Annotated in this window: 104 protein-coding genes (2 of these 104 cut by a window edge); 51 read left to right on the top strand and 53 right to left on the bottom strand. The window is 73.4% G+C overall.

Translation table 11 applies throughout. The features are described from left to right. On the top strand, positions 1 to 1789 hold the 3' portion of the coding sequence (locus ABWI07_RS14975) for a carboxypeptidase-like regulatory domain-containing protein (RefSeq protein ID WP_353818878.1). The gene continues 131 nt to the left of window position 1, outside the view; 1789 of the gene's 1920 nt are visible here — the last part of the coding sequence; the start codon falls outside the window, past its left edge; it ends in the stop codon at positions 1787 to 1789. 62 nt (positions 1790 to 1851) lie between these two features. On the opposite strand, the gene ABWI07_RS14970 is transcribed toward ABWI07_RS14975, so the two are convergent. Continuing rightward, positions 1852 to 3891, bottom strand: a complete 2040-nt coding sequence (locus ABWI07_RS14970) for a bifunctional serine/threonine-protein kinase/ABC transporter substrate-binding protein (RefSeq protein WP_353818877.1) — start codon at positions 3889 to 3891, stop codon at positions 1852 to 1854. Between the two features lie 54 nt (positions 3892 to 3945). Next, the gene (locus ABWI07_RS14965) at positions 3946 to 5643 is read right to left on the bottom strand and encodes a helix-turn-helix domain-containing protein (protein WP_353818876.1); all 1698 of its coding nucleotides are present in this window, start codon (positions 5641 to 5643) and stop codon (positions 3946 to 3948) included. Positions 5644 to 5946: 303 nt separating this feature from the next. On the opposite strand from ABWI07_RS14965, the gene ABWI07_RS14960 reads away from it, so the two are divergent. Next, positions 5947 to 6378: a hypothetical protein gene (locus ABWI07_RS14960; protein ID WP_149256972.1), complete on the top strand. Its 432-nt coding sequence runs from the start codon at positions 5947 to 5949 to the stop codon at positions 6376 to 6378. 105 nt (positions 6379 to 6483) lie between these two features. Here ABWI07_RS14960 and ABWI07_RS14955 read toward each other — a convergent pair whose 3' ends face one another. From ABWI07_RS14955 to ABWI07_RS14935, 5 genes are read right to left on the bottom strand one after another with little or no spacing between them, the layout of a single operon-like run. Further along, positions 6484 to 7455 carry an NrtA/SsuA/CpmA family ABC transporter substrate-binding protein gene (locus ABWI07_RS14955; RefSeq protein ID WP_353818875.1) on the bottom strand — a complete coding sequence of 324 codons (972 nt, stop codon included), beginning with the start codon at positions 7453 to 7455 and terminating at the stop codon, positions 6484 to 6486. A 36-nt stretch (positions 7456 to 7491) separates the two neighbouring features. Further along, a complete protein-coding gene (locus tag ABWI07_RS14950) occupies positions 7492 to 7836 on the bottom strand; it encodes a 4Fe-4S binding protein (RefSeq protein ID WP_353818874.1) in 345 nt (114 codons plus the stop codon). Then, the gene (locus ABWI07_RS14945; protein ID WP_353818873.1) at positions 7833 to 9401 is read right to left on the bottom strand and encodes an FAD-dependent oxidoreductase; all 1569 of its coding nucleotides are present in this window, start codon (positions 9399 to 9401) and stop codon (positions 7833 to 7835) included. The genes ABWI07_RS14950 and ABWI07_RS14945 overlap by 4 nt, the downstream gene beginning before the upstream one ends. Further along, positions 9398 to 10234 carry an ABC transporter ATP-binding protein gene (locus ABWI07_RS14940; RefSeq protein WP_353818872.1) on the bottom strand — a complete coding sequence of 279 codons (837 nt, stop codon included), beginning with the start codon at positions 10232 to 10234 and terminating at the stop codon, positions 9398 to 9400. Before ABWI07_RS14940 ends, ABWI07_RS14945 begins: the two co-directional genes overlap by 4 nt. Next, entirely contained in the window at positions 10231 to 11079 is an 849-nt protein-coding gene (locus tag ABWI07_RS14935; protein ID WP_353818871.1) for an ABC transporter permease, read from the bottom strand. Before ABWI07_RS14935 ends, ABWI07_RS14940 begins: the two co-directional genes overlap by 4 nt. 1209 nt (positions 11080 to 12288) lie before the next feature. Between ABWI07_RS14935 and ABWI07_RS14930 the strand changes: the two genes are divergently transcribed. Next, positions 12289 to 12498 carry a DUF397 domain-containing protein gene (locus tag ABWI07_RS14930; RefSeq protein WP_353818869.1) on the top strand — a complete coding sequence of 70 codons (210 nt, stop codon included), beginning with the start codon at positions 12289 to 12291 and terminating at the stop codon, positions 12496 to 12498. An 87-nt stretch (positions 12499 to 12585) separates the two neighbouring features. On the opposite strand, the gene ABWI07_RS14925 is transcribed toward ABWI07_RS14930, so the two are convergent. The 4 genes from ABWI07_RS14925 to ABWI07_RS14910 form a co-directional block, all read right to left on the bottom strand. After that, positions 12586 to 12795, bottom strand: a complete 210-nt coding sequence (locus tag ABWI07_RS14925) for a DUF397 domain-containing protein (RefSeq protein ID WP_353818868.1) — start codon at positions 12793 to 12795, stop codon at positions 12586 to 12588. A gap of 350 nt (positions 12796 to 13145) precedes the next feature. After that, the gene (gene fxsT, locus ABWI07_RS14920; protein WP_353818867.1) at positions 13146 to 17639 is read right to left on the bottom strand and encodes an FxSxx-COOH system tetratricopeptide repeat protein; all 4494 of its coding nucleotides are present in this window, start codon (positions 17637 to 17639) and stop codon (positions 13146 to 13148) included. Continuing rightward, on the bottom strand, positions 17636 to 18793 hold the full coding sequence (locus ABWI07_RS14915; protein WP_235036495.1) for an AAA family ATPase: 1158 nt from the start codon (positions 18791 to 18793) through the stop codon (positions 17636 to 17638). The genes fxsT and ABWI07_RS14915 overlap by 4 nt, the downstream gene beginning before the upstream one ends. Before the next feature lie 170 nt (positions 18794 to 18963). Next, positions 18964 to 20544, bottom strand: coding sequence for a VMAP-C domain-containing protein (locus ABWI07_RS14910; RefSeq protein WP_149256976.1), 1581 nt, complete (start codon positions 20542 to 20544; stop codon positions 18964 to 18966). A gap of 211 nt (positions 20545 to 20755) precedes the next feature. Between ABWI07_RS14910 and ABWI07_RS14905 the strand changes: the two genes are divergently transcribed. Then, complete coding sequence (locus ABWI07_RS14905) at positions 20756 to 21760, top strand: effector-associated domain 2-containing protein (RefSeq protein WP_353818866.1); 1005 nt, start codon at positions 20756 to 20758, stop codon at positions 21758 to 21760. Between the two features lie 24 nt (positions 21761 to 21784). Here ABWI07_RS14905 and ABWI07_RS14900 read toward each other — a convergent pair whose 3' ends face one another. Genes ABWI07_RS14900 through ABWI07_RS14870 form a run of 7 tightly spaced genes read right to left on the bottom strand, consistent with a single transcriptional unit; the run spans position 21785 to position 28565 of the window. Then, positions 21785 to 22942: a cytochrome P450 gene (locus ABWI07_RS14900; protein WP_149256978.1), complete on the bottom strand. Its 1158-nt coding sequence runs from the start codon at positions 22940 to 22942 to the stop codon at positions 21785 to 21787. Beyond that, entirely contained in the window at positions 22939 to 23649 is a 711-nt protein-coding gene (locus tag ABWI07_RS14895; RefSeq protein ID WP_353818865.1) for a TcmI family type II polyketide cyclase, read from the bottom strand. The genes ABWI07_RS14900 and ABWI07_RS14895 overlap by 4 nt, the downstream gene beginning before the upstream one ends. 55 nt (positions 23650 to 23704) lie before the next feature. Next, a complete protein-coding gene (locus ABWI07_RS14890; protein ID WP_200841631.1) occupies positions 23705 to 25204 on the bottom strand; it encodes a methyltransferase in 1500 nt (499 codons plus the stop codon). Continuing rightward, positions 25201 to 25476, bottom strand: coding sequence for an acyl carrier protein (locus ABWI07_RS14885; protein WP_149256980.1), 276 nt, complete (start codon positions 25474 to 25476; stop codon positions 25201 to 25203). Before ABWI07_RS14885 ends, ABWI07_RS14890 begins: the two co-directional genes overlap by 4 nt. Position 25477: 1 nt before the next feature. Beyond that, positions 25478 to 26812, bottom strand: coding sequence for a ketosynthase chain-length factor (locus ABWI07_RS14880; RefSeq protein ID WP_353818864.1), 1335 nt, complete (start codon positions 26810 to 26812; stop codon positions 25478 to 25480). Next, positions 26809 to 28092, bottom strand: coding sequence for a beta-ketoacyl-[acyl-carrier-protein] synthase family protein (locus ABWI07_RS14875; protein WP_353818863.1), 1284 nt, complete (start codon positions 28090 to 28092; stop codon positions 26809 to 26811). The genes ABWI07_RS14880 and ABWI07_RS14875 overlap by 4 nt, the downstream gene beginning before the upstream one ends. Next, positions 28089 to 28565 carry a cupin domain-containing protein gene (locus ABWI07_RS14870; protein WP_353818862.1) on the bottom strand — a complete coding sequence of 159 codons (477 nt, stop codon included), beginning with the start codon at positions 28563 to 28565 and terminating at the stop codon, positions 28089 to 28091. The genes ABWI07_RS14875 and ABWI07_RS14870 overlap by 4 nt, the downstream gene beginning before the upstream one ends. An 835-nt stretch (positions 28566 to 29400) precedes the next feature. On the opposite strand from ABWI07_RS14870, the gene ABWI07_RS14865 reads away from it, so the two are divergent. After that, a complete protein-coding gene (locus tag ABWI07_RS14865; RefSeq protein ID WP_235036496.1) occupies positions 29401 to 30204 on the top strand; it encodes an SAM-dependent methyltransferase in 804 nt (267 codons plus the stop codon). Between the two features lie 107 nt (positions 30205 to 30311). On the opposite strand, the gene ABWI07_RS14860 is transcribed toward ABWI07_RS14865, so the two are convergent. Both ABWI07_RS14860 and ABWI07_RS14855 read right to left on the bottom strand, forming a co-directional pair. Then, positions 30312 to 30926 carry a DUF305 domain-containing protein gene (locus ABWI07_RS14860; protein WP_353818861.1) on the bottom strand — a complete coding sequence of 205 codons (615 nt, stop codon included), beginning with the start codon at positions 30924 to 30926 and terminating at the stop codon, positions 30312 to 30314. Between the two features lie 76 nt (positions 30927 to 31002). Continuing rightward, a complete protein-coding gene (locus tag ABWI07_RS14855; RefSeq protein ID WP_353818860.1) occupies positions 31003 to 31440 on the bottom strand; it encodes a DUF6153 family protein in 438 nt (145 codons plus the stop codon). Between the two features lie 267 nt (positions 31441 to 31707). On the opposite strand from ABWI07_RS14855, the gene ABWI07_RS14850 reads away from it, so the two are divergent. Together ABWI07_RS14850 and ABWI07_RS14845 are read left to right on the top strand one after the other, a co-directional pair. Then, positions 31708 to 32178: a ribosomal protein L7/L12 gene (locus ABWI07_RS14850; RefSeq protein ID WP_353818859.1), complete on the top strand. Its 471-nt coding sequence runs from the start codon at positions 31708 to 31710 to the stop codon at positions 32176 to 32178. 250 nt (positions 32179 to 32428) lie between these two features. Beyond that, positions 32429 to 33790 carry an OmpA family protein gene (locus tag ABWI07_RS14845; protein WP_353818858.1) on the top strand — a complete coding sequence of 454 codons (1362 nt, stop codon included), beginning with the start codon at positions 32429 to 32431 and terminating at the stop codon, positions 33788 to 33790. A 77-nt stretch (positions 33791 to 33867) separates the two neighbouring features. On the opposite strand, the gene ABWI07_RS14840 is transcribed toward ABWI07_RS14845, so the two are convergent. Then, on the bottom strand, positions 33868 to 34221 hold the full coding sequence (locus ABWI07_RS14840; protein ID WP_353818907.1) for a maleylpyruvate isomerase family mycothiol-dependent enzyme: 354 nt from the start codon (positions 34219 to 34221) through the stop codon (positions 33868 to 33870). Between the two features lie 58 nt (positions 34222 to 34279). Further along, positions 34280 to 34648, bottom strand: coding sequence for a nuclear transport factor 2 family protein (locus ABWI07_RS14835; protein ID WP_353818857.1), 369 nt, complete (start codon positions 34646 to 34648; stop codon positions 34280 to 34282). A 203-nt stretch (positions 34649 to 34851) separates the two neighbouring features. Between ABWI07_RS14835 and ABWI07_RS14830 the strand changes: the two genes are divergently transcribed. Continuing rightward, positions 34852 to 35457: a TetR/AcrR family transcriptional regulator gene (locus tag ABWI07_RS14830; protein WP_149256988.1), complete on the top strand. Its 606-nt coding sequence runs from the start codon at positions 34852 to 34854 to the stop codon at positions 35455 to 35457. 3 nt (positions 35458 to 35460) lie between these two features. Here ABWI07_RS14830 and ABWI07_RS14825 read toward each other — a convergent pair whose 3' ends face one another. Genes ABWI07_RS14825 through ABWI07_RS14815 form a run of 3 tightly spaced genes read right to left on the bottom strand, consistent with a single transcriptional unit; the run spans position 35461 to position 38664 of the window. Continuing rightward, positions 35461 to 36807: an oxygenase MpaB family protein gene (locus ABWI07_RS14825; protein ID WP_353818856.1), complete on the bottom strand. Its 1347-nt coding sequence runs from the start codon at positions 36805 to 36807 to the stop codon at positions 35461 to 35463. 36 nt (positions 36808 to 36843) lie between these two features. After that, positions 36844 to 37113, bottom strand: a complete 270-nt coding sequence (tatA, locus tag ABWI07_RS14820; protein WP_353818855.1) for a twin-arginine translocase TatA/TatE family subunit — start codon at positions 37111 to 37113, stop codon at positions 36844 to 36846. A 15-nt stretch (positions 37114 to 37128) separates the two neighbouring features. Continuing rightward, on the bottom strand, positions 37129 to 38664 hold the full coding sequence (locus ABWI07_RS14815; RefSeq protein ID WP_353818854.1) for a flavin-containing monooxygenase: 1536 nt from the start codon (positions 38662 to 38664) through the stop codon (positions 37129 to 37131). A gap of 68 nt (positions 38665 to 38732) precedes the next feature. On the opposite strand from ABWI07_RS14815, the gene ABWI07_RS14810 reads away from it, so the two are divergent. The 5 genes from ABWI07_RS14810 (at position 38733) to ABWI07_RS14790 (ending at position 43018) form a co-directional block, all read left to right on the top strand. Continuing rightward, the gene (locus ABWI07_RS14810; RefSeq protein ID WP_149256992.1) at positions 38733 to 39317 is read left to right on the top strand and encodes a TetR/AcrR family transcriptional regulator; all 585 of its coding nucleotides are present in this window, start codon (positions 38733 to 38735) and stop codon (positions 39315 to 39317) included. A 128-nt stretch (positions 39318 to 39445) separates the two neighbouring features. Then, a complete protein-coding gene (locus tag ABWI07_RS14805) occupies positions 39446 to 41314 on the top strand; it encodes a hydroxysqualene dehydroxylase (protein WP_353818853.1) in 1869 nt (622 codons plus the stop codon). 272 nt (positions 41315 to 41586) lie between these two features. Further along, on the top strand, positions 41587 to 41922 hold the full coding sequence (locus tag ABWI07_RS14800; protein WP_353818852.1) for an ArsR/SmtB family transcription factor: 336 nt from the start codon (positions 41587 to 41589) through the stop codon (positions 41920 to 41922). After that, complete coding sequence (locus ABWI07_RS14795; RefSeq protein WP_149256995.1) at positions 41919 to 42395, top strand: SRPBCC domain-containing protein; 477 nt, start codon at positions 41919 to 41921, stop codon at positions 42393 to 42395. Before ABWI07_RS14800 ends, ABWI07_RS14795 begins: the two co-directional genes overlap by 4 nt. Continuing rightward, positions 42392 to 43018: a dihydrofolate reductase family protein gene (locus ABWI07_RS14790; RefSeq protein WP_149256996.1), complete on the top strand. Its 627-nt coding sequence runs from the start codon at positions 42392 to 42394 to the stop codon at positions 43016 to 43018. The genes ABWI07_RS14795 and ABWI07_RS14790 overlap by 4 nt, the downstream gene beginning before the upstream one ends. Before the next feature lie 24 nt (positions 43019 to 43042). Here ABWI07_RS14790 and ABWI07_RS14785 read toward each other — a convergent pair whose 3' ends face one another. Together ABWI07_RS14785 and ABWI07_RS14780 are read right to left on the bottom strand one after the other, a co-directional pair. Next, the gene (locus ABWI07_RS14785) at positions 43043 to 44017 is read right to left on the bottom strand and encodes an L-type lectin family protein (protein WP_353818851.1); all 975 of its coding nucleotides are present in this window, start codon (positions 44015 to 44017) and stop codon (positions 43043 to 43045) included. 289 nt (positions 44018 to 44306) lie between these two features. Further along, positions 44307 to 45347 carry a hypothetical protein gene (locus tag ABWI07_RS14780; RefSeq protein ID WP_353818850.1) on the bottom strand — a complete coding sequence of 347 codons (1041 nt, stop codon included), beginning with the start codon at positions 45345 to 45347 and terminating at the stop codon, positions 44307 to 44309. Between the two features lie 161 nt (positions 45348 to 45508). On the opposite strand from ABWI07_RS14780, the gene ABWI07_RS14775 reads away from it, so the two are divergent. The 4 genes from ABWI07_RS14775 (at position 45509) to ABWI07_RS14760 (ending at position 49274) form a co-directional block, all read left to right on the top strand. After that, a complete protein-coding gene (locus ABWI07_RS14775; protein ID WP_353818849.1) occupies positions 45509 to 46030 on the top strand; it encodes a MarR family winged helix-turn-helix transcriptional regulator in 522 nt (173 codons plus the stop codon). 2 nt (positions 46031 to 46032) lie between these two features. Beyond that, entirely contained in the window at positions 46033 to 47340 is a 1308-nt protein-coding gene (locus ABWI07_RS14770) for an MFS transporter (protein WP_149257000.1), read from the top strand. Between the two features lie 164 nt (positions 47341 to 47504). After that, positions 47505 to 47987, top strand: a complete 483-nt coding sequence (locus tag ABWI07_RS14765; protein WP_149257001.1) for a cation:proton antiporter regulatory subunit — start codon at positions 47505 to 47507, stop codon at positions 47985 to 47987. Between the two features lie 9 nt (positions 47988 to 47996). Beyond that, positions 47997 to 49274: a cation:proton antiporter gene (locus ABWI07_RS14760; protein ID WP_149257002.1), complete on the top strand. Its 1278-nt coding sequence runs from the start codon at positions 47997 to 47999 to the stop codon at positions 49272 to 49274. 95 nt (positions 49275 to 49369) lie between these two features. Here the strand turns inward: ABWI07_RS14760 and ABWI07_RS14755 are convergent, their stop codons facing one another. Then, positions 49370 to 50662 (bottom strand): cytochrome P450, encoded by a 1293-nt coding sequence (locus ABWI07_RS14755; protein WP_149257941.1) that lies wholly within the window; start codon positions 50660 to 50662, stop codon positions 49370 to 49372. Between the two features lie 152 nt (positions 50663 to 50814). Here ABWI07_RS14755 and ABWI07_RS14750 point away from each other — a divergent pair, with 152 nt between their 5' ends. The 3 genes from ABWI07_RS14750 to ABWI07_RS14740 all read left to right on the top strand — a co-directional run bounded on the left by ABWI07_RS14750 (position 50815) and on the right by ABWI07_RS14740 (position 54046). Beyond that, complete coding sequence (locus tag ABWI07_RS14750) at positions 50815 to 51465, top strand: TetR/AcrR family transcriptional regulator (protein WP_149257003.1); 651 nt, start codon at positions 50815 to 50817, stop codon at positions 51463 to 51465. Between the two features lie 116 nt (positions 51466 to 51581). Then, positions 51582 to 52478 carry an RNA polymerase sigma-70 factor gene (locus ABWI07_RS14745; protein ID WP_353818848.1) on the top strand — a complete coding sequence of 299 codons (897 nt, stop codon included), beginning with the start codon at positions 51582 to 51584 and terminating at the stop codon, positions 52476 to 52478. Positions 52479 to 52645: 167 nt separating this feature from the next. Continuing rightward, positions 52646 to 54046: a DUF1996 domain-containing protein gene (locus ABWI07_RS14740; protein ID WP_353818847.1), complete on the top strand. Its 1401-nt coding sequence runs from the start codon at positions 52646 to 52648 to the stop codon at positions 54044 to 54046. A gap of 108 nt (positions 54047 to 54154) precedes the next feature. Here ABWI07_RS14740 and ABWI07_RS14735 read toward each other — a convergent pair whose 3' ends face one another. After that, on the bottom strand, positions 54155 to 54625 hold the full coding sequence (locus tag ABWI07_RS14735) for a CBS domain-containing protein (RefSeq protein ID WP_200841634.1): 471 nt from the start codon (positions 54623 to 54625) through the stop codon (positions 54155 to 54157). A gap of 94 nt (positions 54626 to 54719) precedes the next feature. On the opposite strand from ABWI07_RS14735, the gene ABWI07_RS14730 reads away from it, so the two are divergent. Beyond that, positions 54720 to 56519 carry a chloride channel protein gene (locus ABWI07_RS14730; RefSeq protein ID WP_353818846.1) on the top strand — a complete coding sequence of 600 codons (1800 nt, stop codon included), beginning with the start codon at positions 54720 to 54722 and terminating at the stop codon, positions 56517 to 56519. A 73-nt stretch (positions 56520 to 56592) separates the two neighbouring features. On the opposite strand, the gene ABWI07_RS14725 is transcribed toward ABWI07_RS14730, so the two are convergent. Beyond that, on the bottom strand, positions 56593 to 56925 hold the full coding sequence (locus ABWI07_RS14725) for a histidine kinase (protein WP_149257008.1): 333 nt from the start codon (positions 56923 to 56925) through the stop codon (positions 56593 to 56595). Between the two features lie 222 nt (positions 56926 to 57147). Between ABWI07_RS14725 and ABWI07_RS14720 the strand changes: the two genes are divergently transcribed. After that, a complete protein-coding gene (locus ABWI07_RS14720; protein WP_149257009.1) occupies positions 57148 to 58086 on the top strand; it encodes a universal stress protein in 939 nt (312 codons plus the stop codon). A 16-nt stretch (positions 58087 to 58102) separates the two neighbouring features. Here the strand turns inward: ABWI07_RS14720 and ABWI07_RS14715 are convergent, their stop codons facing one another. The 8 genes from ABWI07_RS14715 to ABWI07_RS14680 form a co-directional block, all read right to left on the bottom strand. Next, the gene (locus tag ABWI07_RS14715) at positions 58103 to 58939 is read right to left on the bottom strand and encodes a universal stress protein (protein WP_268843214.1); all 837 of its coding nucleotides are present in this window, start codon (positions 58937 to 58939) and stop codon (positions 58103 to 58105) included. Between the two features lie 158 nt (positions 58940 to 59097). Beyond that, entirely contained in the window at positions 59098 to 59736 is a 639-nt protein-coding gene (locus tag ABWI07_RS14710; protein ID WP_160160837.1) for a phosphoribosyltransferase family protein, read from the bottom strand. Between the two features lie 123 nt (positions 59737 to 59859). Then, positions 59860 to 60102, bottom strand: a complete 243-nt coding sequence (locus tag ABWI07_RS14705; RefSeq protein ID WP_149257012.1) for an acyl carrier protein — start codon at positions 60100 to 60102, stop codon at positions 59860 to 59862. Further along, on the bottom strand, positions 60099 to 61472 hold the full coding sequence (locus ABWI07_RS14700) for a dihydrolipoamide acetyltransferase family protein (RefSeq protein ID WP_149257013.1): 1374 nt from the start codon (positions 61470 to 61472) through the stop codon (positions 60099 to 60101). The genes ABWI07_RS14705 and ABWI07_RS14700 overlap by 4 nt, the downstream gene beginning before the upstream one ends. After that, the gene (locus ABWI07_RS14695; RefSeq protein ID WP_149257014.1) at positions 61465 to 62493 is read right to left on the bottom strand and encodes an alpha-ketoacid dehydrogenase subunit beta; all 1029 of its coding nucleotides are present in this window, start codon (positions 62491 to 62493) and stop codon (positions 61465 to 61467) included. Before ABWI07_RS14695 ends, ABWI07_RS14700 begins: the two co-directional genes overlap by 8 nt. After that, on the bottom strand, positions 62493 to 63542 hold the full coding sequence (gene pdhA / locus ABWI07_RS14690; RefSeq protein ID WP_200841635.1) for a pyruvate dehydrogenase (acetyl-transferring) E1 component subunit alpha: 1050 nt from the start codon (positions 63540 to 63542) through the stop codon (positions 62493 to 62495). Before pdhA ends, ABWI07_RS14695 begins: the two co-directional genes overlap by 1 nt. Further along, positions 63539 to 65314, bottom strand: a complete 1776-nt coding sequence (acsA, locus tag ABWI07_RS14685; protein WP_353818845.1) for an acetate--CoA ligase — start codon at positions 65312 to 65314, stop codon at positions 63539 to 63541. Before acsA ends, pdhA begins: the two co-directional genes overlap by 4 nt. Before the next feature lie 40 nt (positions 65315 to 65354). Then, positions 65355 to 65603: a DUF1876 domain-containing protein gene (locus ABWI07_RS14680; RefSeq protein WP_149257016.1), complete on the bottom strand. Its 249-nt coding sequence runs from the start codon at positions 65601 to 65603 to the stop codon at positions 65355 to 65357. A gap of 212 nt (positions 65604 to 65815) precedes the next feature. Between ABWI07_RS14680 and ABWI07_RS14675 the strand changes: the two genes are divergently transcribed. Beyond that, positions 65816 to 67168, top strand: a complete 1353-nt coding sequence (locus ABWI07_RS14675) for a nicotinate phosphoribosyltransferase (RefSeq protein WP_353818844.1) — start codon at positions 65816 to 65818, stop codon at positions 67166 to 67168. A gap of 16 nt (positions 67169 to 67184) precedes the next feature. Here ABWI07_RS14675 and ABWI07_RS14670 read toward each other — a convergent pair whose 3' ends face one another. Further along, complete coding sequence (locus tag ABWI07_RS14670; protein ID WP_149257018.1) at positions 67185 to 68036, bottom strand: universal stress protein; 852 nt, start codon at positions 68034 to 68036, stop codon at positions 67185 to 67187. 318 nt (positions 68037 to 68354) lie between these two features. On the opposite strand from ABWI07_RS14670, the gene ABWI07_RS14665 reads away from it, so the two are divergent. From ABWI07_RS14665 to ABWI07_RS14620, 10 genes are all read left to right on the top strand, one after another. Beyond that, complete coding sequence (locus ABWI07_RS14665; RefSeq protein WP_353818843.1) at positions 68355 to 68918, top strand: hypothetical protein; 564 nt, start codon at positions 68355 to 68357, stop codon at positions 68916 to 68918. Between the two features lies 1 nt (position 68919). Continuing rightward, positions 68920 to 69543, top strand: a complete 624-nt coding sequence (locus ABWI07_RS14660; RefSeq protein ID WP_353818842.1) for a class F sortase — start codon at positions 68920 to 68922, stop codon at positions 69541 to 69543. Between the two features lie 118 nt (positions 69544 to 69661). Then, positions 69662 to 69976: a hypothetical protein gene (locus tag ABWI07_RS14655; RefSeq protein ID WP_149257021.1), complete on the top strand. Its 315-nt coding sequence runs from the start codon at positions 69662 to 69664 to the stop codon at positions 69974 to 69976. Between the two features lie 93 nt (positions 69977 to 70069). After that, entirely contained in the window at positions 70070 to 70552 is a 483-nt protein-coding gene (locus ABWI07_RS14650; protein WP_353818841.1) for a cyclic nucleotide-binding domain-containing protein, read from the top strand. Next, complete coding sequence (locus ABWI07_RS14645) at positions 70549 to 71412, top strand: FAD/NAD(P)-binding protein (protein ID WP_353818840.1); 864 nt, start codon at positions 70549 to 70551, stop codon at positions 71410 to 71412. Before ABWI07_RS14650 ends, ABWI07_RS14645 begins: the two co-directional genes overlap by 4 nt. Positions 71413 to 71414: 2 nt before the next feature. Continuing rightward, positions 71415 to 72203, top strand: a complete 789-nt coding sequence (locus ABWI07_RS14640) for an NADH-quinone oxidoreductase subunit B family protein (RefSeq protein ID WP_353818839.1) — start codon at positions 71415 to 71417, stop codon at positions 72201 to 72203. Then, positions 72187 to 73512: a Ni/Fe hydrogenase subunit alpha gene (locus ABWI07_RS14635; protein ID WP_353818838.1), complete on the top strand. Its 1326-nt coding sequence runs from the start codon at positions 72187 to 72189 to the stop codon at positions 73510 to 73512. The genes ABWI07_RS14640 and ABWI07_RS14635 overlap by 17 nt, the downstream gene beginning before the upstream one ends. Continuing rightward, positions 73509 to 73997, top strand: a complete 489-nt coding sequence (locus tag ABWI07_RS14630; protein ID WP_353818837.1) for a hydrogenase maturation protease — start codon at positions 73509 to 73511, stop codon at positions 73995 to 73997. Before ABWI07_RS14635 ends, ABWI07_RS14630 begins: the two co-directional genes overlap by 4 nt. Next, positions 73994 to 75163, top strand: a complete 1170-nt coding sequence (locus ABWI07_RS14625; protein WP_353818836.1) for a 4Fe-4S dicluster domain-containing protein — start codon at positions 73994 to 73996, stop codon at positions 75161 to 75163. The genes ABWI07_RS14630 and ABWI07_RS14625 overlap by 4 nt, the downstream gene beginning before the upstream one ends. Before the next feature lie 51 nt (positions 75164 to 75214). Further along, positions 75215 to 76354, top strand: a complete 1140-nt coding sequence (locus tag ABWI07_RS14620) for a site-2 protease family protein (protein WP_149257026.1) — start codon at positions 75215 to 75217, stop codon at positions 76352 to 76354. Positions 76355 to 76464: 110 nt separating this feature from the next. On the opposite strand, the gene ABWI07_RS14615 is transcribed toward ABWI07_RS14620, so the two are convergent. After that, the gene (locus ABWI07_RS14615) at positions 76465 to 77313 is read right to left on the bottom strand and encodes a universal stress protein (RefSeq protein WP_149257027.1); all 849 of its coding nucleotides are present in this window, start codon (positions 77311 to 77313) and stop codon (positions 76465 to 76467) included. Positions 77314 to 77545: 232 nt separating this feature from the next. Between ABWI07_RS14615 and ABWI07_RS14610 the strand changes: the two genes are divergently transcribed. Then, positions 77546 to 79861 (top strand): heavy metal translocating P-type ATPase, encoded by a 2316-nt coding sequence (locus tag ABWI07_RS14610; RefSeq protein WP_149257028.1) that lies wholly within the window; start codon positions 77546 to 77548, stop codon positions 79859 to 79861. Between the two features lie 138 nt (positions 79862 to 79999). Then, positions 80000 to 80581: a flavodoxin domain-containing protein gene (locus tag ABWI07_RS14605; RefSeq protein WP_353818835.1), complete on the top strand. Its 582-nt coding sequence runs from the start codon at positions 80000 to 80002 to the stop codon at positions 80579 to 80581. On the opposite strand, the gene ABWI07_RS14600 is transcribed toward ABWI07_RS14605, so the two are convergent. Both ABWI07_RS14600 and ABWI07_RS14595 read right to left on the bottom strand, forming a co-directional pair. Beyond that, positions 80568 to 82214 carry an ABC transporter permease gene (locus ABWI07_RS14600; protein ID WP_353818834.1) on the bottom strand — a complete coding sequence of 549 codons (1647 nt, stop codon included), beginning with the start codon at positions 82212 to 82214 and terminating at the stop codon, positions 80568 to 80570. The genes ABWI07_RS14605 and ABWI07_RS14600 overlap by 14 nt on opposite strands. Continuing rightward, a complete protein-coding gene (locus tag ABWI07_RS14595) occupies positions 82211 to 83095 on the bottom strand; it encodes an ABC transporter ATP-binding protein (RefSeq protein ID WP_200841638.1) in 885 nt (294 codons plus the stop codon). Before ABWI07_RS14595 ends, ABWI07_RS14600 begins: the two co-directional genes overlap by 4 nt. A 288-nt stretch (positions 83096 to 83383) precedes the next feature. Here ABWI07_RS14595 and ABWI07_RS14590 point away from each other — a divergent pair, with 288 nt between their 5' ends. Both ABWI07_RS14590 and ABWI07_RS14585 read left to right on the top strand, forming a co-directional pair. Continuing rightward, positions 83384 to 83800, top strand: a complete 417-nt coding sequence (locus tag ABWI07_RS14590) for an Hsp20/alpha crystallin family protein (protein WP_149257031.1) — start codon at positions 83384 to 83386, stop codon at positions 83798 to 83800. Positions 83801 to 84011: 211 nt separating this feature from the next. Then, positions 84012 to 85469, top strand: coding sequence for an MFS transporter (locus tag ABWI07_RS14585; protein ID WP_353818833.1), 1458 nt, complete (start codon positions 84012 to 84014; stop codon positions 85467 to 85469). A 73-nt stretch (positions 85470 to 85542) separates the two neighbouring features. Here ABWI07_RS14585 and ABWI07_RS14580 read toward each other — a convergent pair whose 3' ends face one another. From ABWI07_RS14580 to ABWI07_RS14565, 4 genes are all read right to left on the bottom strand, one after another. Beyond that, positions 85543 to 86406, bottom strand: coding sequence for a universal stress protein (locus tag ABWI07_RS14580; RefSeq protein ID WP_149257033.1), 864 nt, complete (start codon positions 86404 to 86406; stop codon positions 85543 to 85545). A 150-nt stretch (positions 86407 to 86556) separates the two neighbouring features. Continuing rightward, a complete protein-coding gene (locus ABWI07_RS14575) occupies positions 86557 to 87489 on the bottom strand; it encodes a baeRF2 domain-containing protein (RefSeq protein WP_353818832.1) in 933 nt (310 codons plus the stop codon). Positions 87490 to 87564: 75 nt separating this feature from the next. Beyond that, positions 87565 to 88425, bottom strand: coding sequence for a universal stress protein (locus ABWI07_RS14570; protein WP_149257035.1), 861 nt, complete (start codon positions 88423 to 88425; stop codon positions 87565 to 87567). A gap of 256 nt (positions 88426 to 88681) precedes the next feature. Continuing rightward, a complete protein-coding gene (locus ABWI07_RS14565) occupies positions 88682 to 89407 on the bottom strand; it encodes a hypothetical protein (RefSeq protein ID WP_200841639.1) in 726 nt (241 codons plus the stop codon). Between the two features lie 260 nt (positions 89408 to 89667). Here ABWI07_RS14565 and ABWI07_RS14560 point away from each other — a divergent pair, with 260 nt between their 5' ends. Together ABWI07_RS14560 and ABWI07_RS14555 are read left to right on the top strand one after the other, a co-directional pair. Continuing rightward, positions 89668 to 90237 carry an Rv1733c family protein gene (locus tag ABWI07_RS14560; protein ID WP_353818831.1) on the top strand — a complete coding sequence of 190 codons (570 nt, stop codon included), beginning with the start codon at positions 89668 to 89670 and terminating at the stop codon, positions 90235 to 90237. A 31-nt stretch (positions 90238 to 90268) separates the two neighbouring features. Beyond that, positions 90269 to 91645, top strand: coding sequence for a wax ester/triacylglycerol synthase family O-acyltransferase (locus ABWI07_RS14555; RefSeq protein WP_353818830.1), 1377 nt, complete (start codon positions 90269 to 90271; stop codon positions 91643 to 91645). 55 nt (positions 91646 to 91700) lie between these two features. Here the strand turns inward: ABWI07_RS14555 and ABWI07_RS14550 are convergent, their stop codons facing one another. Further along, positions 91701 to 94415, bottom strand: coding sequence for a cation-translocating P-type ATPase (locus ABWI07_RS14550; protein WP_353818828.1), 2715 nt, complete (start codon positions 94413 to 94415; stop codon positions 91701 to 91703). Positions 94416 to 94428: 13 nt separating this feature from the next. Further along, positions 94429 to 97071: a bifunctional acetate--CoA ligase family protein/GNAT family N-acetyltransferase gene (locus tag ABWI07_RS14545; RefSeq protein ID WP_149257037.1), complete on the bottom strand. Its 2643-nt coding sequence runs from the start codon at positions 97069 to 97071 to the stop codon at positions 94429 to 94431. A gap of 146 nt (positions 97072 to 97217) precedes the next feature. Here ABWI07_RS14545 and ABWI07_RS14540 point away from each other — a divergent pair, with 146 nt between their 5' ends. Both ABWI07_RS14540 and ABWI07_RS14535 read left to right on the top strand, forming a co-directional pair. After that, positions 97218 to 98336, top strand: coding sequence for a class I tRNA ligase family protein (locus ABWI07_RS14540; protein WP_235036501.1), 1119 nt, complete (start codon positions 97218 to 97220; stop codon positions 98334 to 98336). Positions 98337 to 98445: 109 nt separating this feature from the next. Next, the gene (locus tag ABWI07_RS14535) at positions 98446 to 98820 is read left to right on the top strand and encodes a hypothetical protein (RefSeq protein ID WP_353818827.1); all 375 of its coding nucleotides are present in this window, start codon (positions 98446 to 98448) and stop codon (positions 98818 to 98820) included. Positions 98821 to 98874: 54 nt separating this feature from the next. On the opposite strand, the gene ABWI07_RS14530 is transcribed toward ABWI07_RS14535, so the two are convergent. Together ABWI07_RS14530 and ABWI07_RS14525 are read right to left on the bottom strand one after the other, a co-directional pair. Further along, positions 98875 to 100308 carry a sensor histidine kinase gene (locus tag ABWI07_RS14530; protein WP_149257039.1) on the bottom strand — a complete coding sequence of 478 codons (1434 nt, stop codon included), beginning with the start codon at positions 100306 to 100308 and terminating at the stop codon, positions 98875 to 98877. Continuing rightward, the gene (locus ABWI07_RS14525) at positions 100305 to 101045 is read right to left on the bottom strand and encodes a response regulator transcription factor (RefSeq protein WP_353818826.1); all 741 of its coding nucleotides are present in this window, start codon (positions 101043 to 101045) and stop codon (positions 100305 to 100307) included. Before ABWI07_RS14525 ends, ABWI07_RS14530 begins: the two co-directional genes overlap by 4 nt. Positions 101046 to 101159: 114 nt before the next feature. On the opposite strand from ABWI07_RS14525, the gene ABWI07_RS14520 reads away from it, so the two are divergent. From ABWI07_RS14520 to ABWI07_RS14500, 5 genes are all read left to right on the top strand, one after another. After that, positions 101160 to 102518, top strand: a complete 1359-nt coding sequence (locus tag ABWI07_RS14520; RefSeq protein WP_353818825.1) for a ferredoxin reductase family protein — start codon at positions 101160 to 101162, stop codon at positions 102516 to 102518. 13 nt (positions 102519 to 102531) lie between these two features. After that, entirely contained in the window at positions 102532 to 102975 is a 444-nt protein-coding gene (locus tag ABWI07_RS14515; protein WP_149257042.1) for an FMN-binding protein, read from the top strand. Further along, complete coding sequence (locus ABWI07_RS14510) at positions 102968 to 103741, top strand: FAD:protein FMN transferase (protein WP_200841642.1); 774 nt, start codon at positions 102968 to 102970, stop codon at positions 103739 to 103741. Before ABWI07_RS14515 ends, ABWI07_RS14510 begins: the two co-directional genes overlap by 8 nt. A 145-nt stretch (positions 103742 to 103886) precedes the next feature. Further along, positions 103887 to 104111, top strand: a complete 225-nt coding sequence (locus ABWI07_RS14505; RefSeq protein WP_149257043.1) for a hypothetical protein — start codon at positions 103887 to 103889, stop codon at positions 104109 to 104111. Positions 104112 to 104135: 24 nt separating this feature from the next. Next, positions 104136 to 104984, top strand: a complete 849-nt coding sequence (locus tag ABWI07_RS14500) for a universal stress protein (RefSeq protein ID WP_149257044.1) — start codon at positions 104136 to 104138, stop codon at positions 104982 to 104984. Between the two features lie 155 nt (positions 104985 to 105139). On the opposite strand, the gene ABWI07_RS14495 is transcribed toward ABWI07_RS14500, so the two are convergent. From ABWI07_RS14495 to ABWI07_RS14485, 3 genes are all read right to left on the bottom strand, one after another. Further along, positions 105140 to 105610, bottom strand: coding sequence for a Crp/Fnr family transcriptional regulator (locus ABWI07_RS14495; RefSeq protein ID WP_235036621.1), 471 nt, complete (start codon positions 105608 to 105610; stop codon positions 105140 to 105142). A 68-nt stretch (positions 105611 to 105678) separates the two neighbouring features. Next, entirely contained in the window at positions 105679 to 106524 is an 846-nt protein-coding gene (locus ABWI07_RS14490) for a universal stress protein (protein ID WP_235036502.1), read from the bottom strand. A 97-nt stretch (positions 106525 to 106621) separates the two neighbouring features. Continuing rightward, positions 106622 to 107032, bottom strand: coding sequence for an OsmC family protein (locus tag ABWI07_RS14485; protein WP_149257046.1), 411 nt, complete (start codon positions 107030 to 107032; stop codon positions 106622 to 106624). A gap of 253 nt (positions 107033 to 107285) precedes the next feature. On the opposite strand from ABWI07_RS14485, the gene ABWI07_RS14480 reads away from it, so the two are divergent. The 5 genes from ABWI07_RS14480 to ABWI07_RS14460 all read left to right on the top strand — a co-directional run. Then, on the top strand, positions 107286 to 108677 hold the full coding sequence (locus tag ABWI07_RS14480) for an MBL fold metallo-hydrolase (RefSeq protein WP_235036503.1): 1392 nt from the start codon (positions 107286 to 107288) through the stop codon (positions 108675 to 108677). Positions 108678 to 108716: 39 nt separating this feature from the next. After that, positions 108717 to 109301 (top strand): rhodanese-like domain-containing protein, encoded by a 585-nt coding sequence (locus ABWI07_RS14475; protein WP_149257047.1) that lies wholly within the window; start codon positions 108717 to 108719, stop codon positions 109299 to 109301. Between the two features lie 33 nt (positions 109302 to 109334). Further along, complete coding sequence (locus tag ABWI07_RS14470; RefSeq protein ID WP_149257048.1) at positions 109335 to 110114, top strand: sulfite exporter TauE/SafE family protein; 780 nt, start codon at positions 109335 to 109337, stop codon at positions 110112 to 110114. A 136-nt stretch (positions 110115 to 110250) separates the two neighbouring features. Continuing rightward, positions 110251 to 110694 carry a universal stress protein gene (locus ABWI07_RS14465; RefSeq protein ID WP_149257049.1) on the top strand — a complete coding sequence of 148 codons (444 nt, stop codon included), beginning with the start codon at positions 110251 to 110253 and terminating at the stop codon, positions 110692 to 110694. A gap of 27 nt (positions 110695 to 110721) precedes the next feature. Continuing rightward, positions 110722 to 111359, top strand: partial view of a CBS domain-containing protein gene (locus ABWI07_RS14460; RefSeq protein ID WP_149257050.1) — the 5' portion only. 52 nt of this gene lie beyond the right edge of the window; 638 of the gene's 690 nt are visible here — the first part of the coding sequence; the start codon lies at positions 110722 to 110724; its stop codon lies off the right edge, out of view.

Raw genomic sequence — 111359 nt, 5'->3', positions numbered from 1 at the left:
CCCGCCGCTGGAGCCGTTCGAGGTCGAACGGGACGTGCCGCTGCCCGCGGGGGTGAAGCTGACCTCCTCCCAGGGCGTCACTCTCGCCCCGGACGGGCGGCACCTGATCCTGAGCGTCGTCTACCAGGGGTCCCAGCAGGTCGCCGCGATGAACACCGACGGGACCGGGTTCAGCTGCGTCACCTGCGGGAAGCTGAAGACCGCTCGCGGCAAGGAGGTGTTCCCCGACGGCAAGCGCCTGTGGGTCGAGAAGGTTCCCGACGACTCCGGCGCCGGAGGCTCCAGCGGCGGCATCGGCGACGTCCAGTACGAAGTGCTGGAATGCAAGCCGAGCGTCTACGACTGTCGCACCGGCACGACCCGGCCCGTCCGCTTCCCCATCCCCGGGCTGAAGGAGGGCGCCCAGAACCGCGCGACCCAGATCCACCCCGACGGCAAGCACATCCGCTGGACCGAGGTCCGCACCCTCGAAGGCCCCAGGATGACGATCGGCCGCCTGGTGCGCCGCCCCGACGGCTACCACGTGGTCGAGCCCCGCGTCGTGAACCCCGCCTTCCGGCTCGGCGACGACCCCGCCGACTGGGCCGCGGCCGGCGCCTACTACGAGGCCGGCCAGTGGATGGACGGCGGGCGCACCCTGAAGACCGGCACGACCCTCACCGCCCTCAACTACGACATGGTCGCGCTCGACATGGCCACCGGGCAGCGCCGCCGGCTCACCACCGACCTCGACTACAACGAGATGATCGACCCGACCCCCGACGACCGGTGGCTCGCCTACACCTCGGCCCGCGGCCTGGACCGCATGGAGGTGTTCACGCAGCTCCAGCGCCCGCCGTTCATCGACATGGCGGCCTTCGCCCAGATCGGCCGGGTCGGGCTGTGGAACAACCGCCGCTGCATGAACGAGCGGTGGCTGATGGACCGCGCCGGCCAGCGCGGCACCTACGGCGGCCAGCCGATCGTCACCGCCGACGACTGGGCCATCCGCTCCTGGGCATGGTTCCCCGACGGCACCCGCGCGGTCATCGCCGAAGAGCACGTGACCTCCACGACCGGCGGCAAGGACGACGATCCCGAGATACGTGTCCGGACGCTGCGCTTCCCCACGCGCAAGCCCGTCAAGCCCACCCCGGTGGTCGACCTGGACACCCTGGACCTGTCCAAGTCGACCGTTCCCTATCTGAAGTACCGGGGCGTGGCGTCACGCCAGATCCGCGACCGGACCGTCCACGGGGCCAAGGGCGGCACCGCCCGCCTGACCTTCACCGGCACCTTCCTGGCCGGATCGTGGAGCGTCCGGTACGACCGCTACTCCGACGACGGCCGCAGCTTCGTCACCGGCACCGAGTCGCTGACGACCCCATTGTCGGCCGCGATCGCCACGTGGAAGGCCGACCTCAAGGCCACCGGCCGGAACCACGGCCACCTGCGCGGCTCGCTCACCGTCCGGCCGCCCGCGAAGTTCACCGGCACCGTGGAGAGCGAGATCAACGGACGCCGCCTCTCGGGCGTCCCCACCCAGGCCGACTGCCCGGGCATCCACCAGCCGCCGCTGGCGGTCGCCACCGGCGGCCGGTCGCCTGCCGGAACCGTGCGGGTCCGCGTCACCGCGACCGTCCCCCAGGACCCGACCCCCCGTCCCGTCCGCGGCGCCGCGGTCTCCACCGCGTCCGGAACGGTCACCACCGACGCGGACGGCGTGGCCTACGTCCCCGCCGGCAGCCCGAAGGTCACCGCCACGGCCGGCGGCTTCAAACCGGCGTCGACCCGTCCCTCGACCGGCTGAGATCCACCACCGGTGGGACGCGCATGGCGCGCGCCCCACCGGTCTCGCTCCGGAGGGGCGGCTCAGGCGGGGGTCCGCACCGCGGTGGGCGGCACGGAGCGGGAGTCTCCCAGGAGTTCGATGGTTCCGCGTTTGCGGCGGTAGACGTAGACCGGCGGGTCGGCGAGGTCTCCCCGCGCGTCGAACTTGACCGTCCTCCCCAGTACCGGCACCTGGGCGGAGCCGAGATAGGAGTTGATCTGGTCGCGACCGGTCCTCCCCGCCTTGACCGCGGCCAGGACCGTCTGCGCGGCCATGTAGCCCTCGACCGAATAGAAGCCCGGTTCCGCGCCGAATCGGGCACGGTACCGCTCCCTGAACTTCTCCATCTCCAGGGTCAGCCCTGGACCGCGGTAAGGCAGGAGGCAGGTGCAGCCGATCACCATTCCCTCGGCATCGGGCCCCTCGATGCCGCGTCCGCGCAGGCCCAGTGATTCGTCGTCGCCCGCGAGCAGGGGCCTGGCCTTCCGTTTCCTGATCGCGTCCATCAACCGCTGCCCTGAGGTGGCTCCACCCAAGTACAGGACGATCTTCGCGCGCGCCTCGGCGATGCGCCGAGCGGTGGAGTCGGCTGTCTCACCGACGAACGCAGCGGACTCCACCGGCAGCCCATACCGTTCGAACGCGATCCGGGCGTCCTCGGCCGGAACGCGGTAGGCGGTGTCGTCCTCGTAGGCGATGAAGGCCTTGCTTCGCGGAAACGCGCGGCCGAGCAGGTCGGCGATCCCCGTGGCCTGGCGGGTGCTGGGGGCGATGGTGCGATGCCAGTACCTCCAACCCTTCGACGTCAGCTCCGGATCGGTCGCCGAGGGCGACACGGCGGGGATCCCGTCCGCGTCGAGCGCCTCCCCCGCCCGGGCCGACTCGTCGGAGAAGGGCGACCCGATCACCGCGGCCACGCGGTCCTCGTCGATCTTCTTGACCAGGTCCACCGACTTCCGGAGCCGGGCCACGCCCGCACCGGTGTCGTAGGACGTCAACGTGACCTTGGGGCCCGGCCGCTCGCGGTTGCGCTCCTCGATCGCCATCAGCGTCCCGTTCCGGGCGTTGGCCACGAGCGTCGAGTACTCACCGCTGAGAGCGCCCAGGAACCCGACCTTGACCTCGTCCGGCGGCGAGTCGCCGATCGCGACGACCGCCAGCGTTCCTCCGGCGAGCACCGCCGCCGTCCCCAGCGCCGTGAGCCCGATGACCACCCCCCGGCGGCGGAGCCGGGACCGGCCGTTCGGCCGCTCACCGGACGGTCTCGCAGGAGAGGAATGCAGCCGGTCCACCAGTCGCCTCGCGGTCGGCCGTCGCCTGGGGTCGGCGGCCAGTGCTGCGGGGACCAGCTCGTCCAGTGGCGGCGGCAGCAGGCCCAGCGAAGGTGTTCTGGTGCGGTCCCGTCCCGGGCCCTCGTCGAAGGGGTGCCGCCCGGTCGCGGCGTAGGCGACCAGGCAACCCCAGGCCCAGACGTCGCCCGCGGGACCTGATCTCCCGCTCAGGCGCTCGGGGGCGATCCACCCCGGGGTCCCGATGACCAGCCCGTGCTCGGTTCGGCCGCCCTTCTCGTCCAGTGCGCGGGCGATGCCGAAATCGATCACGCGCGGGCCCGCCATGGACAGCAGCACGTTGGCCGGCTTGAGGTCCCGGTGCACCAGGCCCGCGGCGTGGATGGCGCTCAGGGCGGCCGCGACTCCGGCGGCCACGCCCTGGAGCTCGGCGGGCGGCAGAGGCCCCTGCTCCCCCAGCCGCCTGGCGAGCGAGATCCCCTGGATGTACTCGGTCACCATGTACGGCCGAAGCCCGAACTGGCCCTGGTCGAGCACCTGGGCGGTGCAGAAAGGGGAGACGCGGCGGGCGTTGGCGACCTCGTCGCGGAACCGGTCGCGGAACCCCGGATCGTCGGCATGCCGCGGGTGCACCAGCTTCAACGCCACCAGCGGCGCGACGGGTTCACCGTCGTGGCGGGCGAGGTACACCACCCCCATGCCGCCTTCCCCGATGACGCCGAGGATCCGGTAGGCGCCGACGGCACCGGGATCGGACGGGCGAAGCGGTTCTACTCCCGGGGGCAGTTCCATGGGTGTCCCAGACGTGCGGATCGTGGGCAGGCGGGGGGTCGGTCGGCGGCGGGTTCATGGTCGGACCGAGTCGTGGACGTTGAGCCCGTGGTGGCGGAGCTGGTACATCGAGCCGGTGACTCTGAGCAGCCCCGCCTCGCCGCACCAGCGAAGGAATCTGTTCACTCCCAGAGGCAAGAGCCGGCCCCAGAAGGCCGCGAGGAGGCCGACGCGGCACCGGAGCGGTGGCGCGCAGAGCGCACACAGCACGAACGCTCCGGCGACGACCGATGCGGCCAGTGATCCGACCGCCGGGCCGGCCGCGGGCGTCACCGCCGCGCCGGCGGCCGCGCCCAGGGCGAACGCGATCACGAACAGGGTGAGCCCGAAGCGCCGCAGACCGGCGATGCGCCCCAGACCGCGGGGGTCGACGGTGGCGGTGCCGTCGCGGTCGGCTTGGGCCGCGATGTTCATCAGCCACGCGTACACGCGGTCGGGGTCGTAGGTCGGACGACCGTTCTCGGCGTCCGCGCGGGTGGCCAGGTCGATCTGCACCCGCAGCAGCTCCCGGTCGCTCGGCAGCGCGGCGGCCGCTTCGGGCTCCCCGGCTTCCGATGGCGAGGTGCGGGCGGCGATGGAGGCGCCCACGAGCAGCAGACGCCAGGGCCGTCGCAGCGCGGCCCCCGCCCCGGTCGTCTTGGAGGTGGCGAACACCTTCAGCAGGGCCTCCCGCAGAGCCGCCGCGGGGTGCCCTGCCGGGATCTTCCGGTGCAGGAAGCGATGGATCTGGGTGGTGCGGAGCGGCCGGACGCCGACCTTGGTCGTCGCGTCGAGGGACGCGCCGAGCCGCTCCAACTGGCGGGTGCGCTCGTCTGAGCAGACCACCACCAGCGCGCCGGGGCCCCTGCCGGTGACGTCGGCCCAGCGGTCGAGTGCGGCCACCAGGGCCGCGGCGTTGCGCGGCGGCGCCGGAGGGGCGTCGTCGAGCAGGTCGAGCCCGTCCACGACCGGCAGCACGTGGCGGGCGGCCACGAGTTCGGCGGCGGTGTCCGGCTCGGTGTTCAGCTCCGTGACCAGATGGTCGACCAGCCACTCCTCCACGCCGAGCCCCGGACGCCAGTCCGTCCCCGGCAGCCGCAGCGCGACCATGGGGACCCGGGGTGGCTCCTGCTCGGGATCGACCAGCGGAGCCGCCAACTGGAGGACCAACTCGATCCCCAGGAGGGTCTTGCCTGAGTCCTGCTCACCGACGATCGCCAACCGCCGGCACGACAGGGCGGAGAAGAACGACCCGACCGACGAGGAATCTCCGCCGGGGGCGTCGTCCCCGGGCCCCTGGGATGGCCCGCTCCGCCATGACCCGGCGGCCTCGAAGGTGACCAAGGGGGCCGGGAACCCCCGCAGCAGACGGTGCCGCACCCGGCTCTCCCTGGCCACGACGGCCCGGGCCAGGCGCTCGCACTCCCCTTGCAGCGGGGAGGGGGCGCCGGGATCGACGGTCCGTTTCCCCTCGGCCATCCGCTGCCCGTGCCCCTGCTCCGCCTGTTCCAGCAGCGTCAGCAGGCTTCGCGCGTCGCCTCCGCAGACCGCGGCCAGCGCTCCAACGGCGCCGCGCGGCGGCAACGCCTTGCCGTTGACATAGCGCTCGAGAGAGGACGCGCTGTAGTTCGTGCGGGCCGCGAGCCTCCCGAAACTCAAGCCCGATTCGGCTTTGAGTCGTTTCAGCCCCGCGGCTAAGGCCTGGTCCGGTGACAGGTCTTCCGTCCCGTTCACTCCGACTCCTCGCCGACCTCCGGCGCCACGGCCGGGCGGTTGGTCCACGTCGCTGCCCACAGTGAGCGTACCGGAGCGGACCGTCAAAGCAACGGGCGTCCACCTCGTCCCGGCGGCCGCCGACCCCCGTGGCGCCGTCGCAGATCAGGACCGTCCCGCGTCCCATGGGATCCCACGGGACGCCGGGCGGGTGCACACGACGGCGGCCGCGGGCCACGTTGAGGGCATCGGCGATTCCGTTCCGCGGCTCCGGTCAACGCCGAGGCTTTCAGCTCATGCCGGAGCCGCCTCAAGGAGGAAGCGATGTCAGCGACCTTGAAGAAGACCATCGTGCTGGGTTCCAGCCTGGCACTGGCGGCCGCCGGGGCACTGAGCCCCATCGACTCGGCCTCGGCGGCCGCGCCGGAGACGACCGTCGCGGCGCCTGCCACGGCGTCCGCCGCGAAGGGCCGGTGCGGCGGCAATCTCCCCGCCACCCCCAAGCGCTGGACCTACTCCAAGGGCTCGTGCGGGCTCATCGGATACCCCGGCGCCTGGCACAGCTTCCGGTGGACCGCGACCCACAAGTACGCCGCCCTCCAGGTGAAGACGTACAACACCCGGGGGCAGGCCTACTGGGTCAAGTGCGGCTCGGGAGGCGGGGTGTGCCAGGTCCCCATCGGCAACAATGCCTTCACGCCCCAGTTCCGCGCGTGGAACGCGGTGGCCTTCTCCCACATCTACATCACCTACTAGGCCCGCACCGGGCCTGAGACGAGGCGGGAGGAGCGCCCCGAAACCGCCGGCGCGGCGGCCGGTCAGACCTCGAAGGTCGACGGCGGGGCGCTCTTCCCGCTCGTTTCACGGCCTCGCCCCGGGCGCCAGCCAGGAGTCGAGCGTGTAGTCCTTCTTGATGAGCGCCTGCTGGACGAGGAACGTCTTGGTGCTTTCCAGCAGCTTCAGCCCCTCGGCGGGGAAGGGCTCGTCGGGCAGCTGGTCCTTCAGCGTCGTCTTGACCGAGATGTCGGCGGCGTACCCGCCGGTCCCGGCCACGTACGCGGTGTAGCCGGGCCAGTCGGCCTTGGCCGCCTGCGCGGCCTTGGCCTCGGCCTTCTGCCACACCCGGACGATGTCCTCGTGCCCGGCCAGGTACTTCTCCGTCACGACGGTGACGGACGTGCCGAGCAGGTCCGGATGGTCCCGGGACGCGACGTCGATCGACTTGTAGCCCTTCTGCTCCTGCGCGGCCTGGTCCGCGGCGACCAGGCCGCCCGCGTCGATCGAGTTCTTCTCCAGCGCCGCGATGATCGCCGGCGTGTACATGTGGATGATCTCCTTCGGCCGCACCCCGGCCTGCTCCAGCGCGCCGAGCAGGTAGCGGTGGATGTAGGAGCCGGTCTGGACGCCGATGCGCTTGCCCTCCAGGTCCTTGAGGGACGCGGGACCACCGTCCTTCTTCGCGACGATCGCGGCGTCCAGGCGGATCGAGTTGAGCGACAGCAGGCGGGTCGGCAGGCCCTGCCCCCTGCCGATGAGCGCGGGGGTGTCCCCGTACTGGCCGATGTCGAGGGAGCCGCCGGCGAGGGCCTGGTTCAGGTCGGGGCCGTTGGGGAACGTCGCGACCTTGATCTTCGTGATGCCGGCGGCCTTCAGCTCCGGCAGCAGTTCGCCCCGCTGGTCGAGGAACCCGACGGCGCGGGTCAGCTTGTTGCCGGCCCCAGCCCCGATCACTCCGATGCGGAGCGTCCCGGAGCCGCTGTCGGCCTCGGACGAGCCGCACGCCGCCGCGGCGAGGACGAGGAGGCCGGCGGCCAGAACTCTGGGAAGTCTCACGTTGTCGCCTTTCACAATGATCTCTTGTCGCGGGGTTCAGGAGGTGAGGGGTGCGCCCGGCCGGCCCAGGGACGGGCCGATCGCGAGCCTGGCGCCCGGGGTGCGCCCCCGGCCCCAGCCGATCTGCGCGCGGTAGGCGCCGAGCGTCCCGTCCGCGGCGAGCGCCGCCTCGTCGGGCGGCTCGGGCAGCGCGTGCGAGCGCGGGTCGACGAACAGGGCGTCGACCGGGCAGTACGCCTCGCACATGAAGCAGGTCTGGCAGTCGCTCTGCCGGGCGATGACGGCGATGCCGTCCGGGCCGCGGTCGAAGACGTTCGTCGGGCAGACGTCGACGCACTTGTCGCAGGCGATGCACCGCTCCCGCGAGACGAGCTCGATCACGACTCCACCGCCGCGGTCTCCGGACGCGTCCAGACCTCGTCCAGGCCGCCGGTGACGAGCCGGTGGTGCTGGGCCGGGTCCTGGTCCGGCAGGTCCTGGCGCTTGTGCATGCCCCGCGTCTCGGTGCGGGTGAGCGCGGCCCCGTACATCCAGCGGGCGTGCGCGGTCATCGCGGCGGCCGACCGCGCCCGGACGACCCCGCCGCCCTCCTCGCGGAGCGTGCCGCGCAGTTCGCGCCACGTCCGGTCCAGGACGTCCAGCGCCGGGGCGATGCGGTCGCCGTGCCGCAGCAGGTTCTTGTCGTAGGGCAGCACCTCGGCCTGGACGGCGGCGACGTAGTCGGCGTGCCCGCCGGACGCGTGGCCCGCCGGCCTGACGCCCGCCTCGCCGAGGGCGTGCACGGTCCGCGTCCCGGCGCGTCCGCCGAGCCCGGCGGCGTACCGGGCGGCGCCCTGCCCGGCCCAGGTGCCGGACGACATCGCCCACGCGGCGTTGTGGCTGCCGCCGCCGGTGAAGCCGCCGCAGACCAGCTCGCGGGTGGCGGCGTCCCCGGCCGCGTACAGGCCGGCCACCGCGGTCGAGCAGTCGGCCCCGGTGATCCGGATGCCGCCGGTGCCGCGGACGGTCCCCTCGGCCAGCAGCGTGACGGGGAACAGGTCCGTGAACGGGTCGATGCCCTGGCGGTCGAACGGGAGGAAGAAGTTCGCCTGCGCCAGCCGCATCGCCCGCTGCTGGTCGGGCGTGGCCCGGTCGATGCGGCACAGCACGGGTTCGCTGAGCAGCGTCCGGGCGATCACCGACCTCCCCCGCCGGCTGCCCGCGCCTTCCAGGACCGTCCCGTCCGCGTGGTAGAAGGTGGCGAACGAGTAGAACGCCGTCTTGGTCACGGACGTGAAGGCCGGGGCGATCGCGTAGGCGTTGGAGAACTCCATTCCGGACATCTCCGCGCCCGCCTCCGCCGCGAACAGCGCACCGTCCCCGGTGTTGACGTCGCAGCCCAGCGCCTTGCTGAGGAAGGCGCACCCGCCGGTGGCGAGCACGACCGCTCCCGCCCGCACCTGGAACGGCCGGTCGTCCCGCAGTTGGTAGCCGGCGGCACCGGCGACGGCGCCGGCGTCGTCCGCGAGCAGCTCGGTGATGGGGCTGTGGTCGAGGACCCGGATCCCCGACCGGCGGACCCGCACACGCATCCGCCGCATGTACTCCGGCCCTTGCAGGCCGCGCCGGATCTGGCGGCCGTTCTCGTCCACCGGGAACGGGTACCTGGAGATCTCGGCCAGCTCGTTCATGTTCGCGTAGGTCTGGTCGAGGACGCGGGCCATCCACCCGCGGTCGGCAAGGTAGCCGCCCAGGCCCTCGCGGCTGGCCATCGCGGCCTCCCGGGCCTCCGGGTCCGGCTCGACGTACCAGACGCCGGTCCCGGCCGACGCCGTCGCGCCGCTCGTCCCGAGGTACCCCTTGTCGGCGAGGACGACGTCGGCGCCGGCCTCCGCCGCCTTGATCGCGGCCCACGCTCCGGCGGGGCCGCCGCCCGCGACGAGCACGTCGGCGGTCAGGTCGGTCATGATGCCTCCTTGGCAGTCGCGCGGGTCTGTCGAGCGGAGCTCGTCGGTTGAATGGCGGCGGGTGGGGGCTGGAGGACGGTCGGTCGAGCGGAGCTCGTCGGTTGAACGGCGGCGGGTGGGGGCTGGAGGACGGTTCGCGCTCCGAGCCCGTCCAGCAGGTCGCGCCGCAGCGCGATGAACCCCGGATCGTCCAGCGACCGGGGCTGGGGAAGGACGGCGTACTCCCGCTCGATGCGACCGTCCGCGAGCAGCAGTGCGCGGTCGGCGAGCAGGAGCGCCTCCTCGACGTCGTGGGTGACCAGCAGGACCGCGGGCCGGTGCTCGGCCCACAGGCCGGCGACGAGCGCCTGGGCGTTGAGCCTGGTGAGCGCGTCCAGCGCCCCGAACGGCTCGTCGAGCAGGAGCAGGTCGGGCGTCCGCACCAGCGCCCGGGCCAGCGCGACGCGCTGCGACTCGCCGCCGGACAGGGTGAGCGGCCACGCGTCGGCGCGGGCGGTCAACCCGACCTCGGCCAGCGCAGCCTCGGCCCGCTTGCGGAGGTCGCGTCCCCGCAGGCCGAGGACGACGTTGTCCCACACCCGGCTCCACGGGAGCAGGCGGTGCTCCTGGTAGACGACGGCGCGCTTTCCGGGGACGCTGATCTCGCCGCTCCCCTCGCCGTCCAGCCCGGCCAGCGCGCGCAGCAGCGTGCTCTTCCCGGAGCCGCTGGCACCGAGCAGCGCGACGAACTCACCGGGCGCGATGTCGAGGTCCACCCCGTCCAGGACGGTGCGCTCGCCGAACACCCGCCTGAGTCCGCGGACGCGCACTCCCCTCGCCACCGTCGTCGTCATCGCGCCACCAGTCCCCTGCGCCACGCCAGGGCGCGCCGCTCGATGAGCCGCACCAGCAGGTCCGTCGAGACGCCGAGCAGCGCGTAGACCACGAGCACCAGGAAGACCGTGTCCATCTGCAGGAACTGGGTGGCCTGGTTGATGACGAAGCCGATGCCGCTGGCCGTCGCGGACTGCTCCACGACGACGAGCGTCAGCCACGCGACACCGAGCGACAGGCGCAGGCCGACGAGGATCTGCGGGAGCGCGCCGGGCAGGATCACCTTCCGGACGAGGCCGAGGCGGCCGAGCCCGCAGGTCCGGGCCGACTCCACCAGCCGCTCGTCCACGCCGCGGATGCCGTGGAACACGTTGATGTAGAGCGGGAACACGACGCCGACCGCGATCAGGCCGACCTTGGACGTCTCACCGATCCCGAACCAGATGATGAACAGCGGCACCAGCGCGAGGTGCGGCAGCATCCGGACCGCCTGGACCGGCGCGTCGATGACGTCCTCGCTGATCCTGAACAGCCCGGAGAGCAGGCCGAGGACGAGCCCCGCCGGCAGCCCGACAGCCAGGCCCTTCAGAACCCGCGCCAGGGAGACCCCGAGGTTCTTGAACAGCTCCCCGGACGACGCCATCTCCCAGCCGCGGACGGCGACGTCGCTGGGCGGAGGCGTCGTGCTGCCCAGCCAGCCCGCGCGGGCGCCGGCCTCCCACAGCGCGAGGACGGCGACGAGGCCGCTGACCTTGCGGGCCCGCCGCAGCAGGGACAGCAGCACGGCCCCGGAACGTGCGGCGATCTCGGGCGGCACCGCCGCGGGAATCGCCGAGCGGGGTGGATCGAGCAGGTCGGTGGACATGGGGCACCTCCGGAAGAGGGGAACGGAAGGAAGGCGGCACAGGGAGGGCGGCCGAAAGAAGAAGAGGGTGTTCGCCGGTCAGTGGCGTCGGCGCACGAAAAAGCGGCTCAACAGGACGCGCTGCACACGCGAAGAAGGTCGACGTGGCGCCTCGCCACCAGGACCTCCGCTGCGTTCATGCCCACAGCATGCACGCGCCCCCCGCCCCTGGGAACCCCCCAAGAATCCCCCACCACCTGCGAAGACACCCGCAGCCAGCACGTTTCCCGATAAAACCTACCGTTTTACCTGGGAATACATGAAGACGCTCCCCCGTCACCGCTCGTCCTCACAGTTACGCAGATCACAGCGCTCGCGAACCTCAGTGCAGACGCACCGTGACAACACCTCTACGGACAGTCCGCCCAGATGTCCGTTACGGAGCACACGCCGCGATCTCACACAGGCCCCCGTGCGCAACCCTCCTGCGGCACGGCGTAGGCGATCACGAACCAGCAAGGCACCGGACCGCACCGGCATCAGCGCAAGGCCGCCCCGCCGCCCGGGCCGATGCCCCGGCCCCTGACGCCGTCGAATTCCTGATCGGAGAGTTCCTCTATGGATGCTCGCCCAGGTCAGAGTCCGCCGATCGCGGTCGGCGGCTTCCCAGTCACTTTCTGCGGCCGGTGTCCGATTCGCCAAGGATTTTTTTCGTAGCGCGGCGCTTTTGCGATACACCTGGCACCTGGGATGGACGCGGCTCCCGTTCAGACTTATGAAATGCGCTTCCCCAGTCGTCGGCGGCCATGAAGAATCAATCCGCTGCTGTCTACGGCAGGGATTCGCCCTGGCCGACCGGCTGCGACCACTCGTACCGCCGATCCCAGCGCGGCGACCGCCCGCCCCTCCTCGGTCCGCCCTGACAGGATTCCTCGCCCAGCAGCGACGCGATGCCGCGGGTCACCGTTCCCTCCAGCCCCGCCGAGCGTGCCGCAGACCGCCCCGCACAGGATTGGAGATTTTCATTTCATCAGACATCTCCACCTTGCCACGCAACACCAGACACTGAACTACTTCTTGCCCGAGAATGCCGATATCACCACAGCCTCACGATTCGGCCGTTCCGAATAGCAGGTTCCATACGATAGATTAATCTGGTCAAGCGCCGCCCGGGCATGCCCTTTCGCGCTTGCCGGTGGCGCCGGAGTTCTTCACAAGGAGCATTTACGCATGAGTCATCCTAATGCGCCCGCGCCCGTCTGGAGAAAGAGCAGCCGGAGCAGCGACCCCGACCTCGCGGTGTGCGTGGAAGTGGCGTCGATCGGCAGCACCCGCGCCATCCGCGACTCCAAGGACCCGGAGGGCCCGCGGCTGTCGCTGTCCATGGCCTCCTGGCGCGCGTTCATGGAAGCGGTCAAGTCCGACGGCTTCCAAGCCTGAGCAGACGGAGGCGGAGGCGCGGATCCCGCAGTGGACCTCGCGAGCGTACCGGCGACCGCCGCGCCTCCAACCGACAGAGCGACCACATCACCGCAGGTCAAAAGCTCCGCGCTTGATCTCGTCCAACATCCCGCGTAAGACGGCCTTGGGTAGGACGATGGTCGTCCGCTGAGGCTCCTTGGTATCCCGAATGGCTCCGTAGGACGCGGAAGCGGCAAGGGAGACGCACCCTGTGTCCGAGCCGGATCTCTTACTCTTGCGCCAAGACGCCTTGTCCCAGTCTCCTTGACCGCCCATTACCTCTTCCGTCCTCGGGGGAGCATCGCGGTGGTTCTCGGTGAGAGAGGACGGCGCTGTCCGCGAGCCCGATCCCTCGGCGGCCGGATCGGCTGGATTCCCGCGACGCTCACGTGATCGCCGACAATTACCGAAGATAAACAATCTGTGCGGGCATACAAAATTTGCTCCCCCACTATACGCGGGGAGCATAGTCGTGTCCAGATCCGGAGAATTACATCCCAACGCCCATCATCCGGGCGTCGCGTCGAGCATTATTCTTACCCAGTCCGACTGACATTGAAACAGTCCCGAGCCAGACTCAGGGGACCGGAACGCGCCTGCAGTTCCGGCCCCCTGTTCGGTTTCCGTCAGACCGGAATCGGATAGATATCGCAGTCCGCACGAACTCCCTCTTGAGCGGCCGCGGTGGCCGGATGCTGAGGTCCGTGCACCCTGCGCATGCCGTCGATGGCCCGCGCCGTCAACGCGTCGGCCTCCTGCTCATCGCCCAGGGCGCGTAGATCGAGCCCGAGGTTGAACATGCATGCGAGCGCGGTGGGATGCTCCTCGCTGAGGACGCGCTGCGCCCGCTCCAGGGTCCGCCGGTCCCTCTCCATGGCCTCTTGGAAATTGCCGATCGCGTAGTGGTCGCTGGCCAGGTTGATCGCACAGACGATGCTGCGCGGATGATCAGAACCGAGAACCCGGTTCAGGATGTCCAGCGCCGTCTCGTCCAGCTTCTTGGCCTCTTCGAACTGCCCGTTCAGCCGGAGGGCGACCGCGAGGTTGATGTTCGCGCTCGGTGTGTTGGGGTGCTCGGGCCCGAACATCTGCAGGAAGTTCTCCGCCGTCACCCGCGCGAGGTGGATCGAGTCGGCGAGCCGGCCGACCTGGCGCAGGTTCACCGCGTGGTTCAGAGCGGCTGAGATCGAGCCGGGGTGATACCCCCCGTAGCGCTCGTTGTAGCGTTCGAGCGCCTCGGTGGAGAGGCCGAGTGCGCGTTCGTGGTCACCCGCTTTGCGCTCCATGACGGAGAACGCCGTCAGGCTCTCCGCGAGACCGGCGAAGCTGCTGCCGAAGGCGGACTCGAGACGCTGCGCGTTCTGCCTCGTCAGCTCCCGCGCCACGTCGAAGTTGCCCAGCTCCATCTCGTCCACGGCGATCGCCGCCAATGACGACAACGTGCGGGTGTGGTTCTCCCCGAAGATGTTCATCAGGTGCCCGTACGTCTGCCGGTCGACATTGAGCGCCGCACGGAAATCACCGTTGAGGCGGAGGCTGATGGCGTAGAGATGCGCCTGCTGCAGCGTGATCGGGTCGTCCTCGCCGTACATGCGGCGCAGCGCCTCGAAGGAGCGCTTGTCGTATTCGAGCGCCTGCTTGAACTGCCCCAGGTAGCGCAGGTCCGCCGTAACGAAGCGCTGCGCCTCGATCGTGCGCTCGTCGTCCACCCCGTACTCTTCGGCACGCAGGTCGCGGACCCGGACGTGATGGCCGTACGCCTCCTCGAACCGACCCTGCAGGCGGAGGGCGCGGCCGAGGTGGAGCATGGCCTCCTGCGTCTGCTCGTTCCCCTCGCCCAGCGTCTCCGTCCAGGTCTTGACCGCGGTCTCCGCCAGTTCGAGGAAGCCGCGGTGGTCGCCCCACTGGAAAAGGAAGTCGATCTCGTTGAGGACGAGCCGGCGCGTCCAGGGGTCGTCGAAGCCGACGATGCCCGAGTAGTGGATGTGGGGCAGCAGGTCCGCGTAGCGCCGCCAGTTGGCCGGCAGGGCCGGGTCGCGCGGGTCGAAGTTGGCCATCAGCTGGTACCCGCACCGGCGGAGTTCCTCCGCGTCCCCTGCGGGGATCTGGCCGACGAGGACCCGCTGCACCAGCCGGTGCAACATGATCGTGTTGTGCTTGTGGCTGATCCTGGCCAGCGCGTACCGGTTGATCGCACGGATCGCACGCCCTCGCCTGACCGGATCGCCCAGGGCCTCGACCAGCTCGGGAGGACCTTCGACGTTGCGCGCGCCTGACAGCATCCGCAGCGAGATCGGCTCCGGCGCGAAGAACGCGCAGACCTGGAGGAGTTGCAGCGCCGCGGGGTCACTCGTCCGCAGCCGGTCCAGCGAGACGTTCCAGGCGGCGGCGACCGGCAGCTCGTTGGCCACCAGCGCGGCGTCCGCCAGCAGTTCGGTCGCCTTCTCGTGCTTCTCCCGGAAGAGCTGCAGATACTCGTCGACCGGCATACCCGTCTCGGCGAGCCAGACTCCGGCCTGGGCGATCGCCAGCGGAAGGTCGCCGAGCACCTCCGCGAGCTCGTCCGCCTCGGCGTCGGCCAGCTCGGGCCCCCGGAGGCGGAGCAGCGCCTTGCTCTCATCCCGGGCGAACACGTCCACTTCGAGCGAGTTGGCGACCTTGGTCCACTCCTGGTTGCGGGAGGTGACGAGGATCTTGCCCGGGCCGTTGGTCGGGAAGAAGTCCCTGACGTCCTGCAGTTCCTCGGCGTTGTCGAAGACCAGCAGCCAATTGCGGTAGGGGCGGCCGAGGCGCAACGCCTCGCGGACGGCCGGTACCGCGACGTTGACCTCCTGGCTGACCGGAAGGTCGAGTTCGGCGGCCAGTTCGGCGAGGTCCTGCTGGATCTGACCGGGCCGTTCCGATCTGATCCACCAGATCACATCATAATCCGCCATATGGCGGTACACATACTCAATGGCTATCTGGGATTTGCCGACTCCACCCATTCCGTGCAACGCCTGGGGCAGGACCGCGGTCGTGCCCATCGAAAGACGCTCATGCAGCTGCTCCAGCAGCTCTTCTCGCCCGGTGAAGCTGATATTCTGGGGAGGTACGTTACCCCAGACGGGCGGCGGCTCGCCCGCCTTGCGCCCAACTTTCTCCGGGATATCTCGAACTGTCACACCGACTCCAAGGTGGGGGGGCTTGAGAGTATCCTCAGTTCCGGTGAGCTCGTCGAGAGCGGCAATATCCAGCGACTGCATGGAGCCAGTCCTTCCCGCATCCCGTACGACTCTATCCTTTTTTCCATAATAGGGGTCAAACTTGGCGTGGAGCTTTGCGTCCAGCACCTTGCCGTGCAGTTTGGCGTCCAGAACACTGGCAGGTCTCAGATAAGGCCCCGCAAGCGCTCGGAGCGCATGGAGGACCGGAACGGCGAACGGCACGAGTTCGGCGGTCAACTCCGGCATTTCATCCCGCTCCGGCGCGGTGACCAGGTCGGTCAACTCGCGGAGTCCGGCGACGCGGTCGCCCAGATGCCGAGCCACCGTGGTCAGCACCCGTGTCGTGTCGGAACGGCGCCCTCCGGCGAGGAGCTCGTCGCGGATGCCCGGAGCGAAGTCGAAGACGACCTCTTCCCGCGCGTCCGCCTCCGGCCCGGGCTCGGGCCGGACCCGGTGCAGCAGCCCGCTTCCGACCAGTTCGACCAGGTCCGAGGGCCGCGACTCCGGGAGCATGGTGCGCTGGACGAGCCGCATGACGGGAGCGTTCAGCGGTGCCGCGGCCAGGTGCACCGCCAGGGCGTACACGGTCGGGCTGACCGCCGCGCGGAACCGCCGGACGATCTCGGGCGCCGACGCCTCCGTGGCCGGAAACTCCGGCATGTCCGCCATATCCACGGCCGGAGAGGGCTCCGGGGGCGCTCCGCAGACGGCGACCGCGCCGTGCCAGTCGCTGCGGCGCGCCGCGGCGAACGCCGCCCAGCCGGCGAGCTGGCCGGGCTCCAGCTCGATCACGGGCACGTGGACCTGCGCACGGTCCGCCTGCGGCGCCGCGGTCCCCGGGTCACCGCCGAGCGGCGGCGCGGGGTAGCACACGCGGTAGAGGCGGTTGGCGATCGCGGGCGCCGCCGTGTAGAGCTTGGCCGGCCGGGTGGCGAGACCCGTGCGCCGCCACTGGCGCCGGGCGAGCAGATTGATCACCACGATCGGGGCGTGCCGCCCCCACCCGGCCAGCAGGCGCTGCGCGGCCCCCGAGTGCCAGGCGTCTCCGATCCCGTCCGTCAGCACCAGGATGAGCCGCCGGTCACGGCGGCCCCGGGAGGCGAGCCCCGCGGGATCGCGCGCCGCGGCCAGCGGTCCCGGCTCGCGCAGCGCCAGCGGCGCCGTCCCGGAGGCGTCGGTGTCGAGCAGGTGCGTACGGATCATTCCGAAGGCGCCGACGGCCCCGAGGCATTCGATGAACCGATCGGTCGTCGGCCGGTTGAGCGCGGCCAGGCGCCCGTCGTCCACGACGACGTCGAGATCGAGCCAGCGTTCGGGGACGGGCCGTGTCTGGGGCAGCCAGAGCCCGTCCTCGGCCGCGCGGATCGCGGTCGCCTCGTCGTCCAGCTCCAGTTCGCCCCGGCGGGATGCGACCGCCCGTTTGAAGGGGCGCAGCGCCTGTTCGAGGCGGCGGCGGTCGGCCAGCGGCCGTACTCCGGTGAACGGATCGCTCCGCACGGGGAAGGGAAAAGGCGCGGGCGCGCCATGTCCGTTTTGGCCCGGCCCTCGATGCGGCCGAGGGGCCGGTGGACCGGCCGCCACTCCGTTACGCGTCGCCGGCGGCGTCCTGATCGCGGGCGGCGTCGGCGGGGCCGTGCGGCCGGAGGTGTCGCGCGAAGCCCCGTTCCGGGAGTCGCCCTCCGCAGGGCCGGCGCGATCGGCGTCAGGGGATCCGCCGCCGGGCGCCCGCGGGGGCTCGGCCCGAGGTGCGCGCCGGGCGGCGTCGCCGCCTTCGCGGCCCGCCGCGAGGGCGGCCGCGTTCATCTGCGCGGCCAGCCAGATGGCGTCGGAGACCTCGTGCCAAACGGGAGGACCGGCCGGGGCGTCGGAACGTCCCGCGCCCTGCGCCGCTCGGTCTCCGATCCGTTCGCTCACTCAGGCGCCACTTCCAACCGTTGCCAGATCAGATCCAGAAGCCGTTCCCAGCCGGGGTCCGGATCCCGCGCGCCGGAGGCCGCGAGGTAGACGGCATTGAGCAACTGGTCGGCGGCGAGCCCGCGGTGGCTCCTGCGGTGCTCCAGGAAACTGCGCACCAGCCGCCGGGTGCGTTCGTCGGAGCGCTCGGCGAAGTGCGCCGCCACCATATCGGCGAGCCGGGTCTCGTCGGGCTCTTTCATCGAGAACTGCAGGCACCGGCGCAGGAAAGCGGGCGGGAACTCGCGCTCGCCGTTGCTGGTGATGACCACGATGGGAAACGCGCGGCAACGCACGTTTCCGCGCGCGATTTCCGCCGTCCCGTCCGGATCGGCGGTGTGGACTCTCACCACGGGTTCGCGGGCACTGATGCGGGAGAGTTCGGTGATTCCGTATTCGCCCTCCTCTAAAACGTCGAGAAGGTCGTTCGGTAGGTCTATGTCGCTTTTGTCGAGTTCGTCGATGAGAAGCACGCGGGGCAGCTCGTAAGGCAGCAGCGCGGTGCCCAGCGGGCCGAGCCTGAGGTAGTGCCCCACTCCGGCGTCGGTCAGAGCGGCGACGGTCGGATCATCCTCGACCTGCGCTTCCGGTAAGTCCCCGGCCTGGCCCGCGAGCCTCCTGCGGCCCGTCGCGGCGTCCTGCGCCCTGCCGATCGCGTCGTACTCGTAGAGTCCGTCGCGCAGCGTGCTCCGGCTGCCGATGGGCCAGCGCAGCACCCGGCCGAGCCCCAGCTCGCGGGTGATCCGGTAGGCGAGGGTGGACTTCCCGACGCCCGGCTCACCGGTGACCAGAAGCGGCCGCCGCAGGAACAGCGCGGCGTTGACGGCGTCGACCTCCGCGGGGTCGGCCAGCCGCGGCCGCGCGCTCACGGGGCCGAGCCGGCGGACGAGGTCGCGCTCGTCGTCGGGCGGAGGCGGGAGCGGGGGCCCGCCGTCGAAGGCGCGCCAGGGGGGCGGCGGAGGCAGTGCCGCGGCGAACCGTCCGGCCGGCAGGGGGCGCCCGTTGCCGCGATAGATCCACCACGCGGCACGGGCGTCCTTTGCGGCGTCTCCCGGGCCGGCGGGCATGGGCGCGTCACGAGGGTGAGGGACCTCGGGCGGCTCGTCAGCGGCCATCGACGATGTCCCCTTCTGATGTGGCTATGGGTCCTTGCGATGGAGGTTCGAACTCGGGCAGAACCGGTGAAGGCCACCTTAGGTCGAGCATCCCCTTTGCGGCGACCCTTCGCAAGGCTTTGAAGGACGCGGACGGCCGCGACCGTTTATCGGTCGCCTCGCGCTGACTGTCACGTCCGGGATGCCGGGGCCCGCAGAGCACGGGCATCGTCCAAGAAGTGGTTCGGGTCGTCCCATAGGAGGGTCACCTCCAAGGCGGAGCGACCATTATGGACCTCCGAGGGCGGCGCGTTTCCCCGCAGCCGTTTGATGTCGGTGGGCAGGCCCCTGATGTCGGGACGGTCGACGACCTGCCGCACCGCCTCCCGCGTTTCCGGAGCGAGCTGATCCGCCCGGTGCCAGAGCACCACGGGCACTCCCGCACGCAGCGCCTTCCAGAGTTCGCTCCGGCCCGGCTCGCGATCGGGCGGGCCGCTCAGCACGCACGCGACGATCTCCCGGCTGCTCAGCAGCCGATCGCCCATAGGACGCGGGTGGGCGGGCTCCCCCGGAGCGGCCCAGTAGGTGACGCCGTCGACGGCCTCGACGAGCACCTGCCAGCGCTGCCGCCAGGCGCGGTGAATCCCGAGCTCGCGCAGCCTCTCCTGGCACCGGACGAGGATCTCGTACTCCGCGCCGAGCGGGGGCGGATCGGGCATCTCGGAGACGTCACGCGTCCACTGGTCCACATCGAGATTGATCATGTGCAGCGGCAGCACGAACTCCAGCACCAGGGAGTCGTCGAGCTCGTAGGCCCAGCCGCGCTCGGCCTCGTGGATCAGGTCGCCGACGTGCTCGCGCACCGCGCTCAGCGGGACCACCCGGTCCTCCCCCGGCTCGGGGCGCCATTCGAGCGGGTGTATCTGCCGCCAGTGCGAGAGCCGGCACATCATCTCGTCCCCGACGAGGTCCGGCAGCGGTTCGAGCTGGATGATGAGGTAGATGGGCTTGTCGGCGCGCGTCGCGAGCGCCCCGGAACGGTCCCGCATCCGGTCGAGGTAATCGGCCTGCGCGACGTTGCCGTCGCCGCGCAGCTGCTCCGTCTGCATCGCCAGCCACTCGCGCAGCCTTTTGAGCCGCCATGCCTCCTCGGTCCCGGCGTTTCCCGCCGACTGCCGTGTCTGCATGGTCTGCAGCAGCATCGCGACGAATATGAGGTGCGGCGAGGGTTTGCCGGGAGCCGTGTTGTGGTCGAGGAGGGCTGAGAACGCGTCCCATGCGTCGGTGAGCCGGAACGGGACGGTGGCGATGCTGTTCCCGGTGGCGGCCACATAGAGCCGGGTGAGGGACCGTATCCGCAGGCCGGTCAGCAGGTCCTCGATCTGGGTCTCGACGACCGGTTCCAAGTGGGCGCGGACGGGGCTCATCATGCGCTTGAGCCGCGCCACGGCCGCGGTCGGGCCGGCCACGAACTCGACCGCGCGGACCAGCAACTGCAGCCCGTCGGGAATTTCCCGGCAGGCGAGGACGAGGTTGTAGAGGTAATACCTCGGCTGCGGATGGTCCGGCAGCAGCAGCGGCGCGCGCACGTGCTCGCTGATGTAATGCACGACGATGGAGCGCCCGCCCGCCTCCCGCATATCCGGTATGTCAGTGAGCAGCGCGACGATGTCGGCGGTGGACGGCTCCGTGCGGATCTGCTCCTGCGCATGCCCCAAGGACATCGCCGTCTGCGGCACCAGGGCCGGTGACCTCGTCTCCTCGTCCGCCATGCGCCGTCTGCCTTCCCGCCCCTCGGCCGTTCCGCCAGTCAATGTAGGCCGCGATCATCCGGTAGTTCTGCGTCGCCGGACACAATGGGATTTACCACACAACCGCAACGGCGCCCATTCACCGGCACGGCCGCTCGGCACGGTACTTGCCGGAGCGAGCACGATGCGTGCACAGTTGGGGGCAATCCAACTTCAAGGGGCATCAGAGGTCATGCGGAACGGCTCCGGAGAAGCGGGGACCGGGTGGACCCCGACCGGCCATTGCACGCTCTTCGTCTGCGACATCATCGGTTTCGGCAAACGCCCCGACCACGTCCAGAGCCATCTGCGGGAGGTCCTCTACAAGGCCCTGCGGAACTGTTTCGAGGCGTCGGGCCTGCCCTTCGAGGACTGCTACCGGGAGGATCGCGGCGACGGGGCCATCGTCGTGCTGCCGCCGTCCTGCGACCCGGCCCGCCTCGTCCACCCGCTGCCCGACCACCTGCGCGGCGCCCTCCGCAGGCACAACGAACTCGCGGCGGAGCACGCGCGGATGCGGCTGCGGATCGCGCTGCACAGCGGGCCGCTCGAAACCGATGACAACGGCATGGTCGGCACCACCGTCAACCACGTCAGCCGGCTCCTGGACGCGCCGTCCTTCAAGGAGGCCCTCGCCGCCGTACCGGCCGACCTGGGGGTCCTCGCGTCCGACGAGTTCTTCGGCGCGGTGATCCAGCATGGCCGCGGCGCCATCGACCCCACGGAGTTCAGTCCGATCGGCGTGCACCTCAAGGAGACCGACACCACCGCCTGGCTCTGCGTTCGCGGCGGGGGCTCGCCGGCATCGGCGGGGACGCCCGCGCGAGTGGGGCCGCTTCCGGCCAACGGCAGCGGACCGGCGGCCCCCGGGCCCGAGGCCCGCCCTCTGCCGGACGAGGCCGACGGCCCCCGCGCCCCCGGGCTCTTCGAGATCGTGGACCGCCTCATGGACATTCCGCTGCTGACGACGGCCGAGGGCCGCCAGCAGATCGTCGACGACCTGCGCAAGGACATCGCGATCCGCATTCCGCGCCGCACGCAGCCCCACCTGGACGTCCATTCCATCGTCCGCACGTGCCTGGAGTTCCCCGGCGGGCTGGAGGAGTTCCTCGCGCTCGTCCACGCCTACGCCGGGGAGTCGTCACAGGTCCAGGCCCTGGACGCCGCGGTTGCCAGACTGATCGGCCGCGCCCCCTGACATCCCAGGGTGAAGGCGGCTGAATCACCAGTTCACGGGGAGTTCCAGGGGGCCGTGGAAAAGGGAGTCTTTGCGCCATTCGACGGCTGAGGGCGGGACGGCCAAGCGCAGGTCGGGGAAGCGCCTTGTCAGGGCGGTGAGGGCGGTGCGCAGCTCGGTTCGGGCCAGGTGGGATCCGATGCAGAAGTGCGGGCCGTGGCCGAAGGTGATGTGCTTGTTGTCTGTGCGGCCGAGGTCCGTCACCTCGGGCTCGGTGAAGACGGCGGGATCGTGGTTGGCCGCTATCGCCGACACCGCGACCACGCTTCCGGCGGGGATCGTCACACCGCCCACCTCCACGTCCCGGAGTGCCAGGCGGGGGGTGGGGACGGGCACCGACGGCACCGTCCGCAGCAGTTCCTCGACGGCCGATTCCACCAGGTCCGGGTCACGGCAAAGTGCGGCGTACATCCCGGAACTCGTCAGCAGAGCGTGCGCGCAGCGGCCGAGCTGGTTCATCGTGGGGCCGTGCCCGGCGATCAGCAGGGTGACGGCGAGGCTGACCAGTTCCCGCTCGGTGATCCGGTCCTCCCGGTCGCGGGCGGTCAGCATGTCGCTGAGGAGGTCGTCGGCGGGTTCGGCTCGCTTGGCCGCGACCAGTTCGACGATGTAGCCGTAGATCGCCGCCCGGACGCGGTCGATCTCCTCCTGGGTGTGGCCGCGCACCGACACGATCGTCTCGGCCCAGGCGCGGAAGGAGGCGCGGTCCTTGTAGGGGACGCCGAGCAGCTGGCAGATGTCGGTGAGCGGCAGCGGCGCGCAGAGCGACTGGACCAGGTCGGCGGGCTGCCCGCCCGCGGCCATCTCGTCCAGCAGTCCGTCGACGGCGTCCGCGATGTCCTCCCGCATCGACTCGACGCGGCGGCGGGTGAACGCCTTGGCGACCACCCGCCGGAGCCGGGTGTGCTCGGGCGGGTCCATGTCGAACAGGACGCGGCCGGCGCCGACCGGGTCGCCGTCGGCGTCGGTGGGGGTGCGGGGAAGGAACGACGCCGCGCTGCTGAACGCCGGGTCGGCCAGGACGTGCTGCGCCTCGGCCGCCCGGGTCACCACGTACCCGATGTCGCCCGACGGCATCCGCACGCGCGCGACCGGGCCCGGCGCGCGGATGTCGCCGATCAGGGGCGGTGTCTCCGCGGTCATCGCTCTCCCTGCCCCGCCGTCGACGCCGGGGCGGTGCTTTCCTCTCGGTACGGGTTGTCCGAGTCGACGTGGTCGCGGATGTGCGTGCGGGTCGCCCGGACGGTGGCGCCCAGGTCGCGGAACGTGGCGGCGACCGCTCGGTGCTCGGGCGATTCGACGAAGCTCGTGTGGGCCGCCTCGTCGGTCCAGTCGCTGACCAGGAGGTAGGTGCCGGGGTCCGCGGCGTCGCGCGACAGCGACTGCGCGACGCAGCCGGGGTGGCGGGCGGCGACGGCGGAAATCCGGTGCCAGACCCGTTCGAACTCCGTGCCGCGCGCCTCGTCCATGCGGATCTCCAGCAGCAGCCGGTACGTCGCCTGCCGCCGGTCGGCCGACCAGTGGTAGAACTCCTCGGCCTGCGCCTGGCGCATGGCCGGGCGGTCCTTGTCATAGGGGACGAGCAGCGTCGCGAGCCTGGCGTCGATCTCGCGGAACAGCGGATCGCCGGCCGCGGCGTACAGCGCGTCCTTGAACGACGCGTCGCCTTCGACCAGGTGGATGTACAGGTCGTGGTAGGTCAGCAGGGTCCGGCGCGCGACGCCGATGCGGCGGGGCAGGTCGGTGCGGTCGTGCTCGCGGAACGCCGCCGCCACGGCGTCCCGGGCGCCGGGCGCGATCTTTCGGACCATGACCGCCCGGTGGGTCGGGGGCGGGGCGTACGGGAGCATGCTCGTCCTCCTTGGCATCGGGTCCGGGAGCCGGCCGCTGGTGCGGCGCACTCGGTCACGCGGCTTCTTCGGTGCGGCATTCGAGAACGGTCCAGCGCCCCTCCGGGGGACGGTTGGCCAGCGCGAACCCGCACCGGGCCAGCAGCCGCCGCCACTCCCCCAGCCGCCGCTCCCGGCCGCCGAACAGGACGAGCATGTCGAGGTCGAGGAACTTGGCGTGGTCCCATCCGTTGCCCTCCGCCACCACGTGCTCGACGATGAACAGCCGCGCCTCCCGGTCACCGATCGCCTTGCGGACGGCGGTCAGCAGCTCGGCGGCCCGCTCGTCCGGCCAGTTGTGCAGGACGGCCTTGAGCACGTAGGCGTCGCAGTCGTCCGGCAGCGGATCGGTGAAGAAGTCCCCGGCGACCGGGGTGACGCGCTCGGCGACCCCCTGCGCGTCGAGCACCTCCGCCGCTGCGGCGACGACGGCAGGCCGTTCGAACAGCACGCCCGACGCGTCCGGCGCCCGCTCCAGCGCCGCCGCGAGGAAGTGGCCCTGCCCGCCGCCGAGGTCGGCGATCCGGCGGAACCGCTCGGGTTCGACGACGTCCAGGTGCCGTCCGGTCTCCCAGCGGCCGAGGGTGGTCATGGTGCGGTCGAAGTGGGCGCCGTCCTCGGGGTTGTCCTCGAAGTAGTGCCAGATGTCGGAGCCCAGCGCGGGCACGGTCGCGGGCTCGCCGGTGCGGACGCTGTGCGCCAGCGCCCCGAACGGCTTGGTCACGAAGGGCCGCGCGCTGTGCAGGACGAGCGGCAGCAGGCTGCGGGGGTCGTCGGCGCGCAGCGCGTCGGAGAGGGGGGTGCTCGCGAACCGCCCGTCGGGCCGTTCTTCCATGATCCCGACGGAGGCGGCGCAGCGCAGCAGGCGGTAGAGCGCGTCCGGCAGGGTGCCGGTGGCCGCGGCCAGGTCGGTGACCGACCGCGGTCCGGACGCCGTCAGGTCCGCCACCCCGAGTTCCGCCAGCGTGCTCACCACCGCGGCCAGCCGCATGCCGCACGTCAGGTACAGCAGGCGCCGCGCGTGGAGATCGCCGGAGGCGTCCCCGCCGGACCCGTCGCCTCCGCGGGCGCGGGCCCGGTCCTCCAGGACCGCCTTGATGTGCGCCATCTGCTCGACGGTGCCGCGGTTGATGCGGTCGCGCATCGCGTCCTCGCCGATCGGGGAGTCCGGCTTCATCGCGAACTCCTGCGTCCACCGCATCAGCACGCCCGCCGGCTGCTGCCGGTACTCCCAGCGGATGTTCATGAACGCGAACGGCCCGGTCTCCAGGCGGTGGGCGCGGACGGTCCGCGTCTCGGGGTCGGGGGTGCGCCGCGACACCCACGACCAGACCCTGCCCTGCTCGTCCGGGTGGGTGGTGAGCCGGAACGTCACCGAGGCGCCGTCCCGTTCGAGGATCTCCGCGGCGGCGTACTCGGTGAACAGCTCCGGCCATCCCGCCACGTCGTTGGTGTGCTCCCATACGAGGTCCATGGGGGCGTCCACCAGGATGTGGTTGTCGGTGCACGCGGTCATCGCACCTCCCCCTCCGCGGCCGCGGCCCGGTTGAGGCGGCGGAGCATCTCCGCGGGGGTCGCGGGGTCGGACAGCGCGTCCTCGTCGAGTTCCAGGCCGAAGCGCTCGGCCATCCGCGCGGACACCTCCATCAGCGCGACGGAGTCGTAGCCGAGGTCGGCGAACTCCCGGTCGGCGATGTCGCCGCCGAGGTCGACGCCGTCGGCCTCGCCGGCGCAGGCGCGCAGCACGGTCACCAGGTCGGTCAGGGTTATCGGGCCGTCTTGGGCCATCTCAGCTCCAGCGTTCGGTTCCGGAAGGGGCGCGGGACGTCCGCGGACCGCGTGGTCCGGCCTCGGACGGGTTCGCGGGCGTGCACGCGGCCAGGACGAGAGCGCTGTTGAATCCGCCCTCGCCGCGCGCGAGGACCAGCGCGTGGTCGATGCGGGCGGGCCGCGGCCGCCCGGTGACCAGGTCGAGCCCGTAGGACGGGTCGGGCCGGACGTCGGCGGTGGGCGGGATCAGCCCGTCGCGGATGGCCAGCAGGCAGGTCGCGACGTCCACGGCGGCGCCGCCCGCCGACATCCGGCCGGTCATCGCTTTGGGCGCTGTCACGGGCACCCCGCCGGCGCCGAACAGGGCGGTGAGCGCCTCGGCCTCGGCCCGGTCGAGCTCCGGGCTTCCGGCGGCGTCCGCGAACACCACGTCGATCCGCTCCGGGGCGACGCCCGCGTCGGCGAGCGCGCGCGCCGCGGCGTTGCGCAGCGTCCCCGGACGGCCCGACCCGGGCGGCGGGTCCATCGTCGCGGCGTACCCGGCGATCCGCCCGTAGAAGTGGCGGGCGCCGCGGGCGCGGGCGCGGCCTTCCCGCTCCAGCACGAGGACCGCGCCGCCCTCGGCGATCACGTGCCCGGTGGCGTCGGCGGCGAACGGGCGGTAGGCGGTCGCCGGGTCGTCGCCCGCGGACAGCCGCGGAGCGGTCGTCGCGTCCCGGCCGACCGCCATCGCGGTGACCGCGTACGAGCACAGCGGCGCCTCGAACCCGCCGGTCAGCACGCCGTCGGCGCCCCTGCGCAGCACGCGGCCGGCCTGCCCGATCGCGTCCAGCGCCCCGGCCTGGCCGCTGACCAGGACGCCGCAGGGGCCGCGCAGCCCGTGCCGGATGGAGATCTGGCCGGTGTTGACCGCGTAGAACCAGGCGTACGACTGGTACGCGCTGACCTTCTTCGGCCCCGCCGACCACAGCTTGCGCAGCTCGTTCTCGCCGAACTCGAACCCGCCCGCCGAGTTGGCCAGCACGACGCCGTAGCGCAGCGAGTCCTCCGGGGACGGCGACAGCCCCGAGTCGGTGAGCGCCCATTCGGCGGCGGTCAGGGCCAGCTGGGTGACGCGGTCGGTCTGCGGCAGCAGCCGTCCGGGGAGGTGGTCGTCCGGGACGAACCCGGGGACCTCGCCGGAGAGCCGCACCGGGTAGCCGCTCGGGTCGAACCGCGTGATGGGCCCTACCGCGACGCGCCCGGCGAGCGTCGCGGCCCAGTGGCGCTCGGTGCCGAGGCCGCTCGGCGACACCACGCCGAGCCCGGTGATGACCGCGCGCTCCCCGTTCGCGGTCGCCGCGGTCCCGGTCATCCCGGCCACCGTCCCGGGGCGCTGAGCACCATCGCGCTCTGGAAGCCGCCGAATCCGCTGCCGACCGTGAGCACCGTGTCGACCCGCTGCTCCCGCGCCGTCACCGGAACATAGTCCAGGTCGCATTCGGGGTCGCGGTTCCGGAGGTTCGCGGTCGGCGGGACGAGGTCGTGCTCGATGGCCAGCGCGCACGCCGCCACCTCGATCGCGCCGATCGCGCCGAGCGAGTGGCCCACCACCGACTTGATGGAGCTGACGGGCACCCGGTAGGCGTGCTCCGCGCCGAGCCCGCGTTTGAAGGCGGCCGTCTCGTGCCGGTCGTTCTGCCTGGTGCCCGACCCGTGCGCGTTGACGTAGTCGACGCCGCTCGCGGGGACGCCCGCCTCGGCCAGCGCGCTCCTGATCGCCTCCGCCATCTCCGCGCCGTCGGGCCGCAGGCCGGTCATGTGGTAGGCGTTGCAGCGGGACGCGAACCCGCGGATCTCCGCGTGGACGTGCGCGCCCCGCGCGCGGGCGGCGGCGGAGTCCTCCAGTACCAGCATCGCCGCGCCCTCGCCGAGGACGAACCCCGCCCGGGTGGCGTCGAAGGGGCGGCAGGCCCGCTCGGGGTCGTCGTTGTCGGGGGAGGTCGCCCGGATCGCGTCGAAGCAGGCCACCGTGATCGGGGAGATGGGGGCTTCGCACGCCCCGGCCAGCACCACGTCCGCGGCGCGCTCGCGGATGATCTCCACCCCGTGCGCGAGGGCGTCCAGTCCGGAGGTGCATCCGGTCGACACCATGCAGGCGGGGCCTTCCGCGCCGACCTCCCAGGCGACCTCCCGGACCACGGACGTCGGGACGAGGTAGTCGGGCAGGTGCGGCGATCCGTACGACGGATCCACCACCGCGAGACGACCGCTGTCGCTGACCACGCTGTACTCGCGTTCCAGGGAGCCGGTGCAGCCGACCGCGCTGCCGACGACCACGCCGGTGCGGGCCGGGTCGAGGCCGCCGGAGCCGAGCCCGGAGGCGGCCAGGGCCTCGCGGGCGGTGACGACGGCGAACTGGGCGGCGCGGTCCATCCGGCGCCGCTGCCGGGGCGTCAGCCCGTGCCGGCCGGCGTCGAAGTCGATCTCCGCCGCCACCCGGGACCGGAAGGGCCCCGGTTCGAAGGCGGTGATCGTGCGGAAGGCGGGTTTGCCGCCGGTGACGGTCTCCCAGAACCCGCCCGTGCCCGGAGCGCCCGGCGCCAGGACCCCGATCCCGGTGATCGCGACGGGACGGGCCGGGCACTCGCTCATGCCCGCTCCCGCGTGCCCGCGGCGGACGGCGCCGCATCCATCGCCGGCCCGGGCTTCGCGTCCACCGACGGGGGCGGCCCGTCGCCGGGCGGCTCCGCGGTCTCCACATGCCCCATCTCGGGGCTCGGCGCCAGCGGCCCGAGGAACAGCACGGCCGTAACCGGCCGGTCGCCGCGGTTCTCGTAGCGGTGCCGGGCGCCCCGCCGGATCAGCAGCGACTCCCGCGGGCCCACGGTCTGCTCCGCGCCGTTGACGGTGACGAGAAGCCGCCCGTCGGAGACGTAGACGTGCTCGTCGGTGTACGGGTGGTAGTGCTCGCTGACGCGCTCACCCGGCTCCAGTTCGAGGAGCGCCATGAAGCCCGCCGTCGTCCGGGCCGTGCCCGGCGACAGGAGCACCCGGACGGTGCCGCCGAGCCGGTGGTTGGGGACGACGTCGCCGGCGCCGACCTTGACGGCTTCGAGAGCGGTCACGTCGTCCCGCCCCGCCTTCTGGGCGAGACCGGCCCGGCGGAGCGGGGGACGAGGGGGACGAGGGTGCGGGTCATCAAGGGCGTTCCTTTCGGAGAACCGCGCGAACACTCTTCTTATAACCAGGAATTGACGATCAATTACTGGCCGCAGGTAGATTGTTGCGAGGCACTCTGCAAATCCACCGGCCCCCCCTAAAAGGGAATTTGATTTGAGTTGATTACTCCGTATGCCCGAGCTGGGCGGCTCGCCAGATGAACGCGGTTCGCTGGCTTTTCAGCCGTGGAGGTCGTCGATCACGGCACTGGCGATCATCACTTCTGAGCTGCCAGGAAGACCATCATGGCCGTGGCCCCGAAGATCGGGGCCACGGCTCCATCCGGATCGCCTCGCCATAAGTCGATCGCATCGGACGACACGAGAAACACGGGCGTCGATTTCGACGAAAACGGCGGCCGCGATGCCACCCGGAACGGTTGCACGTTCAATGAAGGCGTTCTTGGACCACTCTCGCTCCAGTACTCTCACCAGGACGGATCAATTGTCTTCGGGGCGGCCTGGAAGGCAGGATTCCCTGACGGTTCGCGGACACCCGAAAGCGGAATGCCCGGGATTCCCGCCGGCACCGTGCCGGTCGGCCGACCGAGCGAGAGGCGGTCGGCCGCGGCAGCCGGGGACCGCGGGCGACGGCGGCCGCGGCCGGCATCGGCATGGGCACCGCCTCGGGCTCACCGATGCGAGTGAATGCGGGGTGAATGCGGGTGAATCCGTGCGCCGGACGCCGATGCGGCCTCTAGAGTGATCTTGGGCGGCAGTCGGGACGATCCGAGGGGCAGACGTGACCGAAGACCAGGTGGACCTGAACACCGAGATCCCCCATTCCGCCCGGGTCTACGACTACATCCTCGGCGGCAAGGACAACTACCCGGCGGACCGGGCGGCCGCGGCGAACATCGTCGGTGATTGGCCCAACCTCCCGAAATCCATGCGCGCCAACAGGAACTTCATGGCGCGGATGACCCGCCGCCTGGTCGATGAGTTCGGCATCCGGCAGTTCCTGGACATCGGCACGGGGCTCCCCACCTCCCCCAACCTGCACGAGGTGGCCCAGGCCGTCGCGCCGGAGTCGCGGATCGTCTATGTCGACAACGACCCGATCGTCCTGGTCCACGCCCGCGCTCTGCTCACGAGCGCGCCGGAGGGCAGGACCACCTACCTCGACGCCGACTTCCTCGATCCCGACGCGATCCTGGGCTCCAGCCGCCTGGGCGAGACCCTCGACCTGAGCCTGCCCGTCGCACTGAGCCTGATCGCGATCGTGCACTTCATGCCGGACGACGCCGAGGTCCAGCGGATCATCGACCGCCTGATGGAGCCCCTGGCTCCGGGCAGCATGCTCGCGCTGTCGACCTGCACGGCCGACAGCGCACCGGAAGAGGTCGCGGCGGGCGTGGCGGCCTACAACGCCAACGGCATCCCGCTGGTGGCGCGGACGAAGCCCGAGGTGGAGCGCTTCTTCGGCGGCCTGGAGATCCTCGACCCGGGCATCGTGCTCGTGAACCACTGGCACCCCGACCAGGCGGCGTCCGAGGTCGCGGACGCCCACGTCCACATGTACGGGGGCATCGGCCGCAAGCGCTGACCCGTCCCGCGCCCGCCTCGCAGTGCGCGAGCAGGAGCGCACCATACGGCGAGGACTGCAACGAGGCGGGCGGGGCGCGGCCCCACCCGCCTCGCGCAGGACGGCCGTTACTGCTTCAGCAGGGTTCGCATCCTCGCTATCTCGGCGGTCTGCGAGGAGACGATGCTCCCGGCCATCCGCTTGGCCGGCGGGAACATCCCGGCGGACTGCTCGGTCCTGGCCATGGCCACGGCGCCCTCGTGATGCTCGATCATCATCTCCAGGAACGCCTTGTCGAACGCCTCGCCCTTGGCCGCCTTCAACTCCTTCATGTCCTGCTCGCTCATCATGCCGTCCGTGCCGCCATGGTGCATGCCGCCCATGCCGGTCATGCCGGGTGAGGGAACCGGAGCGCCCCAGTCCTTCAGCCACCCGGAGAGCTGCTCGATCTCCGGCGCCTGCGCCTTCCTGATCTCGGCGGCCAGGGACTTCACCTCCGCGGAGGAGGCCCGGGCGGCCGCGAGGTCGGCCATCTCGACCGCCTGCCGGTGATGCGGGATCATCATCTGCGCGAACATGACGTCCTGGCCGTTGTGCCGGCCCGCCTGCGCGCCGCCCGGAGCGGGTGACGAGCTCGCGGACGTCGAGTGCCCCGTCGTTCCGTGGGAGTCCTTGCCGTCACCGCACGCGGCCAGAGCGATCGCCATGGCCGGGACGGTCACGAGCGCGAACGCTCGCTTCATCGTGGTGTGCCTTTCGTGTCGAGATCTGTGATCGGTGGTCGGCGACGACGCCCAGGCGGGCATCGCCGAAGACCTGTCACAGCCTCAGCACGCTCAACCGATGCAGGGACGGTCGCGGCGGCGGCCGCCCCACCAGCAGGATCCGGACCCGTGCAGACCGGGGCGCGGCCACGGCGGGCGACGCCCGCAGGTGCAGCGCCAGGATGGCCGCGGCGACCGCGAGCACGGTCAGCATGGCCAGGCAGAGCTGGCCGCCGGGATGGTCGGGGTGGTCGGAGTGGTGACCGCCCGTTCCCTCACCATGAGGCGAATGGTGCTCTGCCATCGCGCCCCCGACCGGGGTGGCGTGCCCGGCCGCCATGGACGTCAGTGGAACGCCGCTCATGTCGGCCGGGTTCGAAGCGGCCTCGAAGCCGTGCATCGCCAGCAGGCCGAAAAGCACGCACAGGCCGAACACCGCCCGGAGGACGCGCTGACGCGGAGAGTGCTCCGTCGCCCCCTTCAGCCGTCCCACCCGCCGTTCCGCTCGTACCGCCCCGGATGCCGCGCTCTCTCTGCGCCGTGCTCCCCGATCCTTGGGAACAGCGTAGCGATCGGCAGGCATCGGCTGAGGCCATACCTCCCCGCCACGCCGGCCGTTCTGGACGAGCGCGGGTGAGAGGGCCGACAGGTATCAGCCTGGCAACCGTATTCAGCGCGCGACCGTCAAAGGGTTCGTCCGCTTTCGTCCGCACGAGTCGCCGCACGAGAATCGGGCGACCGCCTACGGAGGAGTGATCGAGTGAAGCAGCCCGTCCCGTACGTCATTCCCGAGGCCAGGGAGAAGGCGATCGCCCTGGTCGCCGGAGGCGACATGATTCCCGCCATCAAGCTGATCCGGCAGGTCACCGGGCTCGGGCTCAAAGAGGCCAAGGATTACGTGGACGGCCTCAAAGGTGAGGCGTATGCGCGGTCGGTTCCGGTCGACGTCCAGGCCAAAGCGCGCGCGCTGATCGCTGAAGGAAGAGGGAAGGACGCGGTGAAACTCGTCAAGCGGGAGACCTCTCTCGGGACGAGAGGGGCCAAAGAGTACGTCGACGCCGTCCGAGCCGGTTGGGTCCCCGCAGAGCCGCCCGGGGAAAGGCCCGTGCTGTCGGACCGGGTACGGGCCTTCAAGGCCGCCGGAGACTACGAATCGGCCATCGCGCTCGTCTGCGCCGAGACCGGCATGCAGCGCGAGGAGGCGCACCGCTTCATTGAGGCACTCCGCTGACCGCTGGCAGCGGGGACATGGAAGAGCCGCCGTCAAGGCGCTCCTCCGCCGGTATCACCACCCTTTCAAGGGAACGAGGAGCAGGGAAATGCGTGAACGTGGTCGGGGGCAGGCCCGAGCCTGCCGCGTGGGAGCGGGGGCGTTAGCCCTTCTCTTGGCTATCTCCGCATGCGGGGATGGAGGTGACGATGATTCCGGCGGCCCGGAGAAGACCGGCAAGGCGGCCGCCGAGGCCGGTTTCGCGGTCCCGATGGCGCACGACTCGGGCCCGGCGCACGTCGAACTCCTGAAGCTGAGCAGGACCTCCGCCAATACCGTCACGGGGCAATTCCGCGTCGTCAACGATGGACAGAGCGAACTGAAGCTGCGGATCAGTCTGTTCGAGGGCGGCCGTGAGGGCGACATCCGCAGTCTGGAGGCGAACGGGATCGGATTGCTCGACGGGATCGGCGGCAAGCTCTACATGCCGCTGAGGACGGCCGACGGCACGTGCCTGTGCACCGCGCTCGGCGCCGAGGGGCTCCCGCCCGGTGCCTCGCTGGACGTCTACGCGGTCTTCCCCGCTCCGCCCGCCGCGGTGAAGAGGGTGACGGTGACGCTCCCCCTGACCGTGCCGATGCAGGACGTGCCGATCGGTGACGGCCCGCTGCGGGCGCTGCCGGACCAGAAGGACCCGGCCTCGGTGTCGTTGGCGCCGCCGCGCATCCTCACCGTGGCCGGGGTCGCCCAAGGCGACGACCAGTCCGTGGACGACGACGGCGACAACCGTGCCGTGCGGCTGTCGTCGGACGTGCTGTTCGCCCTGAACAAGGCCGATCTGACACCGCAGGCCGACAAGCTCCTGCGCGGCGTTGCCCAGCAGGTCGACTCGTCCCGCGGCAGCACGGTCAAGATCGACGGCTACACCGACTCGAGCGGCAACGACGCCATCAACCGACCGCTGTCGGAGCGGCGCGCCAAGGCCGTCGCCGACCGGCTCAAGCGGCTGGTCACCCGCACCGGCGTCACCTTCCAGACCGCCGGACACGGATCAGCCGACCCCGTGGCGTCCAACGACAGCGAGAGCGGGCGCCGCAAGAACCGCCGGGTCACCGCGAGCTTCACCATGCCGCCGCCTCCTCCCACCACGGCGGGCGGGCAGCCCTACCGCTGGACGCCCGGCAAGCCGGCCTCGTCCAGGACGGCGGCCTTCACCGCGCCGGAGGCCAAGAGCCTGCAGGTCGAAGTGAACTCCCTGCATCGCGACCAGTCAGGCCTGACCACCTTCGTCTGGACGCTCCGCAACAACGGGAAGTCCCAGGCGGACGTGGGCTCGGCGTTCGAGTTGGACCTCCAGTACCACGACATGATGACGCCCACGTCGCAGAGCGCTGACGGAATCTCCGTCCTCGACACGGCCAGTGGCGTCTGGTACTACCCGTTGCGCGCATCGAGCGAGGAATGCGTCTGCGCCTCCTTGATCCGCAGTGACGCGAAGAAGGTCCTCGACCCCGGGGAGAGCGTGACCTACTCGGGCGTCTACCGGCTTCCGGCCGAGGCCCGGACCGTGGACATCGACTTCCCCTGGTCCGGCCATGAAGGGCTCCGCTTGAAGGGCGTCGCGGTCAATTAGCCGACGTCCCGCACACCGCCGACGGCGAAGGGCGTGGCCGCCTGACGCTCCGCTGCCCGTTTCCCGGAAGCGAAGCCTCAGGCGGCCGTCGCCAGGGCGGAGACCCCCGATCCGGCGAACTCGTCCAGGGCCCCTTGTCGCCCGGAGATGGCAAGCGGCAGCGAAGAAGCACCGCGCTCCCGCTCCACTCCCTGTGCGTTCTGCCGGTGGAAGTCGAACCGGGCCTGCGCAAGGCGGACGACGAAACCGAGGCGCGTCGTATGGGCCGTGGCGACCAGATGGGCCACCACGTCATGCACCGTCCACCCGTCGCACAGCGATGGTCCCTCCCACTGCTCGGCATCGAGGTGCGAGAGGTCCTCGATCAGCGCGGCACGCTCCGCGTGCACCATCGGCCACACATCACTCACGGCTTCTCCCAGGCTCGCCATCACGTCCGCACCTAGGACTCACGCCCCGACGAGAACTCATCACAGGCGGAACGCCGTGTCAGCGGTGGTCGTTCTCCTTCAGTTCGACGACCCAGGCGCGGCGCTCGGCGATCTTGCCGTCGCGCATGACGAACACCTCCGCCATGGACATGCGCATCTCGCCGCCCGCGGCGCGCTCCACCGTCCCAGTGAGTTCCGCCATGACGACATCGCCCTCTTCGACCATCCGCACGACCTCCAGGCGCGGCGGGTCGAGGAGTCCGGGCGGGCCGTCGATGGCCTTGTCGTAGGCCGCCTTGCCGGTCAGGCGGAAGGCGCCGAAGACGGTCCACTCGATGTCGTCGGTCAGGCAGGACAGGATCTGCTCGTGATCGTTCTTGCGGAAGCCGTCCAGGTAGGTGTTGACGGTCTCGATGTTGCGTGACATTGCCTTCTCCTTCGAACCCGATGGGCGCCGCCGCATGCACCGGCGGCTCCCCTGCAGGTCGGTCGGAGCGGTCGGCGGGTTCTCGACATCGTTCCGTCTGCGAGTTCGGCGCGAAGGGCGCCGGTCCTCCCCGTCGGCGGGCGCGGTTCGGGCTGGCCAGGGACCATAATGGTCGTTCACCGTCCTACGGAGGAACTGCAGCGATGGCCGATGCCGCTCCCAAGCCGCGGTTGCGGGCGCCGGCCCGCAGGGCTCTGATCACAGCGGCGGCGGTCAAGGTCTTCGCCGAGAAGGGGTACCACGGCGCGTCCCTGGGCGAGATCGCGGCGGCCGCCGGGGTGGCGCGGACGGTCATGTACGACCACTTCCCCTCGAAGCGCGTCCTGCTCCTGGCGGTGATGCAGGAGGAGAACGCCTCGCTGATCGAGTACGTCGGGGCCCGCATCCGGTCGTCCGGCACCGCCGAGGACCGGATGCGCTCCACTATCGAGGCCTACTTCAGCTTCGCGCAGAGCCGTCCCGACTCCCGGCGCCTGCTGTTCGACCGCACCGGCGAGGACGACCCGGAGGTCCAGATCGTCCGGCAGGGCATCCGCGAGTCGCGGACCCGCGCGGTGACGGCGCTGCTGGCCGACGACATCCGCACGGTGGGGGTCGAGCCCGGCGAACCCATCGCCGAGGCCATGGTCGAGCTGATCATCTCGGGGCTGGACGGGGTGGCGCAGTGGTGGGAGCGCAACCCCGACATGCCCAGGTCCATGCTGGTCGAAGGCGCGATGCGGCTGCTCTGGACCGGGCTGGGTACCTGAACGTCAGCCCACGCTGCCGTCGTGGTGGTCGTACGGGGTGCCGGTGACTCCGGACCGGGCGGCGATCTTGGAGACCATGGCGACGCCCCTGCACTGCCAGGCGTCGCCGTCGCGGGTTCGCGCCTCCATCCTGCGTTGGGCGTTCGGCAGGCGGTCGCCGACTCGGCGCATGGCCACGTTGAGGTGGACGAGGCATCGGGCGATGCCCTGCCAAGGCTGGAGGCGCACCGTCGCGAAAGGGGAGGCACGGAGAAGGGCCCGGACGAGGGATTCGCCGGTGAGGGCCGAGACCAGGCCGAGCAGCGGGGCCGCGCCGTGGACCTGCAGGCGCCGCAGCACCGGGTTGCCGCTGAGGACGTGGTCGCAGGCGGCCTTGACCGTGATGTCGGTCCATTCCGTCGGGCCGCCCGCCGTGAGGATCATGTGGTGGGCCATCCGCAGGCCGTCGACGGCGTTCCGCGGGACGAGTTCGTCGGCCACGCCCATCAGGTGGGCGATGTAGGCCCAGTACAGCATGACGTCGTCCAGGTCGGCGGGGGCGATCCGGCGGCCGTGCGCGTGGTCGAACAAGGGCGGGAGCAGCCCGAAGGTGACCGCCGCCCCCATGGTCATGGCGTTGGAGATGGGGTTGCCGTGCCGGGCGAAGTGCTCGTCGCCCCAGATCCGGCGCAGTGCGAGTCGTGCCTGGGCGTGCATCAGCCTGACCTTGACGATGCTCTTGAAGACCGGGGAGTGCCGGTCGGCACCACCGGGGCGGGTGACGTTGTGGAACCAGGTGACGGTCTCCAGTTCGCGTCTGCGGAAGTCGGCGAGGAACCGGCGGGTCTGACCGGTCGCGGAGGACACCTCGGCCCCCACGAAGGTGCCCATGGCGTCGCTGAGCATCATGGTGAGCTTGCCGGAGAGGGACGCGTTGATCCACAGCCGCCGTCCCCGCTCCCAGGCGCCGGCGTCGAACCAGTCGGGAGGATCGTCCAGGCGGCGGAACAGGTCGACGAGCGCGGGCGGCGGGTCGGCGACCGTGTCGATGCCGTGGTCGAGTGCCTGGTCGAACATCCGGCGGCCTCGCGACATCCCGGTCTTGGTGAAGGCGAGGACGACGGCGTCCATCACTTCGTCGCCCTGCCAGCGGTGATCGTCGAACAACCGGGTCAACGGTGTCTGGAGGGGAACGGCCCGCACCGGGATCCAGGGCGAGAACTGCTCGATGTGCGGTTCGGTCAGCCAGAGCGGCGAGACCGCCGCGGTCTCGGGCGGGGGCCGCAGGAGCATGCCTTCCCGGTAGTAGTAGTCGTAGGGATGCCGGTCGGCGTCCGGCCGGGCGTCTGTTCCGCTGTTCAGCGTTGACATCGGGTTCTCCAGGTGGCGATGAGGCAGGGGATCCCGCTAGCCCGATCGTTCGGTCTCGCCGTATTCGGCGGGCGTGCCCGATGGACGTCCGGGCGGGAGGGCGGCCCGCCGTCCCGGGGGCGGCTGCGGGACGCCCTCGGCCGGGCGGTCGGCGGGTTCGTCGTCGTACAGGCCCTGGGTCTCGGTCTTGAGGATGCGTGCCGAGCGTCCGAGCGAGCGGGCCAGTTGCGGGAGTTTCGCCGAACCGAAGAGCAGCAGGACGACGGCCAGGATGATGAGCATTTCGCTGGCGCCGAGGCCGGCCATGGCGGTCCCCTTCCGTCAGTGTGCGAGGTGGTAGTCGGTCGGATCGAGGCGGCGGGTGCGGCGGCGGTAGCCGGTCATGGAGCCCGGCCAGTTGTTGGTGTTGCGGTGGTCGGCGTCCAGGTACCAGCTGTCGCAGCCGCCCTGGTTCCAGACGGAGGTGGACAGCCGGTCCTGGGCGGCGGCGTCGAAGCGGTCGAGGACGTCGGCGCGGACGTCCATCGAGGTCACCCCGCCGGCGAGGAGGCGGGCCGCCTGGACGATGTAGGCGGCCTGGCTTTCGAGCATGTGGACGATGGAGCCGGACCCGACGTTGGTGTTCGGCCCGTACATGAGGAAGAAGTTGGGGAAGCCGGTGACGGCGAGACCGAGGTAGGCGCGGGCGCCGTCCTTCCAGGCGGCGTTGAGCTCCTGCCCGTGGGCGCCGAAGACGCGCATCGGCGCGACGAAGTCCTGGGAGCGGAACCCGGTGGCCCAGATGAGGGTGTCGAAGACGTGGCGGCCGCCGTCGGCGGTCCGGGCCCCGGCGGGGGTGAGCTCGACGATGGGGCTGTCCACCACGGCGACGTCCGGGCGGTTGAGCGTCGGGTAGTACTCGCTCGAGGTGAGGATGCGCTTGCAGCCCGGCTCGTAGCGGGGCGTGAGGCGCCGCCGGAGCTCCGGATCGCGGACCGACCGGAGCGCGTACCGGCACAGCAGGCGGACGGGCAGCGACAGGACGCGGCGGCCGCGCGGGGAGATCAGCGCCGGGTTGAGGACGCACTCGAACCACAGGAAGACGCCCAGCCGCGAGAGCCGCTGCACCGCGGGCAGGCGGCGGTTGAGGGCGTGCCGCCAGCGCGGGTAGAGGCGGTCGGGTTTGCGGCTGATCCAGTGCACCTCGATCTGGAAGACCGTCAGCCGCTCGGCGGCGGGGGCGATGAGCGGGACGAACTGGATCGCGCTGGCCCCGTTGCCCACCACGGCGACCCGCCTGCCCGCCAGATCGTGGTCGTGCTTCCAGCGGGCGGAGTGGAACATCGTCCCGCCGAACCGGTCCTGTCCGGGCAGGCGCGGCACGGACGGGTTGGACAGCTGCCCGCATGCGGCGACGAACAGGTCGAACTCGTGGACCTCGCCGTCGCTCGTGTGCAGGCGCCAGCGCTCGGTCTCGGCGTGGAAGTAGGCGTCGGTGACCGTGGTGCGGAACCGGAAGTGCGGCGTCAGGCCGTACTTGTCGGCGCAGTGGCGCAGGTAGGCGAGGATCTCGGGCTGCTCGGCGAACCGGCGCGCCCAGTCGGACTTGGGCTCGAAGGAGTAGGAGTACAGGTGGGACGGCGCGTCGCAGGCGGCGCCGGGGTAGGTGTTGTCGCGCCAGACGCCGCCCGGCCCGTCCGCCCTGTCGAAGATCGTGATGTCCTCGAAGCCCGCCTTCTTCAGGGCGATGGCCAGGCCGATCCCGCTGAACCCGCTGCCGACGACGGCGATCGAGACCGGGCGGCGCCCGGTCCGGGGCCCGCCTCCGCGCCGCGGCGGTCGTCCGCCGCCCGCGGCTCGCGTTTTTCCGACACTCATGTCGGTTAGGGTGGCCGCACCGGAGGACGGGAGTCAAGACGATGCGGAAAGATCCGCCAAGGACGCGGATGCGGGGGCCGGCGCGGCGGGCGCTCCTCACGGCGGCCGCACTGGAGCTCTTCGCGGGCAAGGGCTACCACGGCACGTCGCTGAGCGAGATCGCCGCTCACGCCGGAGTCGCGCGGACGGTGGTGTACGACCACTTCCCGTCGAAGCGCGGCCTGCTGCTGGCCGTCATGCAGGAGCAGAACACGGCGCTGATGAGTCACGTCGGCGCCCGCATCACCGCGGTGGGACCCGCAGAGGAGCGGATGCGGTCGACCATCGACGCGTATTTCAGCTTCACCGAAACCGGGTCCGCCGGGCGCAGACTTCTCTTCGACCACGCGAACGAGAACGATCCGGAGATCCGGATCGTCCGCCAGGGCATCCGGGAGTCCCGGGCCCAGGCGGTGACCGCCCTGCTCGCCGACGATATGCGGGCGATGGGCGTCGACCCCCGCGAACCGATCGCCGAGGCGATGGTGGAGCTCATCATCACCGGCCTGGACGGGGTGGCGCAGTGGTGGGAGCGCAATCCCGAAATGCCCAGGTCCCTGCTGGTCGAAGGCGTGGTGAGGCTGCTGTGGAACGGACTCGGCAGACCGCGGTGACCCGGCGCGCTCCCCCGGAACGAGATCACGCGAAGGGGTTGACGCCGCGCGGCGGCGTGCTCATAGTGAGGGGCCATCCGCAACCGACATGAGTGTCGGTTAGCAACCACCCCCCCAAGGAGTGCGCCGTGGAGGACAGGACTCCATCGCAGACCCCGTCGTCGCAGAGCGAGCCGCCGGCGAGCGGGCGACCGGGCGCCGGCGGCGGGCTGGGCCGCCGCCAGTTCGTCACCGGAGCGATCGCCGCCGCCGGAGCCGTCGCCGCCGCCGGAGCCCTCGGCTCCGGGGTCGCGCAGGCCGCCGTCCCCGCCGCCCGCCGCGCCCCGCGGACCGGCCGCGCGGCCGCCGGACGCCGTGTCGCGATCTTCGGCGGCGGGATGGGCGGGCTGTCGACCGCCCACGAGCTGGCCGAGCGCGGCTTCCAGGTGACCGTCTACGAGCGCAAGGCCTGGGGCGGCAAGTGCCGCAGCATGCCCGTCCCGAACACCGCGAGCGGGGGCCGCCAGGACCTGCCCGCCGAGCACGGGTTCCGGTTCTTCCCCGGCTTCTACCAGAACCTCCCCGACACCATGTCCCGGATCCCGCTGCCGGGCGGGGGCAAGGCCTTCGACAACCTGGTCGCGGGCGACCAGGTCGCCGCGTTCTACAAGGGCACCAAGTTCACCCTGCCCGCCAAGGGCAGCATCATCGGCACGCTCAGCCCGGACTCGCTGCTGGCCTTCCTGCAGACCGCGCTCAACGTGGCCGGGGCCGTCCCGGTGGTGGAGGTCGGCTACTTCCTCCAGAAGATGATCGCGTTCGTCACCAGCGGACCCAAGCGCCGCTACCAGCAGTGGGAGAACATGAGCTTCTCCCAGTTCGTGCACGCCGAGAAGATGTCCAAGGCCTACAACGAGCTGCTGGTGGAGATGTTCACCGGCACCCTCGTGGCGGCCAAGCCCGACAAGGCCAACGCCCACACCATGGGCCTGATGGCGGAGGCGTGGGTCTACAGCACCCTCGGCCTGGGCGGCTACAAGGCGCCCGACCGGCTGCTGAACGCCCCGACCAACGAGGCGCTCATCGACCCGTGGGTGGCCTACCTCAAGTCGCTCGGCGTGACCTTCCAGTCCGACGCCACCCTCACGCGGCTCGACGTCCAGGACAAGAAGATCAGCGGGGCCCAGGTCACCGGCGCCTCCGGCACCAGCACGGTCGACGCCGACTACTACGTGCTGGCGGTGCCGGTCGAGCGCGCCGTGCCGCTGCTCAACGACCAGATCCTGGCCGTCGACCCGAGCCTGAAGTCGCTGCGCGAGCTGACGACCGACTGGATGAACGGGATCATGATCTACCTGCGGCAGCCGATCGACCTGGCCAAGGGGCACGTCGCCTACGCCGGGCAGCCGTGGGCGCTGACCTCCATCAGCCAGGCCCAGTTCTGGAAGAAGAAGTTCGGCACGACCTACGGCAACGGCCAGGTCAACGAGTGCCTGTCGATCGACCTGTCCGCCTGGGACAAGCCCGGCATCCTCTACGGCAAGGCGGCCAAGGACTGCACCTCCGACCAGATCTTCAAGGAGGTCGTCGCCCAGCTCCGCAGGGCCCTGCCCTGGAACGGGATCATCCTCCAGGACGCCAACATCCACTCCTACTTCATCGACCCGGCCATCACGGGGAACGGAACCCCGCAGGTCGCCAACGACGAGCCCCTCCTCATCAACAGGCCCAGTTCCTGGAACTACCGGCCCGAGGCCGCCACCGCCCTGCCCAACCTGTTCCTGGCCTCCGACTACGTCCGCGCCGACATCAACCTGGCCACCATGGAGGGCGCCAACGAGGCCGGACGCAAGGCCGCCAACGCCATCCTGGACGCCTCCGGCGCCGACGGCACCCCGGCCAAGCTGTTCAAGCTCTACCAGCCGAACGAGTTCAAGGGCTTCTTCGACGACGACGACCGCCGCTTCGACCGCGGCGAGGCCAACTTCTTCGACCTGTACGACCCGGCCAAGCCGTAGTCCGGCCGGTTCCCCCGGTGAGCCGCCGCCCGCGGCCCGGCCCAGCGCGCCGACAGGCCAGGGCCGCGGGCGGCCTGGGAGGTCGGGAGATGATGCCGGCCGGGGCCGCGGGCATCGGCCCCTCGCCCCGCGCCCTCGCCTGCACGCCCTGTCCCTACGTCTTCGCGCTGACCGCGCTGCTCGCTCTCGGCCGGCTCCTCGGCCGGTGCCGCGCACCCTCCCCGATACTTAGCTCTTGCGCTAACCATCGCGGGGACGCAATACTTAGCCGCATGGCACAGCATTTGGCGGAACTGGACGGCGTGTTCGTCGCCCTCGCCGACCCGACCCGGCGCGCCGTCGTGCGGCGCCTCGGCCGCGGGCCCACGAGCGTCGGCGACCTCGCCCGCGAGTTCCCCATGACACTCCCCTCGTTCATGAAGCACGTGCGGACCCTCGAATCGAGCGGGCTCATCCGCACCGTCAAGTCCGGCCGGGTGCGCACCTGCGCGCTCAACCGCGAACGGCTCGCCCTCGTCGACGACTGGCTCGCCGAGCAGCGCCGGATCTGGGAGGGGCGCACCGACCGCCTCGACCAGTTCGTCACCGACCCGGAGGAAAGGCCATGAATCCCGAACTCGACCTCGGCCTGGAGCGGATCATCCGCGCACCGCGCGCGGCGGTCTGGCGCGCCTGGACGGACCCGTCCCAGCTGGCGCAGTGGTGGGTCCCCGCCCCGGCCCGCTGCGTGGTGGACCGCCTGGAACCGCGGCCCGGCGGGGCGTTCGTCACGCGGTTGAGCGAGGACGGGTCCGCGTTCGTCCCGCACATGGACGCGTGCTTCCTCGCCGTCGAGGAGGCCCGCCGGATCGTGTTCACCAACGCGGTCGACAGCACGTGGCGGCCCGCGCACCCCGCGCCGGTCCCGATGACCGCCACGATCACGCTGGACGACCATCCGGACGGCACGGACTACCGGCTCGTCGTCCGGCACGGCGACCCGGAGGCCCGCGCCCACCACCACAAGCTCGGCTTCGCCGACGGCTGGGGCACGGTCGCCGGCCAACTGGCCGCCTTCACCGAGAGGACGACCGCACGATGAAGATCACCCTTACCGAGTTCGTCACGCTCGACGGAGTCAGCCAGGGCCCCGGCTCGCCGGACGAGGACACCACGGGCGGCTTCGCCCGCGGGGGCTGGCTCGTCCCCCACCTGGACCCGGCGTTCGTCCGGCGCGTCTCCGGCTGGCTCGACCTCGCCGACGGCCTGCTCCTCGGCCGGCGCACCTATGAGGCGTTCGCGCGCGACTGGCCGAAGATCACCGACCCGGCCGACCCGTTCGCCGAACGGATGAACACGCTGCCGAAGTACGTCGTGTCCAACACCCTCGCCGAAGGGACCTGGGACCCCACCACCGTCCTCGCGGGCGATCCAGTGGAGACGGTCGCGGCACTCAAGGCGCGGCCGGGGCGGGAACTGCAGGTGCACGGCAGCGCCCGGCTGGGAGACGCGCTGCTGTCGGCCGGGCTGGTCGACACGCTCCGCCTCGTGGTGGCACCCGCGGTGCTCCGGACCGGCCGGCGCCTGCTGGACGCGCCGGGCGTCCCGACCGGTCTGCGGCTCGTCCACCACGAGGCGACCCCGAAGGGCCTGCTGCTCCTCGAATACGAGACCACGGGCCAAGCGCTCCAAGGCGAGTACGAAGGTGTCGCCGCGCTCGCCTGAGCAGCCGCCCCGGCGATCTTCCGGCTAGCGATCCTGAGAGCGCACGACGACCCGGCGGATGAGCTGCACGTCGGTCAGCGGACCCGTGGACGCGGCGAAACCGAACTTGACGGTGCTCGGGACGGGCTTCGGAGCGGCGAACCTCAGCACCCGCTTGAACCCGTCGCCGTTCCGGAAGTCGATGTCGACCGTCGCGACCGGGTTCCGTCCGCGTGAGATCGCCACGCGGACGATCCGCTTCACCGGTTCCAGGAGCTTTTCGGCCCTTTCCGGCGTGGCATTGGCGGGCATCTTCTTGAGGTCGCCGTGGAGTCGGCCCGGAAGCGACGACCGCCAGGGGCCGTTCCGCGTGGAATTCTCGGTGGAGGCGGCGAGCAGGCAATAGCCGGTGGTGCCGTTTCCGGGGCCGCGCGCGGTCACGATATTGGGGCCGGGAGCGGGCGGGCGGAACGCCGTCCCGGCGGGAGAACGGCGGTCGCAGCCGTTCCCGCGCCCCTCTCCGTCGCCGAAGTACTCCCCGAGGACGTCGAGGCCGATGCCGAGATAGCCGCCGTCCACTCCCGGGACGAACTGCGCGTCGGGGCTGCCGCCCGGCTGCTTCTGGGCGTAGCCGAGGCTTCCGCCGAACGCGCCCGGCGTGGCGAGGCGCCGGGCGCCGTCGGTCAGGAAGAACGAGATCCCGTCGGCGGGCCCCCGCGTGGTGTTGCCGTACTGCCACTGCTCGAAGGTCACCTCCAGGCCGTCCTTCGCCGGGATCGGCGAGTCGAACATCACGGCGCCGGTCTGCTCGACGTGGGCGTCGGTGAGCTGGAGGTATCCGCGGGGCGCCGCGCCGCCCGGCGGCACCGGACCGACCGGATCCCGGCGGCAGCCCCCGAGCGGATGGTTCGCGGCCTCCGCCGGGGGGTTCCCGCGCCGTGCGCCCGTCAGGCAGGCCGACCCGTACCCGACGAAGCGCGAATCCGCGGTGGCCCTGGTGAACGATTCCTCGGCCAGCACCGATCCCGGACGCCGGTCCGCGGCCGACGCATGACCGAACGACGCGACGACGGCGGCGGCACCGACCGCCGCCGCAATGCAAGCTCCCCGATGCCTCATGCCGTTGTCCCCCCACGCGGGTCCGAAGTGATCCTTCTTCCGCCTCATCTGAACACACGCCCGCGACGAGACGCCCGCATTGCCGATATCGCTGCACAATGCGAGATCATTCTTTACCGGAACGCATGGCGTCCCACGTGCCGGAAACCCGCTTCCCGCGAGTGGCCAGAAATAGGCCGCTCTTCGGAATTCACGATTTTTGGTGAGACGCCGGGGAGACGGCGCAGCGGGGGCGGGTGCGGCGCTGGTAGGACACGGCGGCGATGGCCAGGGCCCAGCCGTATCCCCCGAAGGCCAGCGAGGCCGCCTCGCCGAGAGACGGCCAATGGGGGTCGGAGCCGACGGCCCCTATGTCGAGGAGGATCCCCAGGACCATGCCTCCCGCGCCGTACAGGGCCAGCGTCGGGGCGATCAGCCAGACCGGCGCCAGCGGGAGGAACCTGGGCACCCGCCTGCCCGCCAGCCACGGCGCCCAGCGCGGGAACACCATGCCCCAGGGGCGGACCAGGCCCAGCAGGAGAAAATCCGCGAGGCCGATGAGCAGCAGCAGGACCAGCAGCATGTAAGGGCGTGGCCCGTCGGTGTAGTGGTCCTCGACCTCGGCCCAGCCGCCGAGAGTGCCCAGGGCGTGCAGGGTGAAGTAGGGCGCGAACGCCGCGCAGCCGGCGTAGGCGGTCCAGCGCACCCTGCGCGGCGCGGCCTGGGGCGCCGGACGTTCCACGCCCGCCGTCCGCCGGGTGTGCACCCGTCCGCAGCGGGTGCAGGCCGAGGCCGTCCGGCGGCGCCACGACACCGCCGAGGCCGCGAAGAGGGCACCGACCGCGGCGAAGCACAGCCGCTCGGCGAAGCCCGACCAGTCGCCGTCCCCGCCGCGGTCGCGGACGGAGCCCGTCAGCACCAGCTCGATCAGGTTCAGCAGCACGAAGCAGCTGCCGGCCAAGGCCGACGCGGCCGCGGTCCACACGCCCGCGGAGACCACCCGGACCGGGAGCGCCCGTCCCCACGGGCGGACGGTGGCGGCCGCGAACACCGCACCGACCAGCAGCAGGGCGGTCGCGGGCAGGGCCGAGCCGGGCACGCCGACCACCGACAGGCGTCCCGCGAGCGCGCCCGCCAGGAGTGCCGCTCCGTACAGTGCGGCACATCCGGCTGCGGCGTATCCCGCCCACGAAGGCCACCGCCGCCACCATCCGGTCAGCGGCAGGGCACGGCCGGCCGGCGCTTCCGTCATGTGTTCCCTCGCCCTCAACGCCTCGACGAACGTCAGGGCCCAGCCTCATCCGCGACAGGCCGACAGGCCTCCCCCGGCAGAGGGAGGCGCCTCCCCTCCAGGTCTGGGCGCACTCCGCGGCCCCGCCGGGGTGAATGCATGAGCGCTGTTATATTAGCGCTGTGACATCTTCGGACCCGACCGCGGCGCCCGGGCGGTGGAGCGGCCTGTTCGCCCTGCTGACCGCCATCGACGCCCAGATCGAATCGCTGTACACCGAGCGCGGCATCCGGGGAGTCCGCCCCCGGTTCGCCTACCCCCTGATCCGGCTCGCCCATACCGGCCCGCTGACGATCCGCGAACTGGCCGAGTCGCTGGACCGCTCCCACTCGGCGATGAGCCAGACGATCGCGGCGATGCGCCGCGAGGGACTGGTCGACTCCGAGCCCGGCGCGGACGCCCGCACGCGGCGCATCACCCTGACCGACCGCGGTCGCGGCCTCGTCCCCTTCCTGGAGGCCGAATGGCGCGCGACCGAGGCGGCGGTCGCCGAACTCGACGACGAGGTGCCCCATCCGCTCAGCGGCGTCGTCGCCGAACTGGAGCGCGCGCTGGCCCGGCGGCCGATGCGGGACCGGATCCTCGCCCGCTTGGAGGCGCCGCCCCCCCATCCCGCGCCTCCGGCCGCCCCGGCCGAGCAGTAGCCGTGGTCTGGCGCGAGACGGTCGTCGACGTCCGTCCGCTGCGCGGCAGCCGGGCGTTCCGCGACCTGTGGCTCGGGTCGTCCCTCGCTTCGATCGGCGGGCAGATCGCCGTCGTCGCCGTCCTGCAGCAGGTGTGGGAGCTGACCCGCAGCCCGCTGTGGACCGGGGCCATCGGGCTCGCCACGGGTGGGCCGATGCTCGTCCTCGGCCTGGTCGGGGGGTCGCTGGCCGATGCCATGGACCGCAGGAGCCTCGTCCGCGCCACCACCGGCGGCCAGGCGCTCGCGGCCCTGGCCCTCACGGCGCAGGCCGCCGCGGGCAACCGGTCGGTGGCGCTGCTGCTGGCCCTGGTCGCCGCCGGCGCCGGCTGCGCGGCGCTCGGGGCCCCGGCCCGGCGCACCTTCCCCGTCCGGCTGCTGCCCGCCGACCAGGTCGCCGCGGGGCTCGCGCTGCAGAACATCGCCTTCCAGGCGGCCATGCTGGTCGGGCCCGCGATCGCGGGCGTCGTGCTCGCGCAGTGGCGCTACCCCGCCGCGTACGCGATCCAGGCCCTGGCCGTCACCGCGTCGCTGGCCGCCGTGATCCGGCTGCCCGCGATGCCCGCGCCGCGCGCCGACGGCTCCCCGCAGGCGGGACGGCCCGGTCGGGGGCCGCTTCCGGGAGGCTGGGCGATCGTCTTCCGGCACCCGATCCTCTGGGGGTCCTTCAGCATCGACCTCGCCGCCACCGTCCTGGCCATGCCCGTCGCGCTCTTCCCCGTGGTCAACGAGCTCCGCTTCGGCGGCGACCCCCGGACGCTCGGGCTGTTCCTGTCCGCGCTCGCGGTCGGCGGGCTCGCGGCGGGCCTGCTCTCGGGGACGGTCACCCGGCTCCGCCGCAGCGCCCTGGTCCAGCTCGTCGCGGCCACGGTGTGGGGCCTGGCCCTCGCCGGTTTCGGCCTGGCCGCGCCGCTCTGGCTCGCCCTCTGCTGCCTGGCCGCCGCCGGCGCGGCCGACACCGTGGCCGTGGTCACCCGCGGCGCGCTGGTGCAGATCGAGACGCCCGACCACTACCGGGGCCGGGTCTCCTCGGTCGAGCACGTCATCGGCGTCGCCGGCCCCGAGATCGGCAACTTCCGCGGCGGGCTCCTCGCGTCCCTCACCTCCGCGCCGGCGGCCCTCCTCGCGGGCGGTCTGGCCGCGGCGGCCGCCGTCGTCTCCGTCGGCCTCTCCAACCGCCCCCTGCGCCGGCACCGGCTCGTGCACGAGCGCGACCACGTCCGACCGCCCGCGATCCAGGCCCAGCCGCCGGTCGCGGAGGGGCCCGGATGAGGGCGGGCGAGGCCCTCGCCCCATCCGTGAGCTGCACTGGCCACCGCGGAATTCACCTAATGTCGTGTTCCGGTCGGCTCTGAAATCATGTTCGGAACCTCATTGGCGGCGATCAGGGGCGGCCGGGCCGGCCACGGAGATCACGGAGCAAACAGGAGAGGGCCATGGACGTCGAGCGGACATCGCTGCCGGGCATCGGGCTGCGGCATGTGTTCACCACCGGGCGGGGCCGCCAGATCGGGGTGGTGTCGCACCGCACCGGCCGCCGGGATCTGGTGATCTACGACAAGGACGATCCCGATACCTGCGTGGTGTCGGTGGCGCTCGCGGACGAGGAGGCCAACGCCCTGGCCGAGCTGCTGGGCACCGGCCGCGTGGTGGAACGGCTGGCCGAGCTGAACCGGCAGGTCGACGGCCTGATGACCGAGCAGATCCCGCTCACGGCCGCCTCGCCGTACGTGGGCCGCCGGATGGGCGACACCCGGGCCCGGACCCGTACCGGCGCCTCGATCGTGGCGGTGGTCCGCGAGGGCGAGGTCATCGCCAGCCCGCGACCGGACTTCGAGTTCCGCGCCGAGGACGTCGTGGTGGTGGTCGGCACCGACGAGGGAACGGCCGCCGTCGCGGCCATCCTGCACGGCGGGTGAGAGGGATCTATGCACGCTGCGACACAACTGATCGAACTGGGCGCGATCGTCCTGGCGCTGGGCCTGCTGGGCGCGATGGCGGTCCGCTTCTCCATCTCACCGATCCCGCTGTACCTGGTGGCAGGGCTGGCCTTCGGCTCAGGCGGCATCCTGCCGCTCGGCGCCAGTGAGGAGTTCGTGGCGCTCGGCGCCGAGGTCGGGGTGATCCTGCTCCTGTTCACCCTCGGGTTGGAGTACACCGCCGGGGAACTGGTCGGAACGCTGCGCACCTCGGCTCCGGCGGGGCTGGCCGACCTGCTGCTCAACGCCACGCCGGGGGTGGCGGTGGCGCTGGTGATGGGCTGGGGGCCGGTGGCGGCGGTGGCGCTCGGCGGCGTCACCTACGTCACCTCCTCCGGGATCACCGCCAAGGTGATGGGGGACCTCGGCTGGCTGGGCAACCGGGAGACCCCGGCGGTGCTGTCGATCCTGGTGTTCGAGGACCTGGCGATGGCCGCCTACCTGCCGATCCTCACCGCGCTGCTGGCCGGGGCCTCCCTGGTCGCAGGGGCGACCACCCTGGGCATCGCCGCCGCCACCATCACCCTGATCCTGTTCATCGCGCTTCGGCACGGCAAGCTGGTCGAGCGGTTCGTGGCGAGCCCCACCGACGAGGTGCTGCTGCTGAAGGTGCTGGGGCTGACCCTCCTGGTGGCCGGCCTGGCCCAGCAGCTGCAGGTGTCGGCGGCGGTCGGGGCGTTCCTGGTCGGCATCGCCCTGTCGGGACCGCTGGCCCACACCGCCCGCGACCTGCTGGCACCGCTGCGGGACCTGTTCGCCGCCGTGTTCTTCGTGTTCTTCGGCCTGCACACCGACCCCGGCCAGCTGCCCCCCGTGCTGGGGGTGGCCGCGCTGCTCGCCGCGGCCGGGATCGCCACCAAGCTCGCCTCGGGATGGCTGGCCGCCCGCCGCGCGGGGGTGGCCTCCCGCGGACGCCTGCGCGCCGGGGCAGCGCTGGTCCCGCGCGGAGAGTTCAACATCGTCATCGCCGGGCTGGCCGTGTCCGCCGGCATCAATCCCCGGCTCGGGCCGCTGGCCGCCGCCTACGTGCTGATCCTGGCGATCGCCGGGCCGCTGATCGCCCGCGGCGTCGAGCCCTTCCTCCGCTGGCGCCGCACCCGGCCGGCCCGCGAGGACCGCGAGAAGCGCGTGCCGGTCCCCCGGTCCGGGGGCACCGCCGACGACCGCGGCGACGAACGGGACGACATGGGCACCGTGAGCGGCTCGGCGGCGCCCCGCGGGCAGTGAACCGCTCCCGCGCCGCCTTCTGGACCGACCACCGCGGGCGCCGCCTCGGTCTTCGCCGGCGCGCCGCCCCCGGGGCGGGAACGGCCGCCGCCGTTTCAGCCCCGGGGGCGCGGAGGCGTGAAGGTGCAGGGCAGGCGCTTGTATCCGTTGATGAAGCCGGACTGGAGACGGTCGGGCTCCCCCGCGGTGATGTCGGGCAGACGGGTGAACAGCTCGCGGAACATCACGGTGATCTCCCGCCGGGCCAGGTTGGCGCCCAGGCAGAAGTGCGGGCCGGGTCCGCCGAACCCGACGTGCGGGTTCGGTGAGCGGGTGATGTCGAAGCGATCGGGGTCGGTGAAGACCGACTCGTCGCGGTTGGCGGCCCAGTAGAGCAGCGTCACCCGGTCGCCCTTGCGGAAGGTGTGCCCGTTCATCTCGTGGTCGCGGGTGAGGTTGCGCCGCATGGAGATGACGGGGCTGCTGTAGCGCACGATCTCCTCGACGGCCCCGGCGATGCGCCCGTCGAAGTCGGCCAGCAGCAAATCGCGCTGGTCCGGGTGGTCGGTGAACAGCTTCAGGCCGTGCGCGATCGCGTTGCGGGTGGTCTCGTTCCCGGCCACCACCAGCAGCAGGAAGAACGCGGCGAACTCGCGCGGGCTCAGCCGCTCGCCGTCGACGTTGGCGTTCACCAGCGCCGAGGTCAGGTCGCCGGTGGGCGATGCCCTGCGCTCGCGTCCGAGCTGGGCCGCCAGCCGATGCAGCCGGAAGCCCGCCGACGCCACCGTGCCCAGCATGCGGAGCGTGCCGAGCCGGCCCATCCGCGCGGTGCCGCGGCTGTACTCGACGGTGGCGCCCACGTACTCGGCGTCGCTGTAGCCGACGATGATGTTGGTCAGGTCCACCACCCGCCGGTGGTGGCGGGCGGGGATGCCCAGCATGTCGCAGATGACCTCGACCGGCAGCCGCGCGGCGGCCCGGGACACGAAGTCGCCGCCGCCCGCCTCGATCAGCTCGTCCACGATCCGGGCGGCCCGCCGCGCGATGTCGTCCTCGGCCTTGGCGAGCATCTTCGGGCTGAACGCCCGGGACACGATCCGGCGGATCTTGGCGTGCCGCGGATCGTCCATGTCGATCATGGAGTTGAAGTAGCCGTCCATCCAGCGGGGCATGTCCGCAGGGCTGGTGGCGCTGGGCTCGCTGCTGAACACCTCCGGGTTGCGGCTGGCCTCCGCCACGTCGGCGTGGCGGACCAGCGCCCACGACCCCGGGCTCTGCCCCAGGAACGGGATCTTGGGCAGGGTGAAGAGCACCGGCGCGGGCTGGGCGCGCAGCACGGCGAACGCCTCCGCCCGCTCCTCCAGCGGCCGGGTCCAGAAGCGCAGATCGCCCAGGTCGATGTCCGCCATGGTCAGCTGTGGGGGGATCTCCGTGGCCACCGACCTCACGCTCCCGTCTCGTCGCGACCGAGATTTCTGGTGAAGCGACACACCAGATATTTCTGGTGTGTACCGTCTCCAGAATTAGGGGCGAAGTCAAGGGATGCGGCACAATCGGGGCTGTGACCGAGACCTCCCGTGCGCGCCCCTACGGCGGCGTGCCCGCCGAGCAGCGCCGGTCCCGCCGCCGCGCCGCGCTGATGGCGGCCGGGCTGGAACTGCTGGGCACCCAGGGGTGGGCCGCCACGACCGTGCGGAAGGTCTGCGCCGAGGCCGGGCTCAACGACCGCTACTTCTACGAGAGCTTCCCCGACCGGGAGGCGCTGCTCCTGGCGATCGTCGACGACCAGGTCGCCCAGGGCACCGACGTGATCCTGTCCGCCGCCCGCGGCGCCCCCCGCCACCCGCAGGCCCGCACCCGCGCCGTGGTGACCGCGATCTTCGACTTCCTGACCGGCGATCCGCGCCGCGCCCACATCCTGACCCACGCGTTCCCGTCCTCCCCCCTGCTCCAGGGGCGGCGCATCGAGATCTTCCGGAGCATGGCCGCGATCTTCACCGCGCAGACCCACGAGACCCTGGACCAGGTCCTCCTTCGCGACATCGACGTCGAGCTGACCGGCCTGACCCTCACGGCCGGCCTCTGGGAGCTGTTCAGCACCTGGTTCCGCGGCGAACTGGACGTCGACCGCGACCACCTGATCGACTACACCGTCGCCCTCATGATGAGCACGATCGAGCTGGCCGCGCCCCTCCACCACCGCCTCCGCTGAGGGGCGGCACGGGCCTCAGCCACGCCGCCGCTGTGACGGAGCGCACTCGCGCGGACGTCACGAACGGCCCGCCGCCGGTGTCCAGTGAACGAGCGCGCGAACGGGAGGACCATGCCATGAGCGACCACGCCGCCGACCCGGCGACCGAGGACTTCGTCGCCCACCGCAAGCTGCTCTTCACCGTCGCCTACGAGATGCTCGGTTCCGCGGCCGACGCCGAGGACGTCCTCCAGGAGACGTGGCTCCGGTGGGTCAAGGTCGACCTGGGGCAGGTGCGCGACCGGCGCGCCTACCTGGTCCGGATCACGACCCGGCAGGCGCTCAACCGGCTGCGCACGATGACCCGCCGCAAGGAGTCCTATGTCGGCCCCTGGCTGCCCGAGCCGCTGCTCACCTCGCCGGACGTGGCGGAGGACGTCGAGCTCGCCGAGAGCATGTCGATGGCGCTGATGCTCGTCCTGGAGACGCTGTCGCCGACCGAGCGCGCCGTCTTCGTGCTGCGCGAGGTCTTCGCCGTCGGCTACGACGAGATCGCGGACGCGGTCGGCAAGAGCCCCGCGGCCGTCCGGCAGATCGCGCACCGCGCCCGCGGGCACGTGGACGCGCGCCGCCCGCGCGAGGCGGTCTCGCCGGGCGAGACCCGGGCGGCCCTGGAGTCGTTCCGGCGCGCGGTCGAGACCGGCGACCTCCAGGGCCTCCTCGACGTGCTCGCCCCCGAGGTCGTCCTGATGGGCGACGGCGGCGGCCTCAAGCAGGCCGCGCCGCGGCCCGTCACCGGGGCGGCGAAGGTGGCCCGCTTCATCATCGGCGGCACCGGCCGGATCCGGCACAAGATCACCACCGAGGTGGCCGTGGTCAACGGCGGCCCGGCCCTCGTCCTGCGGCTGGACGGCGAACTCGACGGCGTCCTGGCGGTCCGCGTCGAGGACGCCCGCATCTCCGGGCTCTACTACGTCCGCAACCCCGAGAAGCTGACCCGCGTCGAGTCCGAGACGGCGCTCACCCTCCGCTGAGCACCGGCCGCGGGCGGACCACCCGCGGCAGGCGGCTCGCGCTGAGCCGCTCCGCCGCAGCGGTCCCGCCGCACGCCGGAGCGGTTCCCCCATGGGTGAACGTTCTCGGCGCCGCGCACGTACCGCCTGCGGTAGCGGGGATCTTGTGAAGAAGCGGAAGGTGCCAGATGCAGCGCTCCGTGCGTGCACGACGCAAGAAGAGATCCATTGCCTTCCTCGCTTTCGGCGCGGGCTTCACCATGGTCGCGACCGGGGTGGCGGGGTGTGGCCGGTCGGCCGATACCAGCCTGTCGTCCGCCGACGGGGCCGCGCCCCAGAGCGTCAGCTGTCCCGCCGTCAAGCCGCGGCTTCCGCGGGTGCCCGCGTCCCAGCAGGCCGAGGTCGCGCGTGAACTGGCGCTGCTGGACTCCCAGATCGCGGAAGCGAACCGCAGGCTGAAGAGCCTGCCCGAGCGCGGCGGACGGCAGCTCGCGGTGAACGCGGTGCTGAAGCCGCTGGAGGACAAGCGCGCGGCGGCCCTCGACCGCATCGCCATCAGCTTCCAGCGCGCCGGGCAGCAGCCCCCCGCTCTGGGCGCGCTCGCCCGGTGCCGGCTGACCGGCGGCGGACAGGGCGGCGGCAGCGGCCAGGATGGCGGCGGCCAGGGCGGCGCAGGGGCGGGCAACGGAGTCGTCGGGCCGGCCGCCGCCGACTTCATCGACATCCGCAAGGTGAGACCGGTCCGGACGAAGGTCCGCCCGAACCGGAAGGCCTCGCGGGGCAGCTTCACCTCCCGGTGCGGCACGGACAAGGAGAAGCACCAGAACACCGACAACATCATCATCTCCCCCGGCGTGCCGAACGGGGCAGAGCATCTGCACGACTACGTCGGGAACCTGTCCACGGACGCGTTCTCCACCGACGCGAGCCTGGCCGCCGCCGGCACCAGTTGCCGGATCAAGGCGGAGAAGTCGACCTACTTCTGGCCGGTGCTGCGGGTGCGCCGGCAGGGCGACGCGGGCAAGGGCGCCGCGGAGAAGGACAAGAACAACGTCGGCACCGCGGTACTGCCCTCGAAGGTGATCCTGCGCTACAGCGGCAGCCCGCGCGGGAAGGTGACCGCCATGCCGCGGTTCCTGCGGCTGTTCACCGGTGACGCCAAGGCGTTCTCCAAGGGGCCCGCCAACGCGCAGGCGACCTGGACCTGCACTGGCTTCACCGACAGGCGCACCGACAAGTACCCGCTCTGCCCCAAGGGCAGCGATGTGGTGCGCTTCTTCGACGAGCCGAGCTGCTGGGACGGGAAGAACACCGACAGCGCCAACCACCGCGCCCACGCCGTCTTCCCCGAGGACGACGGCAGGTGTCCTGCCGGGTTCAAGGCCATCCCGCATCTGACCATGGCACTCGTCTACAAGGGCATCCCCAACACGACGCCCAAGAACGACGGCGACGTCCGGTTCGCGGTGGACGGTTTCGCCACCGAGCAGCACAAGCCCATCACCGACCACGCCGGTTACATCAACGTCATGTCCAAGCGGCTGAACGCCGCGGTCGCCAAGTGCGTCAACCGCAACCGGAGGTGCTGAACCTCCCGGCCGGCCATCCCGCCGTGCACCGCGGTTCGCGATGGCCGCCGCGCCGACGGCGACGACGGCGCCCTCGGAAGGGCCGACGCCGGGCCGAGGTCCGACGGCTCAGCTCGGCGGACGGTCGGGGAGGATCCGGTCGAGGAAGTGCGCGACGGTGATGACGCCGATCATGGGCGCGTCGGTGCGGTCGGCCTCGCCGCTGACCGCGACGACGGGGCTGCGGTCGGCGGCCATGACGCTGGCTATCTCCATGACGGTGGCGTCGGCGTCCACGACGGGCAGCGCCTTGCGGTCCTCGACGAGGAGGTCCGCGACGGTCCTGTCGCCGAGCCTTGCGCACAGCTTGTCGGCGTGGCGCTCGTCGTAGACCCGGGCCAGCGCGGGGTCGTCCCGGACGTGCGGCGGGATGATGGCCCGCAGGAGCCGCGAACCCGGGATCACCGCGACGGGGCGGCGGTCGGGGTCGACGACGATCAGCCCCGCGAGCGAATGCTCGGCCACGAGCCGGGCCGCGTCCAGGGCGCTGTCGTCCGGCGTGACGGTCGGGTAGTCGACGGCGAGGTCTCGTGCGCGCACGGCTCCAACGTAGCCGACCGCCCCGGACCCGAACCGGGCAGCGTATTGCATAATGCAATAGTTAGCTCGGTGAACCGACGGAAGGGGCCGGTGAGTGGGCGAGGGTTCGGCAGGGGAACGGATACCGGTCGAGGGCGGGGCGCGCGGCCTGCCGGCGAAGGTCCGCGAGACCCAGTGGGGCCTGGTCCTGCTGGCCTTGCTGGTCGGATGCGGGGCCGGAGCGGGCGCCGTGGTCTTCCGCGAGCTCATCACCGCGTTCACCCACCTGTTGACGGGGCACGGCGACTACTCCGCGGCCGGACGGGACGCGCATCCGCGGCTGCCGTGGTTGGGGCCGTTCTTCGTGCTCCTCGTGCCGGCGGTGGCGGGGCTGGTGTACGGGCCGCTGGTCCAGCGGTTCGCCCCCGAGGCGCGCGGCCACGGCGTGCCGGAGGTCATGTTCGCCGTCGCGCAGCGGGGCGGGCGCATCGCCCCGCAGGTCGCGGTGGTCAAGTCCCTGGCCTCGGCGCTGACCATCGGGGCGGGCGGCTCGGTGGGGCGCGAGGGGCCGATCGTGCAGATCGGCGCGGCGCTCGGCTCCACGCTGGGCCGCGTCGCGCGGGTCGCCGAGAACCGGTTGCGGGTCCTGGTGGCCTGCGGCGCCGCCGGCGGCATCGCCGCGACCTTCAACGCGCCGCTGGCCGGGGTGTTCTTCGCGATGGAGCTGATCCTGCGCGACTACACCGTCGAGTCGTTCGGCGTGGTGGTGCTGTCGAGCGTGACGGCCAGCGTGATCGGCCGGGCCGTGTTCGGCTCGGCCTCGTTCATGTCGCCGCCTGACTTCCACGTCGCCCACCCGGTCGAGTACCTCCTGTTCGCCCTGCTCGGCCTGCTCGGGGCCCTGGCCGGGGTCGGGTTCACCCGCGCCCTGTACACGGTGGAGGACGTGTGCGACACACTCTGGCGGGGGCCCGAATGGCTGCGGCCCGCCGCGGGCGGTCTGCTGCTGGGCGGCCTGCTGCTGGCCCTCCCGCAGATGTACGGCGTGGGCTACCCCGTGCTGCAGGACGCCGTGAACGGCCGCTATGTGATCGGGTTCCTGCTCCTGCTGCTCGTGGGCAAGATCCTCGCCACCAGCCTGACCATCGGGATCGGCGGTTCCGGCGGGGTGTTCGCGCCGAGCCTGTTCATGGGCGCGATGCTCGGCAGCGCCTTCGGCGCGGCGGCGCACCAACTCGCCCCCTCGGTCACCACCTCACCGGGCGCCTACGGGCTGGTGGGCATGGGCGCGGTGTTCGCCGGCGCCGCCCGGGCCCCGATCACCGCCGTGGTGATCCTTTTCGAGCTGACCGGCGAGTACTCCATCATCCTGCCGATGATGACCGCGATCGTCGTGGCCGCCCTCGTCGGCCGGCACCTGTCGGACGACACCATCTACAGCCTCAAGCTCCGCCGCCGCGGCATCGACCTGGACGCCGCACCGGCCGACCCCCGCATGACCCGTCGCGTCGGCGGTGTGATGGACGCCGTCCCCGAGCCGCTGCCGGCCACGCTCGCCCTGGCGGACGCCTCCCGGCTGCTCGCCCTCTCCGAGCATGGTGCTCTGCCGGTTCTGGACGGCCAAGGCGCCTACCAAGGGGTCGTCACCGCTCGTGCGGTCGCCGAAGCGCTGGCCGACACCGAGTCGCGGACGGACACCGGGCGCTCGCCGGCCGCCGGCGGTCTGGCGCAGATGCCCACGCCGCTGACCACGGACATGCCGCTCGTCGACGCCCTTCACGTCCTGACGTCCACGGACGGGACCGGCGTGCCCGTCCTGGACCCCGAACGCACCGTCCTCTCCGGCTGGATCACCCACCAGGCCGTCCTTCGAGCCCTCCACGCCCCCGAAGGGGCTCTGGGGGCGCAGGTGTGAGAGGGGGCGGCCTCGTCGCGTCCTGAGGACGGGAGGCGGTCCGGTTCCCCGCGCCGGTCGGCGGGGTGCGGCCTCAGCGGTCCGGTGCGTCCGGGTGCCGGGGGGCGGTGCGCAGGTCGAAGACCACGCGGCGCAGTTCGGCGATGGTGTCGTCCAGTACGGCCAGGGCCGCCTGGACGCCCTGGCCGGCACGCGGGTCCTGGATGCGGGCCAGCGCGCCGTTCAGTTCGAGGCCGATGGCGAACAGCCGGCGGGTGATCTGGTCGGCGAGGTCGCGGGCCACGCGCTGCGCGTCGGAGCCCAGCTGCCGGGCGAGCGCATCGGCGGCCTGCTGGGCGGGCGGGGCACGGCCGGCGGCGTCACCCGATCCGTAGGCGCGCCCGGGCGCAGGTGACGGGTAGGTCATCTGGGAGAACTACCCGGACCGCGCCGCGAGCCACGCCCGCACTGCCCGAGTTTGTAGGCGTTTTGCCGACTCTGTCCACAATTCGGGGGCCCGCTCCACGGCGGCCGGCGTCCGTGGTCGAAGCGGAGGGCCGAAGGTCCCCCGAACCGGGGACAGCGGCCCCTACCTGCGCCTTCTCCTCGCCGGGAAGGCTGGACGCACCGACAGGGGGAGGGATCGGCCATGAACGATCGAGAGAGGACGGGCACCGTCCTGGTCGGATACGACGGGTCGCCCGCCGCCGACGAGGCGCTCCGCTGGGGGGTGCGGGAGGCTCTGTCCCGCCGCCTGCCCCTCACGGTCTGCCACGCCTGGCACTGGCCCTATCCGTTGCGTCTGCCGGACAAGGACACCCTGGAGGTCCTCCGCGGCGCGGGGGCCATCGTGGCGGACGACGGCGTGCGCAAGGCCCACGGCCTCGCCGAGGGCCTGGACGTCCGCTGGCGCCTGGACCGGGGGTGGGCCTCGGCCGTGCTGCTGGAGGCGTCCCGCGAGGCCGACATGGTCGTGCTCGGCTCGCGTGGGCACGGCGGGTTCGAGGGACTCTCGGTGGGCTCCACCGCGGTCCAGGTGGCGTCCCATGCCGATCGCCCGGTCATCGTCGTCCGGCCGGACCTGCCGCCCGCACGACCGGACGGCGAGCGGCTCGTCGTCGGGGTGGACGGCTCGCCGGGCGCCGAGTCGGCCATCGGCTTCGCCTTCGAGGAGGCCGCGCTGCGCGGCGCGTCCGTCACGGCCGTGTGCAGCTGGTGGGACCCCTCCGCGTTCCGCGGACCGGACCGCGTCCCCTTCAGCGATCCCGAGGTGATCAGGCGCGAGGCCATGGCGCGGTTCGAGGAGGACATCGCCCCCTGGCGGACCCGGTACCCGCAGGTGCGGCTGGAGACCGAGTTCATGGTCGACACTCCGCGGCGGGCCCTGCTCGGCGCCGCCCACGGCGCGGCGCTGCTGGTCATGGGCGCGCGCGGGATCGGCGCCGGACCCCAGACGCTCCTGGGCCCGGTCACCCAGGCCGCGCTGCAGGAAGCGCCCTGCCCGGTGGCGGTGGTGCCCGCGCAGGGGACCGGACGCGGCAGGACGCCCGAGGCAGCGGGCGCCTCGGCGCGCGGCGGGACGGTCTGAAGAGCCCGAACACGCGTCACGCGGGCCGGGCGATGAGGACCGGACGGCCGCACCGGTGGATCACCGTGTAGGCGACCGATCCAAGCGGCATGAGCGGGTCCCTGTGGTCATGAGGGCCGACCACGACGAGCTGGGCGCCGGCCGAGACCTGGAGCAGGGCCTTCCTGGGGCTGTCGTTGACCACCTCGGCGGTGACCTGGACCTCGGGGAACCGGGTCCGCCAGTCGGCCAGCGCCTCCTCGATCCGCGCCTCCGCCGCCTGCCGGTGGTGCCGCAGGAGCGCGGCGAGCTCGGCGGAGTGCACCGGATCGGGGACCTGGAAGAACCGGAAGGCGTGGACGACCCGCAGCGGCGCCCGCCAGAGCGCCGCCTCACGGAAGGCCTCGGCCAGCACCGCCCCGGTGGACGGCCCGTCCACGCCGGCGACGATCTCGGCATGGCCGGTGGTCGGCTCGCGCAGGGCCGGCGCGAGCGCCACCGAGACCGGCGCGTGCGCCGCCACCTTGAAGGCCACGGAGCCGAGGACGAGGCCGGCGAGGCCGCCGCTGCCACGGGTGCCGACGACCACCAGCCCCGCGTCCCGGGCGCGCGCGACCAGCGCGCTCGCCGCGTCGTCGACGACCAGTTCGCTCGACGTCTCGACGCCCTCCATGCGCCTGCGCACCCGCTCCTCGGCCTCGTCCAGCAACCGCCGCGCCGCACCCCACTCGGGCTCCTGCTCGATGCCGGGAGCCGTGCCGCCGCGGACCTGCGGGAGGGCGTGCAGGAGGCGGAGGGCGACCCTGCGGACCCTGGCCTCGCCGGCCGCCCAGTCCAGCGCCCGGGTGCCGGTCTCGGACCCGTCCACCCCCACCAAGATCGGACCGTTCACAACAATCCCCCCAACCGCGAGTCCGCGCCGCGTACCTGCGAGGACACCGCCTCAACGAGATGCTGCCCCGTTCCGCCCCCCGGAAAAGGACCGCGCTCCCCGCGGGCGGGTCGAGCCCGCCCCGGCGCGCCGGGGCGGGCTCATGCCGTGTGCTCGGCCGCCCGTTCGAGCAGCCGGGCGGACTCGGCCTCGGAGACCGGCGCGAAGTCCAGGTAGAAGTCGCTCGCGGCGACGAAGAACGTCGGCGAGAGCGGGCAGACCACCTCGTCGGCGACGGTCCACAGGCGGTCGAGCGTGGCGGGCGCCGCCGCGGGCACGGCGAAGACGACCCGCCCCGCGCCCTGCGCACGGGCGTCGCGGCACGCTGCCTCCGCGACCGGGCGGGAGGCCGCGCCGTCGTCGACGACGATGACGTCCCGGCCGGCCAGCGGCAGGCGCGGGCGCCCCCCGCGCAGCCGGAGCCCGAGCGCCCGCGCCTCGACGCGGGCGGCCCGTTCCAGCTCCCCGATCCGCCCCTCGCCGGCCGCGGACCGCCGGACGGCGTCCTCGTCCAGGACGCGCGCCCGGCCCTCGCCGACCGCGCCCACGACGCCGGGAATCCCCGGGACGGCGAACTCGCGCACCACCAGCACGTCCAACGCGCAGCCGAGCAGCGCGGCGGCCTCGGCCGCCACGAGGACACCGCCCCCCGCGAGGCCCAGGACCCGCACGTCCCCGCCCGTGTACCGCCGCAGGTTCGCAACGAGCTGCCGTCCCGCGTCCCGCCGATCGGAGTACATCGCCCCCACCTCGCTCCTGGCCGTTCCACCCACCAGCATCCGGTGCGGGCCTCCGGCGTTCCAGGGCGCATCGGCCCGCCTCGGCCCGACCTTCGTCCCGACCCCGCCGAGGGCCCGCGGGCGTCAGGTGCGGCGGGTCAGGTAGGCGACGCAGCCGTCCAGGGTGGCCAGCTCCGGGTAGTCGTCCTCGTCGATGCGCAGGCCCGAGCCGTCGCTCAGCCCCTCGACGAAGCCGAGGAAGTCGAGCGAGTCGAGGCCGAGGTCCTCGCGCAGGTCGGCGTCCCCGCCGACGGTCGCGGCATCGACGTCGGGGGCCGCCTTCTCCAGCGAGCGGGCGGCCAGGTCGCGTGCCTCTCGGGGTGTCATAGCTCCTCCGGGCTCTGCAGCAGCCGGTCCACGGCCTCCAGGAGGCGCGCGCCCGTGTGGCCGTCGGTGGCCCTGTGGTCGGCGGCCAGCGTGGCGGTGACCACCGGGCGGACGCCCAGCAGCCCGTCCACCGCCCACGGCCGCTGGACGATCCTGCCGAAGCCGAGCAGGGCCACCTGCGGCGGGAAGATGACGCCGGTCACCGACTCCACGCCCCGGTCGCCCAGGTTGGTGACGGTGATCGTCGCGTCGCTCAGCTCGGACCCGCGCAGCCGGCCCGTCCGGGCGCGGACGAGCATCTCCTTCAGCGCGGCCATCAGGTCGTCCAGGGACAGCTCGTCGGCGCCGCGCAGGGTCGGTGTCACCAGCCCGCCGCCGCGCAGCGCGGTGACGATGCCGAGGTGGACGCCCTCTCCGGGGACGAACGCCTCGTCGAGCCAGTGGCCGTTGAGTTCGGGGACCTCCCGCGCCGCCAGCGCACCGGCCTTGAGCAGCAGCGCGGCCGGGAGGATCCGCCCCGACACCGGGAGTTCGCGGTTGCGCGCCTGGAGCCAGGCCGTCGCGGCGCCCATGTCGATGGTGGTGCCGAGGTAGTAGTGCGGGATCTCGCGCTTGCTCCGGGCCATCAGCTCGCCGATCGCCCGCCGCATCGCGGCCTGCTTGTCCGCCGCCGCGGGCCGTGCGGGGGCCGCCCTCCGCGGTTCGGCGGCCGGGTGCGGTTCGGCGGCGGGGTGCGCTTCGGCGGCCGGGCGCGGGCCGCCCGCAGCGGCGCGGACGTCGTCGGCCCGGATGGCGCCGTGGGCACCCGACCCGCGCACCCGGCCCAGGTCGACGTCGAGCTCGCCGGCGATCCGGCGGGCCAGGGGCGACGCCTTCGGCCGGCCCGCCGGGCGGGTCGCCCTCTCGACGTCGGCGCGAATGATCCTGCCGTCGTGCCCCGTGCCGTGCACCGACGCCAGGTCGACGCCCCGCTCCTCGGCGAGGCGCCGGACGAGCGGGGTCGCCGCCCGCCGGTGCGCGGGAGCACGGGACGGCTTCCTCCGCTCCCGCGCCGGGCCCGCCGCGGGCGCCGCGGCGCCGGACGGCTCGGGAGCGGCGGGAGGGGCGGGAGGGAGCGCGCCGCCCGGCGGCGCCGCCGTCGAGCTCAGCCGGGCGAGCGGGGTCCCGACCGGCACGCTGGCGCCGGGCTCGACGAGGAGGGCGTCGACCACGCCGTCGTCGAAGCACTCGACCTCGATGTCGGCCTTGTCGGTCTCGACGACGGCGACGGTGTCGCCTCTGTGCACCCGGTCTCCGGGCTTGACCAGCCATTCGGTGAGGGTGCCGCGGTCCATGTCGGCGCCGAGGGAGGGCATCGTGAAGTCAGGCATCGCCGCTCACCACCCGGTGCGCGGCGGCGACGACGTCGTCCGGCTGCGGCAGCGCGGCCTCCTCCAGGTGCCGGGGGTAGGGGATGGGGATCTCGGCGCCGCAGACGCGGGCGACGGGCGCGTCGAGGTCGTAGAACACCTGCTCGGTGATGCGGGCGCTGATCTCCGCGGACAGGCTCCCCGACCGCCACGCCTCGTCCACGACCACGGCGCGGTGGGTGCGGCGGACCGAGTCCATGATCGTGGCGTCGTCCAGCGGGCGCAGCGACCGCAGGTCGACGACCTCAGCCTCGACGCCCTCGGCGGCGAGCGTCTCGGCGGCCTCCAGGGTCTTGTGGAGGGTCCCGCCGTAGGTGATCAGGCTGACGTCCGCGCCGGCCCGGCGCACCGCCGCGCGGTCGATGTCCACCGCGCCCGCGCCTGGCGGCAGCTCGCCGGACATCCCGTACAGCGACCCGTGCTCGAAGAGCAGCACGGGATCGGGGTCCTCCAGCGCGGTCCACAGCATGCCGCGGGCGTCCTCCAGGGTCGCGGGGGCGACGATCCGCAGGCCGGGGATGTGGGTGTACCAGCCTTCGAGGCTGTGCGAGTGCTGGGCGGCCAGCTGCCGGCCCGCCCCGGTGGTCATCCGGATGACCAGCGGGACGCCGAACTGCCCGCCGGACATGTGCGACAGCGTCGCCGCGTTGTTGAGGATCTGGTCCAGCGCGAGCAGGCTGAAGTTGACCGTCATGATCTCCACGACGGGGCGCATCCCGGCGAGGGCCGCGCCGATGCCCGCGCCGACGAACGCCGACTCCGACAGGGGCGTGTCGCGGATCCGCTCGGGCCCGAACTCCTCCAGCAGGCCGAGGCTGACCGCGAAGCAGCCGCCGTAGCGTCCCACGTCCTCGCCCATCAGGAACACGCGCTCGTCCTTCGCCAGCGCCTCCCGCAGGGCCGCCCGCATGGCTTCGCGGTACGTGGTCCCGCCGTGCTCGGCGGGCGCGGGCGCGCCGGACCGCGCCTGGGTGGTGGTCATCACCGCACCGCCTTCTCCGAGTAGACGAAGCGCGCCAGGTCGGCGACCGGCTCCAGCGGCGCCTTCCGCGCCGCCTCCACCGCGCCGTCGATCTCGGCGGCGATCTCCTTGTCCATCGCGGTGAGGTCGTCCTCGCCGAGGTCGCCGTCGGCGCGCAGCCGGGCGGCCAGGGCGTCGATCGGGTCGTGGCGCTTCCACTCCTCGATCTCGGCCTTGGCGCGGTAGCGGTCCGGGTCGTACATCGAGTGGGCGCGGTACCGGTAGGTGCGCATCTCCAGGAAGTGCGGGCCCCCGCCCCAGCGCACCGACTCGGCCGCCCGCCGCGCGGCCGCGGAGACCGCGAGCACGTCCATGCCGTCGACGGCCCACGACACCAGGCCGTAGGACGAGGCGCGCAGGGCCAGGTCGGTCTCGGCGTGCTCGCGGGCGAGCGCGGTCCCCATCGCGTACCGGTTGTTCTCGCAGACGAACAGGACCGGCAGCCGCCACAGCGCGGCCAGGTTCAGGCACTCGTGGAACTCGCCCTCGGCGGCGGCCCCGTCCCCGAGGAAGCACGCCGTGACGCGCTCGTCGCCGCGCATCCGGTCGGCGAGCGCCAGCCCGACCGCGAGCGGCAGCCCGCCGGCCACGATGGCGTTGCCTCCGTAGAACCGGGTCGCCGCGTCGAACAGGTGCATCGAGCCGCCGCGGCCGCGGCTGCAGCCGGTGACCCGGCCGAACATCTCCGCCATGACCGCCTCGGCCGGGATCCCGCGCGCGAGGGCGTGCCCGTGCTCGCGGTAGGTGGTGACGACGGCGTCCTGCGGCCCGAGCGCCGGCATCACCCCGGCGGCGACGGCCTCCTCACCGATGTACAGGTGCATGAACCCGCGGATCTCGGCCGCGCTGTACAGCTCGACGCAGCGCTCCTCGAAGCGCCGGATGCGCAGCATCTCGTGCAGCAGGCCGCGGCGCTGCTTCGCCGCCGCCTCCCGCGCCGCCGCGTCCGCCGCCCGGCCGCCGCCCCCTCCGGCGGCGCCGCCGGGCTCGGTCCTCTTCTTCCTGGTCATGGGCTCCGCTCCAGTGTCGACACGTCCCCTTCGGGAAGCCCGAGCTCGCGCGCCTTCAGCAGCCGGCGCATCACCTTGCCCGAGCGGGTGTGCGGGAGGTGCCGGTCGAACGCGATCTCCTTGGGCGCCAGGGACGCCAGCCTGCGGCGGCCGAACGCGATCAGCTCGCGGCGCATCGCCTCGTCCGCCTCGTAGCCGGGCCGCAGGGTCACGAACGCCTTGACGACCTCCCCCGCGACCGGGTCCGGCCTGCCGATGACCCCCGCCTCGGCGACGGCCTCGTGCTCCATCAGCGCGCTCTCGACCTCGAACGGCCCGATGAGGTGCCCGGCCGACTTGATCACGTCGTCCGCGCGGGCGACGAACCAGTAGTAGCCGTCGGCGTCCCGGCGGGCGATGTCCCCGGTGAGGTACCAGCCGCCGGCGAACGCCTTGGCGTAGCGCGCGTCGTCGTGCAGGTAGCCGCGGAACATCGACGGCCATCCGGGCCGCAGCGCGAGCTCGCCTTCGGCCTCCGGACCGCGCGCCACCGCCACCGTTCCGTCGGCCGACACCCGTGCGCGCCCGTCCGGGCCGCGCTCCAGCAGCCCGACCTCCACGCCGGGCACCGGACGCCCCATCGAGCCGGGCCTGATCTCCATGGACGCGTAGTTGCTGATCATGATCGCACCGGTCTCGGTCTGCCACCAGTTGTCGTGCACGGGCAGCCCGAAGGCCGTCACGCCCCACACGACGGCCTCGGGGTTGAGCGGCTCCCCCACGCTGGCGACGAACCGCAGGGCGGACAGGTCGTGGGCGCGCGCCGGCTCGGCCCCGTAACGCATGAGCATCCGCAGCGCCGTCGGCGCCGTGTACCAGACCGAGACCCGCTGCTCCTCCAGGATCCGGTACCAGCGCCGCACGTCGAACTCCGCGGCGTCCACCAGCAGCGTCGCCCCGTGGGTGAGCGGGGCGACGATCCCGTAGGAGGTGCCCGTGACCCAGCCCGGGTCGGCCGTGCACCAGAACACGTCCCCCTGGCGCAGATCCAGCGCGAAGGCCGCGGTCGCGTGGTGCGCCACGACCGCCTCGTGGACGTGCACCGCGCCCTTGGGCCGTCCCGTGGTGCCGCTGGTGAAGTGCAGCAGCGCCATGTCCTGCGGGTCGGTCGGCGGTATCTCGAAGACCGGGGCGACGTCGTCCATGATCTCCTGGTAGGAGACCGTGCCGGGCGGCGCCTCGTAGCCGCCGACGACCAGCACGTGCTCCAGCCCCGGCAGCTCGTCCCGGATCTGGGCGATCTTCCTCGTGTACAGCTCGGGGCTGGTGACCAGCACCTTCCCGTCGCCGAGCCGGAGCCGGTCGCGGATCGGCTCCGGCCCGAACGCGGGGAACAGCGGCGAGAGGACACTGGTGTTCTTCAGCGTCCCGAGCGCCGCCACGTAGAGCTCCGGGACGCGGCCCAGCAGCGAGAACACCCGGTCCCCCCGGTGCACCCCGAGCGCACGCAGCACGTTGGCGAACCGGCAGGTCTCGTCCCGCAGCCGCGCGTAGGTGAGCTCCGTGACCCGGTCGTGGCGGTCCAGGCAGCGCAGCGCCACCCGGTCGGCGAGCGGCCCCTCGGCGTGTCGGTCGACGGCCTCATGGGCGATGTTGAGCCCCCGCCCGCCCGGGAGGCCGTCCATGGCGGCCCGCGCGTCGTCCCAGCGGAAGCGGTCGTAGACCTTCTCGTAGTCGTCCAGGTTCGGTGGGAGGCCCGGGCGGCCGGGCCTGGTGACGGGTTGCCGGCCCATTCGGCTCACCTCATCGGAAGAGAGCGCGGTCTCGCGGCGTTCACGCGGGGCCTGCGAACTGGGCGATGTCCTTGCTCGCGAGGCCCTGGAGCCGGCCGGCAAGATCGGCCAGCGCCCGGCTGACGGCGAGCTCGTCGCCGATCTCCGGAACCTCGCGGTCGACCGGGTTGCGCCGCGCCTGCCCGCGCCCGGTCGTCTTCTTGTCGCCGCTGATCAGGACCGCGTGCGCGACGGTGTCCGGGCCGTCCTCGGTGATGTAGAGCTCGACGCTCCATTCCTTGGCCTTCATGGCGAACCTCCTTCGCTCGGCCGTTCAACCTCCATCGTTGGAGCGCGGCCGGCGGCGCCCCTAGGGGCGGAAGTCCCGAATCCCGAGGTCGGCGCCCTCCGGAAAGGGACCTTCGGCCCCGCCGGGCGGGACGGACGGAGGCGGGCGGACCGGGCCGGGACGGGCAGGGTCCAACCCGTACAGCCGCGGACCGACACGCGAGGACTGATCGTATGAGCGGCGGACTGCTGACCGACCTGTACGAGGTGACGATGGCGGCGAGCTATCTGCGCCGCGGCATGACCGGACCGGCCACGTTCAGCCTCTTCGTCCGGAAGCTGCCGCCCGACCGGGGATTCCTGATCTCCGCGGGCCTGGAGGACTGCCTGTCGTTCGTCGAGGACTACGGCTTCTCCGAGGACGACCTCGGCTACCTGGCCGCCGAGCAGGGGCTGGACGACGCCTCGCTCCGGGCGTTCGAGCGCCTGCGGTTCACCGGCGACGTCCGGGCCGTGCCCGAGGGGCGTGTCGTCTACCCCGGCGAGCCCCTTCTCGAGGTCACCGCGCCGATCGCGGAGGCCCAGCTGGTGGAGACCGTGCTGCTGAACCACATCACCTTCCAGTCCACGGTCGCCACGAAGGCCGCCCGCTGCGTGCGGGCGGCCGGCGGGGCGGCGGTCATCGACTTCTCCTTCCGCCGGACGCAGGGGGTCGACGCCGCGATGGCCGTCGCGCGGGCCTCCTACCTCGCCGGTTTCGCCGGCACCAGCAACGTCGAGGGCGCCCGGCGGTACGGCATCCCCGCGACCGGCACGATGGCCCACTCCTACGTCGAGGCCTTCCCCGGCGAGGACGAGGCGTTCGCGGCCTTCGCGGCCGACTTCCCCGAGCGCACCACGCTGCTGGTCGACACCTACGACACGCTCGGCGGGGTCGCCGCCGCGATCCGGACGGCCCGCCGGGCCGGGCTGCCGGCCCTGGCGGGGATCCGGCTCGACTCCGGCGATCTCGGCGACCTCGCGGTCAAGGCCCGCTCGATGCTGGACGAGGCCGGCATGACGGGCACGCGGATCGTGGCCAGCGGCGGGCTCGACGAGTACCGGATCGCGGACCTCGCCGCCGCCGGCGCGCCGATCGACGTGTACGGGGTGGGGACGAAGATGGGCGTGTCCGCCGACGCCCCCTACCTCGACAGCGCCTACAAGCTCGCCGCCTACGAGGACCGGCCGGTGATGAAGCTGTCCACCGGCAAGATCACCGCACCGTGCGCCAAGCAGGTCTACCGGGGCGCGGACGGGGACGTGGTCGCACTGCGGGACGAGCCCGCCCCCGAGGGCCTGGAGCCGCTGCTCGTCCCCGTCATGGCGGCCGGACGCCGCGTCGCCGACGCCGAGCCGCTCGACCGCGCACGCGAGCGCTGCGCCGCCGACCTGGCCGCGCTGCCCGAACGGGTCAAGCGGCTCCGGGGGCCCGAGACCCGTCCCGTCCGGCTGAGCACGCGCCTCCAGGACGCCCGGGACCGGCTCTACCAGGAGCTCGCCGCCGGATACCGGGCCGCCGGGAGCGGCCCGCTCGAAGGCGGGTGACCGAGGGCTGGGCGCCCTAGCCGAACCGGCCGACGAGGGCGACCGGGCACTCGGCGTGATGGATCACGCCGTGGCCGACGGAGCCGAGCCGGAAGAGGCCCAGGCGATGGGGGTGCGCTCCGAGGACGACCAGGTCCGCCGTCCGCGACACCCTGCAGAGCTCGGACACGGGGTGCCCGACGAGGACGTCGTTGACCACGTCCACCAGCGGATACCTGTCGTACAGCGGGGCGTAGGCCTCGATGACACGTGCCCGACGCTCGTCGTTGAGGCGCTCCTCGTCGATGGCGTATCCGGCCTCGGCCATGTCCACCGAGAGCTGCCACGCGTGGACCACGCGCAGCCGCGCCCCGCGGGCGGCGGCCGCGTCGAAGGCGTACCTCAGCGCGTCCCCCGGCTCCTCTGCGACGTCGTAGCCCACCACGACCTCGCCGCGGCCGTCGCCCTCCCCTCGGACGACCACCAGGGGGGCGGCGGTGTGCCCGGCCATGCGCAGGGTGGTGGAGCCGAGCAGGAGTCCGGTGAAGCCGCCGTGCCCGCGGTGCCCGAGCACCAGCTCGAACGCCTTCTCCGCCTCGTCGCGCAGCGCGTCCTGCGTAGCGTTGACGACCAGGGCGGTCGTCACCCGCAGCTCGGGACGGCGCGCCCGGACGCGGTTCTCGGCCTCCAGCAGCACCGCGTGCCCGGCGGGCGAGACGCGTTCGGCCTCGTCCGGCGGGGCGAAGCGGCGGAGCTGGTACGGCCAGATCTCCGCCACGTGGACGATGTGCAGCGGCCGGTGCCGCAGCGCGGCCTCGTCGGCCGCCCAGTCGACGGCCCGGCCCGCGGGGCCGGACCCGTCGGTCCCCACGACGATCGGTGCGGACATGGCTCCTCCGGCGATCACCCATCTACTCCCGGCCGGTTTCCAGCCTTGGCCGGACCGGCGGGCGCGGGACAGGGACCAAGGTCCGCCGCGGCCGGGACCTTCGGCGCCCCGGCGCCCCCGAACCGACCTCCCGGTTCGCAGGCCTTGGGCTCCGAAGCGCCGGAACCCCCTCCGCGGGAGCCCTGCCGGGGTGGGCCGTTGGTCCCCGAACGATCTGACCTTCGTCCCTGAAGCCCCCAGGCCGGGCGGCCTGCACTGGTGAGGCAAGGCCCCAACGGCACCAGGCGCCCGCACTGAGCGGTGCGCAGGAGGTGGATCATGTTGCCCCTCGGTCTCGCCCTCACCCCCGTGCTCACGGCGGCGCTGGCGCTCGCTCCCTTCGAGCCGAGCCCGACGCCCACGACGAGCGAACCCACTCCCCCGGCCCCCGCGGCGACCGTCAGCGTCGTCCCGGCCTCGGTCCCCGTCGGCGGCGCCCCGGTGACCGTGGCGGCCGTCTGCGCCGACGGGACGGCCAAGGCCGTCGTCAAGTCCGACGCCTTCGCGGGAGGCGGCGCCTTCAACGGGGCGCGGAAGCTCACGCTGAAGACCTCCGCCGAGGCCAGGGCGGGCAAGTACGCCGTCAACCTGCTCTGCGACGGGACCGCGGTCAGCGCGTCGACCTCGCTCCTGATCACGCAGGCGACGACGCCCAGCCCGACCCCCACGAGCCCGACCCCCACGAGTCCCGCCCCGAACCCGACGCCGTCCGGCCCGCCGCAGACCGGTGGCGGCTCGACCTCGGTGTCCGGTCCGTTCCTGCTCGGCGGGGTGCTGCTGATCGGCACCGGTGCCGCGGCGGGCACGTTCGCGCTGCGTCGGCGCCGCCAGGGCGGAGCGTGAGATGCGCCGGTGGGGCGGCGTGTGGCTGCCGCTCGCGGCCGCCGCCGTCGTCATCGGGGTCGTCCTGGTCGTCTTCGGGCTCGACCGGGGCGGCCCCCCGGGCGTGCCCGGAGGCGGCTCCGGCGGTTCCTCACCCAACCCGCCGGCGGCCGGCGCGATGCCGCGTTCGGCGCCCGTCCGCATCCGGATCCCCGCCATCGGCGTCGACGCGCCGGTCCTGTCCCTGGGGCTGAAGCCCGACGGCACCGTCCAGGAGCCGTCACTGAGTCAACCGGGGCTCACCAGTTGGTACAACGGCGGCGCGGCGCCGGGCGAGCGCGGCCCGGCCGCCTTCTACGGCCACGTCGACACCCGCGCGTCGGGCCCCGCGGTGTTCTACGACCTCGGCCGCCTCAGGCCGGGGGCGCAGGTCAGGGTGCTGCGCCGGGACGGCCGCACGGCGGTCTTCCGGATCGCCTCCGTCGAGCAGGTCCCGAAGTCCAGGTTCCCGACCGAGCGCGTCTACGGCCCGACGGCCGACCCCACGATCCGGCTGATGACCTGCGGCGGCGAGTTCGACCCGGTCAAGCGCAGCTACAGGGACAACATCATCGCCTACGGCGTCCTCGTCGGCTCCACGGGATGAAGCCTTCCGGGGCCGGCGGGCGCCGACCCGCGTCCTCCGGGGGCGTGGGCCGTTGGTCCCGGAATCGATGTCGGGACGGCCCTGCCCCCCCGGCGCGGTGGACGGGGACGGTGAGGACATGGCTACGAAGTTCTCGACCCAGACCATCGCCGGCCGCGCGGGCCGGAGCGGGCGGCCGGGACGGGAGGCCCCCGCGCCGGCCGTGGTGCCGCGGCTCACGGACCGGGCGTGCTGCTGCCTGGCCAAGCCCGCCGTGGTGGCGGTCCTGCCGATCACCGGCCGCGACCACCGGCCCGTGGACCTGCATCTGTGCGTCCACCACTACCGGCTCTCGCGCGGGACCCTCGACGAGGCGGGGGCCGTCGTCTTCGACGGCGCGGGCCTGCCCGTCGCCGACCCCGATGCCGGGGAACTGCTGCGCACGGCGCGCTGACCCGGTCCCCCACTCCGCCCTTGTTCTCGACCGGCCCTGTTCTTGACCATCGCCGCGGTATGCGCGGCCCGCCATAAGGGCAGGTCACGGCAGGTGGAGGCAACGAACGGCGGCACGCGCGAGACGCTGGCCGAGGAGCGGTTCTTCGCCGGCATGCCGGGCCGCCACCTGGCCGCCCTGGCCGCGACTGCCACGGCGATGGACGTCCCGGCGGGGCACCGCTTCTTCGAGGAGGGGTGGGCCGCCGGGCACTTCTGGCTGCTGCGCTCCGGGACGGTGGCCCTCGATCTCCAGGTCCCCGGACGGGGCGCGGTGGTGGTGGAGACCCTGCCGCCCTCCTCCGTGCTGGGATGGTCGTGGATGTTCCCTCCGCACATCTGGAGGTTCGGCGCCGTCTCCCTGGGCCCGGTCCGGGCCCTGCGGTTCGAGGGAGCCGAGGTCCGGGAGCTGTGCGCCGCCGACCTCCGGCTCGGCTACGACCTGACCCTGCGGTTCGGCGCCGTGCTGCTGGACCGCCTCGAAGCCACCCGGGTCCGCGTCCTGGACCTGTACGCGGCCCCGGATCGGCCGGCGTGAACCCGGCCGCCGCGCACCACCCCATGGCACCCGTCCCGTACCGCGTGACGGCCCGGCGGGCGGAGACCGCCGACACGGTGACGCTCGCGCTGGAGCCCGTCGGGGAGCCGATTCCGGAGCCCGCGCCGGGCCAGTTCACGATGACGTACGCGTTCGGCATCGGCGAGGCGCCGATCTCCCTCAGCCGCATAGGGCCCGGCATGGGGGCCGCCCCGTCGCGGAGGACCGGAGCGGTGCTGGAGCTGACGGTCCGGGCCGTCGGCGCCGTCACCCGGGCCGTGTGCGGGACGCGGCCCGGCGAGGTCCTCGGTCTGCGGGGCCCCCTCGGCACCGGTTGGGGGCTGGACGGCGCCCGCGGACACGACCTCGTCGTGGCCGGGGGCGGGATCGGCCTGGCCCCGCTGCGGCCGGTGGTGCTGCGGGCCCTGGCCGAGCGGGACTCGTTCGGCCGCGTCGCGGTCCTGGTCGGCGCCCGGACCCCCGGCGACCTGCTGTTCACCGGAGAGCTGGACGCCTGGCGGGCGCGCGGCGCCCAGGTCGAGGTGACCGTCGACCGGCCGGACGCCGGCTGGACCGGCCACGTCGGTGTGATCACCGCCCTGGCGGGCGCCGCGGACGTCGACCCCGCCAGGACCGCCGCCTTCGTCTGCGGCCCGGAGATCATGATGCGCCTGACCGGGCGGGCGCTCACCGGCCTCGGGGTGCCGCCCGGGAACGTCCGGCTGTCGATGGAGCGCAACATGCGGTGCGGGGTCGGCTGGTGCGGGCACTGCCAGCTCGGCCCGCTGCTGCTCTGCCGGGACGGGCCCGTCGTGCCCTACATGCGCGCCGAACCGCTCATGACCGTCAGGGAGCTTTAGCCATGGGCCGACCGACGCTGGCCGTGTGGAAGTTCGCCTCCTGCGACGGCTGCCAGCTCACCCTCCTGGACTGCGAGGACGAGCTGCTCGCCCTCGCCGGCGAGATCGAGATCTCGCACTTCCTGGAGGCGTCGAGCGCCGCGGGTGAAGGGCCGTACGACGTGTCGCTGGTCGAGGGATCGATCACGACGCCCGCGGACCTGGAGCGCATCCGGCACGTGCGGGCCGTCTCCCGGAAGCTGGTCACGATCGGCGCGTGCGCGACCGCCGGGGGTGTCCAGGCGCTGCGGAACTTCGCCGACGTCGAGGAGTTCGCCTCCGTCGTCTACGCGCGGCCCGAGTACGTCGACACGCTCGCGACGTCCACGCCCATCGCCGCGCACGTGCGCGTGGACTTCGAGCTGCGCGGATGCCCGATCGACCGCCGCCAGCTCCTGGAGGTCCTGGCGGCGCACCTCGCGGGCCGCCCGCCCGACGTCCCCGTGCACAGCGTCTGCTTCGAGTGCAAGATCCGCGGAAACGTCTGCGTCATGGTCGCCCACGGCACCCCGTGCCTGGGCCCGATCACCCAGGCGGGCTGCGGCGCGATCTGCCCGGCGTACGCACGGGGCTGCTACGGCTGCTTCGGCCCGGCCCCCGCGTGGAGCGGGGGGCGGCCGAACACGCGCGGCCTGCTGCCGTGGCTCGACATGACCGGCGAGGAGGCGGACCGCCTGCTGTCCACCTTCAACGTCGCCGACTTCCGCGAGGAGGCCCCGCCCGGGGGACACAGCGATGACGCACCGCAGTGAGAAGGACGGCAGTAAGACGCACGGCAGGGACAGGACACTGCGCGTCGGGGCCCTCGCGCGGGTCGAAGGCCAGGGCGCGATGTACGTCCGGGTGCGGGGCACGGACGTCGAGGAGGTGCGGCTCGACATCTACGAGCCGCCGCGCTTCTTCGAGGCATTCCTGCGGGGCCGCGCCCACACCGAGCCGCCCGACATCACCGCCCGGATCTGCGGGATCTGCCCGGTCGCCTACCAGATGAGCGCCTGCCAGGCGATCGAGGCCGCCTGCGGCGTGACCGTGGACGGCCCCCTCGGCGAGCTGCGCCGCCTGATCTACTGCGGCGAGTGGATCGAGAGCCACGCCCTGCACATCTACCTGCTGCACGCACCGGACTTCCTCGGCTGTCCCGGCGCGGTGGAGCTGGCCCGCGACCACCGCGCCGCCGTCGAGCGGGGGCTGCGGCTGAAGAAGGCCGGGAACGCGCTCATGGAGTTCCTCGGGGGCCGCGCGATCCACCCGGTGAACGTCCGGGTCGGCGGGTTCCACCGGACCCCGGCGCCCGCCGAGCTGGCCCCGCTCGCCGAGACCCTGCGGGTGGCGCGCGACGACGCCCTGGCCACCGTGGAATGGGCGGCGGGCTTCGAGTTCCCCGACTTCGCCCACGGCCACGAGTTCCTCGCGCTGTCCGCCGACCGCTACCCCCTTGAGGGCGGCATCGTCCGCCGCGGCGCGGGGCCCGCGTTCCCCGTCGCCGAGTTCGAGCGGAACGTCGTCGAGGAGCAGGTCCCGCACTCGACCGCGCTGCACGCCCGGTTCACCGGCGGCGGCCGCTACCTGACCGGTCCCCTGGCCCGCTACTCCCTCAACCGCGACCTGCTGTCCCCGCTCGCGCTGGAGGCCGCCGACCGGGCCGGGCTCGGCCCGGAGTGCCGGAATCCGTTCCGCAGCATCCTCGTCCGGGCCGTCGAGGTCGTCTACGCGGCGGACGAGGCGCTGCGGATCATCGACGCCTATGAGCCGCCGCCGCGCCCGGCCGTGCCGGTGCCGCCGCGGGAGGGGACCGGCCACGGCGCCACCGAGGCCCCGCGCGGCCTGCTCTACCACCGCTACGACCTCGGTCCGGACGGCCTCGTCCGGGCGGCCAGGATCATCCCGCCGACGTCGCAGAACCAGGCGGCCATCGAGGACGACCTGCGCCGCTTCGTCGCGGCCCGCCTCCACCTCGACGACGAGGCCCTGACCCGGAGCTGCGAGCAGGCGATCCGCAACCACGACCCCTGCATCTCCTGCGCCACCCACTTCCTCGACCTGACCGTGGAGCGGTCGTGATCACCGTGATCGGGGTGGGCAACGACCTCCGCCGCGACGACGGCGCCGGACCCGCCGTCGTCGCGGCCCTCCGCGGCCATACGGAGGCGAGGCTCGCGGTCACCGACGGCGAGCCCGCGCGGCTCATCGACCTGTGGGCGGGAGCCGACCTCGCGATCGTCGTGGACGCCGTGCGGGCCGATCCGCCCGAGCCCGGCAGGGTCCACGAGCTGGACGCCGGTGCCGCCGCCCTCACGGCGCGGCCGGTCACCGACCACGCCCTCGGCCTCGGCGACGCCGTCGCGCTCGGTTCGGCGATGGGCCGGATGCCCGCCCGGCTCCGGGTCCTCGCGATCGAGGGGGCCGACTTCGGACTCGGCCGCGGGCTCACGCCGCGGGTCGCCGCCGCGGCCGGCGCGGTCGCCGACCGCCTGGCCGCCGCGCTCGCGTCCCGGCGCGGGACCGCGTTCCCCGCGGCCGACCACGCAGGAAGGAGAAGCGGATGACCGCACCAGCGCTCGAACTGACGAGTCTGCGCCCGCTGTGCGAGGCGCTGCGCCGGGCCGGCTACACCGTCATCGGGCCGACCGTGCGCAACGACGCGATCGTCCTGGAGGAACTCGACTCGGCCGATCGCCTGCCGTACGGCTGGGGCGTCACGCTCCAAGCCGGCGCCTACCGGCTGCGCCCGCGGGAGGACGGCGCGGCGTTCGCGCACGCGGCGGGGCCGCAGTCCTGGAAGCCGTTCCTGCACCGGTCGAGGGTCAAGCTCTGGGAGGCGGACCGGACGGAGGACGGGTTCCAGGTCAGGGACGGGAGACCCGAACCGGCCCGGCTGGCACTGCTCGGCGTCCGGCCCTGCGACCTGCGCGCGATCGCGATCCAGGACCGCGTGCTCCTGGGCGGCCGCCACGTCGACCCCTCCTACGAGGCACGGCGGCATGACAACTTCATCATCGCCGTCAACTGCACCGAGCCCGGCGGGACCTGCTTCTGCACCTCCATGGGCACCGGCCCGCAGGCGGGCCCCGGCTACGATCTCGCGCTGACCGAACTGGCCGGCGACGGCGGCCTCCGCTACGTGGTCGACGTCGCCACCGAGGCGGGCGCCGCCCTCATGGACGACGTGGAATCGGCGCCCGCCGAGCCCGCCGACGTCGACCGGGCGCGCGCGGAGGTGGCGGCGGCGGCCGGCCGGATGGGCCGGGAGATGCCCGCCCTGGGACTGCGCGAGCTCATGGCCGGGACCCTGGACGCCGACCGCTGGGACGAGGTGTCCGAGCGCTGCCTGAGCTGCGGCAACTGCACGATGGTGTGCCCGACCTGCTTCTGCACGAGGGTCAGCGACACCACCGACCTGACCGGTGACCACGCCGAACGGTGGCAGCTCTGGGACTCCTGCTTCGATCCGGACTTCACCCATCTGCACGGGGGCGACGTCCGGGCGTCGCCCAGGAGCCGCTACCGCCAGTGGCTCACCCACAAGCTCGGCACCTGGCACGACCAGTTCGGCTCCTCCGGCTGCGTGGGCTGCGGCCGGTGCATCGTCTGGTGCCCGGTCGGCATCGATCTGACCGTCGAGGTCGCGGCGCTGCGCACCGAGGCCGCCGGGGAGGGCCCGGGCCGGCCCGAGGGGTCGAAAGGCCCACCGGGAGGGGAAATTCGCCCCTGACCGCCGGGCGGAACGCGGCGCGAGCCTGAAGGCATCGGTAGGAGGCTCGTGATGAAGCAGACGTTCAGGTTCGGCACCTTCCGGGGGATCCCGGTCGGAATGCACTGGTCCGTTCTGGTGATCATGCTGTTGATCACCGAGATCCTCGGCCGCTCGGTACTGCCCGCCGCCGACCCGGCCGCGTCACCCGGCGTGCGCTGGACGGCGGCCGTCCTGGCCGCGGTGCTGTTCATGGGATCGCTGGCCGCGCACGAGGTCGCGCACGCGATCGTCGCCCGTCGGCACGGTGTGGGAGTCGGCTCGATCACGCTGTGGGCGCTGGGCGGCCTGGCGGAGCTGGACGGCGAGCCGGCCACCGCCCGCGCCGACCTGCAGATCGCCGGGGTCGGCCCGCTGACCAGCGCGGTCGCCGGCGCGGTGTTCGCCGGGCTCTGGCAGGCCGGGGAGGCGCTCGGCGCCCCCGTGATCGTCTCGGCCTCGCTGAGCTGGCTGGCCGTGACCAACGTCCTCATCGCGGTGTTCAACCTGCTTCCGGGGGCGCCGCTGGACGGCGGGCGCATCCTGCGCGCGCTGCTGTGGGGCAGGAGCGGGGACAAGCCGCGCGCGACGCGCACCGCCCAGCACGCCGGGCTGGCGCTCGGCCGCGTCATGATCGGCGCCGGTCTGCTGATGCTGCTGCTGTGGAGCTGGTGGAACGGGCTGTGGCTGGCCCTGATCGGATGGTTCATCTCCAGTTCGGCGCGGGCGGAGGAGCGCTGGACGGACCTCCGCGAGGCCGCGAGGGACCTCCGGGTCGCCGACATCATGACCCGCGACCCCGACAACGGCTGGACCTGGCAGGCCGCGGCCCCGTTCATCCGGGACGTGGCGGTGCCGTCCCGCCAGTCGGTGTTCCCGGTCGTGAGCGTGTCCGGCGAGCCCGTCGGCGCCGTCACTTCGGACCGGCTGACCCGCGTCCCGGCCTGGGACACCGGCGCCACGCTCGGCGATCTCAGCGTCCCGCTCGGCTCCGACCGGGTCGTCGACCCCGAGAGGCCCGTGGACGTCCTCCTCCAGATGGCCCCCGTCGTCGGCGACCTCGTCGCGGCCGTCGCCGCCGACCACCACCTCGTCGGGATGGTCACGACCGAGGACCTCCAGCGGATGATGCGCCAGACCCGGCTCCGGCGCGGCAGCCCCGCCGCCGCCTGACCCCCGCCCCAGCGCGGACCCGCGGTTCTCCACCCGGACGACATGGAGAACATCTGCTGGACACGGAACATCGGCAGCGGCCCCGGGCCGCTGCCGATGTTCCGTCCGGATCAGCCGGCGGGGATGACGGCGACGGGGCACTGCGCGTGATGGATGACCCCGTGGGAGGTCGACCCGAGCCGGGGAGAGGTCCAGCTCCGGTCATGGGCGCCGACCACGACCAGGCGGGCGTTCCGCGACGCGTTGGCCAGCGCGGTCACCGGGTGCTCCAGGACGACCTCGTCGGCGACGTCGACCCCGGAATGCCTGCTCCGCACGGGCTCGCAGACCGCGGTGACCTCCTTGCGCAGGTCCTGCTCGATCTGCTCCGCGTCGACGGCGTAGCCGGCCTCGATCAGCGTCGCGAACGTCTGCCACGCGTGGACGACGCGGAGCCGGGCGCCGTGGAGCGCGGCGGCCTCGAAGGCGTACTCGAGCACCGGGCCCGCCTCCTGGGCCAGGTCGATCCCCACGACGACCTCGCCGGTGTCGGAGGCGTCGCCGCGGACGATCACCACCGGCACCGCGGAGTGGCCGGCCAGGCGCAGGCTCGTGGACCCGAGCATCAGGCTGGCGAACCCGCCCCGGCCGCGGCTGGCCACCACCAGCTCGAACGCCTTCTCGGACTGCGCCCGCAGGGCCTGCCACGCCTCCTCGGCGACCAGTTCGGTCGTCGTCTCGAGGTCCGGCCACCGCTCCTTGACGCGCTCGCGCGCCGCCGCCAGGACCATGCGCCCCGCGCGGGTCATGCGCTCGGCGGTCTCGGGCGGCGCGAACAGCGGCGCCTTGTAGGGCCAGCTCTCCACGGCGTGGACGATGTGCAGGGGGCGCTCGCGCAAGGCGGCTTCGGCGGCGGCCCAGTCGAGGGCGCTCGCCGCCTCGTCGGAACCATCGGTGCCGACGACGATCGGCTCGGACATCGCGTCTCCTCACATGCGTTGGCGGCGATCGCCTCCTCCGAGGCGATCCGGCGCGCACAGCGGCACGGCCGCTCCTTTCCACGCTCCCTCGCCCTCCGGCGCGCCCCCTAGGGACGAAGGTCCCCATGTCAGGCACCCCCTCGTCCCACCGGCCGCGAGCCGACCGCCCCTGGGGGCCCCGGGCACGGCCTGGGAGCGTGGACGAAAAGGACTCACACAGGCGGCGAGGTGGATGGCGGTCAAGACCGCGTTCGGTCGGAACGCTCACGAACTGCTCTTCGTCCTGACGGCCGGCGGGCTGGCGGCGGGCGCCGCGGTCCGCTGGACGGTCGGCGCCGGCGCGGGAGACCTGATCTGGCTGGTGACGACGGTGGTCGCGCTCATCCCCGCCGTGTGGTGGGTCGTGGACGGGTTGCGGCACCGCAGGTTCGGCAGCGACGTGATCGCCGTCCTCGCGCTGGGCGGGACGATCGCCGTGGGCGAGCCCCTCGCCGGCGCCGTGATCGCCGTGATGCTCACCGGGGGGCGGCTGCTGGAGGAGCGCGCCGGGCGGCGGGCCCGCCGCGACCTCAGCGCGCTGCTCGCGCTCGCGCCCCGGGTGGCGCACCGCCGCAGCGAGAGCGGCCTGGTGACCGTCGACGTGTCCGAGGTGCGGCCGGGCGAGCTGCTGCTGGTCCGCTCCGGGGAGACCGTGCCCGTGGACGGATTGGTGGAGAACGGGACGGCGGTGCTGGACGAGTCCACGCTCACCGGGGAGTCCCTGCCGGTGGAGCGTCCCGCCGGGGACGTGGTGCGCGGCGGCACGGTCAACTCCGGAGGCCCCTTCGACCTGCGCGCCACCAACGACGCCCGGTCCAGCACCTACGCCGGGATCGTCCGGCTGGCCGAGGAGGCCGCGGCCGAGAACGCGCCGTTCATCCGGATGGCCGACCGTTACTCGGCCGTGTTCATCCCGGTCACCCTGGTGCTGGCCGGAGCGGCGTGGATCGCCGCCGCGGACCCGGTCCGGGCGGTCGCGGTGCTGGTCGTCGCCACGCCCTGCCCCCTGATCCTCGCGGCGCCCATCGCGTTCGTCTCCGGCCTGTCCCGGTGCGCCCGGCGGGGCGTCGTGGTGAAGGGCGGCGGCACGCTGGAGCGGCTCGCGGGCGCACGGGTCCTGCTGTTCGACAAGACCGGCACGGTCACCACCGGGCGGCCCGCGCTCTCCGAGATCATCCCCGCCGATCCGGCCGGCCGCGAGGATCCGCTGTTCCTCGCGGCGTCGCTGGACCAGGTGTCCCCGCACGTGCTGGCCTCGGCGATCGTCCGCGGCGCCCGCGAGCGCGGGATGCGCCTCGCCGAGCCGTCCGACGTCGAGGAGCGCGCGGGCCGCGGCGTCCGGGGCACCGTCGAGGGGCGCCGGGTGAGCGTCGGCAAGGCGAGCTGGGCCGGCCGCGCCGACGCCGCGTGGCTGGACCGGGTCCGCGGCCGCGCCGCCGCCCGCGGCGCGATCACCGTGTTCGTCGGGGTGGACGGGCGGCTCGCGGCCGTCCTGCTGCTGCGCGACCGCATGCGCCCGGACGCGCCGCGGACGTTCCGGCTGCTCCGCCGGACGGGCATCGGCCGCGCGGTGATGGTGACCGGCGACCGCGCGGACGTCGCCGGGCCGATCGCCGAACTGGTGGGGGCCGACACCGTGCACGCCGGGCTCTCGCCGGCCGGGAAGGTCGAGGTCGCCCGGGACGAGAGCGCCCGCGCGCCCACCGTGATGGTCGGCGACGGGGTCAACGACGCGCCCGCGCTGGCGGCCGCGGGCGTCGGCGTCGCGCTCGGCGCCCGGGGCGCGACGGCCTCGTCCGAGGCGGCCGACGTGGTGATCACCGTGGACCGGCTGGAGCGGGTGGCCGAGACCCTCGCGATCGCGCGGCGCACCCGGTCGGTCGCGCGCCAGAGCGTCCTCGCCGGGATGGGGCTGTCGCTGGCCGCGATGATCGTCGCGGCGCTCGGGTTCCTGACCCCGGCGGCCGGGGCGCTGCTCCAGGAGGGCATCGACGTGGCGGCGATCCTGTCCGCGCTGCGCGTGCTCGGCCCGGGGCGCGACCGGGCGCCGCGCCTTCGCGGGGACGAGGCCGACCTCGTCCGGCGGCTGGACGAGGAGCACCAGGCGCTGTGGCCGCGGATCGAGCGGCTCCCCGCGCTGGCGGACGCCGCCGCGGGCCCCGCCGGGCGGGAGCGGGACACCGCCGCGGAGGCGCTGTCGGGCTTCCTGTCGGACCTCGCGGCCCACGAGCGCAAGGACGAGCGGCTGCTCTATCCGGCGGTCGCGCGCGTCCTCGGCGGCTCCGACCCCACGGGGGCGATGAGCCGCGGGCACACCGAGATCGCCGAGCTGGCCCGGCGGGTCGGCGCGCTGCTGGAGGAGCTCCGCGCCGCGCCGGCGTCCCCGGAGCCCGCCGGCGACCTGAGGCGGACCGTCCAGGAGCTCTACGCCGTCCTCCGGCTGCACTTCGCCCAGGAGGAGGAGAACTACTTCGTGCTCGCCGACGTCCACGGCCCCGCCGAACCCTGACGAGCCGGGGAGCGTGTCCGGCGCCTGCCGGAGGGACTTCCGGCCCCCGCCTGAACGGCCGGTCGCGGGACGTTCGGCCCTGGGGACGAGCGCGGGCAGAGCCGAAGCTGAGGGTGAGACACCGCCGGAGGTGAAGAAATGACCGTATTGGTGGGCTACGCCACCGCGCACGGCTCCACACGGAGCATCGCCGAACGGATCGGCACGCTGCTGGCCGAGCGCGGTTTCCAGGTGGACGTCCGCTCCATGGCCGAGGTGGAGGACGCCGGCGCCTACGAGGCGTTCGTGCTGGGCAGCGCGATCCACGACCGCGCCTGGCTGCCCGAGGCCGTCGACTTCCTCGAACGCGAACGCGACACCCTGGCCGGCCGGCCGGTGTGGCTCTTCAGCGTCGGGATGCCGGCGGCGCTGCGCGGCCCGTGGCGCAACTTCGGGGCCAAGGAGAAGGGCCTCGTGCAGGACGAGCTCCAGGAACTGGTCACCGCCCGCGACCACCGCCTGTTCTCGGGGGTCTTCCGCCGCGAGCACACGTCCCTGGTCGGGCACCTGCTCTTCAGGGCGATGGGAAGCCGGTACGGCGACTACCGCGACTGGGCGCGGATCGACGCGTGGGCCTCGACGATCGAGCCGCGGCCGGGGCTCCGCGAGCGCAGCCGTCCGGGCACGCGGCCCGTACGGCCCGCCGGTGACCGGCCCCAGCGGCCGATCACTCGCCGGTGAGGTCCCGGCGTTCGAACAGCAGGTGGCCCGCCCCGGCGAGCACCACCGCCAGGGCGGTCATGACGGCGGCGGCGAGGGGCTGGAAGGGTTCCGCCGGGACCTGCGCGAGGTGGTGGAACGGGGAGGCGTCCAGGACGGCGTCCGGCCAGCCCAGGGCGGGCCCGATCGTCTCGATCAGATAGCCGGCGACGACCGCCGCGACCGAGCCGGGGACCGTGAGCCGGGGCCGGGCGCCGAAGAGCAGCACCGCGAGGCCCGTGGCCAGGGCCACCACCGGGAGCGGGTTGAGGACGGCGGCCAGCGTGTCGGTCAGGCCGACGTCGGCGCCCGTGGCGGCGGCGCCGGCCCACATCGCGGCCGAGGCGGCCAGCGCGAGCAGCAGTGACGACGCCAGGGCCAGCAGGACGTGGCCGCCCAGCCAGCGGCGCCGAGTGACGGGCCGGACGAGGACGTGGTCGAGCCGCCCCGCGGCCTCCTCGGCGCGGGCCGCGCCGATCCGCCAGCACGCGTAAAGGGCGATCAGCAGGCCGATCAGGACGCCCATGGCGCCGACGAAGCCGTCGGCGACGTCGGCGGCGTCCCAGCCGATCCGCTCCAGGACGCGCTGGTAGTTCGGGTCGTCGGCGACGAAGTCGAGCACGGTCGCGATGAGGGCGCCGGCGACGAACGCGTACGCGGCGATGCCGAGCAGCCAGCCGGCCAGCATTCCCCGGGTGCTGCGCCAGGCGAACGCCGCGGGGCTTCCGAGCAGCCCGAGCCGCGTCCGGGCGTGGTCCGGCTCGCTGAGCAGCGCGCCCCCGGTGTCGCGGCGGGTCCGCAGCGCGACCGCGACGCCGCCGAGGACGACGGGTGCCGTGAGCGTGACGGCGAGCGCCGCCCAGTTCGGATCGCGGTAGGGGTGCAGCTCGTCCAGCCAGCCGAAGGGGGTGAGCCAGCGCAGCCCGCCGCGGGAGTCGGCGCTGTTCGCGGCCATCCGGAGCAGGAAGAGGGCGCCGAAGGCGGCGGCGGACACGCCGGTCACCCGGCGCCGCGCCGGGAAGAGCTGGGCGGCCACGGCCGCGACCGCCGCGAACGTCGCGGCGAATCCGGCCAGCCCGAGCCCGAACAGCAGCGAGCCGGCCACGCCGGTCCCCAGCACCGCCAGCGGGACGGCCGCCGCCGCGCCCGCGACCACCGCGGCGCCCGCGAGGACGCCGAGCTGTACCGCCGCGGCCCGCGCCGGGCGGATCGGCGCGGCGAGGACCAGCTCGGCGCGCCCCGACTCCTCCTCGCCCCGCAGCAGGCGGCCCGCCACGAGCAGCGCCCAGATGCCGACCACCGCGGCCAGCACCCAGCCCGCGTCCCAGACGACGAAGCCGCCGGTCGTGTCGACGGCGTGCGGGACGCCCTGGAGCATCCGCATCGCGGGGTCGTCCGACAGCGCCGCGAGCCGCTGCCGCGAGGCCCTGTCGGGATACGTCTGCTCGTAGGTGAGGACCTCGACCACGACGTAGAAGGCGACCGCCGCCGCCAGCCAGCCGAGCCCGCGCCGGACCAGGCGCAGGGTCAGCCGGGCGGCGGGGGCGTCCGCCGGGCGGTGTCGCTCCGCGCGCGGACGGGTCACGGCGCGCTGGACCGGGGCGGCCCTGGTCATCTCTCCCCCTCGTAGTAGCTCAGGAAGATCTCCTCCAGCGTCGGCTCGTGGCTGCGGAGCCGGACCAGCGGGCAGGCGCTCAGCCGGGACAGCGCGGCGGACGGGGACCCGGTGACGGACACGCGGACGCCTCCGTCGATGGGCTCCACCCCGGTCACGCCGGGCACCCCGGACAGGTCGGGCACCGGGCCGTCCACGACCGCCTCCAGTACCGTGCCGCCCAGCCCGCGCAGGTCCTCCAGCGCGGCGACCTCGATCAGCCGCCCGTCGCGGAGGATGGCCACGCGGTGGCACACGTCCTGGGCCTCGTCGAGGATGTGGGAGGACAGGAAGACCGTCTGCCCCCGGCCTGCGGCCTCCCTGGCCAGCGCCTGGAACTCGGCCTCCATCAGCGGGTCGAGACCGGCCGTCGGCTCGTCCAGGAGCAGCACGTCCGGCCGGGTCATCAGCGCCGCGATCAGCGCGAGCTTCTGGCGGTTCCCCTTGGAGTAGGAGCGGGCCCGCTTCCCCGGATCGAACCGCAGCCGTTCGACGAGCTCGTCCCGGAACGGCACGTCGACGCGTCCGGACAGGCGGCCCAGATAGGTGAGCGTCTCCAGTCCGGTCAACTGCGGCCAGAGCGCGACGTCGCCCGCCACGTAGCCCACGTGGCGGTGGGCCCGCTCGACGTCCCCGGCGGGCACGTCCATGATCCACGCCTGGCCGGCCGTCGGCCGGACGAGCCCGAGCAGCATCCGGATCGTCGTCGACTTCCCCGCGCCGTTCGGCCCCAGGAAGCCGAAGATCTCTCCGCGGCCGACCTCGAGCCGCAGCCCGTCCACCGCGACCACCCGCCCGAAGTGCTTCGTCAGGCCCTCGGTCCGTATCGCCCACGCGTCCACCGCGCACCTCCTCGCCCCCCATGCCCGACGGTAGGCGGATGATCAGCGGTCGGCAGCGGCCGAAGGTCCCGAAGGCGGCGCCGATGGCCCCGACCGCGGAGCGCGGAAGCGCACCGCCCGCGCGCGGTTCCGGGGCGGGCGGGACGGACCTTCGTCCCGGGCCGAGGGGACCCAAGTCCGTAGGGGCCCGGTGCCGGCGGAGCGAGCATGAAGTCGGGCACCCCGGCGGCGGGGACGCGGCAAGGACGCTCCCCGGGCGGCGGATGTCCGCGAGCCGAGGGAGGCATCATGAGCGAGATGGAGCGGCGCGAGACGCGTGGGATCTTCCCGGACCTGTTCGACTGGATCGAGTCCCCGCTGGCCATGTTCCGGAGCGGCGGCGGCCAGGCCATGCGGGTCGAGGACTACATGGACGACGGCGTCCAGGTGATCCGTGCCGAGCTGCCCGGCATCGACCCCGACAAGGACGTCGACATCACCGTCGCCGGCGGCGTGCTGCGGATCCACGCCGAACGCCAGGAGGAGAAGAAGGAGGCGCACCGGTCGGAGTTCCACTACGGCTCCTTCACCCGGTCCTTCACCCTCCCGGCCGACACCAGGGTCGAGGACATCAAGGCGTCCTACGACAAGGGCATCCTCACCGTCCGCGTGCCGGTGTCCGAGGCCGTCAAGGCCGAGGCCAAGCGGATCCCCGTCGAGAGGTAGCACCGGAGCAGAGCCGAGGGCCTCGGATCGAGCACTCGATCCGAGGCCCTCGGCTTTCTGGTCGGCGCCCCTCCACCTTCTACCCCTACCCCGTATACGTGCCTCAGATCACCCTTCGAGCACCTCGATGAGCCCTTGCTCTTCCCAATATACCCCCGTAGGGTAAGCCGCACTTTGCAGAGATACCCCCTAGGGGTACATAGGAGGGGACATGTCCACTCGTTCCGCACCCGCCGCCGGCCGCCGCTGGTGGGCGCTGGCGCTCATCGCGGCCGCCCAGTTCATGGTGATCATGGACACCTCGATCATCGGGGTGGCGCTGCCCCGCATCCAGGACGACCTGGCCTTCTCCCAGGAGGACCTGTCCTGGGTCTTCAACGCCTACGTCGTCGCCTTCGGCGGACTGCTCCTTCTCGGCGGCCGGCTGGCGGACCTGTTCGGCGCCCGTCGGCTGTTCTCGGCCGGGTGGGTGGTCCTGCTCGCCGGGTCGGCCGTGGCCGGCGCCGCCGGCACCGTCGCCGTCGAGCTGACCGGCCGCGCCCTGCAGGGCGTCGGCGCCGCGCTCATCGCGCCCGCCGCGCTCACCCTGCTGATGATGCTGTTCGGCTCCGAACCGCGCGAGCTGACCAAGGCGCTGTCCCTCTACGGCGCGGCGGCCCCCGCCGGAGGCACCGCGGGGGTCTTCCTCGGCGGCGTCATCACCGAGTACGCGTCCTGGCCGTGGGTCTTCTACATCAACATCCCGATCGCCGTCCTGGCGCTGGCGGCCGCGCCGGCGCTGATGCCGGGCGGCGGCGGGAGCGCCCGGGGATCGGTGGACGTGGTCGGCGCGCTCACCGTCACCGCCGGGCTCGGCGCCGTCGTCTTCGCCGTCGTGCGCGCCCCCGAGGTCGGCTGGGGCGCGGCCGCGACCTGGGCGGTGCTGGCCGGCGGGCTGGTCCTGCTCGGCGTGTTCCTGGCCGTCCAGGCGTCCCGCCGCAGCCCGCTGATGCCGCTGTCGATCTTCCGCGCGCCGAACCTGGGCGCCGCCAACCTCGCCCAGTTCCTGCTCGGCGGCGCGTGGATCCCGATGTGGTTCTTCCTGAACCTCTACCTGCAGCGGGTCCTCGGCTACAGCGCGTTCCCCTCCGGCGCCGCGCTGGTCCCGATGACCGCACTGATCATGCTCGGGATGATCGTCCTGGCGCCGCGGGCCATCGGCCGCCTCGGTCCGAAGGCAACCACCGTCACCGGGCTGGTCGTGCTGGCCGCCGGGATGGGCTGGCTGGCGCTGATCCGCCCGGACGGGAACTACTGGGTGGACGTCCTGCCCGCGTCGCTGGTCGCCGCGCTGGGCATGTCGCTGGCCTTCATCCCCTCCCTGGGCATCGCGATCTCGGCGGCCCGCCCGGAGGAGGGCGGCCTGGCGTCCGGCATCGTCAACACCGGCTACCAGGTCGGTTCGGCGCTGGGCCTGGCCGCGATGACCGCCATCGCCGCATCCTTCGGCGCCGGCCGGCTCGGCGACCTGCCCGCGCTCACCGACGGCTTCTCCGCCGCGTTCACCGGGGCGGCGCTGGTCGCGCTGGCCGGCGCGGCACTGGCCGCCGTCACCCTGCGGGCCCCGCGCCCCGAGCCCGCGCCCGCGCCCGCACCGCGGACGGAGCACGAGAACGCCCCGGGGCACTGACCGGAAGGCTCCGGGAGCCGCGATGCGGCCCCCGGAGCCTTCGGAGGAACCGGGCAGGGATGCCCGTGCCCGCTCAGGTCGCGTGGACGACCGCGACCGGGCAGGGCGCGTGGTGGACCAGGGCGTGGCTGACCGAGCCGAGCAGCAGGCCGCGGAAGCCGCCGAGGCCCCGCGAGCCGACGACGAGCAGGCGCGCCTCTTCCGCGGCGCTCATCAGCACCTCGCGCGGCTGGCCGGTCACGATGTCGGACTGGACCTTCACGTCGGGGTGGAGCTCGCGCGCGGGGATCATCATCCTGGCCAGGCGGGCCTGCGCCGCCTCGCGCATCCCGGCCTCGTCCACCAGCGGAGGGTTCACCCTCTCGGGCACCGCCTCCCAGGCGATCACCGCGTGGACGTCCCAGCCGTGCGCGCCGGCCTCGGTGAAGGCCAGCGAGAGCGCCTCCCGGGACGCCGGCGAACCGTCGACGCCCACCACGACGTGGCCGTGCACCTGCTCCGGCGGCGGGACGAGCTCGCCCCGGACGACCACGACCGGGCACGGGGCGTGCGCCGCCACCTGCGCGCCGACCGAGCCGAGCACCAGTCCGGCGAAGCCGCCGAGCCCGCGCGGGCCGAGCACGATCATGTCGGCGCCGCGGCCGGCCTCGATCAGCTTGGCCGCCGCCTGCCCCCGGGCCAGCACCCCCCGCACGCTCAGGTCCGGCGCGACCTCGCGGACGTGCGCGACACCGTTGTTGAGGTTCTCCTCAGCCACGCCCCGCAGGTCGACGACCGGCATGGCGATCGGCCCTCCGACGTAGACGTCCCACACATGGAGCACCGTCAGGGAGAGCCCCCGGGCCTGGGCTTCGCCCGCGGCCCACTCCAGTGCCTGCACACCGCCCGTGGAGCCGTCGTAGCCCACGACCACACCGGTGATCTGCTCGTCGTTCATGAGTGAACTCCCCTTCAGGGTTCCTGCCTGGTCGATCTCAGCCTCTCCTGCGGGGGCGTGCCGCAGGAGGGTCGACGGTCCGGAGGAACAGGGACCTTCGGCCCTCCGGCCGAGGGCCTCTCGCGGGCCGGCCCCCGGCCCCGGGCCCCGTCAACCGCCGAAACGGCAGAGCGCGCCGATGCCCTCGATCGGAGCGTGGGGCGTGCCCGGTGGAACGAGCCGGGCGTCGGCTCCGGCGAGCAGCGCGGCCCGCAGAGCGACGTCGATCAGGGGGGCGGCCTCGATCACGGGGTCGCCGTCCGCCGGTGTGCCCGGACGCGTCCAGGCGTCCGGGCTCAGGGCCGTCCGGCCGGACGCCCGGTCGAACCACGCGATGCGCCGGTCCGCCGGGTCGTCGACGACGACCAGGGCGCGGACCCGGCCGCGCGAGAGGGCGTCCAGCGTCGCCGCCGCGCCCTCCACCACCCAGTCGGCCGACCCGCCCGCCTCGGCCATGCGCGCCAGGAGGCCCCGGTTCCGTTCCGCGACCCAGGCGCGGACGTGCTGGTCGACCTGAGGCGCCAGACGCCGCCCCGAATCCTCGCGGGTGAGGACGCACGGCACATGCCGGACGGAGACCCTGCGCCGCACCCCGCCCGGGATGCGCTTGTCGATGTCGTACACCACGCGGATGTCGCCCGCGAGGAGGAGCAGTTCCGCGGGACTGCGAAGGAGCCCGTCGCAGAGGGCCTCCGCGACCCGGACGGCGTTGCGCTCGTCCGGGTCCGCCGGGCGGTCGCGCCGCCTTCCGGATCCCCGGACGGCACGCCTCACGCCGTCGTCCGGGCCTGTGGCGGTGCGCACGATCCGCTGCTGGAGCCCGCCGTGATGGATCTCGATGTCCGCGCCCTCGCGGTCGGTCAGGGCGAGGGCGTAAGGCGGCCTCTCCTGCAGCCAGGCCACGAGCGGGCGCACGTACGGGACGGGTGCGCGGACGAGGACGTCGGACAGCCGCACCCCGGGCATCTCGAACGCGTTCGGCGCCGGTCCGCCCGACACGATCCGGCGCAGGTCCCTCATGCCGCTCTCGGCGTCCGTCCTCATGATCCCAGCGTCCGCCCGCGCCCGCCCCCGAGAAAGGTTCGAAGGTCCGGTCCTGTGGGGCCGTTCGGGCAGATCTCAGAAATCGCCGGCGCTCTCCGGCGGGACCACCGCGATGGGGCAGACCGCGTTGTACAGCAGCCATTGGGCCACCGAACCGAACGCGGGGTGCGCTGCCCCGACCACCAGGAGCCGCGCCTCCTGCGCGGCCTCCTGCAGCGCCTCGGGCGGCGGCGCGAGGGGGTTCTCCGGGTGCGTGAGGACGTCCGGGTGCCGCTCCTGGACGACCGCCACGGCCCGCTCCATCGGGTCGTGCGCGGACGAGTGCCGGACCGCGGGGCCCTGCGCCTCCTCGGCCTCGGCGCCCGAGTAGACGATCTTCAGGGGCAGCTGGCGCAGCTCCGCCTCGCGCGCGGCGAAGGAGAGCGCGCTCTCCGCGGCCGGCGAGCCGTCCACCACGACCACGACCGGCCGCACGTCCTCGGGACGGGGCAGCGCGCCGACTCCCCGGACCACGATGACCGGGCAGCGGGCGTGCATGGCCACGTGCGCGGCGACCGAGCCGACGGGCACGCGCGCGAGCCGGCCGAGCCCGCGCGATCCGAGCACCAGGAGCTCCGCGCCGGCCGACAGCTCCGTGAGCCGCTCCGCCGCCGACCCCTCCTCCGAGACCGGTCGGACCGCGACCCCGGCCGTGCGCTCCCGGGCGCACTCGACGCCGTGGGCCAGCACGTGCTGCGCCGCCTCGTGCAGCGACCGGCGGCCCGCCTCCTCCAGTTCGGGGGCGACCCCCTGGTACGGCCAGTGCCACGCGTGGCACAGCACCAGCGGCGACCCGCGCAGCTCCGCCTCGTCCAGCGCCCAGTCGAGCGCCTGCATGGCGTAGACCGATCCGTCGAAGCCGACGACCACCTCGCGGGCAGTGCCTCCGTCAGACATCGGGCCCCTCCGTCCCCTCCGGCCGCGTCCGCGGACGGCGCGCACGGCCGGTGGCCGGGAGGCGGCGTCCGCGGAACATGGTTGGGGGCGGGAGAAGCCCTCCGCCGCTTAGGCAGCGTTTCGAGATGGACGGTGCGTGGTCTCCCACTTCTCCGTCCCTTCCTCCTCGACTTCTCTCGCCCTACTCCATTCCACCGCCCCTCCGGGGCCCGGGCCAGGGACGAAAGTCCTTCGTTCGCCGCCCGGCCCGCGGCCGCTACCGGAGCGGCCGGAGGTCGGCTCGGCGGGCCGCGCCGGTCTCCGCGCCCTCCGGCCCCGCGGCCGCGCGGCCGGCGACGAGCCGCCGGAGGTTGCGGAACTGCCGCTGCTGCATGACGAAGTGCGCGGGCTCGCCGAAGAGCCAGGCGAACAGCCGGTTCGGGACGGAGGGCTCCCCGCGGCCGCGCGTCCGGACGACCAGCCGCGTGCACCCGTCGGGGAGCGGGCGTAGATGGAAGGCCCAGATCCCGTCGGAGTACGCCCTGGGCCGCGGCCCGCGCGGGTCGAACGACCGTCCGGACGGCAGCTCCAGGTCGCTGCGCAGCACCAGGGTCCTGCCCGGATCGAGGACCTCGACCCGGAAGTACATCTCCCCGCTCGGCACCGCGGGCAGGCGGTCGCCCACCGCCAGGTCCTGCCATTCGGGGACGACGCGGTCCGAGCTCGGCCGCCCGCCGTTGTCGAGCAGGTCCCAGCTGTACCAGCCGGCCCGGCCGTTCCCCATCTGCACCAGCCACGGCCAGACCGCCTCCGGCGGCGCGGGCAGCGAGGTGGCCATGGTCGACTGGCTCGTCGCGTTCTCGATCAGATCGTCGCTCGGATACCGGGCGCCCGCCTCCCTGTAGGTGGCCCCCCAGCACAGCAGCGTGGGGCGGAGCGCGAACACATAGGCGGTGGCGGCGCCGCAGGCGAGCGCGGCCCTGCGGACGTTCGTGCTCTTCACGTGCCCTCCCCCTGTCGATGACCGTTCCGTCCCACGCTGCCGGGCGGCAGTGCGCCTCCGCAGAGGCCTTCGCCACCTCGGCCGCGGGACGTTCGTCCCTCCGCCCCGGGAGGTTCGGCGGACCGGCCGGAAGGGACCTTCGGGTCCGGGGGTGGGGACATCGGTCCGTGGCGCCCGGTGCGCCCCCGAGAAAGGCTGCTGGTGTACGCCGTTCCGGGCGACTTCCGAGGTCGTTCGGGCATCGACCCGGGGAGCAGGCCATGACGCAGACGCGCGCGGACCGCTTGCGGCGCCGCTGCGGGTTCGACGGCAACCCCCTGCGCCGCCGCGTGGACCGGGTCCAGTGGCGGGTCGGGCTGCTCCTGCTCCTGGTCTTCCTGGTCGTCGCCCCGATCGCCTGCGCGCACGCCGTCCGGTCCGTCCACACGGCGGGGGTCCGCGCCGAGCGGTACGAGGCCGCGACGCGCCACCGGGTCGAGGCGACGGTGGTCGGCGTCAGGCCGCTGGAGTCCGGGCGCGACGTGTCGGTGGTCTGGACCGGACCTGAGGGCGCCATGCGGACCGGCCACTACACGAGTTGGAAGGCGACGCGGCTCGGCGAGCGGCGCGAACTGTGGGCGGGACCCCACGGCGGTCTGGGCGAGACCGGGCCGCGGAAGCACGTGCGGACGATCGGCGACGACGCGTCGGCCGGCGCGGCGACCACGGCGGTGACGGGGCTGCCGCTGCTCACCCTCTACCTGCTGGTCCGCCGGCGCTGCGACAGGTGCCGCTACCGCCGGTGGGAGGACGAATGGGCCGACTTCGACCGCCGCTCCCGCTCGGCCTAGCAGGCCGGAGACCGCACGCCGGAGGTGCACGATGCAGCGGATGAACGCGCTGGACGCGGGAATGTTCTTCGCCGAGAACGACACGACGCCGCTCCAGATCGGCACCGTGACGGTGTTCGAGGGCCCCGCCCCCGGCCACGCGGAGCTGGAGCGGGAGATCTTCGCCCGGCTCCGGTTCGCGCCCCGCTGCCGGCAGCGCGTCCGGACGGTCCCGCTCCGCCTCGCGCACCCGGTGTGGGTCGACGACCGCCGCTTCCGGATGGCCGACCACGTCCGGCACGTGGAGGCGCCAGCGCCCGGCGGCCCGGAGGAGCTGCAGGAGCTGGCGGGCGACGTCCTCGGCCGGCGGCTGGACCTCACCCGCTCCCCCTGGGAGGTGTGGCTGGTCGAGGGCCTGCGGGACGGCCGCTGGGCGCTGATCTCCAAGGTGCACCACTGCATGGTCGACGGGCTGGCCGGGATCGACCTGCTGGGCGTCCTGCTCGACGCCGGCCCCGGCTGGTCGCCCGCCGATCCCCGGCTGTGGACGCCCGCGCCGGAGCCGTCCGGGCGGGCGGTCGTCCGCAGCGCCGTGGCGGACCGGCTGAAGGGGCTCGGGCGGCAGGCCGCCCGGCTCTTCCTCCCGGCTCTGCGCGACTCGATCACCGTCGCGGGCGCGGTGCCCGGCTACGCCGCGCGCCTCACCGGCCCCGGCGCGTCCTCCCTCAACGGCCCGACCGTCCCGCTCCGGCGCTGGTCGCGGACCTCCGCCGGCCTGGACGAGGTGGCCCGGATCAGGCGCGCCTTCGGCGGCTCGGTCAACGACGTCGCGCTGGCCGCGACGGCCTCCGGCTTCCGGACGCTGCTGGCCGCCCGCGGCGAACTCACCGCGGACTCGACCGTCCGCGCGCTGGTGCCCGTCTCGGTCCGGTCGGCCGACGAACGCGGGGTCCTGGCGAACCGGGTGTCGGCGGTCCTGGCCGACCTGCCCTGCGGGGAGCCGGACCCCGTGCGCCGTCTGCGGCTGCTGCGCGAGCAGATGGACGGCGCGAAGAGCGCGGACCAGGCCGCCGGACTCGACGCCTTCCTCCAGCTCCTCGGGGGCGCCCCCGGGCTGTTCTCGGTGGCGGCCCACACGGCGCTGCGGCTGCGGCAGCCGCTGGTCCACACGATCGTCACCAACGTCCCCGGCCCCTCCTTCCCGCTGTACGCGATGGGGCGGCGGATGCTGGAGATGGACCCCTACATCCCGATCGTCGCCGGGCTGCGCGTGTCCGTCGGCATCGTCTCCTACGACGGCGTCCTGTCGTTCGGGATCACCGGCGACCACGACGCACTCCCCGATCTGCGGACCCTGTGCGCGGGGATCCGCGACGGCGTCGACGAACTCGTCAAGGAATCGGCGCGGGCCGCGCATCCCACGGCCTGAAACTGCGGGACCGCCCCTCCACCGCCCGGGCCGGTGCGTCGGCCCGGGCCCCTGGTCAGCCGGCGCTCGGCGCCGGGACGGCACGGGCGCGGCGGCGGTGGCGGCGGTACTCGTCGGCCGCCCAGACGATGACGGGGAACGCGGCGATGATGCCCAGGACGTCCGGCGGGAGGGCGGCGGTTCCGAAGAGGTGCTGGAAGGGCGGCAGGTAGATCAGGGCGGCGGCGAACAGGACCTCGAAGGCGATGCCGGCCAGCAGGAGCGGGTTGGTGGTGAGCCCCACCTCGCGGAGGGACGCGTGGTCGGTGCGGGAGGCCATCGCGGTGCCGATCTGGCAGGTGACCAGGCCCGCGAACGTCGCGGTGGTGGCGGTCAGGTAGGCGTGGTGGAGGGGGGCGCCCGTGCCGGTCGGGTCGCCGGGATGCCAGCCGGCCCGCCACAACGTGTAGAAGAACACCGACATGACCAGGACGGCGGAGATCAGGCCGAGGTAGCCCCACGCGCGGATCAGCATGTCCCGGGAGATGACGCCCTGGGACGACGGGCGGGGCGGCCGGTCCATGATGCCGGGTTCGGCGGGTTCGCGGCCGAGGGCCAGCGCGGGGAGCGTCTCGGTGCCGAGGTCGATCGCGAGGATCTGCAGGACCGTGAGGGGCAGCGGCACCAGGCCGCCGCTGAGCGCGAACACCAGGAAGGGGACGATCTCCGGGACGGCGTGGGCGAAGATGTAGAGGATGAACTTGCGGACGTTGTCGTAGACGCGCCGGCCGGATTCGACGGCGGTCACGATCGTGGCGAAGTTGTCGTCGGTCAGCACCATCGTGGACGCCTCGCGGGCGACGTCGGTGCCCGAGCGCCCCATCGCCACGCCGATATGGGCCTGGTGCAGGGCCGGGGCGTCGTTGGCGCCGTCCCCGGTCATCGCCACGATCCGGCCGTGGGCGCGCAGCGCGTCGGCGACCTTGAGCTTGGTCTCCGGCGACGACCGCGCGAAGACGATCTCGTCGTCGCCGGTCAGCAGCTCGTCCAGCTCGTGGTCGTGCACCTTCTCCGACTCGGCGACCACGCGCAGGCGCGGGACGCCGATGCCGACCTCCGCGGCGACGGCCGCGGCGGTGGCGCCGTTGTCGCCGGTGACGATGTGGACGCGCAGCCCCGCGCCGTGGCAGCGGCGCACGGCGTCCGCGACCTCCGGGCGCGGCGGGTCGTACAGCCCGACGAGCCCGAGGAGGCGCAGCCCGGTCTCGGCGTCCTCCCGCCGTTCGGGCGGGGCGGCGCCGGGCGGCAGGACCCGGTCGGCGACCGCCAGCACCCGCAGGCCCCGGCGTGCGAGCTCGTCGACGACGTCCATGACCGCGTGCCGGTCCGCGCCGGAGCAGCGGGCCAGCACGGCCTCGGGCGCGCCCTTGGCGTACACGGCCAGGTGGTCGTCGCGCCGGGCGACGACGGACATCATCCGCAGGCGGGCGTCGAACCGGAAGGCGGCCCGGCGCCGGCCGTCGCGCGCCGTGAGGCGGGCGGGCGCGTCGGGACCGCCGCCCAGGACCAGGGCGATCTCGGTCGGGTCGCCCTGCAGGTCGCCGGCCTCGTCGTAGGAGACCGTGGTGCACTCGGTCATCGCCCGCGCCAGCTCGGCGGGCGGCGGTCGCTCCGGCGCCGTGACCGTGCCGCCGTCCGGGGTCCAGTACGCCTGGAGCCGCATCCGGTTCTGCGTGAGGGTGCCGGTCTTGTCGGTGCAGATGACGTTGGTGGAGCCGAGCGTCTCGACGGCGCTGAGCCGCTTGACGACCGCGCCCTGCCGGGCGAGGACCCGGACCCCGACCGCCAGCGCGAGGGTGATGGTCGGCAGGAGGCCCTCGGGCACGTTGGCGACCAGCAGCCCGATCGCGAACATGAGGGCGTCGGTCAGCGGCAGGCCGACCAGCGCCCCGATCAGCAGGAACACCACGCCCATCCCGACCGCGACCGCGGCGATCAGCCAGGCCACCTTCTTGACCTGGGCCTCCAGCGGGCTCTCCCCGCGGGGCGCGCGCTGGCTGAGCGCGGCGATGCGGCCGAGCTCGGTGTGCCCGCCGGTCGCGAACACGATCGCCCGCGCCTCTCCCCCGGTGCAGGTCGTCCCGGAGAACACCAGATTGGGCTCGTGGAGCAGGGCGACGCCCTGCTCGGCCGGCGCCGCCACCCTGTCCACGGGCGCCGACTCGCCGGTCAGCATCGACAGGTCGAGTTCCAGGGCCCCTTCGGTGAGCCGGGCGTCGGCGGGGACCTTGTCGCCCTCCTCCAGGAGGATCAGGTCTCCCGGGACGAGGCCGGTGACCTCCACCGCCCGCGCCGTCCCGTCCCGGACGACGTGGGCCTTCTCCGGCAGGTAGGCCGCCAGCGCCTCGACGGCCCGCTCGGCCTGGTGCTCCTGGAGCAGCGCGAACACCGCGTTCACCAGGATCACGGCCAGGATCGCCCAGCCCAGCACCGCCATGCCCGCCACGAACGCCAGCAGGGCCGCGCCCCACAGCAGTAGCGCCAGAGGGTGGAGGAACTGGGCGGACAGCAGCCTGGCCAGGGATCGCTTCTCGCGCCGCCGGACCTGGTTGGCGCCGTAGACCGCCAGCCTGCGGGCCGCCTCGCGCTCGGACAGCCCGCGCTCCCCCGTCCGCAGCTCCTTGCGGAGCCGGGGCAGGGGCTCGCGCGGGTCGGCGGTCGAGACGGCCTCGTCCGCGGCGGTTTCGGGGCCCTGGTGGTGGTGCCGCACGGTCTCCTGGTGATGTCTCACGATCTCGTCCCCTTCAGCGGAGGCGGCGCAGGTAGGGGTCCCAGGCGCGCCGGGGCACGACCTTCACGCGCGCGTCGACGGCCACCACCCCGTCCGGGCGGACGACGGTGGGGTTGAGGTCGAGTTCGGCGATCTCGGGGTGGTCGGCCGCCAGCCTGGACAGCCGCAGCAGGGCCTCGCGCAGGCCGGCGACGTCGCCGGGCGGACGGGCGGGATGGCCGAGCAGCAGGGCCGACAGGCGCGGCTCGCGGATCAGGTCGTCGGCCTCCTGCGCGGTCAGCGGGGCGAGGCGCGCGGTGCGGTCCGCCAGCGCGTCGGTGTCGATGCCGCCCGCTCCGAAGACGACGACGGCCCCGAACACCTCTTCCTGGACGGCGCCGCACAGCACCTCGACGCCCTCCTCCACCATGGCCTGGACGACCACGCCCTTCAGGTCCTCGCCGAACCGGCCCGCGAGGCCCCGGAAGGCCTCTCGTACCTCCCGCTCTCCGTCCAGGCCCAGCCGGAGCGCTCCCGCCGCCGTCTTGTGCACGACGCCGGGCACGTGCGCCTTCATCGCCACCGGGACGCCCATCTCGCGGGCCGCCGCGGCGGCCTCGTCCTCGGTCCGCGCCCAGCACCAGGGGGCGAGGGGGAGCCCGTAGGACTCCAGCAGCCGGAAGGTGCCGACGGGCGGCAGCCAGCCGCCCTCCGGCTCCGCCGACAGGAACTCGTCGATGACGGCCGCAGCCTCCACCGGCAGCAGGCCTGGCAGCACGGGGGCCGTGCCGGGCGGCAGGCCCCGCCGCCGCGCGTAGGAGAAGGCGCGTGCGAACGCGCGGACGGCGTTCTCCGGATAGGCGTAGCAGGGGACGCCCATCTCGTTGACCCTGACGGTCTCGGCCTGCCCCAGCACGACGGCGGCGACCGGCTTGCCGCCGCCGCCGAGCGCTCCGCGCAGATCGGCGAGCGCCGTGGGCGCCACGAGCGCCAGGACGGCGTCGACGGACTCGTCCGCGGCGACCGCGTCGAGGGCCTCCCGGAACAGCTCGGCGGAGACCGCGGCCGTGGTGTCGACGGGGTTGGAGACCGCCGCGCACGGGGGCAGCATCGCGGAGAGGCGGCGCCGGGTGGCCGGTCCGAGGACCGGGACCGTGAGCCCCGCGTCGGCGCAGGCGTCGGCCGCGAGGACCCCCGCCCCGCCCGCGTTGGACACCACCGCGACGCGCGGCCCCGCCGGGAGCGGCTGGGTCGCCAGCAGCGCCGCCGCGTCCACCAGTTCCCCGAGGTCGTCGGTGGCGACGATGCCCGCCTGCCGGAACAGGGCCCGCCGCGTGATCTCCGGGGTGGCGGCGGCCGCGGTGTGGGAGGCCGCCGCCCGCGTGCCGGGCGCCGACCGCCCGGCGAGGACGGTCAGCAACGGCATCCGGGCCGCCACCCGCCGCGCCGTCCTGGCGAACTTGCGCGGGTTGCCGAACGACTCCACGTGCAGGATCCCCACCCGGGTCGTCTCGTCCGACTCCCACCACATGAGCAGGTCGTTCGCGCTGACGTCGTACTTGTCCCCGACCGAGGCGAAGGAGGAGATCCCGACCCCCAGCCGCGACAGCTGCTCCAGCAGCGCGATCCCGACACCGCCCGACTGCACCACCACCCCCGCGCTCCCGGGGACGGGATGCGCGGCGCCGAACGTCGCGTCGAGCGAGACCGCCGTGTTGGCCGTCCCCAGGCAGTTCGGGCCGACCAGCCGCATGCCGTGCTCCCGGCAGACCGCCAGCAGGTCGCGCCCCTGGACGGCGGTGAGCCCGGAGCTGACCACCACCAGCGCACGGGCCCCGCCGCGCCCGCACTCGGCCGCCGCGCGGACCACGGCGCCGGCGGGCACGGTGACGACCGCCAGGTCGGGCCGCTCCGGCAGGTCGGCGGGCGTCGCCACGCAGGGCGCGCCGTGCAGGTCGCCGCCGGCGGCGTGCGGGTTCACCGCGTACACGGCGCCCCCGAACCCGGCGGAGAGGATGTTGCGCAGGATCTCGGCCCCGACCGTCCCCGGCCGCCGGGAGGCCCCGACGACCGCGACCGTCCGCGGCCGCAGCAGCGGCTCCAGGCTCGCCACGTCCGCGCGCCGCTCCCGTTCGGCCACCGCGTCCAGGTATCCCTCGTCGGAGACCAGCGGCAGCGTCAGCTCGACCACGTTCCCCGCGGAGCGGCGCCGCGCCGCCATCCCGGCGTCGGCGAAGACGCGCAGCATCGCGGTGTTCTCCGCGAGCGTGTCGGCGCGGAAGGCCACGATCCCCTGGGAGCGGGCCAGGGATCCGAGGTGCTCCAGCAGCAGCGTGCCGACCCCCCGGTGGTGCATCCGGTCGGCGACCGCCATCGCGAACTCGGCCTCGCCCGGCACGTCGGTCGGTTCGTACTCCGCCACGCCGACCAGTTCGCCGTGCAGCCACGCGCCGAGCGCCGCGTGGCCCGCGCCGTCCGCGCGGCAGACCCGCGCCGCGACCTGCTCGGCCACGGCCCGGTTGAGGCCGAAGAACCGCAGGTAGAGGCTCTCCTCCCGCAGCCCGCGGTGCAGGTCGCGCACCGCCTCCCGGTCCGCCTCGCCCAGCCGCCTGATCTCGACCTGCGTTCCATCGGTCAGCAGCGCGAACACACGCGCGCCGGAAAGGCTCTCGGTCATGCCCCCAGCGTCGGACGGGGCGGCCCGGCGGGTCAGCGCCCCAAGGTCACCGGTCATCGGGACCTTCGTCCCCCGGCCGGGAAGCCTTGCCCGGGGTAGGACGGGAGGGAGTAAGGTGCCCTGCCACCCTGACGAACGGCGCTCTCGTGGATCTCAACGCACCCGATCGCACCCTCCGGATCGGCGGCCGGCCCCTCCCGGTCGTCGGCCCCGCCCGCATGTACGTCTGCGGGATCACCCCCTACGACGCGACCCATCTCGGCCATGCCCGCACCTTCGTCTGGGCCGACGTCGCCGCACGCGTCCTGCGGCACGCCGGCGCCGAGGTGCGCGTGTGCCGCAACGTCACCGACGTCGACGACGTGCTGGACCAGGCGGCGCACCGCGCGGGCAGTCCGTACGACAGCTTCGCCGCCGTCCAGCAGTTCTACTTCGAACGCGACCTGGAGGTGCTCGGCGTCCACGCCGTCGACCTCCAGCCCCGCGCCCACACCCATGTCAGCGAGGTCGTCGCGCTCGCCCAGGGCCTCCTCGCCGCAGGCCTCGCCTACGTCCGGGACGGCGCGGTCCTGTTCCGGGGCGGAGACGTCCCGCAGCGCGCCGGCCTCGACGCCGGCCGGGCCCACGACCTCCTCGCCGAGTACGGCGACGCACCCGACGACCCCGGCAAGGAGGACCCGTTCGACGTCGCGGTGTGGCGGCCGTCGCGGTCGGGCGAGCCCGCCTGGCCCAGCCCCTGGAGCGCCGGCCGGCCCGGCTGGCACGCCGAGTGCGCCGCGATGGCCATGACGGCGTTCGGCCCGGCCCTCGACCTGCACGCGGGCGGCGCCGACCTGCGGTTCCCCCACCACGCCTACGAGGCCGCCATGGCCGAGGCGCTGACGGGCGTACGGCCGTTCTCCCGAGCCTGGCTGCACGTGGGCATGGTGTGCCGGGACGGCGTCAAGATGGCGAAGTCCACCGGGAACCTGGTGCTGGTCTCCGACCTGGTCCAGGACCACCCGGCCGCGGCCGTCCGGTTCATGCTCCTCACCGAGCCCTGGGCACGGGAGTGGGACTACACGCCCGGCGCCCTCGACCGCGCCGCGGCCGACCTGGAGCGGCTGCATCTAGCGGCGGGCCGGGGGAACTCCTCCACCGCGGCCGAGGCCGCCGTGGAACGGGCGCTCCTCGACGACCTCGACGTGCGGACGGCGCTCGGTGTGGCGGAGGAGGAGGGCGGCCGGACCGCTCGCCTGGCCATGCGGATCCTGGCTCTCGGCTGAGTCCCATGGCGGTCCTAAGGCCGCACCCGGAGGGACCAAAGTCCCTGGGGCGCCCCCTGCACGAGCCCAATGCTGGTGTAACCGGCCCGTGCGAATAGGGAGGCCCACGTTGCCCGCCACAGCTCCGAACGAGCTCGACATCCAGTTCGCGACCAGCAAGGACGTTTCGCAGGAGGACCTGCGGCGGGCGCGCGAGACCGTCGCCCGAGCGCTGGCTCATGCCCCGCGTCCCGTCCTGTACGCGAAGGCCATGCTCAGCGTTCTCCACGACCCGGCCGTCCCCCGGCCCTGCCTGGCCTCGTTCCGGGTCGACCTCAACGGCCTGCCGGTCAACGCCCACGCCGCGGCGGCCTCGATGCCGGAGGCGATCAGCCTGGCCGGCACCCGCCTGCGCGCCCGCGTGGAGAGCACCGCCCAGTACAGGGAGACCCGCCGCAGGGCTCGCGGGCACACCAGCGCGACCGGCGAGGGCGCGCCGCTGTAGGAACACGCGGTCGCCGGCGCGCCGCGAGCGCCGGGCTCCAGGGCCGAAGCCCCGCTACGGGGCTTCGGCCTTCGAGATCGGGAGCGTCACGCGGAAGAGCGTGTGCTCTCCGGCGACGAGTTCGGCGCGGCCGCCGTGGGCGGCGGCCACCGCCTGGACGATGGCCAGCCCGAGGCCCGTGCCGCCCGCGCTGCGCGCCCGGCCCTTGTCGGCGCGGACGAACCGCTGGAAGATCTCCTCGCGCAGCTCGGCCGGGATGCCGGGGCCGTCGTCCTCCACGTCGAGGAGGACGGCGGCTCCCTGGACGGTGAGCCGCACGGTGACGTGCGTGCCGGGGGGCGTGTGGGCGCGCGCGTTGGCGAGCAGGTTGGCGACCAGCTGGTGGAGCCGGCGCGCGTCCCCGGTGACGGTCACCGGTTCCTCCGGGAGCACCAGCTCCCAGCGGTGCCGCGGGCCGACCGCACGGGCGTCGGCGGTGGCGTCGAGCACGATGCGGGTCAGGTCGACCGGGTCCGCCTCCAGCGGTCGGCCGGCGTCCAGGCGGGCGAGGAGCAGCAGGTCGTCGACCAGTTCGGACATCCGGACCGACTCGGCCTCGATGCGCCCCAGCGCGTGCCGCACCTCGTCCGGGACGGGCTCGGGCATGCGCAGGGCGAGCTCGGCATGGCCGCGGATCGCGGCGACCGGGGTGCGCAGCTCGTGGCTCGCGTCGGCGGCGAACCGCCGGAGCCGCTCCTCGCTGGCGTGCCGCCGGGCCAGCGCGTTCTCGACGTGGCCGAGCATCCGGTTCAGCGCGGCGCCGACCTGCCCGACCTCGGTGCGGGGGTCGGTGTCGGGGACGCGCTCGGGCATCGCCACCTCGCCGCTGGCCAGCGGCAGCTCGGTGACCCGGGACGCGGTCGCGGCGACCCGCCGCAGCGGGCGCAGGGCCAGCCGGACCCAGGCCGCAGCCGCGATCCCGGCCGCGGCGAGCACGGCCGCGAACACGACCGCCTCCACCATGATGAGGCGGTGCAGCGTCTCCTCGGCCGGCCGGAGCGGCAGGCCGGTGACCAGGACGTCCCCGTCGTCGCCGCGCAGCGCCATCACCCGGTACTCCTCCAGCGCAGACAGGTCGAGCGAACGCCCCCGGCCGTCGGGTGGGAGGGCGGCCAGGGCGCGCCTGTCGGCGGCGTCGAGCGGCACGGGTTCGTCGGAGCTGTCGCGCACGACCGCGGCCTCCGTCACCGTGCGGCCGAAGAGCCGCGCGCCGAACGTCCCCGGCGCCTGACCGCGGGTGTCGGGACGGTCGTCGGCGTCCTTGCGCCGCTCGTGCTCCAGGCTCGCCGGGAACCGCCCGCCGGACGCGGTGAGCTGCTCGTCCAGCCGGCCGACGAGGAACCGGTCGAGCGCGGTCGCGGTGGCGATCCCCACGGCGAGGCAGCTCAGCGCCAGCAGGACGAGCAGTCCGGCGGTGAGCCGGGCCCGCAGCGTGCGCGGGCCCCTCACGGAGCCCCCGGCTTCAGGACGTACCCGACCCCGCGCACGGTGTGGATCATCGGCGCGCGGCCCGCGTCGATCTTCTTGCGCAGGTAGCTGATGTACAGCTCGACGACGTGGGCCTGGCCGCCGAAGTCGTAGTCCCAGACGCGGTCGAGGATCTGGGCCTTGCTGAGGACCCGGCGCGGGTTGCGCATCAGGAAGCGCAGCAGCTCGAACTCGGTGGGGGTCAGCTCCACGACCTCGCCGTCGCGGGTCACCTCCCGGGCGTCCTCGTCCATGGCCAGGCCGCCGACGGTGAGCAGCCGACCGGCGCCCGCCTGCCGGGCCATGCCCGCCCGGCGCAGCAGCCCGCGCAGCCTCGCCAGGACCTCCTCCAGGCTGAACGGCTTGGTCACGTAGTCGTCGCCGCCCGCGGTGATGCCGGCGATGCGGTCCTCGACGGCGTCCTTGGCGGTCAGGAACAGCACGCAGACGTCGGGCGAGTCGGCTCGCAGCCGCCGAAGCACCTGCAGGCCGTCGATGTCGGGGAGCATCACGTCCAGCACGACCGCGTCCGGGCGGAAGTCGCGTGCGGCGGCGAGCGCGCCCGCGCCGTCGCCGGCCGTCCGCACCGCCCAGCCCTCCGAGGCCAGGACGCGCGACAGCACCTCCGCCAGATCCGGTTCGTCGTCGACCACGAGGACCCGTACGGGTGTCCCGTCGGCCCGCTGCAAGCCCGCCACCACGGGTTCGTCGTTCGTCATGGTCCGCTCAGCATCCCTCTCCAACCTCTGCCTTTCCTCTGAAAAGGCTCTGAGATGCGCGTTCTCCCATGGTGTCAGAGGGAACGCAGAAAATGCGTTGGCAGGGTGGCCGGCATGACCACGACCAGGTACGACATCATGCGGCCGCCCCAGCAGGCCCGGCGGTCGGCGTGGCGTATCCCGCCCTGGTGGCCGCAGGTGCTGATCTACGCCGGCGCCGTGGCGGTGCTGGCGCTGTGGTGGCGGAGCACCGGCCCGATCACCGGCCTCGACGGCTGGCTGACGGAGGCGGGGCGCGTCACCGGACTGCTGGCGGGATACGGCTGCGCCGTCCTGCTGGCCCTGATGGCCCGCGTGCCGGCGCTGGAGCGCGGGGTCGGCACCGACCGGCTGGCGCGCTGGCACGCGATGGGCGGGCGGTACACCGTCTTCCTCGCGCTGGCGCACGCCCTCCTGATCATCTGGGGGTACGCGGTCACGGCCCGGACCGACGTCGTCCACGAGACGGCGACGGTGGTCGTCGACTACCCCGAGATGCTCAAGGGGACGCTCGGGTTCCTGCTCTTCCTCGGCGTCGGCATCACCTCCGCGAGGGCGGCCCGGCGGCGGATGCGCTACGAGACGTGGCACTACCTGCACTTCGCCACCTACCTGGCGATCTTCCTCGCGTTCTCGCACCAGCTCGCCAACGGCGCCCAGTTCGCCGGATCGCCCTGGGCCAAGGCCGCCTGGTACACCCTGTACATCGGCGTCGCCGTCGTCCTCGCCTGGTTCCGGTTCCTGATGCCCGCGGTGCGCGGGCTCCGGCACGGGCTGCGGGTCACCGACGTCCAGGCCGAGGCGCCCGGGGTCTTCTCGGTCTACATGAGCGGCCGCCGCCTCGACGAGCTGCGCGCCGAGCCGGGCCAGTTCTTCCGCTGGCGGTTCCTCGCCCCGGGCCACTGGTGGACGGCCAACCCCTACTCGCTGTCCGAACCGGCCCGCGGGCACCGGCTCCGGATCACCGTCAAGGAGGCCGGGGACCACAGCAAGGCCCTCGCCCGGCTCCGCCCCGGGACGCGGGTGTGGGCGGAGGGGCCCTACGGCGGGCTCACCGGAGCGCGGCCGAGCCACGACCGGGCCCTGCTGATCGCCGGCGGCGTCGGCATCACCCCGCTGCGGACGCTGTTCGAGACCCTGCCCGGCGACGTGACCCTCGTCTACCTGGCCCGGCGCCCCGAGGACCTCGCCCTGCGCGGCGAACTTGACGACATCGCCCGCGTGCGGGGCGCGCAGGCCTACTACTTCGTGGACGAGCCGTCCCAGTACTCCCTGCCGCTGACCGGCCGGGCGCTGCGGGGCCTCGTCCCCGACATCCGGCACCGGGACGTCTACCTGTGCGGCCCTCCCGGCATGATGACCGCCGCCCACCGCGCACTCAAGCAGGCAGGCGTGCGGCGCCGCCACGTCCGTACCGAATCCTTCGAGTTCTGAGGGGACCCACCACATGCGCCGAGCCGTGTTCACCACGAGCGCGACGATCGCGGGGGTCGTGCTCCTGCTGTCGCTGAAGCCGCACCATCAGGAGGCCCCCGCCACCCCGCCCGCCACCGCGGGCGGCGGAACGGGCACCGGGACGACCGGAGGGTCGAGCGGCGGAGGGGCGAACCTGGCGAACGGGACCTATCGGGGTCAGACCGTCGACACCCGCTACGGCCCGGTCCAGGTCGAGATCAAGATGTCCTCCGGCCACCTCACCGGCGTCCGCGTCCTACGCTCCCCCTCGGAGAACGGCCGCGACCGCGAGATCGCCGCGTTCGCCCTGCCCAAACTCACCAAGGAGGCCCTCAAGGCCGGGAACGCGCGCATCGACTCCGTCTCCGGCGCCACCTACACCAGCGAGGGGTACATCACCTCCTTGCAGAGCGCTCTGGACAAAGCCCGTGCCTGAGGGAATCAGCCATGTCGAGCACGTGATGGGGACGGTGTTCTCCTTCGACATCCGCACACCGCGCTCGCCGGCCGTCACCGCGGGCCTCGCCGAGGCCGTCGCCTGGCTGCACCACGTCGACCGCGTCTTCTCCCCCTACCGCCCCGACAGCCAGATCACGCGGCTGGCGGACGGCCGCGCCGGGCTCGGCGACTGCGCCCCCGAGGTCGCCGAGGTCCTGCGCCTCTGCGCGGAGATCGGACGGATGACCGGCGGCGCGTTCACCTGCGAACCCGGGGGGCGGCTCGATCCCAGCGGCCTGGTCAAGGGCTGGGCGATCGAGCGGGCGTCGACGATCCTGCACGAGGCCGGGGCGCACGACCACTGCGTGAACGGCGGCGGCGACATCCAGGCGCGCGGCGAGGCCGGCCCCGGAGAACCCTGGCGGCTCGGCCTCGCCGACCCGCACGACCGCGACGGGCTCATCGCCGTCGTGTCCGGTGGCGACATCGCCGTCGCGACCTCGGGAACCGCCGAACGCGGGCGGCACATCATCGACCCCCGCACCGGGCGTCCCGCCGCGGGCCTCGCCTCCGTCACGCTGGTCGGACGCCACCTCACCGACGTCGACGCGCTCGCGACCGCGGCCTTCGTCATGGGCGACGCGGCCCAGGCCTGGGCGGAGGCCTGCCCGCTGGTCGAGGCGCTCGGCGTGTCGTCCGAGGGCCGCCTCTGGTGGACGCCCGGCTTCGAGGGCATCGCCCTGCTCGCCGGCGACCGGGCTTGAGGTCCGCGTCCGGGACGCGGGGGGGGGACCGTCGCCGCCGAGGCGGGGACCAAGGTCCCTACGGGCGCGCGGACGCGTGATCGACGCTTGAGTCGGCACCGTTGGCCGCCGTCGGGGCGGCTCGCCGAGGTTAAGGAGCTTCGCGATGGCGAGGCAGATCATTCATGGTTCGTCCGTCCCGGCTCTGGAACACCGCGTCGCGGTGCTGGAGCGGCAGGTCGCCGCGCTGACCGAAGCGGCCCGGCTGCTGGCCGCGGCCCTGGAGGGCACGCCCCTGGACACCCCCGACCGCGGCGGCACGGCGCCGACGGCGCGGCAGGCGCACGAACTGCTCCTGCTTCCGCCGCTCACCCCCACCGCCGGTCGCTGACCCCCGTACCCCCAGGAGAAGCACATGTCCACCCAAAGAACGGCCGTTCTCGTCGGAACCGACGGGTCCGCCCCCTCCGACCGCGCCATCGGCTGGGCCGCCGAGGAGGCCGCGCGCCTCGGCAAGGAACTGCACATCCTGCACGTCCTGGAGACCCCCACGAAGACCGCGCCCGGGAACACCGGCGGCGACGTCGCCTCGCTCGTGGACTCGTGGAACCCGGTGCTGCGCGCCGGACGGGACGTCGCCCTGCGCCGGCACCCCGGTCTCAAGGTCGAGACCATGCTCGTCCACGACCGGACCGTGGCGGGCGGTCTGCGGCACTACACCGGCGAGGCCGCCGAGGTCGTCGTCGGCCACCGCGGCCGGGGCGGCTTCGCCTCGCTGCTGCTCGGCTCCACCGGCCTGGACCTGGCCGGGCACTACCCCGGCCCGGTGGTCATCGTCCGGGGCCACTCGGACACCCCGCTCGGCGAGGTCGTGGTCGGCCTGGACCTGGCCGAGGACCCCGCACCGGCGCTCGACCACGCGTTCGCCGCGGCCGCCGCCCGGGACGCCCGGCTGCGCGTGCTGCACGCCTGGCGGCCCGCCGCGCCCCCCGTCGGCTCCGGGGTGGACGTGCAGCTCGCCGCCAACGCCCGCTACGACCGCCTGGCGGCGGCCCTGGCACCGTGGCGCGAGCGCCATCCGGACCTCAAGGTCGTCGAGGACGTCGTCATCGGCCACCCCGTGGAGATGCTCGCGCAGGCCTCCGCGGACGCCGACCTGGTCGTGGTCGGGTCCCGGGGCCGGTCGTTCCCGCTCGGGTCGGTCGGCCACGGCGTGATCCACCACGCCCACTGCCCCGTCGCCGTCGTCCGCCCCTACGCCTGAGCGGCGGCCCGGCCCCTGAACCGAGGAGGCGCCGAACGGAGGAGGCGCCGAGAACGCGCGACCCGCCCGCCGGAGGCCGGGGCCGGACGGCCCCGGCCTCCGGCGGGCGGGCGTTGTGGTCGATCGGATCAGGCGCCGATCGGGTCGGGCGCCGGTCAGCCGGCCTGCCCCAGCGCCTCGGGTGCGGTCCGGGCGAGCCGCGTCTGGGTCGCTTCCAAGCGGCTGACGACCTGCTCGGCGAAGCGGCGCGTCAGCTCGTAGCCAAGCGCCGGGTCGACCGCGCTCAGCGTCCGGACCAGCCTGCCGTCGAACTCGATCGCCCGGACCGGCGTGCTCGCGACGGCTCCGAACCGCCACCGGTGCGGGCGGAACAGCCAGGACCAGCCCACCACCGATCCGGGCCCGAAGGTGTCGATGACGAGCGTCCCGCCCTCGGGGCCGCGCATGTCCACGGCCACGATCCCGTCCAGGACGAGCCAGAACCGCTCCGCCGGGGCGGCCTCCGCGAACATGCGGCGCCCCGCCGGGATGTCGGTGTGCCGTCCCGCCTTCGCCAGCCTGGACAGGTCCAGGCTCCGCATGCCTTCGAAGAACGGCTCGCGCGCGAGATCCGCCGCGGTCACCATGCTCACTCGACTCGCCTACCTTCGATGTTCCAGAGGTCCCGTCCCCGGCACGGGGACGGGCTCCCGTCCTATCCGACCCGCTGCGGGACGATCGCGACCGTGCACGGGGCGTGCTTGAGCAGCGCGTCGCTCGTCGCGCCCAGCGTGAGCGGCTGCACCTCGCCGGCCCCGCGCGCGCCCAGCACCGTCATCGTGGCGCCGTCCGCCGCCTCCAGCAGCGCCTCCCGGGGCGGCTCGAGCACCAGCGACGTCGCCGCCTGGACGGTGGGGTACTTGACCAGCCAGGGCGCGACCGCCCGTTCCAGCACCGCTCCGCACACGTGGCGGAGCTTGTCCTCGTCGCCGAACAGCGACAGGTCCCCATCGGGGGCGGCTCCGGGCTCCCAGCACCCGTACACCGCGCGCAGCCGCCAGCCGCGCAGCGCGGCCTCCTCGAAGGCGAACGCCAGCGCCGCGTCCGCGCCCGCGGAGCCGTCCACGCCGACGACCACCCGGCCGTCGCGCGGCGCGGCCGAGCGCACGACCACGACCGGAGCGCCCGCCCTCGCCGGCACCCGCAGCGACGTCGACCCCACCGGCGTCTCCTCCGGAGGGTGGGACCCGATGACGATGAGCTCGGCGTCCGGTCCCTGGTTCACCAGCGCGTCGTAGGGACCCCCGGTGTCGAGCCGCTTGTGCACCTTCAGAGTGGGGGCGAGCTCGTGCGCCAGCGCCACGCCGTGGTCGAGCATGTGCTCGCCCATCCGGCGGACGATGGCCAGGCCCTCGTAGTCCATGTAGCTCACCGGATACGGCCACCGCCAGGCATGGCACACTGTGAGCGGCAGCCGCCGCAGCCGGGCCTCCTCCACCGCCCAGCGCAGGGCCCGCCCGCTCTCCCTCGTTCCGTCGTATCCGACGACCACGTGGCTCATGACGCCCACCTCCTGGGTCCGCCTCCATTGCACCGGCCCGCCCGCGCACGGCCCCAGGGCCGAACGGCCCCTCGCCTGCGGGACCTCTGGCGCCGGCTCAGGCGGCGACCTCGGACTCCAGCCGCACTCCGATGCGCGGGGTGTCGATGATGGAGTTGTTGACGGTGCAGGCCATGGCCGCCTCCATCAGTCCCCCGACCTCCCAGTCGGGCAGCCGGACGGGGGGCCGCAGGCGCAGTTCGATGCGCGTCACGCGGGCGGGGCCCTCCGGGCTCATCGCGTAGTCGGCGGTGACCTCCAGCCCGTTCGCGGGAAGGCAGCGCCGCACCAGGTAGGTCCGCGCGTGGTGCGCCGTGCAGGCGGCGAGGGACGCCACGAACAACTCGACCGGGGTCGGTCCGGCGTCCATTCCTCCCAGCATGTACGGCTGGTCCACATGGATGACGTGGTCGCGGACGATCACCGCGAAGGCGTCGTCCTCCCGGTGGACGACCAGCATCTCGCTCATCGGTGCCACCTCCCTCACTGGCGGTTGCCTCGTTTGGGCCCCAGTCTCGATTTGGGGAGTCTTCGCAGGTAGAGGCGAAGGTCCCGCCGGAGGTCCCGGCGGAGGTGAGGTAACTCACCCATGGACACATACCCCTAGGGGTATGGTGGAGACCGAACGCGGAAACCGCGGCGGTTCCGCCCGTCGCCCGGCGAGCGGACAGGACCCGGGCCGCGATGTCAGCGACAGATACCCATACGGGTATGAGGAGTGAATGCCGATGGTACACGTCCAGGTGGTCGAGACCTCGTCCCTGGGCGACCGCAGCTACCTGGCCCACGACGGCCGGGTGGCCCTGGTGGTCGACCCGCAGCGCGACATCGACCGCTTCCTCGCCCTGGCCGGGCGGCTGGACGTCCGCATCACGCACGTCCTGGAGACGCACCTGCACAACGACTACGTCTCCGGCGGACTGGCACTGGCCAAGGCGACCGGGGCGGCCTACGTGATCTCGGCCGAGGAGGACGTCGCGTTCGACCGGACCGGCATCTCCGACGGCGACGAGATCGCCGTCTCCGACGCGCTGGGCCTCCGCGCCGTCGCCACCCCCGGCCACACCTTCCACCACCTGTCCTACATCCTGTCGGGACCCGGCGGGCCGGAAGGGGTCTTCACGGGCGGATCGCTGCTGTTCGGCACCACCGGACGCACCGACCTGCTCGGCGCCGAGCACGCCCACCTGCTGGCCGAGCGGCAGCACGCCTCGGCGCGGCGCCTGGCCGACCTGCTGCCCGACGGCGCGCACGTCTGGCCCACGCACGGCTTCGGGAGCTTCTGCTCGGCGGGCCAGTCCGACGCCGCCTCCTCGACCATCGGGCAGGAGAGGCGGGCCAACCCGGCACTGCGCCTGGAGGCCGACGACTTCGTCGCCGAGACCCTCGCGGGGCTCGACGCCTATCCCGCGTACTACGCGCACATGGGCGTCCGCAACGGCGCCGGCGCCGACCTGATCGACCTCACCCCCGCGCGGGTCGCCGACGCCGCCGAGCTGCGCGACCGGGTCGCCGCCGGGGAATGGGTCGTGGACCTGCGCTCCCGCAAGGCCTTCGCCCAGCGGCATCTGGCCGGAACCCTCAGCTTCGGCCTGGACGGGGCGATGTCGACGTGGCTCGGCTGGCTGGCCCCGTGGGGCGCGCCCCTCACCCTGCTCGGCGACAGCCCCGAGCAGATCGCCGACGCCCAGCGGGAACTGGCCCGCATCGGCATCGACCGTCCGGCCGCGGCGGCCTCCGGCACGCCCGAGCAGTGGGCCGGCGGCGACCCCGCCAGGCTGGCGGACACGCCCGTCGCGACGTTCGCCGACCTGGCCGCCGCCCGGTCCGGCAGCGTCCCCCGGCACCTGCCGCCGCCGGACGCCGTGCTGGACGTGCGCCTGGCCGGCGAATGGCGGGACGGGCACATCGAGGGCGCCGTCCACCTCCCCCTGCCGGAGCTGCCCGACCGGCTGGACGAGGTGCCCGACGGGACCGTCTGGGTGCACTGCGGCTCCGGGTACCGGGCCGCGGCGGCCACCAGCCTGCTCCGGCGGGCCGGACGCCGGGCCGTGCACATCGACGACGACTACTCCGAGGCCGGCGCCGCGGGCCTCGCCACCACCGACGACTGACCACCGGCCACCGGCCACCGACACACGGGAGAAGACTTCGTGACCACTCCGCCCTCCGCGTCCACCGTGGACGTCCCCGCCCTGCGCGAGCTCCTGGACTCCGGCGACCGGCCGCGGCTCATCGACGTCCGGACTCCGGGCGAGTTCGAGACCGGCCACATCCCCGGGTCCTACAACGTGCCGCTCGACCTGCTGCGGGAGCACCGCGCGGAGCTGCGCGCCCACCTCGACGAGCAGGTGGTGCTCGTCTGCCGCTCCGGGCAGCGGGCCGACCAGGCCTCGCAGGCGCTGGCGTCCGCGGGCCTGCCCAACCTGCGCGTCCTGCGCGGCGGCATCGGCGCCTGGCAGGCCGCGGGCGAGCAGGTCGCCGCGGGACGCGCCCGCTGGGACCTGGAGCGCCAGGTCCGCCTGGTCGCCGGCTCGATCGTGCTCGGCTCGGTCCTGGCCAGCACGGCCGTCCCGCGCGCCAAGTGGGTCGCGGGGGCCATCGGCGGCGGCCTCACGTTCGCCGCGCTGTCCAACACCTGCGCCATGGGAATGGTCCTGTCCAAGCTCCCCTACAACCGCGGGCCGAAGAGCGACATGTCCGCCATCCTGGACGCCCTCGCCGCGGACCGCCTATGACGCGCCCCCCACGCCCGCCCAGGAGGTGAAGGAATGCTGACCGCGCTCGTCCTCGGCGCCCTCATCGGCGTCCTGCTCGGGCTCCTGGGCGGCGGGGGCTCCATCCTCGCCGTCCCCGCCCTCGTCTACGGCGCGGGCCTGCCGCTGGCCTCGGCGGTCCCCGCCTCGCTGCTGGTCGTGGGGATCTCCTCGGCCACGGCCGCGCTCCCCCGCGTCCGCGCCGGGCAGGTGCGATGGCGGATCGCCGGCGTCTTCGGGGCCGCCGGAGCGGTGGCCGCCTTCGGCGGCGCCGCCCTGAACCGGCTCCTGCCCGACCAGGCGGTCCTGCTCGGCTTCGCGGCGCTCATGGTGGCCGCCGGCTGGCGGATGCTGGCCGAGCGGGACCGGCTCGGCGGGTCGTGCGCCCTGCCGGGCGGCGGCGTCGACTGGCGCAGCTGCCTGCCCAAGTCGATCGGCGCCGGCGCGATCGTCGGCGTGCTGACCGGCCTGTTCGGCGTCGGCGGCGGCTTCCTCATCATCCCCGCGCTGGTCGTCGGGCTGGGCCTGCCCATGACCGTCGCGGTCGGCACCTCGCTGGTCATCGTGGTGGTCAACTCGGCCGCGGGCTTCGCCGCGCACGCCGGGGACGGGGCGCTGGACTACGGCATCGTCGCGGCGTTCACCCTGGCGGCCGTCGCCGGGTCGCTCGGCGCCGCCCGGCTCGCCCGGCGCCTGGACGCCGACCGGTTGCGGCGCTGGTTCGCCTACCTGGTCTTCGCGGTCGCGGCCTTCGTCGCCGCGCAGGCCGTCTTCAATCCGGGCGCCACCGGATGACCCGCACCGGACGACCCGGCGGCGCCCGGCCGGCCGGTGCCCGGCCCGGGCCGAAGGTCCCGGCCCGGCGGGACGCTCGGCACTGATCCGCGGACCGTCCCGCGCGGGATGGTGGGGGTGACTGAGGAGGTCGCCGATGTGGGTCGTGCCCGAACAGCGTTCCGTCGTCGTCGGGGTCGACGGTTCCCCCAACTCCATGGCCGCCCTGCGCCGGGCCGCCCGCGAGGCGTCCGAGCGGCGCGCGCGCCTGGACGTGGTCCGCGTCCTGAAGCCCGGTGAGACCCCCGTGCGGCGCCCGCTGCGCGCCGTCAGGGAGTGGCTGGCGCTCCGAAGCCTGGTCGCCCGCGAGATCCCCCGGTCCCGGCACCTGACCACCAGGCTCCGCGTCCTCTCCGGTGAGCCGGGCGAGGCGCTGGTCGAGGCGGCCGAGCGCGCCGAACTGCTGGTGGTGGGCGCCCGGCTGCACTCCGAGTACGGCAATCCGCTCGGCGGCGACACCGTCCCCGTCGTGCGGGAGCGGGCGCGCTGCGAGGTCGTGATCTGCGCGGACCACAGGGCCGCCGTCGGCGAGAGCCGCTGAGGCCCAGCGAAGCCCGGGAGGAGAGCCATGAAACGCCGCACGGTCGGGGACGTCATGACGAAGAACGTCGTGACGGTCTCCGAGGACACCCCGTTCGTCGAGATCGCCGACGCGCTGGCCGAGCGCCGCATCAGCGCGGTGCCCGTCGTGGACGACGACGGCCGGCTCGCCGGCATCGTCACCGAGGCCGACCTCCTGCGCAAGCAGGAGCGGCCGGCCGGCGCGGAACCGCGCCGCCTCGCGCTGCGGCGGTTCGCCCAGGCGCAGGCCCGGGCGCGGGCCAAGGCCGCCGCCGTCGACGCCCGCGGCCTGATGAGCGCGCCGGTCGTGACCGTCGAGCCGGGCACCCCCGTCGCCGAGGCCGCCCGGCTGCTGAACGCCCACGGGTTCAAGGCCGCGCCCGTCGTGCGCAAGGACGGCCGGCTCGCCGGGATCGTGGCCCGCCGCGACCTGCTTTCGGTGTTCCACCGCTCGGACGCCGCCGTCCGCGACGAGATCATCGACGACGTGCTGGTCTGCAGGCTCTGGCAGGACCCCGCCGAGGTGCACGTCCGCGTCCAGGAGGGGGTCGTCCACCTCACCGGCCGCGTCGAGCAGAAGAGCCTCATCCCGATCATCGTGCGCATGACCGCCGCCACGGAGGGCGTCGTCGACGTCGTCCAGAA

It is taken from the genome of Actinomadura sp. NPDC000600 (assembly GCF_040492135.1).
Taxonomy (GTDB): domain Bacteria; phylum Actinomycetota; class Actinomycetes; order Streptosporangiales; family Streptosporangiaceae; genus Spirillospora.
The sequence above is the reverse complement of the archived record's forward strand: the minus strand, read 5'-3'. Positions and strand labels throughout refer to the sequence as shown.

Coding starts and splice junctions, on each gene's coding strand:
- ABWI07_RS14970 (WP_353818877.1), bottom strand. CDS start 3,891: ATGGAACTGCCCCCGGGAGTAGAACCGCTTCGCCCGTCCGATCCCGGT.
- ABWI07_RS14960 (WP_149256972.1), top strand. CDS start 5,947: ATGTCAGCGACCTTGAAGAAGACCATCGTGCTGGGTTCCAGCCTGGCA.
- ABWI07_RS14945 (WP_353818873.1), bottom strand. CDS start 9,401: ATGACCGACCTGACCGCCGACGTGCTCGTCGCGGGCGGCGGCCCCGCC.
- ABWI07_RS14940 (WP_353818872.1), bottom strand. CDS start 10,234: ATGACGACGACGGTGGCGAGGGGAGTGCGCGTCCGCGGACTCAGGCGG.
- ABWI07_RS14935 (WP_353818871.1), bottom strand. CDS start 11,079: ATGTCCACCGACCTGCTCGATCCACCCCGCTCGGCGATTCCCGCGGCG.
- ABWI07_RS14930 (WP_353818869.1), top strand. CDS start 12,289: ATGAGTCATCCTAATGCGCCCGCGCCCGTCTGGAGAAAGAGCAGCCGG.
- ABWI07_RS14925 (WP_353818868.1), bottom strand. CDS start 12,795: ATGGGCGGTCAAGGAGACTGGGACAAGGCGTCTTGGCGCAAGAGTAAG.
- ABWI07_RS14915 (WP_235036495.1), bottom strand. CDS start 18,793: ATGGCCGCTGACGAGCCGCCCGAGGTCCCTCACCCTCGTGACGCGCCC.
- ABWI07_RS14910 (WP_149256976.1), bottom strand. CDS start 20,544: ATGGCGGACGAGGAGACGAGGTCACCGGCCCTGGTGCCGCAGACGGCG.
- ABWI07_RS14905 (WP_353818866.1), top strand. CDS start 20,756: ATGCGGAACGGCTCCGGAGAAGCGGGGACCGGGTGGACCCCGACCGGC.
- ABWI07_RS14900 (WP_149256978.1), bottom strand. CDS start 22,942: ATGACCGCGGAGACACCGCCCCTGATCGGCGACATCCGCGCGCCGGGC.
- ABWI07_RS14895 (WP_353818865.1), bottom strand. CDS start 23,649: ATGCTCCCGTACGCCCCGCCCCCGACCCACCGGGCGGTCATGGTCCGA.
- ABWI07_RS14890 (WP_200841631.1), bottom strand. CDS start 25,204: ATGACCGCGTGCACCGACAACCACATCCTGGTGGACGCCCCCATGGAC.
- ABWI07_RS14885 (WP_149256980.1), bottom strand. CDS start 25,476: ATGGCCCAAGACGGCCCGATAACCCTGACCGACCTGGTGACCGTGCTG.
- ABWI07_RS14880 (WP_353818864.1), bottom strand. CDS start 26,812: ATGACCGGGACCGCGGCGACCGCGAACGGGGAGCGCGCGGTCATCACC.
- ABWI07_RS14875 (WP_353818863.1), bottom strand. CDS start 28,092: ATGAGCGAGTGCCCGGCCCGTCCCGTCGCGATCACCGGGATCGGGGTC.
- ABWI07_RS14860 (WP_353818861.1), bottom strand. CDS start 30,926: ATGAAGCGAGCGTTCGCGCTCGTGACCGTCCCGGCCATGGCGATCGCT.
- ABWI07_RS14845 (WP_353818858.1), top strand. CDS start 32,429: ATGGCGCACGACTCGGGCCCGGCGCACGTCGAACTCCTGAAGCTGAGC.
- ABWI07_RS14840 (WP_353818907.1), bottom strand. CDS start 34,221: ATGGCGAGCCTGGGAGAAGCCGTGAGTGATGTGTGGCCGATGGTGCAC.
- ABWI07_RS14835 (WP_353818857.1), bottom strand. CDS start 34,648: ATGTCACGCAACATCGAGACCGTCAACACCTACCTGGACGGCTTCCGC.
- ABWI07_RS14830 (WP_149256988.1), top strand. CDS start 34,852: ATGGCCGATGCCGCTCCCAAGCCGCGGTTGCGGGCGCCGGCCCGCAGG.
- ABWI07_RS14825 (WP_353818856.1), bottom strand. CDS start 36,807: ATGTCAACGCTGAACAGCGGAACAGACGCCCGGCCGGACGCCGACCGG.
- tatA (WP_353818855.1), bottom strand. CDS start 37,113: ATGGCCGGCCTCGGCGCCAGCGAAATGCTCATCATCCTGGCCGTCGTC.
- ABWI07_RS14815 (WP_353818854.1), bottom strand. CDS start 38,664: ATGAGTGTCGGAAAAACGCGAGCCGCGGGCGGCGGACGACCGCCGCGG.
- ABWI07_RS14810 (WP_149256992.1), top strand. CDS start 38,733: ATGCGGGGGCCGGCGCGGCGGGCGCTCCTCACGGCGGCCGCACTGGAG.
- ABWI07_RS14800 (WP_353818852.1), top strand. CDS start 41,587: ATGGCACAGCATTTGGCGGAACTGGACGGCGTGTTCGTCGCCCTCGCC.
- ABWI07_RS14795 (WP_149256995.1), top strand. CDS start 41,919: ATGAATCCCGAACTCGACCTCGGCCTGGAGCGGATCATCCGCGCACCG.
- ABWI07_RS14790 (WP_149256996.1), top strand. CDS start 42,392: ATGAAGATCACCCTTACCGAGTTCGTCACGCTCGACGGAGTCAGCCAG.
- ABWI07_RS14780 (WP_353818850.1), bottom strand. CDS start 45,347: ATGACGGAAGCGCCGGCCGGCCGTGCCCTGCCGCTGACCGGATGGTGG.
- ABWI07_RS14765 (WP_149257001.1), top strand. CDS start 47,505: ATGGACGTCGAGCGGACATCGCTGCCGGGCATCGGGCTGCGGCATGTG.
- ABWI07_RS14760 (WP_149257002.1), top strand. CDS start 47,997: ATGCACGCTGCGACACAACTGATCGAACTGGGCGCGATCGTCCTGGCG.
- ABWI07_RS14755 (WP_149257941.1), bottom strand. CDS start 50,662: ATGGCGGACATCGACCTGGGCGATCTGCGCTTCTGGACCCGGCCGCTG.
- ABWI07_RS14745 (WP_353818848.1), top strand. CDS start 51,582: ATGAGCGACCACGCCGCCGACCCGGCGACCGAGGACTTCGTCGCCCAC.
- ABWI07_RS14740 (WP_353818847.1), top strand. CDS start 52,646: ATGCAGCGCTCCGTGCGTGCACGACGCAAGAAGAGATCCATTGCCTTC.
- ABWI07_RS14725 (WP_149257008.1), bottom strand. CDS start 56,925: ATGACCTACCCGTCACCTGCGCCCGGGCGCGCCTACGGATCGGGTGAC.
- ABWI07_RS14720 (WP_149257009.1), top strand. CDS start 57,148: ATGAACGATCGAGAGAGGACGGGCACCGTCCTGGTCGGATACGACGGG.
- ABWI07_RS14710 (WP_160160837.1), bottom strand. CDS start 59,736: ATGTACTCCGATCGGCGGGACGCGGGACGGCAGCTCGTTGCGAACCTG.
- ABWI07_RS14705 (WP_149257012.1), bottom strand. CDS start 60,102: ATGACACCCCGAGAGGCACGCGACCTGGCCGCCCGCTCGCTGGAGAAG.
- ABWI07_RS14700 (WP_149257013.1), bottom strand. CDS start 61,472: ATGCCTGACTTCACGATGCCCTCCCTCGGCGCCGACATGGACCGCGGC.
- ABWI07_RS14695 (WP_149257014.1), bottom strand. CDS start 62,493: ATGACCACCACCCAGGCGCGGTCCGGCGCGCCCGCGCCCGCCGAGCAC.
- pdhA (WP_200841635.1), bottom strand. CDS start 63,542: ATGACCAGGAAGAAGAGGACCGAGCCCGGCGGCGCCGCCGGAGGGGGC.
- acsA (WP_353818845.1), bottom strand. CDS start 65,314: ATGGGCCGGCAACCCGTCACCAGGCCCGGCCGCCCGGGCCTCCCACCG.
- ABWI07_RS14680 (WP_149257016.1), bottom strand. CDS start 65,603: ATGAAGGCCAAGGAATGGAGCGTCGAGCTCTACATCACCGAGGACGGC.
- ABWI07_RS14675 (WP_353818844.1), top strand. CDS start 65,816: ATGAGCGGCGGACTGCTGACCGACCTGTACGAGGTGACGATGGCGGCG.
- ABWI07_RS14670 (WP_149257018.1), bottom strand. CDS start 68,036: ATGTCCGCACCGATCGTCGTGGGGACCGACGGGTCCGGCCCCGCGGGC.
- ABWI07_RS14665 (WP_353818843.1), top strand. CDS start 68,355: ATGTTGCCCCTCGGTCTCGCCCTCACCCCCGTGCTCACGGCGGCGCTG.
- ABWI07_RS14660 (WP_353818842.1), top strand. CDS start 68,920: ATGCGCCGGTGGGGCGGCGTGTGGCTGCCGCTCGCGGCCGCCGCCGTC.
- ABWI07_RS14655 (WP_149257021.1), top strand. CDS start 69,662: ATGGCTACGAAGTTCTCGACCCAGACCATCGCCGGCCGCGCGGGCCGG.
- ABWI07_RS14640 (WP_353818839.1), top strand. CDS start 71,415: ATGGGCCGACCGACGCTGGCCGTGTGGAAGTTCGCCTCCTGCGACGGC.
- ABWI07_RS14635 (WP_353818838.1), top strand. CDS start 72,187: ATGACGCACCGCAGTGAGAAGGACGGCAGTAAGACGCACGGCAGGGAC.
- ABWI07_RS14625 (WP_353818836.1), top strand. CDS start 73,994: ATGACCGCACCAGCGCTCGAACTGACGAGTCTGCGCCCGCTGTGCGAG.
- ABWI07_RS14620 (WP_149257026.1), top strand. CDS start 75,215: ATGAAGCAGACGTTCAGGTTCGGCACCTTCCGGGGGATCCCGGTCGGA.
- ABWI07_RS14615 (WP_149257027.1), bottom strand. CDS start 77,313: ATGTCCGAGCCGATCGTCGTCGGCACCGATGGTTCCGACGAGGCGGCG.
- ABWI07_RS14610 (WP_149257028.1), top strand. CDS start 77,546: ATGGCGGTCAAGACCGCGTTCGGTCGGAACGCTCACGAACTGCTCTTC.
- ABWI07_RS14605 (WP_353818835.1), top strand. CDS start 80,000: ATGACCGTATTGGTGGGCTACGCCACCGCGCACGGCTCCACACGGAGC.
- ABWI07_RS14600 (WP_353818834.1), bottom strand. CDS start 82,214: ATGACCAGGGCCGCCCCGGTCCAGCGCGCCGTGACCCGTCCGCGCGCG.
- ABWI07_RS14590 (WP_149257031.1), top strand. CDS start 83,384: ATGAGCGAGATGGAGCGGCGCGAGACGCGTGGGATCTTCCCGGACCTG.
- ABWI07_RS14585 (WP_353818833.1), top strand. CDS start 84,012: ATGTCCACTCGTTCCGCACCCGCCGCCGGCCGCCGCTGGTGGGCGCTG.
- ABWI07_RS14580 (WP_149257033.1), bottom strand. CDS start 86,406: ATGAACGACGAGCAGATCACCGGTGTGGTCGTGGGCTACGACGGCTCC.
- ABWI07_RS14575 (WP_353818832.1), bottom strand. CDS start 87,489: ATGAGGACGGACGCCGAGAGCGGCATGAGGGACCTGCGCCGGATCGTG.
- ABWI07_RS14570 (WP_149257035.1), bottom strand. CDS start 88,425: ATGTCTGACGGAGGCACTGCCCGCGAGGTGGTCGTCGGCTTCGACGGA.
- ABWI07_RS14560 (WP_353818831.1), top strand. CDS start 89,668: ATGACGCAGACGCGCGCGGACCGCTTGCGGCGCCGCTGCGGGTTCGAC.
- ABWI07_RS14555 (WP_353818830.1), top strand. CDS start 90,269: ATGCAGCGGATGAACGCGCTGGACGCGGGAATGTTCTTCGCCGAGAAC.
- ABWI07_RS14545 (WP_149257037.1), bottom strand. CDS start 97,071: ATGACCGAGAGCCTTTCCGGCGCGCGTGTGTTCGCGCTGCTGACCGAT.
- ABWI07_RS14525 (WP_353818826.1), bottom strand. CDS start 101,045: ATGACGAACGACGAACCCGTGGTGGCGGGCTTGCAGCGGGCCGACGGG.
- ABWI07_RS14520 (WP_353818825.1), top strand. CDS start 101,160: ATGACCACGACCAGGTACGACATCATGCGGCCGCCCCAGCAGGCCCGG.
- ABWI07_RS14515 (WP_149257042.1), top strand. CDS start 102,532: ATGCGCCGAGCCGTGTTCACCACGAGCGCGACGATCGCGGGGGTCGTG.
- ABWI07_RS14505 (WP_149257043.1), top strand. CDS start 103,887: ATGGCGAGGCAGATCATTCATGGTTCGTCCGTCCCGGCTCTGGAACAC.
- ABWI07_RS14500 (WP_149257044.1), top strand. CDS start 104,136: ATGTCCACCCAAAGAACGGCCGTTCTCGTCGGAACCGACGGGTCCGCC.
- ABWI07_RS14495 (WP_235036621.1), bottom strand. CDS start 105,610: ATGGTGACCGCGGCGGATCTCGCGCGCGAGCCGTTCTTCGAAGGCATG.
- ABWI07_RS14490 (WP_235036502.1), bottom strand. CDS start 106,524: ATGAGCCACGTGGTCGTCGGATACGACGGAACGAGGGAGAGCGGGCGG.
- ABWI07_RS14485 (WP_149257046.1), bottom strand. CDS start 107,032: ATGAGCGAGATGCTGGTCGTCCACCGGGAGGACGACGCCTTCGCGGTG.
- ABWI07_RS14480 (WP_235036503.1), top strand. CDS start 107,286: ATGCCGATGGTACACGTCCAGGTGGTCGAGACCTCGTCCCTGGGCGAC.
- ABWI07_RS14470 (WP_149257048.1), top strand. CDS start 109,335: ATGCTGACCGCGCTCGTCCTCGGCGCCCTCATCGGCGTCCTGCTCGGG.
- ABWI07_RS14465 (WP_149257049.1), top strand. CDS start 110,251: ATGTGGGTCGTGCCCGAACAGCGTTCCGTCGTCGTCGGGGTCGACGGT.